Origin of the sequence: Streptomyces sp. NPDC048288, assembly GCF_043201555.1 — a bacterium.
In the GTDB taxonomy this organism is placed as follows: Bacteria; Actinomycetota; Actinomycetes; order Streptomycetales; family Streptomycetaceae; genus Streptomyces.
Map to the genome: position 1 here is coordinate 1 of NZ_JBICZD010000025.1, position 82,814 is coordinate 82,814.

Genomic DNA, 82,814 nt, shown 5'->3' on the forward strand with positions numbered 1-82,814 from the left:
GACCACTTCAGCGTCCTGCGCCTCGGCACCCTCGAACTGAGCGCCGAACGCAGCGAGATCACCCTGGAGGAACTGACCAACCACATGGCCGGCGGTGCCGAGCTCGCGGCCCTCAAGCACGAGCTGTCCCAGGTCCGCGGCGTAGACACCGAGGAACTCCCCGAAGAGGAGGACCTCACCGCACCCGTGGCGACCGGTCCGGAAGGAAAGTCCTGACATGGCCACCCCGCTCGACCGCATCCGGGTCGGCTCCGCTCCCGACTCCTGGGGCGTCTGGTTCCCGGACGACCCCCAGCAGGTCCCCTGGGAACGCTTCCTGGACGAGGTCGCCGAGGCCGGCTACTCCTGGATCGAACTCGGCCCCTACGGCTACCTCCCCACCGACCCCGCCCGCCTGACCGACGAGATCGCCAGGCGCGACCTCAAGGTCTCCGCCGGCACCGTCTTCACCGGCATGCACCGGGGGCCCGCCGTCTGGGAGTCCACCTGGGAGCACGTCAGCCAGGTCGCCGCGCTCACCCAGGCGATGGGCGCCGAGCACCTGGTGGTCATCCCCTCCTTCTGGCGGGACGACAAGACCGCCGAGATCCTGGAGCCGCAGGAGCTGACCGGCGAGCAGTGGGCCCACCTCACCAAGGGCATGGAACGGCTCGGCCACGAGGTGAAGGAGACGTACGGCCTGGACATCGTCGTCCACCCGCACGCCGACACCCACATCGACACCGAGGCACACGTCGAGCGCTTCCTCGACTCGACCGACGCCGACCTGGTCAACCTCTGCCTGGACACCGGTCACTACGCCTACTGCGGCGGCGACAGCGTCAAGCTGATCGAGACGTACGGCGAGCGGATCGGCTACCTCCACCTCAAGCAGGTGGACCCGGCGATCCTGGCCGACGTCCAGGCCAAGGGGACCCCGTTCGGGCCGGCCGTGGCCCAGGGCGTGATGTGCGAACCGCCGGCCGGCGTACCGGAGCTGGGGCCGGTGCTGACGGCGGCGCAGCAGCTGGGCGTGGACCTGTTCGCCATCGTCGAGCAGGACATGTACCCCTGCGAGCCGGACCGGCCGCTGCCCATCGCGGTGCGCACCCGGAAGTTCCTGCGGTCCTGCGGCGCCTGAAGGCCGCATCCCCGGGCCGGACGGAGCGATCCGCACGGCCCCGCGCGCCCCGGCGGGTTCGGGAACACCCGCCGGGGCGCGCGCGTTCCCAAAGCGACGGGTTACGTCCGTGACCACGGGGAGGCCAGCATGACCCACGAGGAGACCTCGACCGACGCGGTGCTCCGCAAGGCGCGCTTCGGCGCACTGCCGGAGCGGATCCGCCCCGAGGAGATGATCGAAACCCGGCCGGCCGTCCCACACGACCCGGACCGCGACACCTACGACCCGAACGAGTTCGCGGTCCGCTACGGCCTCTGAGGCGCCGGGGTCCGGACCCGGGGCCCGTGGTCGGCGGCGCTTTGCCGGGTGACGGGATCCGCACGCGTCCATGGTCGGCGGCGGACCGCGATTAGCCGGGGCTTGCAGCGGGGCGTGGTCGGCGGTTTCCGAGGCCCTTGAGTCCGGTCGGGGCGGCGTTCGCTACGGCCTCCGACAGGCCGGGGTCCGGACCCGGGGCCCGTGGTCGCAGGTGGTTTGCCGGGTGTCGGGATCCGCACGCGTCCATGGTCGGTGGCGGCCTGCGATCGCCGGGGCTCGCGGCGGGGCGTGGTCGGTGGTTTCCGAGGCGCTTGAGTCCGGTCGGGGCGGCGGTTCGCTACGGCCTCTGTAGCGCCGGGGTCCGGACGGGGCCTTGGCTGGGGTCCGCTTCCGAACCATCGAGGCCTCGGGCGGGGCGCGGTCGGCAGCGGGGTGTGGGGTGCCCGGATCCGGAGGGATCTGCGGTGCGCCGCGGCCTCTGAGGCGCGCGGGTCCGGGGGAGTCCGCGGTTTGTGGCGGCTCCGGACCGGTGCCCTGTTCGCGCGCCCGCTATGGCCTAGGCCGCCGGTAGTTCGACCGCGCCATGGGCGAGGAGGCTTTCGGCGCAGGCCAGGACTGTTTCCTGGGCGGGGCGGGGTTGCCAGTCGAGGAGGCGGGCGGCCTTCTCGGTGCTGTGGCGGTTGCGGCGGCTGAGGGCGGGGGTGATCTCGCGCAGCGCGGGGTCGCGGAAGCGGGCCGCGAGCCGTACGGCGAAGTCGGGCAGCCGGCGGGTGGACACGTGCCGGCCGCGCTCGCCGAGCCCCTCCCGCAGCACCCGCGCCATGTCGGCCATCCACACGAACTCACCAGTGGCGAGGAAGCGTTCGCCCGCGGCGGCCGGTGCGGTCATCGCCCTGAGGTGGATGTCGACCAGGTCCCGGACGTCCACCACCTCCAGCCCGATCCGCGGCACCCCCGGCATCGCCCCGGAGAGCATCCGGGCGACGATCCCCACGGAACCGGCGGTCTCCGCCGCCAGCACCGGCCCGAACACGGCCCCCGGCAGCACGGTGGTCAGCTCGGTCGGCCCGTCGTACCCGCGCATGAACTCCCAGGCCGCCAGCTCGGCCAGGGTCTTCGACCGCCGGTAGGGGATCAGCGTCGGATCCTCCGGATCGGTCCACAGCGTCTCGTCGGTGACCCCCTCCGAGGCGTACGACGACGGGCTCGCGGCGTTCGCGGCCGACGTCATCACCACCCGCCGCACCCCCTCCCCGGTCGCCGCGCGCAGCACGCGCAGGGTGCCGTCCCGGGCCGGGGTGACCAGGTCGGACGAGCCCGCGGTCACGCCCAGCGGCGAGGCCACGTGGAGCACCCGGTCGACGCCCTTCATGGCCTCCTCCCAGCCGTCGTCGGCGGTGAGGTCGGCGACGGCGAAACCCAGCCGCCCGGCCGGGTCGACGACGGTCGAGACGGCGTCGACGACCGCCCGCTCACGGCCCGGCGCCCGCACGGTCGTCCGGACGTCGTAACCGCGCTTCAGCAGTTCGGCGACGCACCAGCCGGCGATGTACCCGGTGCCACCGGTCACCAGAACGAGTTCGGGCATGACTGACCTCCACGGATGCTCAGGGATGTGCCAGAATCGGCAAAGAAACGGAGACCCCTCCGCTACGTCCTCCAACGTACCGGAGGGGTCTCCGGATAGCAATCGACTTCGGACGGACGCCTGACACCGTGAACCCGCAGCCCTCGAAGCCGGTCCGGAAGGACGCTCGCGACAACCGGGACCGGATCCTCTCCGTCGCCCGCGCGGAGCTCGCCGTCTCCGCCACGGCCTCGCTCTCCGCCATCGCCCGCAAGGCCGGCGTCGGCATCGGCACGCTCTACCGCCACTTCCCGACCCGGGAAGCGCTGATCATGGAGCTGTACCGGCACGATCTCCAGCACCTCATCGACCTGGCGCCGGAGCTGCTGGCGGCCCATCCGCCGCTGGAGGCCCTGCGCCGCTGGTTCGACGAGGTCGCCCGCTACGGCCGGCTCAAGTTCGGCGTCTCCGAGATCATCCACGCGGCGACCGGCGGCGGCGCCGACGACCCGATGTACGGGCCGTTCGTGCAGGCCATCTCCGTGCTGCTCGACGCGGGCGCGGCGGACGGCACGGTCAAGCCCGGCATCGATCCGGAGGACGTCCTCCTCCAGCTCAGCGTGTTGTGGCGGATCGACCCGGCGCGCGGCGACGCCACGGCGCGGGCGGCGCGGATCCTCGGGCTGATCGTGGACGGGCTGCGGGCCGTGTGACGAAAAAGGGCGGCGGGGCGGGACGCCGGGACCGCGTGCTCGGTCCCGGCGGCCCGCCCCGCCGCCGTGCGCGGGGTCAGGCTCCGCGCACCTCCGCGATCGTCACCGGACGGTGCTCGCGCAGGGACAGGGTGCAGGCCTCGGCGATCCAGCCCGCTTCCAGGGCGTCCTCGACCGTGCAGGGGGAGGGCCGGGTACCGGCGACGACCTCGGTGAACGCGGTCAGCTCGGCGCGGTAGGCGGCCGTGAAGCGGTCCATGAAGAAGTCGTGCGGGGTGCCCGCGGGGAAGGTCACGCCCGGCTCGACCGAGCGCAGCGGAAGCTTGTCCTCCAGGCCGACGGCGATCGAGTCCTGGAAACCGTGGATCTCCATCCGGACGTCGTAACCCCGGGCGTTGTGCCGGGAGTTGGAGACCACCGCGATGGTGCCGTCGTCCAGGGTGAGGATCGCGCCGGTGGTGTCGGCGTCGCCCGCCTCCTTGATGTAGTCGGCGCCCCGGTTGCCGCCGACCGCGTACACCTCGGTGACCTCACGGCCGGTCACCCAGCGGATGATGTCGAAGTCGTGCACGGAACAGTCCCGGAAGATGCCACCGGAGACGGCCACGTACGCGGCCGGCGGCGGGGCCGGGTCCAGGGTCGTGGAGCGCACGGTGTGCAGCTTGCCGAGCTCACCGCTCCGCACGGCGTCCCGCGCGGCGACGAAGCCCGCGTCGAAGCGCCGGTTGTAACCGATCTGGATCGGCACGCCCCTGCCCTGGACGGCCTTCAGCACCTCGACGCCGTCACTCATGTGCTTGGCGACGGGCTTCTCGCAGAACACCGGGATGCCCGCCTCGACACCGGCCAGGATCAGCGCGGGATGGGCGTCGGTCGCGGCGGCCACCACGATGCCGTCCACCCCGGCCGCCAGCAGCGCCTCCGGCGAGTCCACGACCTCGGCCCCGAACTTCTCGGCGGCGGCCTTGGCCGCGTCCGCGAACGGATCGGTGAAGACGAGCGACTCGACGGAGTCGAGTCCGGAGAGGGTCTCGGCGTGGAAGGCACCGATGCGCCCGAGACCAAGAATTCCCATACGCATAGGGGTGTAACTCCTTGAGATTGACGTGCCCCGAAGGGGCGCGGGGAACTGCGCGACCAGCCACGAAGCAGTCGCAGACGACTGACAACAAACCGCGGCAAATACTTAGTCGAGACCCCCCAACACGTTCTGATCCCAGTCGATCACCGACCCGGTCACCACCCCCGACCGCTCCGACAGCAGAAAGACCACGAAGTCGGCGATCTCGTCCGGCTGCCCCAGCTTCCCCATCGGCAACCTGGCGGCCGCCTCCTCCCGCCAGCCGTCCCCCGCCCCGTGGAACGCCCGCTGTGTCGCGTCCTCCCCCTCCGTCGCCGTCCAGCCGATGTTCAGGCCGTTGATCCGCACCCGGTCCCACCGGTGGGCGTGCGCGGCGTTGCGGGTCAGGCCGATCAGCCCGGCCTTCGCGGCGACGTACGGCGCGAGGAACGGCTGCCCGCCGTGCGCCGACGAGGTGATGATGTTGACGATCGTGCCGGGCTCCTTGCGCGCGACCATGTCGGCGACCGCCGCCTGCATCGCGAAGAACGGCCCCTTGAGGTTGATCGCGATGTGCTCGTCGAACAGCTCGGGCGTGGTGTCCAGCAGGGTGCCCCGGGAGGTGAGCCCCGCCGAGTTGACCAGGCAGTCGATCCGGCCGTACGCCTCGATCACCTCGGCCACCGAGGACCTGGCCTGCTCGGCGTCGGAGAGGTCGGCCCGGACGTACCGCGCGGTGCCGCCGGCCGCGGCCAGCTCCGCCACCAGCGCCTCGCCCGGCTCCGGGCGGCGGCCGGTCACGGCCACGGTCGCGCCCTCGCGGGCCGCGGCCCGCGCGATGGCCGCGCCGACGCCCTGGCTGCCGCCGTTGACGAGGACGACCTTGCCGTCGAGAAGTCCCATGGAAGACCCGGCCCTTCAGCTCTCACGCCGGGCGGCGGCCGCCCGCAGCTCGTCCCGCAGCGTTCGCGTCTGCCAGCCCTCGCGCAGCGCCCGCCGCACCAGGTCCGCCTGGGAGGGCGGCGCCATGCCGTCGACCGGCGGGTCGCTGTCCAGGTTGGTCGGGAACGGGTAGCCCTCGGCGCTCGCGGCGATGACGTGCTCCAGCCACGCCTCGGCCGCCCCCTCCGACCGGCGCCGGCGCAGCACCGGGTAGACCGCGTTGGCCACCGCCTCCCGGTCCACGCTCTCCATCGCCCGCCCGAAGGCCGAGGACACCTGGAGCAGGTTGGCCATCCGGCGGACGTCGACGGTCCGGTTGGTGCCGGCGCCGTGGAACACCGCCGGGTTGAAGAAGGCCGCGTCCCCCTTGGCGAGGGGCAGCTGCACGTGCCGGGCCTTGAAGTAGTCCCGGAACTCCGGCCGCCGCCAGGCGAGATAGCCCGGCTCGTAGGTCTGCGAGTACGGCAGGTACATCGTCGGGCCCGACTCCACCGGCATGTCGCTGTGCGCGACCGCGCCCTGCAGGGTCAGCACGGGGGAGAGGCGGTGCACATGCGCCGGGTAGGCCGCCGCCGTCTCGTCGGAGAGGAAGCCGAGGTGGTAGTCGCGGTGCGGGAGCTGGGCCGCGCCGCCCGGGTTGACCACGTTGACCTGCGAGGTGATCTGGTAGCCGGGGCCCAGCCAGGCGTGCGAGACCAGGGCCACGATGTCGTTGGCGTAGTAGTCGGCGAACGCCTCCGGGTCGTAGAGCGCGGCCTTCTCCAGGGCGTTCCAGACCCGTTCGTTGGCGCCCGGCTTCGCGAAGTGGTCGCCGGCCTTCGCACCGGACTCGTTCTGCTCCTTGATCAGCGCCTCGAACACCGCGGTGGCCCGGTCGACGACCTTCGGGTCCGGGAACGCGCCCTTGAAGACGACGACACCGGGGCCGTCGGTGAGGGCACGGACGAGTTCGGTGCGCACCGCGTGGGGCGCCTCGGCGGTGCGCAGCCGCTCGCTGTCGTAGACGAGGACGTTCTCCTCGACGGACGTGGCGTGCGGGTAGTCGGCCGGGTCGGTGGTCCGCTCGACCAGTGCGCGGAAGGTGTCGAGGTCGCAGTCCTGCTGCGAGAGCCAGGCACGGCCCTGTTCGGCGGCGAGGGACATCGGTGTCCTTCTTTCGGTCACGGTCACGGCCACGGTCAAGGCCGGGGGGCACGGCCACGTGAGCGGCCGGGCTCTGTCATTCTTGTCAGCACAAACCCCTCGAACAACCAGCAGCGAGCCATCAAAAACCCCTCAAGGAGCCAGGCCGTGGGCCATCCCTTCCCGATCCGTGAGATCGCACGACAGGCAGGTCTCAGCGAGGCCACCGTGGACCGTGTGCTGAACGGGCGGGGCGGGGTGCGGGAGAGCACCGTGCGCGAGGTGCGGCAGGCGATCGCCGATCTGGACCGGCAGCGCACCCAGGTCCGGCTGGTGGGCCGTACCTTCATGGTCGACATCGTGATGCAGGCGCCCGACCGGTTCACCACGGCCGTGCGCGGCGCGCTGGAGGCCGAGCTGCCCTCGCTGCACCCGGCGGTGGTGCGCTCCCGGTTCCACTTCCGGGAGACCGGTCCGGTGGAGGAACTGGTGGGGACCCTGGACCGGATCGCCCGGCGGGGCTCGCAGGGGGTGATCCTCAAGGCGCCGGACGTCCCCGAGGTCACCGCCGCCGTCGGCCGCCTGCGCTCGGCGGAGATACCGGTCGTCACCCTGGTCACCGACCTGCCCGCCAGCGGCCGGCTCGCCTACGTCGGCAGCGACAACCGGGCGGCCGGCGCCACCGCCGCCTATCTCATGGGCCAGTGGCTCGGCGACCGGCCCGGCAACGTCCTCACCAGCCTCAGCAGCGGCTTCTTCCGCAACGAGGAGGAGCGCGAGATGGGCTTCCGCAGCGTCATGCGGGCCACCCACCCCGAACGCGCGCTGGTGGAGATCGCGGAGGGGCAGGGGCTGGACGCCACCCAGTACGACCTGGTCCGCGCCGCCCTGGAACGCGACCCGGAGATCCGCGCGGTCTACTCGATCGGCGGCGGCAACATCGCCACCCTGCGCGCCTTCGCCGAACTGGGCCGGGAGTGCGCCGTGTTCGTCGCCCACGACCTCGACCACGACAACACCCGGCTGCTGCGCGAGCACCGCCTGTCCGCCGTCCTCCACCACGACCTGCGCCAGGACATGCGGGAGGCGTGCCACCTGGTGATGCGCGCCCAGGGCGCGCTGCCCCCGGCGGGCCCGAGCCTGCCGTCGGCGATCCAGGTGGTCACGCCGTACAACATGCCAACGGCACGCTGAAGACGGTCCTGGTCCGGCGGTCCCGGTCCGGCGGTTCTGGTCCCGCGGTTCTGGTCCGGCGGTCCCGGTCCGGCGGTTCTGGTCCCGCGGTTCTGGTCCGGCGGTCCCGGTCCGGCGGTTCTGGTCCCGCGGTCCCGGTCCGGCGGTCCCGATCTAGCGGTCCCGGTCCCGCGGTCCCGGTCCGGAGGTCACAGGTCGGCGCTCACGGGCCCGCGGTCACAGGTTGATCGCGTACGCCTTGCGCAGCGTCTCGTGTACCGTCCAGGTCGTACGGTCGCCCGCGCGCAGGACGGCCATGTCGCCGGGGCCCACCGTGAACGTCGGCCCGCCCTCGACCTCGATCGTCGCCGAGCCGCTGACCACCACGAACAGCTCGTCCGCCTCGGTGTCGGTGACCACCCCCGGGGTGATCTGCCAGATCCCGCGGAGCTGCTTCCCGTCGGCCGACTCCCACACCACCTTCCCGGTGACCTCGGGCGTGCCGGAGACGATCTGCGCCGGGTCGAGCGGGTCGGGTTCGAGCTCGGCGTCGGGGATGTGCAGGGCGAAGCTGTGCGTCGTCATACGGCGACCCTAGCGATCCCGGCGGGCCCTCGGCCGTGGACAGTGTGTGCGGCATCCGGCCTGGTCGGAGGACACTTCGTCGGGCCGCCCGGACTGGCGGGCGGGCCCGCCCGGGGTGATCGTGGAGGGCATGGCCGACTCCACGGCGACCGTCGCCCAGCCACGCGCGCACGACACCCGTGAGGCCGTCCTGTTCGGCGGGGTCTACGGCGCCGTGCTGGCCTGCTCGATGGTGGCCGCGCTCACCCAGTACGGCCACACCTCCGCCGCCAGCCGCCGCTACGACGCCCTCTGGCTGGTGGTCACCGCCTGCGCCTCCGCCCTGGCACACGGCTACGCCCACTACATCGCCGAGCGCGCCCCGCACCGCCGCTGGGACGTGCTGCGCACCCTGGCCGACGAATGGCCGCTGGTGGTGGCCGTCCTGCCCACCGTCTTCCTGCTCGCGGGCGCCGGCTGGGGCTGGTGGCCGCCGAAGGGCGTCGAGTACCCGGCGTTCGCCCTGAACATCGTCATCCTGTTCGGCCTCGGGCTGGTCACCGCCCGCTGGTCCAGACGGAGTTGGCCGGCCGCCGTACTCATCGGCATGGTGGACGCGTGTCTCGGGGTGATCGTGGTGATCGCCAACGCGCTCATCAAGTAGAACCGGCGGCGGTTCCGGCGATTGATCCGGTTCATTGAACGGTGAACGGGTTTACGATCACTCATGGTCACTGTTCCTCCGGGCAAGGAGCCGGTATGACAACCGAAGACGCGGTCACCGCGGAGGCCGTCGGCAGTCTGGGCGGTACCGACGACCCCCGGCTGCGCGAACTCCTCACCTCGCTCATCCGCCATCTGCACGCCTTCGCGCGGGAGACCCGGCTGACCCAGCGCGAGTGGGAGACGGCGGTCGAGTTCCTCACCGCGACCGGCCAGACCTGCACGGACACCCGGCAGGAGTTCATCCTGCTCTCCGACGTCCTCGGGCTGTCGATGCTCGTCGAGACCGTCAACGGGCACAGCGACCCCGGCAGCACCGAGTCGACCGTGCTCGGCCCCTTCCACATGACCGAGTCCCCGGTGCGCGCGCTCGGCGCCGACATCGACCTGGTGGGCGGCGGCGAACCCTGCGTGGTCAGCGGTGTCGTCCGCGCCGCCGACGGCACCCCGCTGCCCGGCGCGGCCTTGGACGTGTGGCAGGCCGACCCGCGGGGCTTCTACGACGTGCAGCAGCCCGACGTCCAGCCGCCGGGCAACGGCCGCGGCCTGTTCACGGCCGACGCCGAGGGCCGCTTCTGGTTCCGCACCTGCGTACCCAGCGCCTATCCGATCCCCACCGACGGCCCGGTGGGCGCCCTGCTGAAGGCCACCGGCCGGCATCCCTACCGGCCCGCCCACATCCACTTCATCGTCTCCGCCGAGGGACACCAGCCGGTCACCACGCACATCTTCGTGGCCGGCGGCGACTACCTGGACTCGGACGCGGTGTTCGCGGTCAAGGAGAGCCTGGTGAAGGACTTCGCACCGACCGACGACCCGTCCCTGGCCGCGGAGTTCGGCGTGCCGAACCCGTTCCGGCACGCCCGCTTCGATCTCGTACTGGAGCGCTCGTGAGCCCCTCCGACCTCTCCGACCTCTCCGCCCTCTCCGGCTTCGACTTCGTTCACGAGACGAGGCCCGCCAGGGTCGTCTTCCGCCCCGGTGCCGCGCTGACCGCGACCGCCGAGGAGGCCCGGCACCTCGGGCTGCGGCGGCTGCTGGTGCTCAGCGGCGAGCGCGGCGCGGACACCGCGCGGGCGGTCGCCGACTCGCTCGGCCCGGACTGCGCGGGCCTGCACACCGGGGCCCGGATGCACGTTCCCGTCGAGGTCGCCGAGCGGGGCGTCGAGGCGGCCCGGGCCGCGGGCGCCGACGGCTGCGTCGCCGTGGGCGGCGGCTCGGCCATCGGCCTCGGCAAGGCCATCGCCCTGCGCACCGGCCTGCCGCTGATCGCGGTGCCCTCCACCTACGCCGGTTCCGAGATGACCCCGGTCTGGGGCCTGACCGAGCACGGCGCCAAACGCACCGGCCGCGACCCCGTCGTACTGCCCCGCAGCGTCGTCTACGACCCCGAGCTCACCCTCTCCCTGCCGGTCCCGCTCTCGGTGACCAGCGGGATCAACGCCCTCGCCCACGCCGTCGAGGCGCTGTACGCCCCCGACGGCTCGCCGCTGGTCGCCCTGATGGCCGAGGAGGGCGTCCGGGCGATGGCGGGCGCGCTGCCCGAGATCGCCGCCGCGCCCGAGGCCGTACCGGCCCGCGCCCGCGCCCTGTACGGCGCCTGGCTGTGCGGGGCCTGCCTCGGCGCCACCACCATGGGCCTGCACCACAAGCTCTGCCATGTCCTCGGCGGCACGTTCGGGCTGCCGCACGCTGAGACGCACACCGTCGTGCTGCCGTACGCGCTCGCCTTCAACGCGGCGGCCGTGCCGGAGGCTGCCGCCGCGGTGGCGCGTGCGCTGGGGGCGGACTGGGCGCCGGGTGCGCTGCAGGAGTTGGCCGGTGGGCTCGGTGCACCCCGTTCGCTGGCCGAACTCGGTCTGAAGGAAGCGGACTTGGCTGTGGCCGCTGGGCAGGTTGCGGGGCAGGCGTATGCCAATCCGAGGGCCGTCACGGAGGCGGACGCGTTGGGTGTGCTGCGGGCGGCTCATGAGGGCAGGTCTGTTCAGTGCGGTGACTTCGGCTGAGTGGTGAGCCGAGGGGCGGCGGGGGCTGGTCGCGCCCACGCGGCGGAGCCGCGTATTGATACAGCCCCGCGCCCCTGAAGGGGCGCTACCGCACCGTTCGTACGCCGTCGAGGGCGATGCCCATCACGCGGTCGCGCTGGGTGGTGTCCTCGAAGGCCGTCGCCGCGATGCCCGAGACCATCCGCAGCAGGTCGCCGATCTCCATGTCGGTGCGGACCACGCCCTCCTTCTGGGCCCGCTCCAGCAGTGGGCCGCCGGCCGCGTACATCGAGTCCCGGCAGGCCGAGAAGATCTCCGACTCGTCGTTGAGGGCCTCGCGGACCGCGCGCTTGGTGACCATGTAGCCGGTGAAGCGGTTGAGCCAGGATGTCAGCGCCTCCCACGGCTCCAGCGCGGACAGCTCCACGGCCGCCGCGCACAGGGCGTTGACCTCGTCCGCGTAGACGCTCTCGAAGAGGTCGCGGCGGGTCGGGAAGTTCCGGTAGAGGGTGCCGATGCCGACCCCCGCGCGGCGGGCGACGTCCTCCAGGGAGACGTCCGCGCCGTGCTCGGCGAAGGCCTCGCGGGCGGCCGTGATCAGCGCGTCGTAGTTGCGGGCCGCGTCCTTACGGTGCGGTCTGCGGGACGCGACGATCTCACTGACGGGGAAAGGGCCGGCGGTCGTCACTGCTGCCTCCTGGGGGACCGAGGTGAACCGGAGGGGTTCCTCGACTTCGGTTGAAGCGGAGGGTTGCCTCCAGTAGAGTGGAGGGGTACCTCCACTTTAGCAGTGCGGAGCGGCACCGCCATGGCCGGACGCGGCCGGGTGTCCCCTCCCCGCACGCTCACCGACATCTCCCTCGCCCTTCCCTCCGTTCCGATCTCGGAGAGGTCCTTCATGCCCCGGAAGTCCACCCGCCTCACCTTCGCGGTCCTCGCGACCGGTGCCGGCGTGTTCTCCATGCTCCAGTCGCTGGTCGCACCGGCCCTGCCGACCGTCCAGCACGCCCTGCACACCTCGCAGTCCACCGCGACCTGGGTGATGACGGCATACCTGCTGTCCGCCTCGGTCTTCACCCCGATACTCGGCCGCGTCGGCGACCTGGTCGGCAAGAAGCGCACCCTGGTCGCCGTCCTGCTGGCCGTCCTGGCCGGCTGCCTGGTCGCCGCCCTCGCGCCGAACATCGGCGTCCTGATCGTCGCCCGGGTCGTCCAGGGCATCGGCGGTGCCCTGTTCCCGCTCTCCTTCGGCATCATCCGGGACGAGTTCGCCCCGGGCGAGGTCAGCGGCAGCATCAGCAACCTGTCCGCGGTGATCGCGGCCGGCGGCGGCGTCGGCATCGTGGCCGCCGGTCCCATCGTCTCGGCGCTCGACTACCGCTGGCTGTTCTGGATCCCGGTCGCCGTCGTCGCCCTGACCGTCCTCATCGCCGCGCGCTACGTCCCCGAGTCGCCCAAGAGGGCCGAGGGCAGCGTCAGTTGGCTCGGCGCCGGGCTGCTCTCCGCCTGGCTGGTGGCGCTGCTGCTGCCGCTGAGCCAGGCCGGGCAGTGGGGCTGGGGCTCGGCGAAGGTGCTCGGCCTGTTCGGCCTCGCCGTCGTCCTGTTCGCCGTCTGGCTGCTGACCGAGTCCCGCTCGGCCAACCCGCTGATCGACCTGCGCGTGATGCGGCTGCCCGCCGTCTGGACCACCAACGCGGCCGCCCTGCTCTTCGGCGCCGGCATGTACGCGATCTGGTCCTTCCTGCCCGGCTTCGTCCAGACCCCCGGCTCGGCCGGTTACGGCTTCGGCGCGACCGTCACCGAGTCCGGCCTGCTCATGCTGCCGATGCTCATCGCCATGTTCCTCTCCGGCATCCTCGGCGGCCGCCTCGAACCCCGCGTCGGCGCCAAGGCGCAGCTCACCGCGGGCGCCGCGCTCGGTGCACTGGCCTGCGGCTTCCTGACCCTCTGGCATGACGAGCGGTGGCAGATCGGTGTCGTCGCGGGCCTGTTCGGCCTCGGCATCGGCCTGGCCTTCGCCTCGATGGCCAACCTCATCGTCGGCAGCGTGCCGCCCGAGCAGACCGGCGCCGCGACCGGTATGAACGCCAACATCCGCACCATCGGCGGCTCCATCGGTGCCGCGCTCACCAGCGTCCTGGTCACCGGCCGGCTCCAGCCCTCCGGACTGCCCTACGCCTCCGGCTACACCCACGCCTGGGCCCTGCTCACCCTGTTCTGCCTGACCGCCGCCGGAGCCGCGCTCCTCGTCCCGGTCCGCCGCACGAACCGCGTCACCACCCCGGCCACGGAGCGGCCGGCGGCAGCACCCGTACGCGTGCGGTAGTGTTGACCTGCGTGATCACGCGGAAACCCACCGCGTGACTCCGCAGCGGGACGTGGCGCAGCTTGGTAGCGCACTTGACTGGGGGTCAAGGGGTCGCAGGTTCAAATCCTGTCGTCCCGACGCTGCGAAGGGCCTTCGCGGACGAGAGTCCGTGAAGGCCCTTTTCGTGTGCCGCACCGGACGCCGTCAGGACCGTACGAACTCCAGGATGTCGGGGTTGAGGACCTCGGGGCGGGTGGTGAGCATGCCGTGGGGAAGGCCCTCGTAGCTCTTGAGGGTGCCGTTCTTGAGGAGTTGCACGGTCAGCGGCGCCGAGTCCTCGTACGGGACGACCTGGTCGTCGGTGCCGTGGGCGACGAGGACCGGTACCTCGATCTGCCGGAGGTCCTCGGTGAAGTCGGTCTCGGAGAACGCCTTGACGCATTCGTAGTGGGCGTTGGCCGCGCCCATCATGCCCTGCCGCCACCAGTTGTCGATCATGCCCTGGGACACCTGCGCGCCGGGGCGGTTGAAGCCGTAGAACGGTCCCGAGGGCACGTCGATGAAGAACTGGGAGCGATTGCCGGCCACTCCGGCGCGGAAGCCGTCGAAGACCTCCATGGGCAGGCCGCCCGGGTTGGCGTCCGTCTTGAGCATGAGGGGCGGTACGGCGCCGACCAGCACGGCCTTGGCGACCCGGCCCGGTTCGGCGCGGGCCACGTAGCGGGTGACCTCGCCGCCGCCGGTGGAGTGGCCGATGTGCACGGCGTCCCGCAGATCGAGCGCCGCCGCGAGCGCGATCACGTCGTCGCTGTAGGTGTCCATGTCGTGGCCGCCGGCGGTCTGGGTGGAGCGGCCGTGGCCACGGCGGTCGTGGGCGATGACGCGGTAGCCGTGCGACAGGAAGAACAACATCTGGTTGTCCCAGTCGTCGGCGCTCAGCGGCCATCCGTGGTGGAAGACGATCGGCTGCCCGTCGCGCGGGCCCCAGTCCTTGTAGAAGAGAGTGGTGCCGTCGCCCGTGGTGACTGTCCCCATCGCTTGTCCTCCGCTCGCTCGGGGTGCGCCCCGGCGACACAGAGGTCCGGGCACGCGGGACCGACGAATGCACGCCCTCGGGGCGCGGTCCGGAAGTACCCGCCCAGCCTACGCCCGGACCGCGCGCGGCACATCCGGGCGCGGCACATGTGGGCGGGGCACATCCGGGCGCGGCTCAGCCGCGGCTGTCGGCGGACACCGGCCGGACGTGCGCGTCGGCCTGCCGCAGTTCGGCGAGCAGGACGTTCTGCCCGTCCAGCAGTTCGGTGAGGATGCGGCGGGCCGCGCGCAGGAGTTCCGCGACATCGCCGCCGGCCAGGGCGTAGCTGACGGTGGATCCCTCCCGGATGGAGACCACGATGCCGGACCGGCGCAGCACGGCCAGTTGCTGGGAGAGGCTGGACGGCTCGATCTCGATGTCGGCGAGCAGGTCCCGCACCGGGACCGGTCCGTGCTGGAGCAGTTCCAGGACCCTGATCCGTACAGGGTGCCCGAGCATGCGGAAGAAGTCCGCCTTGGCCTGGTACAGGGGGACTTGCATGACAGCTCGCTCTCTGCCGGGTCGGGTGGGGTGGGGCCGCCGGGGTGCGGCGGCGCCTCGCGACACCGCCGCATCGGCCCTGCACAGCCGATCCTTGCCGCCCGTGGCCCGGTGCAGGCATGAATTGGGATCATGCTGATGTGGTCACTTGAAGAAGTTTTCACATCGTGGGCGCAGGAAGTCCCGGGCGCCGCGTCGTCGCTAGACCTCGAGTTGTTCCTCGACCCGCTTGAGCTGGTGGCGGGCCATCGCCAGGTTCGAGCGGGCCTTGTCGAGCACCAGGTAGAGGAAGAGGCCGTTACCGCTGCGCCCGGTGATCAGGCGGATGAGGTGGTACTGCTTCTCCAGCGTGATCAGGATGTCCTCGATCCGGCCCTTGAGGCCCAGCTCCTCCATGGTGCGCACCTTGGCCCGGATGACGTCCGTGTTCCCGGCCGCGGCGATCGTCAGGTCGAGGTCCTTGCCCCCGCCCAGCGTTCCCAGCGCCATCCCGCTGGTGTAGTCGACGACGGCGGCGCCCATCGCCCCCTCGACCCCGGCCATCATTTCCTTCAGTGACACTTCCACGCTCGCCATGGCGGCGTCCTCCCCTTCGGTAGCCGTTGCGACGGACCGGCCCCGGCCGGTCCGTCCGATGCATGGACCGTAGGGGCGGGCGGGGTTCGCGGGGTCGGCGTGTCCGGGGCTGACCCATGATGGTCGAAGAGCCGCGCTGTCTGTCCGTTCGGGTGACGTCAACTGTTGTGTGAGTGACCGAGGTTGACGTTCTCCGAGGAAGCGGTGTCGAAGGGTGCAAAAGGGTCGCTCACCCCGATTCCGGTCAGGGGGTCGGCGGGGGAGTGTCACCAGGGAATCGTTTCGGCAAGTGAAGGTTCCGTTTCCGTGGTGATCTGATTACGTCACATAGGGGTCTGTGGCGTAGGGTTGCTGGCCTGATAACTGTCCACTTCTGGACGGGAGTTGACAGTTTGTTTGCGCTGCACGCTGTGTCTCCGAACTGGTTCATCGAGAGGGCTCCATGTCCGAAACCGCGACTCATGCAGGGCGTTCGGGACCTGGTCGGATGACCGTGCCGGGCTCGGTTCACAACAGGCACGCCAGGCCTCCCGCGCAGGACGAACCGACAGAATCGGCCACTCGGTCCCGTACGGTTCGCCTCGCGGTCCTTCCCGCGCTGTCCATGGCGGTCCTCGCCGCCGTCCTGCTCGTCTTCGTCCTCAAGGCCCAGCGGGGCACCGCCGACGCGGCCACCTGGACGGTGCTCGTCGTCGGCGCCGTGATCGGCTGCGGGGTGCTGGCCGCGGCCGTGCGGGCCGGCCGCACGGCGGACCGGACGGCGTCCCGGCAGTACGCGGCGCTGCGCCGTACCGTCACCGCGAGCCAGGCCGGCCTGCAGGACGCCCTGCAGCGGCTGGAGCGGGGCGAGCCGGTGGAGCAGGTCGCGTTCACCCTCCCCGCGCCGTCCCGGAACGACCGGCTCGGGACGCTCGGGTACGAGATGAGCGTCGCCCTCTGGCAGGCCCGCACCGCCGTGGTGCAGCGCGCGCAGTACGCCCCGACGAGTGCGCAGGAGAGCGAGGAGCGGGTCGAGGTCTTCGTCAACCTCGCCCGGCGTCTGCAGTCGCTCGTCCACCGGGCCATCAACATGCTCGACCAGCTGGAGAACGAGGTCGAGGACCCGGAGCTGCTCAAGGGCCTGTTCCACGTCGACCACCTGGCCACCCGTATCCGCCGCCACGCGGAGAACGTCGCCGTGCTCGGTGGCTCGGTCTCCCGCCGCCAGTGGACCCGTCCGGTGACCCTGACCGAGGTGCTGCGCTCCTCGATCGCCGAGGTCGAGCACTACTCCCGGGTCAAGCTGGTGCCGCCGATCGAGGGGACGCTGCGCGGCCACGCCGTCGCCGACGTCATCCACCTGCTCGCCGAACTGGTCGAGAACGCCACGACGTTCTCCGAGCCCGGCACCCAGGTCCTGCTGCGCGCCCAGCGGGTGACCGCCGGGCTCGCCATCGAGGTCGAGGACCGCGGTCTGGGCATGCCCCTGGACGAGCAGACCCGGATCAACTCGCTGCTCGCCGAGCCCGACCACATCGACCTCAGCAAGCTGCTCGCCGACGGCCGTATCGGCCTGTACGTGGTGTCCGCGCTGGCCCGCCGGCACAGCATCGCGGTCCGGCTGCAGAGCAACATCTACGGCGGTGTCCAGGCGATCCTGGTCGTGCCGCGCGCCCTGCTGGGCGACGAGGCCGACGGCCCGTCCGACCAGTACCAGGTCGCCGACCTGCCCCAGCAGGCCCGGATGCCCTCGGTCCCGCAGCCGCCCGCGCAGGCCTCCCACGGACGCCCCGTGGCCCCGCCGCAGGCCCTGCGCCAGCCGCTGCCGCCGGCGCAGACGCAGACCGCGGCCGGACCGGCGCCCGCGCCGCAGCAGTACGGCCACGGCGCCGGAGCGCCGCCGGCGTACGTACCCGCTCCCCAGCTCGGCGGCCCGCCCCGCGACGACCGGCCGCAGCTCCCGCAGCGCCACGCCCAGGAGCACCTGGCGCCCGAACTGCGCAACGGTCCCGCGGTGCGCACGGGCGACGAGAAGGAGACGGAGCACGACCCGGGACTGATGGCCATGTTCCAGCGAGGGGTCCGCCTCGCCGACAACGAACCCGACGAGCCCCCCACCAACAGCGCTCGCTGATGCAGGCCCTGGACTCGCAACACAAGGAGAAGAACGCCACCGTGAGCGACATGCATGCCGGCCAGTCGCAGAACCTCGACTGGCTCCTGTCGGGACTCATCCAGAGGGTCCCCTTCACCCGCAGTGCCCTGCTGCTGTCCTCCGACGGACTGGCGAAGGCGTACGACGGGCTCGAAACAGTGGCCGAGGCGGAGCACCTGGCCGCCCTCGCGTCGGGTCTCCACTCGCTGGCGCGCAGCGCGGGCATGCAGTTCGCCCACGGTGCCGACGTACGGCAGGTGGTGGTGGAGCTGGACACGGCTCTGCTGTTCGTCTGCGCGGCCGGCTCGGGCGCCTGTCTGGCCGTGCTGGCCGACCGCGAGGCCGACGCGGCCGTGCTGGGCTACGAGATGGCCATGCTGGTCAAGAGCGTCCGCCCGTACCTGGCGACCCCCGTCCGGCAGCAGGCGGCCGGCGCGTCGCTCGATCCGGGGCGCTGACCATGTCGGACGCGGAGGACGGGGCCTGGCTCGACGACGACGCGGGCCGGCTGATCCGGCCCTACACCGTCAGCAACGGACGTACCCGCCCCTCGTCGCAGTTCGACCTGCTCACCCTGGTCATGGCGACGGGTGAACGGCCGAAGACCTATCTCGGCCCCGACCACGACCAGGTGCTGGCCCTGTGCGGCGTGCCGCTGTCCGTCGCCGAGGTGGCCGCGCACCTGAAGCTGCCGGCCGTCATCACCAAAGTCCTGCTGTCCGACCTCGTCACACACCGCGCGGTGACCACGAGTGCCCCGCGCGCCATCCTGGCGGGTTCCCCCACCGACCGACACCTTCTGGAGACGGTGCTGCATGGCCTTCGCAAGCGGCTCTGACCCCTTTCCCACCGCGCTGAAGATCCTCATCGCCGGTGGCTTCGGGGTCGGCAAGACCACGTTCGTAGGAGCTGTCAGCGAGATCGAGCCGCTGAGCACCGAGGAGCTGCTGACCCAGGTCAGCGCCCGTACCGACAGCCTGGTGGGCATCGAGGGGAAGTCGACCACCACCGTGGCGATGGACTTCGGCCGGATGTCCCTGGACCGCGACCACGTCCTGTACCTGTTCGGCACGCCCGGGCAGGAGCGGTTCTGGTTCATGTGGGACGAGCTGTCCAACGGCGCCCTGGGCGCGGTCGTGCTCGCCGACACCCGCCGGCTGGACCACTGTTTCGCCGCGGTCGACTTCTTCGAACGGCGGGGCATCGGATTCATCGTCGCCGTCAACGAGTTCGACGGCTCCTACCGCTACACGTCCGACGAGATCCGCTCGGCTCTCGACCTCAAGCCCGACGTACCCGTGGTGGCGTGCGACGCACGCCAGTGCAACTCCGGAACGCGTGTGTTGATCGCGCTCCTCCAGCACCTTCTCGCCTCGACTCCCGGCACACCGCCCGCGGAGCTTGACCCGCTGCGCTGAGGCATCCTCAGCGCGGCCGAATGGAGCCTGCATGTCTGCCCCGGTTCCCTACCAGACGCCCCAGTACGACCCGACCCGCCATCTGCTGCTCACGCCGGACGACCGGGACGCCCCCGCCCGGGTCGCCAGGCTGCGCGAGCTCGGCATCGGCGACGTCCCGATCCCGGAGTTCGACGAGTTCGCGCGCAATCTCGCGCAGGTCACCGGCGCACCGTTCTCGATGGTCAACTTCATCGACGAGAACCGCCAGTACTTCGCCGGCCTGTACGCGGCCGGCCGGCCCGGGGTGCAGCTGGAGCCGCAGGAGAACCAGGTCGGCCGGACCATGACACGTGACCAGGGCTACTGCCCGCACGTCGTCGTGCGGAAGAAGGCCCTGGTGCTCGAGGACGTCTGCGACTACCCGCGGTTCGCGGGCAACCGGGTCGTGGACGAGATCGGTATCCGCTCGTACATGGGCGCTCCCCTGATCGACTGGAAGACCGGGATGGCCCTGGGAACGATCTGCGTGGTGGACACGGAGACCCACCCGTGGGGGCGCGAGGGGCTGGCGACCATCAAGTCACTGGCGCAGCAACTGGTCGACCGTATCCATGAGATGGAGGAGCGGGGAGGGATCTGAGCCGGTGCGCGCTGGGGGTTCAGCCCGCGTGCCCGGCCGGTTCCAGCTGCTCTTCGCGCGGCCGCGGCGCCACGCTGCGCACGAGGTCGGCCAGGCGCTCGGACCACTGGCCCTTGGCCGTGCCGAGCGCGGTCTCGCCCAGGCGCAGCAACTGGATGTCGGAGGTGCCTGCGGGCGCGTAGATGTGATGGGCGTCGCGCAGGTAGCGCTCCACCGGGCGGTCGGTGAACAGGCCGCTGGCGGCGTGGATCTCCATGCCGTCACGGGCGGACTCGATGGCTGCCTCGACGTTGAGGAGCTTGGCGTTCATCAGCTCGGTGTCGCAGGACAGTCCCTGGTCGAGCAGGTGTACGGCGTGGTAGGCGGCCAGTCTGGCGGTCATCAGCCGCGACTTCATCCGGCCGAGCCGGAGCTTGATGTTGGTGAGTTCGCCCAGGGGCGCGCCGTAGCGTTCCCGTTCGATGCACAGGGCGGTCGTCTCCTCGAACACGGCCTGGTGGATGCCGAGGGAGACCGCGGTCAGGTTGGGCCGGCCGTACAGGATGCTCGACGAGTAGGCGACGGCCAGGCCCTTGCCCTCCGCGCCGAGCAGGTTCGCGGCCGGCACCCGGCAGTTGTCGAAGATCAGCTCGCCGAAGCTGAAGCCGTGCAGCCCCATGGCCGGCTGGTGCTCGCCGAGCGAGAAGCCGGGGCGGTCGGCCTCGACCAGGAAGGCCGACAGCCCTCTCGATCCCTCGCCGGTCCTGACGACCACCCCGTGCAGGTCGCCGACATGGCTGTTGCCGACGAAGACCTTGCGGCCGTTGAGGACGTAGTCGTCGCCGTCGCGGACCGCGGTGCTGCCCATGCCCAGCACATGGCCGCCCGACTCCGGTTCCGTGACGGCGATGGTCGGCAGGCAGTCGCCCGCGGCGATACGCGGCAGCCACGTGCTCTTCTGCTGTGCGTCGCCGAAATGAATGATCTTGGCGACGCCGAGCTGGGAGGCCTGCACCATGGCTCCCATGGCGCCGCTGACGCGGGCAAGTTCCTCGATGATGATCGTCTTGGCGAGATGTCCGGCGCCCATCCCGCCGTACTCGGTGCCGATGGTGACGCCGATCCAGCCCTGCCGGGCGATGAGGGCGGAGAGCTCGTGGGCCACGGCCCGCGAACGCTCCATCTCCGCTATCCGCGGACGCACCTCCCGCTCGGCGAACTCGCGCACTCGATGTCGCAAGCCGTCGTGCCACTCACTAGTGAAATAGCGTTCCACAACCCCTCCTGCGCGCTGCCTCCGGGTCGGTACGGAACCGGAGGTGGTTCGTCGGGCAGTGGCTCTTTGTTCCCCCAGGTCGTTCGCCCAATTTATTGTCTACTTATCGACCGATCTCAGCCAAGATCGCAACGCGACTTTGACTGAAACGCGGCACCTTGCATTCCGCTTCGACTGTGCGATATGAGGCGCAAGTTGCCCTCATTACGGCATGTCACGGAGGGATTCGGCTCAAGTACGAACAGGATCCGTCCGGTCTGGACATGCGTCTGCCCATCAGGCAATTGCCCGACGGGCAGACGGCGTTCCATGATGACAACCAGTCACGTTCTGTCTGGCCGATATGAGCGCCGCGTCGGAACGGTCGTGGCGGTCGACCGATAGGGATTCGGCCACCGCCGACGACGGCGAACCCGAGGCAGTCGCCCCACGCGTCACCTGCGTCACTCCGGTCTAGTACACCGCTTCGAGGATCCCGAGGATCTGCTCCTCGGTCGGCTGCCGCGGGGCGTTGCGGGTCACCGCGTCCGCCAGCGCGCCCGCGGCGATCGGGCGCAGCAGGTCCGGGCGGACGCCGAGTTCGCGCAGGGGCTGCTTGATGCCCAGCGCGCCGGAGATCTTCCGGACGGCGTCGATCGCGGCCCGGGCCCAGTCGCCGTCGGCGGGCGGGTCCAGGCGCAGGGCGCGGGCCGTCTGCTCGTAGGCGTCCCGGGCGGCGGGCGCGCCGAACTCCAGGACCTCCTCCAGGACGGCGGCCAGCGCGACACCGTGCGGGGTGCCGGTGTGCGCGGTCAGGGCGTGCCCGATGCCGTGCACGAGACCCAGCCCGGACAGGGTGAGCGCTTGGCCCGCCAGATGGGCGCCGAGCATCAGCCCGGCGCGGGCCTCCAGGTCCGAACCGTCGGCGTGGGCGACGGGCAGCCAGCGGCCGACCATGGCCACCGCCTGCGCCGCGTACGCCGCCGAGACCGGGTTCGCGCCCCGCGAGGCCAGCGACTCGATGCCGTGCACCAGCGCGTCGATGCCGGTGGCGGCCGTGATCCGGGCGGGCAGGCCGAGCGTCAGCTCCGGGTCGAGCAGCGCGATCCGCGGCTTGACCGACGGATGCCCCAGATACACCTTGCGACGGGCTTCGGTGTCCTCGACGACACCGAAGCCGTTGGTCTCCGCGCCCGTGCCCGAGGTGGTCGGGATCGCGATCAGCGGCAGCCCGTCGAGCGCCTCCCACAGCGCGTCCGCGTCGGCCGCCGCCGCGTCCGCGTTGCCGACGAGGAGCGAGATGCCCTTGGCCGCGTCGAGCACCGAGCCCCCGCCGAGGGCGACGACCACCGCGGGCCCGAACTCCCGTGCCCGGGCGGCCCCTTCGTCGACGTTTCCGGTCGACGGGTTGGCGCCGACCCCGTCGTACACCCCGTGCTCGACGCCCGCCGCGTCCAGCACCTTGAGCACCCGGCCGACGATGCCGGCGTCCCGCAGCCCGCGGTCGGTGACCACGAACGCACGGCTCGCCCCGAGGGAGGAGACCAGGTCCGGGAGGTGCGCGAGGCGGCCGGGGCCGAACTCGATACGGCAGGTGGGGTCGACGGTCAGCTGGCTGGTGAGGGACTCGCCCATGGCGTACGGCTCCTGGGGACGCGAGGAAAGAGGGACGACGGGGACCGGCTCAGACCGGGGTGTTCAACAGGGCCTCCTCCGGGCGCGGCAGCCGGAACTCCCGCCCGGCCATGGCCTCGTAGAGCCGGACCGGGCTCATCTCCCCGGCCAGATCGCCGTGTTGCGCCTTGGAACGGCGGTAGATCTGCTCCACGAGCGCCGACAGCTCGGTGGGGACGCCCAGGTCACGCCCGAGGTCCACGGCCAGACCGAGGTCCTTGCAGGCCAGGACCATCGCGAACGAGTCGTCGTAGTCGCCGTCGACCAGCACGGAGAGCAGGTCCTGCTCCAGGAAGTGCGAGGCGGCCGGGCTGGCCAGCAGCGAGCCGCGCAGCACCCCGAGGTCCACGCCCGCCTTGGTGCCCATGGCCAGCACCTCGGAGGTGGCGACGAGATGCGTGAACCACAGCAGGTTGATCATCAGCTTGACCGTGTAGCCGGCCCCGAGCGGGCCCACGTGCAGCACCTTGTCGGGGTCGCCCATCGCCTCGAGGACCGGCAGGCACATCCGGAAGTCGTCCGCCTCGCCGCCGACGAATATCTGCAGCCGCCCGGCCTCGGCACCGCGCGCCATCCCGCTGACGGGGGCGTCCAGGCGGCGCACCCCGCGCCGGTCCAGGACGTCGGCCGCGATCCGGTCCGCCACCGCCGGGGTGGAGGTCGACATGTCGATCCACAGGGCGCCCTCGGGCAGCGCCTCGGCGGCCCCGCCGCGCAGCAGCACGCTCTCCACGACGCGCGGGTTCGGCACCATCGTGATCAGCAGTTCGGCGTCGGCCACGCACGCGGCCGGGGTGTCGGCCCAGCGCGCGCCGAGCGCCAGATGCTCCACGGCGGCCTCGGGCCGGCTGTCGTGCACGGTGACCAGGTGTCCCGCGTGGATCAGATGGCGGGCCATGTGGCGTCCCATGTTGCCCAGGCCGATGAAACCGATCCTCATCGATGTCCTCGCTATGTCCAGGTGAGGTGGGGGAAGCAGGTGAAGCGGGGGAGGGGCCGTTCAGGCCAGGTTGATCCAGGTGGTCTTGAGTGCCGTGTACGCGTCCAGCGCGTGCAGCGACTTGTCGCGTCCCGCCCCGGTGGCCTTGAAGCCGCCGAACGGGGTGATGACATCACTGGCGTCGAAGGTGTTGATCCACACCGTGCCGGCCCGCAGCCGCTTCGCGGTGCGGTGGGCGACCGTCACGTCCCGGGTCCAGACCGAGGCGACGAGCCCGAAGTCGCTCTCGTTCGCGAGCCGTACGCCTTCGTCGGTGTCCCCGTCGTACGACACGACGGCCAGCACCGGGCCGAAGATCTCCTCCTGGCCGACCGCGGACGTGTTCACCACGCCGTCCAGCACGGTCGGTTCGACGAAGGTGCCGCCGCTGTCGGTGAGTGTGCGCCCGCCGCCGAGCAGGATCCGCGCCCCGTCGGCCGTGCCGCGCTCGATGTAGCCCAGGATCTTCGCCAGTTGGGACTCGTCCACGATCGGCCCCATCACGGTGGCCGGGTCCAGTGGGTCGCCGACGCGGAAGGTGTCGGCGGTGATCCGCCGTACCGCGTCCAGGAGTTCGTCCTTGACCGAGGCGTGCACGACGACCCGGGAACCCGCGTTGCAGGTCTGCCCCGCGTTGTAGAAGATCCCCCAGGCCACGGCGGACGCGGCCGCCTCGATGTCGGCGTCGGCCAGCACGAGCTGCGGCGACTTGCCGCCCGCCTCCACGGCGACCTGCTTGCCGTTGGACTCGCCCGCGTACACCTGGAAGAGCCGGGCCACCTCCGCCGAACCGGTGAAGGCGATCTTGTCGACCCCGGGATGCCGGCCGAGCGCCTGACCGGCGACCTCGCCCCGGCCCGGGACGACATTGAGCACGCCGTCGGGCAGCCCCGCCTCGGTGGCCAGCGCCGCGAGCCGGAGCGTGGCCAGCGAGGTCTGCTCGGCGGGCTTGAGGACCACGCTGTTGCCGGTGGCGAGCGCCGGGCCCAGCTTCCAACTGGCGATCAGCAGCGCGTAGTTCCACGGCACGACCGCGCCGATCACGCCCAGCGGCTCGCGGGTGATCAGCGCCAGCGCGTCACCGGGGGTCGGGGCCACCTCGTCGTACGTCTTGTCGATGGTCTCGGCGTACCAGGCGAGGGTCTCCGCCGTCCTGGCCACGTCGATCCGCACCGACTCGGTGATGGGCTTGCCCATCTCCAGGGTGTCGAGCAGCGCGAGTTCCTCGGCGTTCGCGAGGATCAGCTCCGCCCAGCGCAGCAGGATCCGCTTGCGTTCCTTCGGCGCGAGGTCGCGCCAGCGGCCGTCCTCGAAGGCGGCCCGGGCGGACCGTACCGCCCGGTCGACGTCCTCGGCCCCCGCCGCCGCCACCCGGGCCAGTACCGCGCCGTCGCGGGGCGAGACGCTGGTGAAGGAGTCGCCGGAGGTCGCGTCGGTGAAGGCGCCGTCGATGAACAGCCGCGTCTCGAAGGCGAGTTTGCCCGCCGCGGCCTGCCAGTCCTCGTACGACCGCGTCAGCAACTCTTCGATCGGGTACGTCACTTGATCCTCCAGCGGTCGATCGCGTCCTCGTCCAGCTCGATACCGAGGCCGGGCAGGTCCGGGACCTCCAGGTCGCCCTCGGCGTTCACCCGGACGGGCTCGGCGAGCATGAAGTCGCGGCGCTCGGGGGTCCAGCCGGGCGGGTCGTAGGGGTACTCGAAGAACGGGCCGCCGCCGACGCCCGCCGCGACATGGAGGTTGGCGAGCACGCCGATGCCGTTGGTCCAGCTGTGCGGGGTGAACTGACGGTGCTTCAGCTGGGCGAGTTCGGCCAGGGTGCGGGCGCGGTGCATGCCGATCGCCAGCACCACGTCCATCTGGTAGATGTCCAGGGCGTCCTCTTCGAGGTAGCGCAGCAGCTCGGTGGGGGAGTGGTGCATCTCGCCGGCGGCGATCCGCACCCCCGGGTTCTCGGCCCGCAGCCGCTTGAAGCCGTTCAGGTCCGCGTACGGCAGCGGCTCCTCGACCCAGAACACGTCGAGTTCGGCGAGGCGGGCCACGGTCCTGCGGGTCCCGGCCAGGTCGGAGGCGTTCGCCGTGTCGCCGGCCATCCGCCAGGACTGGTTGAGGTCGACCATGATCTCGAAGCCGGGGCCGAGTTCCTCGCGCACCGCGCGCACGGCGGCGACGCCCTCGTCGATTCGGTTGCGGTCGATGCGGATCTTCAGGGCGCGGAAACCGGCCTCGCGCACCTTCAGGGCGGTCTCGACCCGCTCCTCGGGCGACTTGAGCTCGCCCGAGGAGGCGTAGGCGGGCAGCTTCTTCGCCGCGTTGCCGAAGAGTTCGGCCACCGGGCGGCCGTGCACCTTGCCGATGACGTCCCAGAGCGCGGCCTCCAGCGGCCAGTAGTGCGCGCCGTGGAAGTTGGCGGTCTCGATCGCCCGGACATGGCGGGTGATGTCGAGCGGGTCCTCGCCGACGAACAGGTGCTTGTAGGTCTCGAAGCCGTCCATCAGGTCGCCGGAGCCGATGCCGGTGATGCCCTCGTCGGTGTGGACGCGCACGATCGTCGCGTCGAAGGCACGGCGCGGCTCCGGGTCCCAGGCGGCCCGGAACGGCGGGTCCAGCTCCAGCCGCAGCCGGTCCAGGGTGATGTCGGTGATCTTCATCGGGCGAGCACCTCGGGGGTCGGCGTGTAGAACGGGTTGGCCGGGCCCTCCTGCGCGGCCGCCAGCACGTCGGAGACGGTCGGCGTACCGGTCACCGCGGCCCGCACCGCGCCGTACGCGGCGGCGCGCTGGTTCTGGAAGGAGGCGTCCAGGTCGCCGACCGCGGGGTTGACCCACACCGCGGCGACGATCAGCAGGTCGTCTGCGTCCGCCGCCGGGATCAGCCCGTCCGCCACCGCGTCCGCGATCCCCTGCGCGAGCCCGGCCTGGGCGGAACCCCAGGTCGCGCGCTCGTGCAGGTCGCCAACCGCGGCGGCCTTGGTCACGAACAGGGTCAGCGGCTTCACCGGCACGGACGGCCGCAGCACCGTCACGAACGGCACATGGCCGGCGCTCGGGGTGGCCAGCGCCGTCGCCCACGCGGTCTCTACCGGGCCGCCCTTGCGTCCGATCACGAGGTTCGTGTGCGCGGCATCGGCGCCCGCACCGACGAAGGACTCGCCGATGAGCGCGGTCGGGGCGAAGGGCGATGGCATGGGTTCTCCTGGAACTCCGGGAGCGGGTGGCGGCAGCGGGCCGGGGCGACCACGAGGTGAGCGCAAAGCTCGCATACCGCGCAGTTCATCCGGCCCGATGCGGCGAATCTAGGTCCGTCACCACCCCCTCGCAAGGCGGTGACGGGAATCGAAATGCCGGTTGCTCTGCTGACAACTTCGGCGCTGACCTGGGGGTTCCACCGCCCTTCTCCGTGCATACGATGACCCGGTGACCGACTCCTCCGCGGCCTCCCGCGGCCACGGCCTGCGCCGCGACATCGACCTCCTCGAAGCCCTCGCCTCCGACGAGGCCCAGGACGCCGGCGGCCTCGGCGTCGTACGCCTGGCCCAGCTGGTGGGCCGGGAGAAGACCCAGATCTCCCGGGCGCTGAAGGCGCTGGCCGCCGAGGGCATCGTCGAGCGCGACCCGGACACCCTGGAGTACCGCCTCGGCTGGCGGCTGTTCTCGCTGGTCGCCCGCACCTCAGAGAGCCGCCTGGTACGGGTGGCCGAGCCGGTCATGCACGCCCTGTCCGCGGACCTGGAGGAGACCAGCCACCTGTGCGTGCTCAGCGACCGTGACGTCCTCACCCTGCTCTCGGTCTCCGGGCACTCCTTCCGCGTGCACGGCTGGGAGGGGCGCGGGGTGCCCGCCTGGCGGCTCTCGGCGGGGCGGGTGCTGCTCGCCGACGCGACCCCCGACGAGCTGTACGTGCGCTTCGGGACCAGCGGCGAGATGCCGGTCCAGGACCTGTGGTCGCTCATCCAGGACGCCCGGCGGCGGGGCTACGCGCGGGTGAGCGAGGAGTTCGAGGAGGGGCTGGTCGGGGTGTCGGCGCCGGTCAGGGACTTCCGGGGGCGGGTCGTCGCCGCGATCAACATCTCCGCCCCGAAGGCCCGGCTGGGCGAGCGCCTGGACGAGGCGGGGCGGACGACGGCCCGGGCGGCGGCGCGGGTGTCGTCGCTGCTGGGCTGGGAGCCCCGGCACACCCCGCTCACCAGGGCGCGCCTCACCTGAGCGCCGGGGCGCGGGACGGACTCCCGCCCAAGATCGGGGAGTTGCCCTCACAGCAACCCCCATTGCGATCCGCCGAGGTTGCCTTGTCGGCCCCATGACGCGCTCGTAAATTCACCGCGCATCGGACGAGCACCGTCCGAAACGGAGAAAAGAGCAGCTCATGAACCTCGCCGGCATCGACCTCCTGGCCAAGGCGCCGCTCGCGGAAGGCGATGTGTTCCTCGGCGGCCGCTGGCTCCCGGCCGCCGACGGGCGGACCTACCCCGTGTCCGACCCGGCCACCGGCGAACCGGTCAGGGAGGTGTCCGCGGCGGGACCCGAGGACGCCCGGGCGGCGGTCGAGGCGGCGCAGGCGGCCGCGGCCGGCTGGCGGGCGACACCGGCCCGGCGCCGTTCGGAGATCCTGCACGACACCTTCGAGCTGATGCGCGAGCACACCGGCACCCTGGCCCGGCTCATCGTGCGGGAGAACGGCAAGGCCCACCGGGACGCGGTGGCCGAGGTCGGCTACGCCGCCGAGTTCTTCCGCTGGTTCGCCGAGGAGGCGGTCCGGATCGGCTCCTCCTTCGGGGACGCCCCGGCCGGCGGCTACCGGCACGTCGTGCGCAGACACCCCGTCGGTGTCTCGGCGTTCGTCACCCCCTGGAACTTCCCGGCCGCCATGGCCACCCGCAAGATCGCCCCGGCGCTCGCGGCCGGCTGCCCGGTGCTGCTCAAGCCCGCCCCCGAGACCCCGCTCACCGCGCTCGCCGTCGCCGCGCTGCTCACCGAAGCGGGCCTGCCCGCGGGCCTGGTGAACGTCCTGCCCACCGACCGCGCCCCCGAGGTCGTCTCCGTCTGGCTCGGCGACGAACGGGTCCGCAAGTTCTCCTTCACCGGCTCCACCGCCACCGGCAGGCTGCTCCTGGAGCAGGCCGCGGCGAACGTCGTCAACGTCACCATGGAACTGGGCGGCAACGCCCCCTTCGTGGTGTGCGCGGACGCCGACGTCGACGCCGCCGTGCGCGGGGCGATGGACGCCAAGATGCGCGGCGGCGGCGAGGTCTGCATCGCCGCCAACCGGTTCTACGTCCACGCCTCCGTGGCCGAGGAGTTCACCGAGAAGTTCGGCGCCGCCATGGCCGCCGTACGCGTCGGGCCGGGCATGGCGGAGGGCGTCACCCTCGGCCCGATGATCAACCGGGCGGCCGTGGACAAGATCCGTTCCCTGGTCGACGACGCGCTGGCGCGCGGTGCCCGCGTCGCCGCGCAGGGCCAAGTCCCGGACGGACCCGGCCACTTCCACCCCGCGACCGTCCTCACCGACGTCCCCGACGACGCCCGCATCCTGCACGAGGAGGTCTTCGGCCCCGTCGCGCCGCTGACCACCTTCACCGACGAGGACGAGATGCTGGCCCGCGCCAACGCCACCGTCCACGGCCTGGCCTCCTACGTCTACTCCCGTGACGTCGGCCGCGCGCTGCGCGTCGCCGAACGTCTGCAGGCCGGCATGGTCGGCGTCAACCGCGGCCTGCTGTCCGACCCGGCCGCGCCCTTCGGCGGCGTCAAGCAGTCCGGCCTCGGCCGGGAAGGCGGCCGCGAAGGCATCGAGGCCTTCCTGGAGACGCAGTACATCGCCCTCGACTGGCCCCTCTGAACCCCTCTGAACCCCTCCCGAACCGCTGCCCGTCCCCGCTCGCCCACACCCGCTCACCCGCTCACCCGCTCACCCCAAGGACCGCTCATGGCAATGACGCCTGCGACCCAGCAACCGCCCGGCACCCCGGAGGTGCCCGCCGACCGCGCCCGTGAACGCCGCCGCCTGCACACGAAGTTGAAGCTCGCCACCCAGATAGGCGAGGGCATCGACGGCTACATCATCGGCGGCATCGGCATGGCGATGACCGCCCTCACCGCCGATCTGCACCTCTCCACCCTCATGGAGGGCCTGGTCGGGGCGTCCCCGCTGATCGGCATCTTCGTGGGCGGCCCGCTCTTCGGCCGCCTCGCCGACCGCCTCGGCCGCCGCCCGGTGTTCCTCGCCGACATGCTGATCTTCCTGGTCGGCTCGGTGCTCCAGTTCTTCGTCACCGACGGACTGCAACTCTTCCTGATCCGGCTGCTGATGGGCGTGGCCATCGGCGGCGAGTACGCCATCGGCGCCCCGCTGCTCTCCGAGTACGCCCCGAGACAGGGCCGCGGCCGGCTGCTGGCCAGCCTGGAGATCAGCTGGTACGTCGGCTACGCGCTGGCCACGGTCGTCGGCGCGCTGTTCGCGGACGTCGACGGCGGCTGGCGCTGGTCCCTGGCCAGCAGCGCGGTCATCGCCGTGGTGTGCGTGTCGCTGCGGGGCGGCATCCCCGAGTCGGCCCGCTGGCTGCTGAGCAAGGGGCGCCGGGAGGAGGCCGAGGCGCTGATCGAGCGGTACGGCATCGAGATCGACGTCGACGCGGAACTCGACGAGCGGAGCGCGACCGGACAGGCCGGGTTCTGGGCGCTGTTCAGCAAGGAGCACCTGCGCAGCACGGTGTTCGCGAGCGTCTTCTGGGCGGCGCTGGTGCTGCCGTACTTCGCCATCGGGACCTTCTGGACGCAGGTCTTCGACGCCCTGAACATGGGGGACAACGCGGTCGCGGCGCTGCTCGTCTACTCGTTCACCGCGGTCGCCGGGGTCACGGTCGGCTGTCTGGTCGTGGACCGCATCGGCCGTCGGAGGCTGCTGATCCCGCCGTTCTGGATCACCGCGGGCTGCCTGGCGCTGGTCGCGGTGTGGCCGCACTCCACGCCCGTCATCGTGGGCGGCTTCCTCTTCTTCATCTTCCTCAACGCGGCCTCCAGCGCGCTCACCGCCGTCTACCCGCTGGAGGTGTTCCCCACCGCGCTGCGCGCCACCGGCGTCGGCTTCGCCACCGCGATGAGCAGGGTCGGCGCGGCCATCGGCACCTTCCTGCTGCCGATGGGCCTCGACCGGTTCGGCGTCGAGTTCGTCCTGCTCGTCGGCGCGGGCGTGCTCGCCCTCGGCGGCCTGGTCTCCCAGTTCCTCGCCCCCGAGACCACCGACCTCGACCTCGCCAGGGCGGCCCGCAAGGCACGCGGCCCGGCGGGCGCCTGACCGCCCCGGCCGCCGGAAAGGCCCCGCGGGCCCGAACCCGCGGGGCCGGTCGCGGTTTGCGCTGGTGAAAGGTGCGCTGTCGTGAGCGTGCACGGGCCGAGGGCATAGCTTGCGGATCCCGCCGGGGCACCCCGGCCCGCGTCCCGACGTAGCGTGGGCCCGTCGACGTACGCCCGCCGCTACCCCGGGAGTCCTGGATGGCCCGCTCCGAAGCCCGTGTCCCCACCGACCGCCCCGCCCGCTACGCCAAGCAGCTCGCCTCGCATCTGGGCCGCCGTTCCCGGACCGACTGGGACGAGGAGAGCGGCACCGGCACCCTCGCCTTCGACAACGGCGGCACCGGCACCCTCACCGCCGCCGACGGCGCGCTACTGCTCGCCGTGGAGGCGGAGCCGGCCCACCTCGACCTCCTGGAGGGTGTCGTCGGCCGGCACCTGGTCCGCTTCGGCGCCCGGGACGAACTCGTCGTCGAGTGGCACCGCGACAACGGCGAAGCGGGCACCGCGCAGCGCAACTCCGGGGAGCCCATGTCCCACTGAACACCGAACACTGAACCGACGCCGTACCGGCCAGGAATAGCCCCGGTTGCGCCGCGTGTTGCCGGGATCATGACGACGAACGCGCCGCGGCCCGAGGTCCTGCGATACACCGCCTTCTCCAGCACCCCCGACGGGGGAAACCCCGCCGGTGTCGTCCTGGACGCCTCCGCCCTGGACGACAGCGACATGCTGGCCATCGCCGCCGACCTCGGATACTCCGAGTCCGCGTTCCTGACGGCGCCCCCGGAGGGCCTCGGCGGACCGGCGGGGCGGGCGTTCACCATCCGCTACTTCAGCCCCAAGGCGGAGGTGCCGTTCTGCGGGCACGCCACCATCGCGACCGCCGTCGCGCTCGCCGAGCGGACCGGCCCCGGGGAGCTGGTGTTCGCGACGCGCGCCGGCACCGTGCCGGTGGAGGTGACCGAGGCGGACGGGACGGTCCGGGCCACGCTCACCAGCGTCGAGCCGCACACCGAGGAGATCGCCGAGGCCGACCTCGCCGAGGCGCTGGCCGCGCTCGACTGGCCGGCCGCCGACCTGGACCCGGACTTCCCGCCGCGGATCGCGTTCGCCGGCGCCCGCCATCTCGTGCTCGCGGCGGCGACCCGCGCCCGGCTCGCCGATCTCGCCTACGACTTCGCGCGCCTCGAAGCCCTGATGCACCGCCTGGACCTGACCACGCTGCAGCTGGTGTGGCGGGAGTCGGCGGCCGTCTTCCACGTCCGGGACCCGTTCCCCGTCGGCGGCGTCGTCGAGGACCCGGCGACCGGCGCCGCGGCCGCCGCGTTCGGCGTGTACGTCCGTGAGCTGGGCCTGGTTCCCGAGGACGCCGTCCTCACCCTGCACCAGGGCGAGGACCTGGGCCGTCCCGGCGAACTCACGGTGACCCTGCGCACCGGCGACCTGCGCATCCGGGTCAGCGGCACCGGGGCCCGGATCGGCTGACGCGGATCACTCCCGCCGACTCGGTCCCGCCGACTCGGTCCCGCCTGCTCAGTCCCACTGACTGGGCAGCGGGGCCGGGGTCTTGCCGGACAGCACGTCCTTCAGGCGCTGGGCGCCGGCCTGTACGGCGCGGTCGGTGCTGTCGTGGTCGACGGCGGAGAGGCCGCCGTTGGTGACCGCCGCCCCGGAGGCGCCGACGCGCAGGACCGCGACGTCCGTGCTGAAGGTGGACGGCTGACCCGCGGCGGTGCCCTGGACGGTCACCGTCAGGGCCTCCCGGGCGTCGCCCGCCTTCGGCACCTCCAACGCCACGACCTGCACGGTCCGCTTGCCGCCGTCCTGGCCGGTCGCCGTGAACTGGTTGCACTTCTCCGGCAGGGTCTTCATCCAGTCCAGGGTGGCGTCGACGTCCGCCGAGCCGTAGTCCCCGACCTGGTACAGCATCCGGGAGTCCTCCGAGGTGAAGCCGCGCAGCGCGGAGGCGCCGGTGGCGCGGCCGAGGAGGCTGTCGGAGTAGAGGCCGTCCAGCAGCCGCTGGCAGTCGGCGGCGTCGGACTTGGCGGTGAGGAAGCCGGCCACGTCGACCTTGCCGATCAGCATGGAGTTGCGCCAGGTCGCGGCGTCGGTGGCGACCTGCCAGTCGTTCTCGATGTCGGCCGGCGTGATCAGCGCGGCCTGCGCGCCGGCCCCGGTCAGGGCGGGCGTCGCCGACGGGGAGGGGGAGCGCTCGGCGGCGGCCGAGACGGACACGGCCTCGGGGGCGCCGCTCTCGTCCGCACAGGCCGCCGTGGCGAGCAGGAATCCCGCCGCCAGGGCCGAGGCGAGAACACGCGCGGGTCGGGACGGACGGGTCATCGCGACTGCCTCCTCGGGAACGCGGTAGCTCCCTCCACGCCACCATCCGCCGGGACCACGGACCACCCGCACGGGCCATTCGGGTGAGTGCCGGGCCGGGACGCGGGAGCGTCATGTTCCGGGGGCGGTGATCCGCACCCGGCGGCTGCCGCAGCGCGGGCACACCGCGTCCGCGAGCGGTGAGCGGACCGCCCGGCCGGCCTCGTCGACGTACTCCTGGGTGCTCTGCAGGTCCGGGTCGGCGATCGGGTCGATGAAGAACACCGCCTGGAAGGTGGCCTCCCAGGCCTTGCCGCACCGCCCGCAGGCGAACGCGAAGGTCTCGGGCACGGCCCCGGGGACGGGCCCGGGGCCCGGGGGCTCGGTCATCGGATCCGGCTCCTGTCACTCGGCCTGCGTCCCAAGCGGACCGCCCCCGCCGTCCGGCGGCAACCCGGGGCCGGGTGTCCCAGGCGTGGACGCCCTCTTGACGTGGGGCGGAGGCGGATCGACACTCCAGATGGGAATCCTAGTGAAAAGGTAGGGAAAGATGGGTCGCGTGCGCACGCTCACCGGCAGACCGCGCCGAGAGAGCCGTACGTCCTGGGCGGCCCCCCTGCTCACCTCCCGCCTGCACATCGATCTGCAGCGCGTGTGCAGCGCCATCAGCCTCGGCACCACCGGCCTCGGCGCCACCGGCCTCGGCACCACCGACCGCAGAGTCCTCGGCCGCAGAGCCCTCCGCCGCAGAGGCTGAGCGCCCGCTCGCCCCGTACGAGCCGGGCCCCCGCCCACCGACGAACGCTTCCGCCGCGCGTACGTCCGCGCGCCCGCATCTGGGGAGACGCATGTCCATCACTCCGCTCGCCGCCCTGCCGTCCGTCCGCACCGCCCCCGCCTTCCGGGGCCGCATCGGCCGCGACGCGCGCAGCGGCCACTACGCGGTGCCGCGCCGCTACCGGCTCCATCTGGCCACCGCCTGCGCCGACGGCCTGCGCATCGCCGTCGGCCACAGCCTGCTCGGCCTCGACGACTGTTGTCCGGTCACCTTCCTGCCCGCGGTCCCCGACTGTCCCGACGGCAGCCACACGGCGCTGCGCCCGCTGTACGAGGCGAGCGCCCACCGCTACGTGGGACCGGCCCTGGCGCCCGTGCTCAGCGACGACTGGTCCGGCCGGATCGTCAGCACCCACAGCCGGGACATCCTGCGCGACCTGGACCGGCACTTCGGCGACGGCGTCACCCGGCTCCACCCGCGCGGCGCCGAGGCCGAGATCGAGGCCGTCGAGCGGCTCTGCGCGGAGGGCGTCGAACAGGCCGCACAGCGCGCCGGGCGCGAGGGCGGCGACCCGGAGGCACTGGAGACCCTGCTCGCCACCCTGGACGAGCTGGAGCGCCGGCTGACCGGAGCGGAGTTCCTGATCGGCGGTCAGCTCACCGCCGCGGACATCGAGTTGTGGGTGGCGCTGGTGCAACTCGACACCGTGCACCGCACCCACCTGGACGCCTCCGCCGTGCACCGCATCGCCGACCACCCGGCGCTGTGGGCCTACGCCCGGCGGCTGGCCGCGCATCCGGCCTTCGGCGCCCACCTCGACCTCGACGGCATCGCCCGTCGCCACCACGGCCGTTGCCAGGGCCTGGAAGCCGCCGGCGCGGCCGTCCAGATCCTGGACTGGGCCGGCCACGCGGCGGACGTCTCCCGCAGGTGAGAGCGGCCCGAACCGTTCCGCCGGCTGGACAGGCGTTGACATTCGATCGGGCAACTGCGTTACTTACGGACCAGAACGGTCAAGAGCGTCAGCATCAAGCCCTGGCTTGCTGACCGGCAACCCTCGCACCGCGGTGGGGTGCCCCAGGTGACGACCGGACCGGATGACGACGTTCGGTAAGCGCGAGGCCCCGCCCCGGGGCCATCACACAAGACAGGTGACGGACATGTACGCAGCCTCCAGGACGGCCGAGCGCCGTGCCCAGGGCTGCGTACAGCCGTATCCGAGCCCGCTCGTCGCCGACCGTGCCGTCGACCTGCTCCGCGTCAACAGCGCCCTGTGTAGCGCGTGTACCGCACCGGGCCGCGCCCGCTGTCGGGTCTGACCAGGCACTTCCGCCTGCGCCCCGCGGTTCTCGCGACTCGGCTTCCCTGACGTGGACACCGCTTCTCTGACGTAGACACCGGCCGCCCGGTGTGACGCCGTCCGCCCACCCCCGCATCCCGCGCGCCCCGCGTGCCGTGCCGTGCCCGAACACGGCGCGGCAGCGCGTTCCCGGCCGTGGGACCAGGGGTGTCCGACTCCGCCGGAGCCCGCCATGAGTGAACCCCCAGGCGCCACCATCACCGCGCCTGCCGCACCCCCCGCTGACAAACCGTCAAAACCGTTGGCTCCACAGCGAGTTCTCCCGCTGCGCCGACCCGGACGGTGGATCGCCACCGCCGTCGTCCTGGTCCTGGTCGCCCAGTTCGCCCACGGGCTGGTGACCAACCCCTTCTACCAGTGGGACCGCTTCGGCTACTGGTTCCTGCGGCCGACCCTCCTCGACGGACTGGTCATCACCCTCGAAGTCACCGCCTACAGCGCGGTGTTGGGCCTGCTCGGCGGCATCCTGCTCGCCCTGGCCCGGCTCTCGAAGAGCCCGGTGCTGCGCGCGGTCAGCTGGACCTACGTCTGGGCACTGCGCTCCATCCCGCTCATCGTCGTCCTGCTCTTCCTCTACAACTTCAGCGCCCTGTACCAGACGTTGAGCGTCGGCGTCCCCTTCGGGCCGGCCTTCTTCTCCTTCGACGAGTCGAAGCTCGCCACCGACATGGTGATCGCCGTCATCGGCCTCAGCCTCAACGAGGCCGCCTACGCGGCCGAGGTGGTCCGCGGCGGCATCCTCTCCGTGGACCAGGGCCAGCACGAGGCCGCCGCCGCGCTCGGCCTGCCCAAGGGCTACCAGTTCCGCAGGATCGTCTTCCCGCAGGCCCTCAGGTCGATCACCCCGAACTACGTCAACCAGCTGATCGGCCTGATCAAGAGCACCTCGCTGGTCTTCTACGTCTCCCTGCTCGACCTCTTCGGCACCGCGCAGAGCATGGGCTCCACCTACCCCGGCGACATCGTGCCGCTGCTCCTGGTGGTGACCGTCTGGTACCTGATCCTGACCAGCGTCGTCTCCGTGATCCAGTTCTACGTCGAGCGGTACTACGCCCGCGGCGCCACCCGCGCGCTGCCGCCGACGCCCCTGCAGAAGCTCCGGGGCGGCCTCACCGACCTGCGGGCCCGCATCCGCCGGGAGGCCGCCGTATGAGCAGCACCGACACCCTGGAGACGGCCCCCGCCGCCCTGGAGATCCACGACGTCCACAAGTGGTACGGCGCCCACCGCGTCCTCGACGGCATCGACCTGACCATCCGCCCCGGCGAGGTCACCGTCGTCCTCGGCCCGTCCGGCTCGGGCAAGTCCACGCTCCTCAGGGTCATCAACCACCTGGAGAAGCCCGAGATCGGCCATGTCAGCATCAACGGCGAACCGATCGGGGTGAAGCGGCAGGGCGACCGGCTCAAGGAGCTGAGCGAGCGCGCCATCCTGGCCCAGCGCGGCCGGATCGGCTTCGTCTTCCAGAACTTCAACCTCTTCCCGCACCTGACCGTCCTTGACAACGTGGCCGCCGCCCCCGTCGCCACCGGGAAGCTCACCAAGCCCGAGGCACAGGCCCTGGCCAAGGAACTCCTGGAGCGGGTCGGCCTCGGCGAGCGCGTCGGCGCCTACCCCCGCCAGCTCTCCGGCGGCCAGCAGCAGCGCGTCGCCATCGCCCGCGCCCTCGCCCTGCGCCCCGGCGTGATCCTCTTCGACGAGCCCACCTCCGCCCTGGACCCGGAACTGGTCGGCGAGGTCCTCGCCGTCATCAAGGACCTGGCCACCAGCGGCACCACGCTCGTCATCGTCACCCACGAGATCGGCTTCGCCCGCGAGATCGCCGACCGGGTCGTCTTCATCGACGAGGGCCGGATCGTCGAGCAGGGCCCGCCCTCCGAGGTCCTCGACAGACCGCGGCACGAACGGACCAGGGACTTCCTCAGCAAGGTCCTGTGAGCCGCACCCCCCGGATTTCCCCCCACGCCCACCCTCAGCACCCTCTTCCTCTTCCAGCGACAAGGAACGGCCATGCCCACCCACCTCACCCGACGCAGCCTGCTCAGAGGCATCACCGCGGCCACCGCCGTCGCCACCCTCGCCACCGGGCTCGCCGCCTGCGGGGGCGACAGCGACGCGGCCACCACCACCGCCGGCGCCAAGTCCGGCGAGGTCGTCGTCGGACGGGTCTCCAACGGCGCCGGCACCCAGACCACCATCAAGGTCTCCGAGGTCAAGTCCATCAGCGCCGAACTGCCGGCGGCCGTCCGCAAGAGCGGCAGGCTCGTCATCGGCGAGGGCGCCCTGCCCGCCGGATTCCCGCCGCTGGCCTACGTCGGCAGCGACCAGAAGACCCTCACCGGCTCCGAGCCCGACCTCGCCCGCCTGATCGCCGCCGTCTTCGGACTCACGCCGGAGGTCAAGAACGCCACCTGGGAGAACATGTTCGTCGGCATCGACAGCGGCAAGGTCGATGTGGCCCTCTCCAACATCACGATCACCGAAGAGCGCAAGAAGAAGTACGAGTTCGCCTCCTACCGGCAGGACAACCTCGCCTTCATCGTGCCGAAGAAGAGCACCTGGAACTTCGACGGCGACTACGAGAACCTCGCCGGCAGGACGATCGCCGTCGGCTCCGGCACCAACCAGGAGAAGATCCTCCTGGAGTGGCAGGCGAAGCTGGCCAAGGAGGGCAAGAAGCTCACCGTCAAGTACTTCCAGGACAGCACCAGCACCTTCCTGGCCCTCAACAGCGGGAAGATCGACGCCTCCTTCGGTCCCAACCCCGGCTTCGCCTACCACAACAAGCAGACCGCGAACACGCCCAACGCCACCCGCACCGCGGGCACCTACTCCGGCGCCGGCGCCAGTCTGCAGGGCCTGATCGCGGCCACCGCCAAGAAGGACAGCGGACTCGCCAAGCCCCTTGCGGACGCCATCAACTACCTGATCAAGAACGGCCAGTACGCCGAGTGGCTCAAGGCCTACAACCTCTCCGACGAGGCCGTCGCCAAGTCCGAGGTCAACCCGCCCGGACTGCCCCTCGACAACTCGTGACCGCCCGCACCAGCACGCCCGTCGGCTCCTGAGGAAGGACTCCGCCTCCGTGACCGTCCAGACCGACCTCCGCGGCGGCGGAGCCCCCCTCACACCCGACACCACACCGCTCGACAACCCCGTCTGGCCCGCCCTCACCGGCCCACACGCCCACCTCGCCGAGCGAAGCGAGATGGGGGTCCCCCCGGCCGAAGGCTGGGGGAGGTTGCGGCCGCTGGGCTGGACGGAGATCAGCGCCGTCTGCACCGACCCGGACCACCGGGGCCTGGGGCTGGCCACCCGCCTGGTGGGCGCGGTCGCCGTCGGCATCCGGGACCGTGGCGACACCCCGTTCCTGCACGCGGTACCGGGCAACGCCACGGCGATCCGGCTCTACGAGTCGATCGGCTTCACCGAGCGACTGCGCGGCCGCATTCTGCTGCTGCGCACCCCGGGAACATCCACGAACGCCGGTCAGTTGTGAGTCACGACGGGATCCACGCCGAGCAGGCCGGGAGGTGCGGGACGTGACACGTGTCCTCAGCCCCAGCCGCCGGACCGTCCTGCACTCCCGGCCGCACATCGACCTCCAGCGCGTGGCCGCCGCGCTCTGTTGCTCCTGACCCGTTCCCACCCCGCCACGCCCCCGCACCGGCGTGCCCTCGTACGGATCTTCAGGAAGGCACCTCCGTGTCCTCAGCACCCGTTTCTCCCCTGCACCTCGCCGTCGCCCTCGACGGCACCGGCTGGCACCCCGCCTCCTGGCGCGAGCCGGCCGCCCGCCCCCGCGACCTGTTCACCGCCGGATACTGGGCCGACCTGGTCGCCGAGGCCGAGCGCGGACTGCTCGACTTCGTCACCTTCGAGGACGGCCTCGGCCTGCAGTCCTCGCACTTCGGCGAGCCGGACGGCCGCACCGACCAGGTCCGGGGCCGCCTGGACGCCGTCCTGACCGCCTCCCGGGTCGCGCCCCTGTCCCGCCACATCGGCCTGGTGCCGACGGTGATCACCACCCACACCGAGCCGTTCCACATCTCCAAGGCGATCGCCACCCTGGACTACGTGAGCACCGGCCGCGCCGGGCTGCGGGTGCAGATCTCCGCCCGCCCGCACGAGGCGGACCACTTCGGCCGGCGTACCTTCCCGCCGATCGACCTGGCCGAACTGCGGTCCCCGGCCGGGCAGGAGCGGCTCAACGACCACTTCGACGAGGCCGCCGACTACGTCGAGGTCGTGCGCCGGCTCTGGGACAGCTGGGAGGACGACGCCGAGATCCGGGACGCCGCCACGGGCCGCTTCGTCGACCGCGACAAGCTGCACTACATCGACTTCGAGGGCCGCCACTTCAGCGTCAAGGGCCCCTCCATCACCCCGCGCCCGCCGCAGGGCCAGCCGCTCGTCACCGCCCTCGGCCACCAGAGCGTCCCCTACCGACTGATCGCCCGCCAGACCGACGTCGGCTACATCACCCCGCACGACACCGCCGAGGCCCGTGCGATCGTCGCCGAGATCCGCGCCGAGCAGGAGGCCGCCGGACGCGCCGGCGACACCGTGCACGTCTTCGGCGACCTCGTGGTCTTCCTGGACGACGACCCGGCCACCGCCGCCGCCCGCAAGGAACGCCTGGACGCCCTGGACGGCGGAGCGCTCACCAGCGACACCCGGATCTTCACCGGCACGGCCGCCCAACTCGCCGATCTCCTGGAGGAGTTCGCGGCCGAGGGGCTGACCGGCTTCCGGCTCCGGCCCGCCGTCCTCGGCCACGACCTGCCGCGTATCACGGCGGACCTGGTCCCCGAACTCCAGCGCCGCGGCCGCTTCCGGACCGCCTACGAGGCCGACACCCTGCGCGGCCTGCTCGGGCTCGCCCGCCCCGCCAACCGCTACGCCGCCGCCTGAGCCGGAAGGACCGCACCCCGTCATGAGCAAGCCGCTGAAGCAGATCCACCTGGCCGCCCACTTCCCGGGCGTCAACAACACCACCGTGTGGAGCGACCCGGCCGCCGGCAGCCACATCGAGTTCAGCTCCTTCGCGCACTTCGCGAGGACCGCCGAACGCGCAAAGTTCGACTTCCTGTTCCTCGCCGAGGGCCTGAGGCTGCGCGAACAGGGCGGCAAAATATACGACTTGGACGTGGTCGGCCGGCCCGACACCTTCACGATCCTCGCCGCGCTCGCCGCCGTGACCGAGCACCTCGGCCTGACCGGCACCATCAACTCCACCTTCAACGAGCCCTACGAGGTGGCCCGCCAGTTCGCCAGCCTCGACCACCTCTCCGGCGGCCGGGCCGCCTGGAACGTGGTCACCTCCTGGGACGCCTTCACCGGCGAGAACTTCCGCCGCGGCGGCTTCCTCCCGCAGGACGAGCGCTACTCCCGCGCCAAGGAGTTCCTCGCCACCGCGAACGAGCTCTTCGACTCCTGGCACGGCGACGAGATCCTCGCCGACCAGGCCACCGGCACCTTCCTGCGGGACGCGGGCGCGGGCTCCTTCGTGCACAAGGGCGCCCAGTTCGACATCCACGGCCAGTTCGACGTGCCGCGCTCCCCGCAGGGCCGCCCGGTGATCTTCCAGGCCGGCGAGTCCGACGAGGGCCGCGAGTTCGCCGCCTCCGGTGCCGACGCGATCTTCAGCCGGTACGCCACCCTCGACGCCGGCCAGGCCTTCTACACGGACGTGAAGTCCCGCCTCGCCAAGTACGGCCGGGCCCCCGGCGACCTGCTCATCCTGCCCGCCGCCAGCTTCGTCCTCGGCGACACCGACGAGGAGGCCGAGGAGATCGCCCACCAGGTGCGCCGGCAGCAGGTCAGCGGGGCGACGGCCCTCAAGCACCTGGAGTTCGTCTGGAACCGGGACCTGTCGTCGTACGACCCGGAGGGCCCGCTGCCGGACGTCGACCCGCTGGTCGGCGAGGAGCACATCTCCCGGGGCCGGGCCCAGGTCAGGATGTACCGCGACCCGCTCGCCATCGCCCGTGAGTGGCGGGAGCTGGCCGAGGCCAACAAGTGGTCCATCCGCGACCTCGTGATCAACACCGGCAACCGGCAGACCTTCGTAGGCTCCCCGGACACCGTCGCGAAGACGATCAACGACTTCGTGCAGGCCGACGTCTCCGACGGCTTCATCCTGGTCCCGCACATCACCCCCGGCGGCCTCGACGTCTTCGCCGACACGGTCGTACCGCTGCTCCAGGAACAGGGCGTGTACCGCACCGAGTACGAGGGCACCACGCTCCGCGACCACCTGGGCCTCACCCACCCCGACCGGGCGCGCACCGAACGGGCCGCGTCGTGAAGTTCCTGGCGATCACCCTGATCGTGCACCGCCCGGACCCGCTCACCGGCATCCGGAAGCCGACCCACGACCGGTTCCGGGAGGTCCTCGACAACGCGGTGCTCGCCGAGGAACTGGGCTTCGACGGCTTCGGCGTGGGGGAGCGGCACGAGCGGCCGTTCCTCTCCTCCTCCCCGACCGTCGTCCTCGGCCATGTCGCCGCCCGCACCCGGCGCATCCGGCTCTTCACCGCCGTCACCACGCTCAGCCTGCTGGACCCGGTCCGGGCGTACGAGGACTACGCGACCCTCGACCACCTCTCCGAGGGCCGCCTGGACCTGATCATCGGCAAGGGCAACGGCGCCGCCCAGCGCGAGCTGTTCCATGTCACCCCCGAGGACCAGTGGGACCGCAACGCCGAGAGCTACGAGGTGTTCCGGCGGATCTGGCGGCAGGACAAGGTCACCGCGGACACGCGTTTCCGCCCGCCGCTGACCGACGCGGAGGTCTGGCCGCGCCCCTACCAGCAGCCGGTCCGGGTCTGGCACGGCAGCGCCACCAGCAAGGAGTCCGTGGACCTCGCCGCCCGCTACGGCGACCCGCTGTTCTCCGCGAACGTCACCAACCCCATAGAGCCGTACGCCGAGTTGATCCGGTACTACCGGGAGCGCTGGGAGCACCACGGCCACGACCCGGCGGCCATCGCCGTCGGCGCGGGCAGCGCGGGCCTGTACGCGGCGCCCACCTCGCAGGAGGCGGTGGAGGTGTACCGGCCGATCTTCGAGAGCAACCTCGCGTTCCAGAGGAAGGCCGGTCTGCCGGTGGTCTTCGAGACGGTCGAGGACTTCGTCGAGCGCAGCTCGGCGCTGATCGGCAGCCCCCAGCAGATCATCGACAAGGTCCACCGCTACCACGAGCGGTTCGGGCACACCGTCCTGCATCTGCACGCGGACGCGGGCGGTCTGACGGACACTCAGCACCGCGCCTCCCTCGAACTGTTCCAGTCCGCGGTCGCGCCCGTGCTCCGTGAGGAGATCCCGGACCCGCCGTTCGCCTGGGCCCCCGTGCTGCCGGCCGTCGAGGAGCCCGCGCGTGTCTGACATCCCCCTCGGCGTCCTCGACCTGGTGCCGATCCCGAGCGGCGCCACCGCCGCCGACGCCCTGCGCAACTCCATCGAACTCGCCCGGCGGGCCGAGGAGTTCGGCTACGCCCGCTACTGGTTCGCCGAGCACCACCTCAACCCGGGCGTCGCCGGCACCTCCCCGGCGGTCGTGCTCGCGCTGACCGCCGCCGCGACCTCCAGGATCCGGCTCGGCTCCGGCGCCGTACAGCTGGGCCACCGCACCGCGCTGTCCACGGTGGAGGAGTTCGGCCTGATCGACGCCCTGCACCCGGGCCGCCTCGACCTGGGCCTGGGCCGCTCCGCCGGCCGGCCACCGGGGGAGCGGACCACCCCGCCGGCCACCGCGACCCCCGTGGTCGACGGCCGGGCACCGGGCGGCCTCCTCATCCCGCCCCGCTTCTCCTTCGCCCACCTCCTCGGCTCCCCGCGCATCGCCCTCCAGCGCCGGCTGCTCCTGCTCCCGAACGCCGAGTCCCCGGAGTACGCCCAGCAGCTCGACGACATCCTCGCGCTGCTCGCCGGCACCTACCGCACCGAGGACGGCACTGAGGCCCATGTCGTCCCCGGGGAGGGCGCCGACATCGAGGTGTGGATCCTGGGCAGCAGCGGCGGCGAGAGCGCCGAGGCCGCGGGCGCCCGGGGCCTGCCCTTCGCCGCCAACTACCACGTCAGTCCGGCCACCGTCCTGGAGGCGGTCGACGGCTACCGCTCCTTCTTCCAGCCCTCCGACCGCCTCGGCAAGCCCTACGTCAGCGTCTCCGCCGACGTGGTGGTCGCCGAGGACGACACCACCGCCCGCGAACTCGCCACCGGCTACGGCCCCTGGGTCCGCAGCATCCGTACGGCCGAGGGCGCCATTCCCTTCCCCACGCCCGAGGAGGCCCGCGCCCATGTCTGGACGGCCGAGGACCGCGCCCTGGTCCAGGACCGCCTCGACACCCAGTTCGCCGGCAGCCCCCAGCACGTCGCCGACCGCCTGGAACAGCTCCAGGAGGCCACCGGCGCCGACGAGTTGCTCATCACGACGATCACCCACGACCCACGCGACCGCGTCCGCTCCTACGAACTCCTCGCCCAGGAATGGGCGAGACGGTGAGCCGCACCCGGCCCACTCCGCCCGTACTCGTCCCCGGCCGGGTATGGCTGCGGGACGTCTCCCTCCCCCGAAGGTGACGTCCCGCAGCCGCTTCCCCCGGCGCCGGACAGTGGTCCGACCTCCGCGTCGCGGGTCTGTGCCGGTCTCACCAGCACATGACCGCTGTCTCCCCCGACCCCCATGTGGAATGGAGACGGACGCGGACGAAGTAACGGCGGCCCTTGACGAGCCGGACCCTGATCCTCGTGTTGTGCGGGGTGCCTCCGTCGTCGTGGCCGACGAGGTAGCGCGGTTCCCCGTCGCGCTCCTCGAAGACCACGACGACGCAGTCGCTCTCGCCGAAGGTCCCCACGTTGTAGACGCGGGTCTCCGACGGCTCCACGGCGAAGTCCGCCTGCTCGCCCGGGCCCAGCCGGAACGGCGCCGAGCGGAACGGCACCAGCGCGGCCGGGGCGTCGGCGGGCGGGTACCAGCGGAGCACGAACTCCTTGTCCGCCGGGGACAGCGACCCCGGCGGGTACAGACCGTTGTGGTACTGCTCCGGTTCCAGGATCAGCCCCGGACCGAACGGATACTGCATCACCGACTGCGGATCCCACACCGAGCCGTTGGCCTCCGAAGGCTCCAGCGTGCGCAGGATGTTGAAGTGCGTCTTGTCCCGGCTCCAGTGGTTCGGCGGGCCGAAGAGATCGGTGTACACCGCCTCGTCGTCCCAGTGCAGACCGGCGAACGGGCTCTGGTGCTCGTGCCGCATGCCCAGCGCGTGCCCGATCTCGTGCAGCGCCGTCCACCGCCCGCCGGGCTCCGTCAGATCCCAGCCCAGGTTCATGGTGCGCTCGCCCCGGCCGACCGAGAGCGCGTCCCGGCCCACCGCCGACCAGGAGCCGTCACCCAGCTGGAAACCGATCCGCAGCTCGGCCTCGCGCCGGTCCGCGACCTCGGCGAACCGCACCCCGATGCCCAGGTCCTGCCACTCCCGGAAGCACTCGCGCACCAGGTCCCGCTGCTCCTTCGCACCGGCCCACGGCACCGGCCGGGTCTCCGCGGTCCCCGGGACCGGGATCACCGACGTGTCGGTGTCGGCGTCGAAGAAGTAGTAGTGCAGCACCGTGCCGTTGACCCACATCCGCCGCCCGCCCACGAGCGCGCCGAGCCGCTCGGCGGCCAGGCCCGGCGCGAACACCGGGTCCGACTGCTGCGGAAGCGAGCAGTAGCGTCGGGTCATGCGCCCCAGACTGCCGTTTCACCCGGCCGGGCGCCTGAGTCGGAAGCTACTCAAGTCCCCCTGTATCAGAGCTGAGTAACCCGACTCATACTCGTGTGACGACTTACGAACAGGACGCACGGACCCTCGAACTGCCCTGGCCGTTCACCGGCCGGGAGGACGAACTGGAGCTGGTCAGGCGGTCGTCGGTGGCCGGCCGGCAGGGCGTCGTGGTGACCGGCCCGGCGGGCAGCGGCAAGACCCGGCTGATCACCGAGGCCGTCCGCGGCACCGACTGCGCCCGGGTGACCGGCACCCCCGCGACCAGCACCCTCCCGTTCGCCGCGTTCGCGCACCTGCTCCCCGACGGGGTCTCGCTGCCCGGCGCGCTCCGTCACCTGTCCGGGGTACGGCTCCTGGCCGTCGACGACGCCCACCTCCTCGACGAGGCCTCGGCCGCCCTCGTCCACCAGCTCGCCGTACACGGCCGCACCCGCCTCCTGGTGACCGCCGCCGACCCGGCCCCCCTGCCCGACGCGGTCTCCCGGCTCTGGACCGGCGAACTCCTCACCCGTCTCGCCCTGGAGCCACTGCCGTACGACGAGACGGCCCGGCTGCTGGCCGGCGCCGACCTGGACCCGCTCACCGTGCGCCGGCTGCACCGGGTGTGCCGGGGCGATCTGCGGCTGCTGCGCGACCTGCTCGGCGCCCTGCGCGAGTCCGGCCCGCTGACCCGGGTGCCGGACACCGGCGAATGGGCCTGGCGCGGCCCGCTGCCGCTCACCGCGACCGTACGGGACCGCATCGCACCGCTGCTGGACCGGCCGGACCCCGCCGAGCGCGACACCCTCGAACGGCTCGCCTTCGCCGAACCCCTGCCACCCCACCTCGACGACGACCTGGACCTCGGCACCCTCGAACGGCTGGAGACGGACGGCCTGATCCACGTCGACGAACACGGCCTGGTCCGCCTCGCCCACCCCCTGCACGGCCCCGCGCTGCGCGCCCGCGCCGGCCGGCTCCGGGCCCGGCGGCTGGCCCGCACCCCCGACCAGTGCGAGCCCGCTCTCAAGGACGAGGAACAGCGACTGGCGGAACACATCGAGCAGTTGGACGTACGGGAGGTGCCGGCCCCGGTGGGGGAGTGGCTGGCGTCGGGAGACCTGCCCGTACCGGCCGGGTACGCGGCCGTGCGTGCCCGGTACTCGCGGCTTCGGGGGGAGCTGCGAGAGGCGGCGGCGTGGGCGAGGGAGGGACTGCGGACGGCGCCGGGCGACGCCTCCTGCCGTGCCGAACTCGCCCGGGCCGCCGCCGAGACGGGGGAAGGCTCCGTAGTGCGCGAGGACGGGGGTCTCGCGCACTACGGAGCCGTACGGCTCGGGGCGCCCGAGGAGGCCGCGGGGCGACTGGACGGGGTGCTCGCACGGCACGCCGAGGCCCTCGCCCGCGGCGACGGACCCGCCCTCGACCGGGCCGCCGAGACCCTGGCGGAACGCGGTCTGCTGCTGTTCGCGGCGGAGGCCCACGCCCAGGCCGGCCGCGCCCACCGAGACCCGCGCGCCGCCCGGATGGCCCGCACCCGCGCGGTCGCCCTCGCCCGCCGCTGCCAGGGCGCCCGCACCCCGGCCCTGTCCGGCCTGGTCCTCGGCGAACTCACCGCCCGCCAGCGCCAGATCGTCACCCTCGCCGCCGCCGGCCTCAGCAACCGCCAGATCGCCGACCGCCTCACCCTCTCCGTCCGCACCGTGGGCAACCACCTCTACAGCGCCTACACCCGCCTCGGCACCACCGACCGCACCGCCCTGCCCTGGCTGCTGGACCAGCCGGACCGGAAGTCGGCGTAACCGGAGCCGGCCGTTCGGGGCGGGGGCGGCCGGAGGCGCTCAGGCCGCCCCGAACGCCGCGAACGCCCAGCCCGTGGCCTGGTGGAGGGCGTCGCCCGGGAGGGCCGACCGGGCGTCGCGGAGGGCCTCCGCCAGGGAGAGGCCCGCGCCCAGGCCCTTGTGGAGGGCGAGCATCAGGGGGACGACGGCGGCGTCGTTGACGGGGGCGCTGCTCGCGACCACCCCGGCCGTGCCCAGCGGCAGCAACGCCGTGACGAGGCCGAGGAGTTCGTCGGCGCCGACCGTGGCCAGACGGGCGGTGTCGCAGCTGGACAGGATGATCCGGTACGGGCTGCGGGCGAGGCGCTCGAAGTCGTGCACGATCAGCGGGCCGTCGGCCATCCGCAGGGAGGAGAAGAGCGGACTGTCCGCACGGAAGGTGCCGTGCGCGGCGATGTGCGCGAGCGCGGCCCCGTCCAGCTCCTCCAGGACCCGGGGCACCTGGACGTCGTCGTGCTCCAGGATCGTGGCCGTCGCGTAGTGGCCCGCCACCTCGGGCACCTCCGCACCCTCGGTCGCCAGCCCCGGCCCGCGGACCAGCACATGCCGGCCGCCCGGCGGCGGCTCGGTCTCCCGGGCCCGCAGCCAGCTGCCCGCCGACGGCGACACGCTCAGCACCCGCTCCCGCAGCGAGGGAAGCAGCGCCCAGGGCACCCGGTGCAGCGTGCTCGGCGGCACGATCACCACCGGCCCCGAGCCCAGCTGGTCCGCCGCCGCGCCCAGCAGCAACTCCTCCAGCCGCCGCCCCGCCGCCTCGACCACCGCCAGCCGCCCCTCCGCCCCGGGATGCGCGAGCCGCCGCAGCCCCGCCTGGACGTGCTCGGCCTCGGCGGCCGCCTCCGCCAGCAGACCGCCCTCGAACCGCCGTACCCGCCCCTGCCCGCACAGCAGGATGTGCACCCGGCCGTCCAGGACCGCGAGTTCGATCAGCCGGGCCTCACCGAGCCGGTCCAGGAGACGCACCGGATCGAAGCGGTCGCCCCCGCCGGGCGCGCCGCCGCCGATGTGGTGGGTGCGGGAGCGGATCTCCCGTTCCAGGCGCCGCTGTTCACGCTCCAGGGCGGGCACCGGACGGCCCTGCCGGCGGGCGTCCTCCGCGCGGGAGGCGATCTCGCGGAACGCGGTGAGCGAGGCGAGCAGCCCCGGATCCGCGGGCGGCCGGGTCGGCGGCGCGGAGAGGACCGTGGCCCGCCAGCGCTCACTCCACTCCAGGAGGCGGCGCGGCCCGCCGTGCGCCAGACTCGCCTGCTGGGCCAGCGCCGCCAGTTCCGCGCCCTGCGCGGTGGCCCGGGCCCGCAACTCCGAGGCGCCCAGCGTCATCCGGTGGTCGTCCAGGACGTCCAGACCGCGCCGGCAGGCCTCCAGCACACCCCGCCGCGAACCGGCCGCCCGGGCCCGCAGCGCCTGCGCGGCCCACCCGGTCATCCGGGCCAGCGGCGGCCCGACGTGCCGGCTGCGCGCGGCCACCGCCAGATGCCGTTCCGCGTCCGCCGTCCAGCCCAGCGCCAGCGCGATCCGCCCCGCGAGCAGCGAGGCCTCCGGCGCGGCCGGCGCACCGAACGACGCCAGCTTGTCGGCGACCGCCGACGCGTCCTGCACCAGCCGCCCCGACGCGGCCCCGCCCGCCACCCGCGCCTCGATCAGCACCAGCCGGGCATGCGTCTCCCACCAGGACCGCCGCTGCCCCGAGAACAGCCGCACCGCGACGGCGGCACGCGCGATCGCGGTCTGCGCGTCCCCGGTCGAGAGCGCGGACCGGGCGGCGGTCAGCAGCAGTTCGGCCTTGCGGGTGGACTGCCCGCCGATCCGGTCCAGGGTGACGATCGCCTCGTCCGCCTCGGCCAGCGCCTCCGGGGCCAGCCCGGCCGCCATCAGCACGTCGCAGCGCGCGATGTACAGCATGAACGAGGGCGTGCCCAGCTCGTCGTACCGCTCCTTGGCCTCGGCCAGCAGCCGCAGCGCCGCCGGGATGTCGCCGGACCGGTACGCGGCCAGGCCCCGGTTCTCCACGGCGACCGCCTTGTCGTGCTCCTGGCCCGTCGTCTCCCACAGCAGCTCCGCCGCCGTGAAGTCCGCGTCGGCCCGCTCCACCGCGCCCATCGCCAGATGCACCGTGGCCCGCACGCTCAGCGCCCGCGCGGTCCAGATGACGTCGTCGGCCTGCCGCAGCACCGGTATCGCCCGCCGCAGATCCTCCAGGGACTCCCGGTGCCGGCCCAGCACCCACCCGGCGAACGCCCGCCGGTACAGCACCCGCGCCCGGGTGTGCCCGGTGCCCCGGGCCACCCCGCGGTCCAGCGCGGCCAGCCCCTGCCGGGTACGCCCCGCATGCACCAGGGCGACCCCGAGAGCGGCGAGGACGTCCGCCTCCCGGTCCGCCGAGTCCGCCCGGGCCGCGAAGTCCCGGGCGCGCCGCAGATGGTCGAGGGCCACGGCCAGGTCTCCGAAGTCCCGCTGCCAGATACCGATGACCTGGTGCGCGACGGACGCGTCGAGCGGCGACGGATCGGACCGCAGGACGTTCTCCGCCCGCGCCAGGGCCTCGCCGGGGGCGGCGAACACCATCGGCAGGAGTTCCGTAACCGAATCGCTTCGCGCACTCACCCCTCGGATGGTAGTGGCCTGGGCAGACATGCCCCACAGGTTTGACGCTGTATCAAGCAGCGGCCTGGCGAGTCTGACTGAAGTACGCCGTTTCTGGGGGAGGAGACAGGCCATGGCACCTCAGCGATTCCATGAGCAGTTCGATCAGATCCAGCGCTCCATGCCGGACGTTCCACTGGCGATGGGGCCCGACGACGCGGGCGAGTTCCTGTACGAGAAGGGGGTCGTCCTCGCCCGCGACGGCGCCGAGGCACGGGTCGTCGAGGACACCGTGCGCGCCCACTTCACCGCCACCGCCGACCTGGTCGAGGACCACGTGCGCAGGGCGGGACCGGAGACCAACCGCACCGGCGTCACCCGCATCCAGGTCGGCGACCCGAACCAGGGCGACCGCAGCGGCGACCGCGCCGTCCGCCACGCGCTGCGCGCCCTGCGGGAGGCGGAGGGCCGCACCGGGCGCCGCATGGTCAGCCGCAACCACATCGTGTCCACCACCGGCAACGCCAACTCCTGCAACCCGTGCGAACCGCTCCCCGCCCTGCTCACCCAGACCCCCAACCCCGAGGCCGTGGCGGGGAGCTACGACCCGGACACCGCCGTCAGCGTCCTGGTGATGGACACCGGCCTGGTGCACGACTACCGCTCCTACCCGCTCCTCGCCCGCGTCCAGGGCGACCTGCAGATCGCCGAGACCGACGCCGAGGGCATCCTCCAGCAGTACGTCGGCCACGGCACGTTCATCGCCGGACTCATCGCCGCCCTCGCCCCGAACACCGACATCACCGTCACCAACACCCTCAACGACGCGGGCGCCATCCTGGAGTCCGAGTTCGGCGCCAAGCTCTTCGAGGCGGTCGACCAGCACGGCTGGCCCGACATCATCAGCCTCTCCGCCGGCACCTCGAACGGCAGCGCCGACGGACTGCTCGCCGTCGAGGCCTTCATGGACGCGATGCGCGACCAGTCCACGCTGCTCGTCGCCGCCGCCGGCAACAACGGCAGCGCCACCAACTTCTGGCCCGCCGCCTGCGCCGACCTGACCGGCTACGAGGACACGGTGCTCTCGGTCGGCGCGCTGCGCAGCGACGGCGACTACGGCGCCTGCTTCACCAACCACGGCAGCTGGGTCAAGGTCTACGCCCCCGGCGAGCAGCTGATCGGGGCCATGGCCGGCTTCGACGCCCCCGTGCCCTACGTCTACCAGCACACCACCTACGAAGCCTGCCGGTTCGGCTTCACCTACGCCTGCACCTGCCAGTACCCGCGCCACACCGGCGTGTTGACCGACACCGGGACGACCGGCCCCGGCAAACCGGACCAAGTGATGTTCGAAGGGTTCGCACAGTGGAGCGGAACGTCGTTCGCCACCCCCATCACCGCCGGCCTCGTCGCCGATCGGATGACCACGACCCAGGAGGCCGACCCGCGCACGGCAGGCGCCCAACTCCTGCAGAGCATCACGGAGTACGCCGAAGTGCGGGGGGCGACCGTCCCGGCGCTCCGCCCGGCGAGCTGGCAGCCGGTCCCGGTCGTACAACTGGCACCGACGCCCTGAGGTCCGGAACACTCCCTTCCACGGCGTACGATGACTTGCCGTACACGAGGGGTGGGGCCGTGGACCGAGCAGAGGTCGGCGCGTTGGTCCAGTCCGCCGTCGACGGCGACGCGGCGGCCTGGAAGGCGCTCGTGGAAGGGCTGAGCCCACTGGTGTGGTCGGTGGTGCGCGCACACCGGCTCTCCGACGCCGACGGGCACGAGGTGTACCAGACCGTGTGGTTCCGGTTCGCCCAGCACCTGGGCCGTATCCGGGAGCCCGACAAGGCGGGCTCCTGGCTGGCCAGCACGGCACGCAACGAGTCCCTGAAGGTGATCCGCGGACTGACCAGGCTGCTGCCGACCGACGACCCCCAGGTCCTCGACCGGGTCAGCGACGACCGCACGCCCGAACAGTCCCTGATCGACGCCGAGGACGAGGCGGACCACACCGAGCGGGTCCGCCTGCTGTGGCAGGAGTTCGAGGAACTCGGCGACCGCTGCCGGCAGTTGCTGCGCGTCCTGATGACCTCGCCGCCGCCCAGCTACGTCGAGGTGTCCGTCGCGCTGGGCATCGCCGTGGGCAGCATCGGCCCGCTGCGCCAGCGCTGTCTGCGCCGGCTGCGGGCCCGGCTCGACGCGAGGGGAGCGGTGTGAGATGACCGACGACGACGGTTTCCCGGACGACGAAGGTCTCGACGACGCCGATTTCGGCGCCGATCTCCTGGAGGAGGAACTGCGCCAGGCGGCCGCCGTCCTCGACCCGCTCCCCGCCGGGCTGCTCCAACTGGCCATGGACGCCTACGCGCTGCACGACCTGGACGCCCGGATCGCCGAGCTGACCTTCGACTCCCTCGTCGACGCCATCCCGGTCAGAGGCGTCGAGGACCCGCCCCGGATGCTGACCTTCCGGGCGGGCGAACTCACCGTGGACGTCGAGGTCACCGACGACGGGCTGCTCGGGCAGGTGCTGCCCCCGCAGTCGGCGCACATCGAGGTGCTCGGCGGCCCCGCCGCCACCCACCCGCTCACGGTCGACGGCATGGGCCGCTTCACCGCCACCACCCCACCGTCCGGCCCGTTCGCACTGCGGTTGCGGGCCGGGGGCGAGGTGATCGTGACGGAGTGGCTGCGGGCCTGAACCGGGCCCGGTGGTATGTCACATAGCGGTGGGGGTGGTATGTGACATACCACCCTCCCGTCACCACACGACAGGCAACGTCACCGGCCCCCGGATCATCGTCTTGCGCCGCCACTCCACCTCCCCGGCCGGCGCCGCGAGCCGCAGCCCCGGCAGCCGGTCGAGGAGGGTGTCGACCAGCAGTTCGGTCTGCAGCCGGGCCAGGACCGCGCCGGTGCAGTAGTGCGAGCCGTTGCCGAAGGCCAGGTGCGGGTTGGGCTCGCGGTCCGGGAGGATGCGGTCCGGGTCGGGGAAGACGGCCGGATCGCGGTTGGCGGCGAGATAGGAGACGTACACCGGGTCGCCGGCCGCGATCCGGGTGCCGTCGCTCAACTCGACGTCCTCCAGGGCGATCCTGGCCAGCCCGACCGTGCTGCGGTGCGGGATCCAGCGCAGCAGCTCGTCCAGGACCGGACCGCGCTCCACCGGCCGGTCCCGCATCCGCGCCATCAGCTCCGGCCGGGTCAGTATCAGGAACAGCATCTGGCCGCAGTTGTGGGTGACCGCCTCGCCGCCGATCTGCAGCGGGCCCGCCAGCCCCACGGCCTCCTCCAGGCCGATCTCGCCACCGGCCACGGCACGCCCGAGCAGCGTGTACACGTCGTCGCCGGACCCGTCGCCCCGCGCGCGGACCGCCTCGGTGATCCACCCGTACAGGCCCTGCTTGGCCCGGTCCGCGCCCTCCACCCCGCCGGACGTGGAGATGATCTGCCGGGTCCAGGCGTGCACCCGCTCCCGGTCGGCCGCCGGCACCCCCATCACCTCGCTGACCACGGTGATCGGGAACGGTTCGAGGACCCGCTCGATCAGGTCGGCGGGCGGCCCGTCCCGCAGGACCCCGTCGACCAGTTCGTCGAGGATCTGCTGCGCCCGGGGCCGCAGCCGCTTGATCGCGCCCACCGTGAAGGCACCGGCGAGCGGTTTGCGCAGCCGGTTGTGGTCGGGCTGGTCGGCCCAGGCCAGCGAGCCCGGCCGGGGCTTGAAGTGCGGGGCGAGCCGGGTCACCTGGCGCCGGGTGACCTCGGCGCGGCTGAACCTCGGGTCGTTGGTGACGGTCCGGACGTCCTCGTACCGGGTGGCGAGCCACGCCCAGCCCTCGCCGAACGGCAGCCGGATCCGGGTCACCGGCGCTTCCGTCATCAGGGAGGCGAGGACCGGGTCGAAGTCCGTCCCCTCCAGGTCGAGCGCGGGCCAGTCCCGCACCGGCGGCTCGACCGGCGGCGCGGTCTCGCGGACGGGCGCGAGCGGCTCCGTGGTGGCCGGCTCGGCCGTCTCCGTGGTGGTGGGCGCGGTTATCTCCGTGGTCATGCCTCCACGGTCGTACGGCCCGCACCCGGTGTCCTGCCGGAATGCTCCAGCCGGAGGGTCAGCGGCCGGCGGCGTCCACGAGCGCGGCGAGGGCGGCGGCCGCCCGCTGCAGCCCCGCGCCCGCCGGACCGCCCGGCTCGGTCATGTAGAGGTCCCGGCGGATCTCCACCATCAGCGCGCCGACCCGCGCGTCCGTCCCGTAGAACTCCAGCGGTACGTAGGTCCCGCCGAACGGGCTGTCCAGTCCCGTCTCCCCGCACTCCGCGAAGGCCTCGCGGGCCGCCGCCGTCAGCTCGGCCGGCGTGTGGAAGGCGTCCGTGCCCAGGCACACCGGCGGCCGGGGCCCGGCCGCGTGCAGCTCGTAGGGCAGCGCCCGGCTCGGGTAGGAGTGCACGTCGATGACCACGGCCCGCCCGGTCGCGGCCAGCCGCCCGGCGACAGTCCCGGTCATCGCCCGCGCGTACGGCCGGAAGTACCGCTCGACCAGCGGCTCGGGGGCGCAGGACGCGTCCCGCAGCACCTCCCGGTGCGTGGTCCGCGTGTACACGGCCCCCATCCCGACGGCGAGCATCTCCTCCCGCTCGTCCGGGAACCGCTCGGGATCGACCACCAGCCGCGACAGCCGGTTGACGAACCGCCAGGGGGTCACCCCGGCCAGCCCGGCCGCGGCCTCCGCGAGCCCGGCGGTGTGCGCGTCCGTGATGTGGTCCAGCTCCCGCTCCAGCGCCTCGTCGCCGAGCACGATGTCCGCCCGGACGGCGGCCGGGATCGTCCGTGCGGAGTGCGGGACGTGCAGGATCACGGGCGATTCGTCGGCGCCGGGCAGGAGCGCGTACGACGGCTGGGACACGGGCGGCTCCGGGGCGTTGTCAGTGGCGGGGTGCAGGATCAAGGTGTCACATCGACCACGGACGAGGGCGGGGCGGCACCATGCCGATCAGCAATCCCCGGATCACCGGGCACGCTTTTCTCGCAGGGCTGTACGAGGACGGGTACTTCCCCGACCGGGTGGTGGACCGGGGCCGGGACATCCTCCTGAGGCTGTGCGAGCGCATCGAGGCGGACCGTCCCGCCGACCTGCCCGCGCTCTACGTCCTCACTCACGCGGCCACCGAGGAGTTCAACGCCCTGGAGGCCGAGTTCGAGGCGGCCGGCAGCGAGATCGAGACGGTGGCCCGCGAGAAGATAGGCGGGGACTTCTGGGTCGTCGCCCAGGCCTACGGCTTCGCGGACGCCGACGTCGAGGAGCTGATCGCGCCCCGGGAGTGGTGAGCGGTCGGCCGGGACACCGCCGGCCGCGGTGGCGGCGGGACGGGGCCTGGGGGCCGGGGGCCGGACATGGCTCCGCCCCGGCGGGCGGGTGGCCTGCCGGGGCGGAGACTTCAGGACTTCAGGAGGCGGCTGTGGCTCGGAGGGCCGCGAGCGCCGCGTTCCAGGTGGCCGACGGGCGCATGACCGCGTCCGCCTTGGCCTTCTCGGGCTGGTAGTAGCCGCCGATGTCGGCGGGGGAGCCCTGGACGGCGAGCAGCTCGTCGACGATCTTCTGCTCGTCGGCGGCGAGCGACTCGGCGAACGGCGCGAACGCCTTGGCCAGGTCGGCGTCGTCGGTCTGCGCGGCCAGCTCCTGCGCCCAGTACAGGGACAGGTAGAAGTGGCTGCCGCGGTTGTCGATGCCGCCGACGCGACGGGTCGGGGACTTGTCCTCGTTGAGGAAGGTCGCCGTGGCGCGGTCGAGGGTGTCGGCCAGCACCTTGGCGCGGGCGTTGCCGGTGAAGTCGGCGTACTGCTCGAAGGAGGGGACGAGCGCGAAGAACTCGCCGAGCGAGTCCCAGCGCAGGTAGTTCTCCTTGACCAGCTGCTGGACGTGCTTCGGGGCGGAGCCGCCGGCGCCCGTCTCGAAGAGGCCGCCGCCCGCCATCAGCGGGACGACCGACAGCATCTTGGCGCTGGTGCCCAGCTCCAGGATCGGGAAGAGGTCGGTCAGGTAGTCACGGAGCACGTTGCCGGTGACGGAGATGGTGTTCTCGCCGCGGCGGATGCGCTCGACCGACAGCTTGGTGGCCTCGACGGGGGACAGGATCCGGATGTCCAGGCCCTCGGTGTCGTGCTCCGCCAGGTACTGCTCGACCTTGGCGATCAGCTGCGCGTCGTGGGCGCGGCCCTCGTCCAGCCAGAAGACGGCCGGGTCGCCGGTGGCGCGGGCGCGGGTGACGGCCAGCTTCACCCAGTCCTTGATCGGCGCGTCCTTGGTCTGGCAGGCGCGGAAGATGTCACCGGCGGCGACGGGCTGCTCGATCACGACGTTGCCGGCCGCGTCGACCAGGCGGACCGTGCCGGCGGTGGCGATCTCGAAGGTCTTGTCGTGGGAGCCGTACTCCTCGGCCTTCTGCGCCATCAGGCCCACGTTCGGGACCGAGCCCATGGTGGACGGGTCGAAGGCGCCGTGGGCGCGGCAGTCCTCGATCACGGCCTGGTAGACACCGGCGTAGGAGGAGTCCGGGATGACGGCGAGGGTGTCGGCCTCCTGGCCGTCCGGGCCCCACATGTGGCCGGAGGTGCGGATCATGGCCGGCATCGAGGCGTCGATGATGACGTCGGAGGGCACGTGCAGGTTGGTGATGCCCTTGTCCGAGTCGACCATGGCGAGGGCCGGGCCCTCGGCGATCTCGGCGTCGAAGGAGGCCTTGATCTCGGCGCCCTCGGGCAGGTTCTCCAGGCCCTTGAGGATGCCGCCCAGACCGTCGTTCGGGGACAGACCGGCCGTCTTGAGCGTCTCGCCGTACTTCGCGAACGTCTTCGGGAAGAAGATGCGCACCACGTGACCGAAGATGATCGGGTCGGAGACCTTCATCATCGTGGCCTTCAGGTGCACGGAGAACAGGACGCCCTCCTGCTTGGCGCGCGCGACCTGCGCGGCCAGGAAGTCGTTGAGCTGCGCGACGTGCAGCACGGAGGCGTCGACGACCTCGCCCGCGAGTACCGGTACGGACTCCTTGAGGACCGTGGTGGTGCCGTCCTCGGCGACCAGCTCGATCTTCAGCTTGCCGGCCTCGGAGATCACGGCGGACTTCTCGGTGGAGCGGAAGTCGTTCTCACCCATGGTGACCACGTTGGTCTGGGACTCGGAGGTCCAGGCGCCCATGCGGTGCGGGTGGGTCTTGGCGTAGTTCTTGACGGAGGCGGGGGCGCGGCGGTCCGAGTTGCCCTCACGCAGGACCGGGTTCACGGCGGAACCCTTGACCTTGTCGTAGCGGGCGCGGATCTCGCGCTCCTCGTCGGACTTCGGGTCGTCCGGGTAGTCCGGGAGGGCGTAGCCCTTGCCCTGGAGTTCGGCGACGGCGGCCTTGAGCTGCGGGATCGACGCCGAGATGTTCGGCAGCTTGACGATGTTGGCCTCGGGGGTCTTGGCCAGGTCGCCCAGCTCGGCCAGCGCGTCGGGGATGCGCTGGTCCTCGTTCAGGTACTCCGGGAAGTGGGCGATGATGCGTCCGGCCAGCGAGATGTCGCGGGTGTCCACGGCGACACCGGCCTGCGAGGCGTACGCCTGGACCACCGGCAGGAACGAATGCGTCGCCAGGGCCGGGGCCTCGTCTGTGTAGGTGTAGATGATGGTCGAGTCAGTCACCGGGTGCTCCGCTCCACGTCTGCAACATTGCTCGACATCAAGATATCTCGTGAGCGACCCGCGCTCGACAGGGGTCCGCGACTCGGAAGATCCGGTTGTCCGGTTGTCATACGCCGGGCAACCGGATCGGTCAAAGGGGTGGTCAAGAAGAACGAGCCACCATCGACCGGCGGCCGGACCGACCACCCGGCCGCCCGAGCGAAAGCGGACCATGAGATATCGCACCAGAGTGACGGCCCCGGCGGCCGCCCTGCTCGGCACCGCGACCGTACTGGCCACGGGGGCCCCGGCCCTCGCGCGTCCCTTCTCCACGGGGGAGAAAAGCGGCGCCGCGAGGACCGGGGGCAACACGCCCGCCCCGGGCCCGGAGACCCTCGGCGACCCGGTCTACCCGGCCCTCGGCAACGACGGCTACCGGGTCCTCGCCTACGACCTCGATCTCGCCTACGACGCCACCACCCGCCTGGTCGACGCCACCGCGACCCTGCGCGTCCGCACCACCCAGGACCTGTCCCGGTTCTCCCTGGACGCCCTGGGCCTGGACATATCCGACGTGCGGGTCGACGGCCGCGACGCGGCCCACGAGCAGGCCGACGAGAAGCTGCGGATCACACCCGCCCGGCCGCTGTGCGAGGGGGACGCGGTCACCGTGTGCGTGACGTACACGGCCGACCCGCGCCGCACCCTCCCGTACACCGCCTGGGTGCCCACCGCCGACGGCTTCGCGATCTGCCCGCAGCCGAACGCCGCGCACACCGTCTTCCCGTGCAACGACCACCCCTCGGACAAGGCGGACCTCACCTTCCGCATCACCGTCCCGAACGGCGTGCGCGGTGTCGCGAACGGCCTGCTCACCCGCACCGAGAACCTCCCGGGCGACCGTACGGCGTACTCGTACCGCTCCCGGTCCCCGATCGCCACGGAACTCGTCCAGATCACCGTCGGCGACTATGTGATCAGGGACCGGCAGGGCCCGCACGGACTGCCGCTGCGGGACGTCGTCCCGGCGGCCCGGGCCGCCGCCCTGGAACCGGCGCTCGCCCTCACCCCGGGCCAGGTGGCCTGGCTGGAGGACCGGCTCGGCACGGCCTTCCCGTTCGAGACGTACGGCCTGCTGCCGTGCAACTCCGACGACCCGGAGGCCTTCGACTTCACCGGCCTGGAGACCCAGACCCTCACCCTCTACAAGCCGAACTTCCTGCTCCAGGCGGAGCCGAAGATCGGCTCGCACATGATGCACGAGCTGGTCCACTCCTACTTCGGCAACCTGGTCTCCCCGGCCACCTGGGCCGACCTGTGGCTGAACGAGGGCCACGCCGACTTCTACGGGCTGCTCTACCGCTACGAACGCGGCTGGCCGGACTCCCTGGGCCTGACCACCCTGGAAGCCCGGATGAAGGACACCTACGCCCGCGGCGACCAGTGGCGCCACGACTCCGGCCCGGTGGCCGCCCCGAACGCGGTCGACCTGTTCGACAGCCAGCGCTACCTCGGCGGCGTCCTGGTCCTGTACGCCCTCCGCGAGCTGGTCGGCGAGGACGCCTTCCACGCGGTCGAGCGCACCTTCCTGAACCGCTTCCGGCGCCGCTCGGCCTCGACGGCGGACTACATCGCGGTGGCCTCGGAGGTCACCGGCCAGGACCTGACCGGCTTCCTCCGCGACTGGCTCTACGGCACGACGACCCCGCGCATGCCCGGCCACCCCGACTGGACGGTCACCCCGGTCACCCCGTCCCCGGCCACCCCGCACAGCCTGCGCGGCGGCCACCACCACGACAACTCCGCGACCCTCTGACGGGCCGGCAGGGGGCTAGTCGGTGTGCGGCAGACCGGACGGCAGGTCGTCCGTGACGCGCTGCTGCGGGATCACCACGGCCCCCTGCTGGAGCGCCACCGTACGGGCCGGGGACGGGATGCGGATGCCCTCCTCGCGGTAGCGGCGGTGCAGGCGCTTGATGAACTCGTGCTTGATGCGGAACTGGTCGCTGAACTCGCCGACGCCCAGGATCACCGTGAAGCCGATCCGGGAGTCCCCGAAGGTGTGGAAGCGGATGGCGGGCTCGTGGTCCGGGACCGCGCCGGTGATCTCGGTCATGGTCTCGGCGATGACCTCGTGCGTGACCCGCTCGACATGGTCCAGATCGCTGTCGTAGCCCACGCCCACCTGCACCAGGATCGTCAACTGCTGCTCGGGACGCGTGTAGTTGGTCATGTTGGTCTTCGCCAGCTGTCCGTTGGGGATGACCACCAGGTTGTTGGAGAGCTGGCGGACCGTCGTCTGCCGCCAGTTGATGTCCACGACATAGCCCTCCTCGCCGCTGCTCAGCTGGATGTAGTCACCCGGCTGGACGGTCTTGGAGGCGAGGATGTGGATGCCCGCGAACAGGTTCGCCAGGGTGTCCTGGAGGGCCAGCGCGACCGCCAGACCGCCCACGCCCAGGGCGGTGAGCAGGGGCGCTATGGAGATGCCCAGCGTCTGCAGCACCACCAGGAAACCGATCGCCAGGACCAGCACCCGGGTGATGTTCACGAAGATCGTGGCGGAACCGGCGACCCCCGAGCGGGACTGGGTGACCGACTGCACCAGTCCGGCGATCACCCGCGCGGCCGACACCGTCACCGCGAAGATGAGCACCACTTGAAGGCACTGGTTGGTGTGGTGCTGGACCGACCTGGTCAGCGGCAGCACCGCCGCCGCGGCGGCCGCGCCGGCCGTGATCGCCGCCCACGGGATCGCCGTGCGCAGCGCGTCCACGATGACGTCGTCACCGCTCCAACGGGTCCGCTTGGCGTGCTTGGCCAGCCAGCGCAGCATCCCGCGCGACAGAAAGGCCAGCAACAGGCCCGCCGCGAGGGCGATTCCGGCCAGTACCAGGTCATCGACGGTGAGCGCTCGGTTCACCGGTTACCTCCCATTCGATTGTGCAACCGCTCATCCTGCCGTATCCGCACGCGGGTTCGTACCGGGTGGACCCGTGCGCGCTTGTGCTGCCCGCGCCCCTGCGGCAGGCTGTCGAGCAGTGATCGTCAGGGAGGCTCGATGACAGGTCCGGTGCTCGCCGTCGACCAGGGCACGTCCGGCACCAAGGCCCTGGTGATCTGCCCCGAACGGGGCGTCATCGGCACCGGCTTCGCCGCCGTACGGACCCGGCACCTGCCCGGCGGCCTGGTGGAGGCGGACCCCGAGGAGCTCTACCACTCGGTGCTCGTCGCCGGTCGCCGGGCGCTCGCCGAGGCCGGTGAACCGGTGACCACGCTGGGCCTGGCCAACCAGGGCGAGACGGTCCTCGCCTGGGACCCCGGCACCGGGCGCCCGCTCACCGACGCAATCGTCTGGCAGGACCGCCGGGCGGAGACCGTCTGCGCCGGACTCGAAGAGCACGCCGAGGAGTTACGCGCCCTCACCGGCCTGCCCCTCGACCCCTACTTCGCCGCACCCAAGATGGCCTGGATCCGCCGCCACCTCACCACCGAGGGGGTCGTCACCACCACCGACGCCTGGCTGGTCCACCGGCTCACCGGCGCCTATGTCACCGACGCCGCAACCGCGAGCCGCACCCAGCTCCTCGACCTGGACCGGGTGGAGTGGTCCTCCCGCGCCCTCGACCTCTACGGGCTGTCCGCCGAACGCCTCCCCGAGATCGTCGACAACGCCCAACTGGTCGGCACGACCAAGGAGTTCGGCGACAAGATCCCGCTCACCGGACTCGCCGTCGACCAGCAGGCCGCCCTCCTCGCCCACCGCATCACCGAACCCGGCGGCGCCAAGTGCACCTACGGCACCGGCGCGTTCCTGCTCGCGCACACCGGTGACACCCCCCGGCGCTCCACCTCCGGCCTGGTCGGCTGTGTCGCCTGGCGGCTCGGCGGACAGCCCGGCTACTGCCTGGACGGCCAGGTGTACACGGCCGCCTCCGCCGTGCGCTGGCTCACCGACCTGGGCGTCATCTCCGGCGCCGCCGACCTGGACCGGGTGGGCGGCGGCGTCCCCGACACCGGCGGGGTCACCTTCGTGCCCGCACTGGCCGGGCTCGCCGCTCCCTGGTGGCGCGGCGACCTGCGCGGCTCGCTCACCGGACTGGGCCTCGGCACCGGCCCCGGGCATCTGGTGCGCGCCCTGTGCGAGGGCCTCGCCGCCCAGGTGGTGGAGCTCGCCGAAGCCGCCCGCACCGACCTCGGCACCCCGCTCACCGCGCTCCGCGTCGACGGCGGCCTGACCCGCTCGGCGCTGCTCATGCAGACCCAGGCCGACCTGCTGCAACGCCCGGTCGAGGTGTCCACCCTGCCCGACGCCACCGCCCTGGGCGTGGGCGCCCTGGCCCATCTCGGCACCGACCCCGTCGACTTCCTCCCCGACGACATGCCCTCCGCCGTCTACGAACCGCGCATCTCCGCCGCCGAGGCCGCCGACCGCCTGGGCGTCTTCCGGGCCGCCGTCGCCGCGCTGATCGAAGGAGCGGGAGCGGGAGCCGGATCGGGAGCCCCGGTATGACGGTCACCGCCGAAGGGCCGCTGCCCGCCGCCCCGTACGACGTGACGGTCGTCGGCGCCGGAGTCGTCGGCAGCGCGATCGCCCGCGAACTCGCCGCCCGACCACACCTGCGGGCCGCCCTGGTGGAGGCCCAGGACGATGTCGGCCAGGGCACCTCGAAGGCCAACACCGCCATCCTGCACACCGGTTTCGACGCCCACCCCGGCACCCTGGAGGCCCGCCTGGTCCGCGAGGGCTCCCGGCTCCTCGCCGGCTACGCCGCCGCCTCCGGCATCCCGGTCGAGCCGGTCGGCGCCCTCCTGGTCGCCTGGGACCAGGAGCAACTCGCCGCGCTCCCGGACCTCGCGCGCAAGGCCGTACGCAACGACTACCAGGACGCCCGCCCGCTGGACGCGCGCGAGCTGTACGCCCGCGAACCGCACCTCGGCCCCGGCGCGCTCGGCGCCCTCCACATCCCCGGCGAGAGCATCGTCTGCCCCTGGAGCACCACCCTGGCCTACGCCACCCAGGCCGTCCGGGGCGGTGTCGACCTGCACCTCAACTCCCGGGTGGAGCGCGCGGTACGCCACGACGGCCTGCACACCCTGACCACCTCGCGCGGCCCGCTGCGCACCCGTCACCTGGTCAACGCGGCCGGCCTGCACGCCGACACCCTCGACCGGCTGCTCGGCCACCGCGCCTTCACCGTCACCCCGCGCCGGGGCCAGCTGATCGTCTACGACAAGCCCGCCCGCGACCTGGTCCGGCACATCCTGCTGCCCGTCCCCACCGCCCTCGGCAAGGGCGTCCTGGTCGCCCCCACGGTCTACGGCAACGTCCTGCTCGGCCCCACCGCCGAGGACCTGGACGACAGGTCCGCCACCGAGTCGACCGCCGACGGGCTGGCCGCGCTGCGCGAGAAGGGCCGCCGGATCCTGCCCGCACTCCTCGACGAGGAGGTCACCGCCGTCTACGCCGGACTGCGCGCGGCCACCGAGCACGACGACTACCGCATCTGCGCCCACCCCGGCCAGGCGTACGTCACCGTCGGCGGCATCCGCTCCACCGGCCTCACCGCCTCCCTCGCCGTCGCCGCCCATGTCATGGGCCTCCTGCGGGACTCGGGGCTGGACCTGAGGGACCCGGTCGAGCTGCCACCGGTCCGGATGCCGAACCTCGGCGAGGCCTTCCCCCGCCCCTACCAGCGGGGCGGTGACGTCATCGTCTGCCACTGCGAGCGGGTCACCCTCGGCGAGATCCGCGACGCCCTCACCGGCCCGGTCCCGCCGCGCGCCCTGGCCGGCCTGCGCCGCCGTACCCGGGCCGGGGCGGGACGGTGCCAGGGCTTCCACTGCGGGGCGACCGTACGCGACCTGTTCGAGCAGAAGGCCGGGCACACCCGATGACGACCGCCGAACGCCACGTCGACGTCCTCGTGGTCGGCGCGGGGCCCGCCGGTCTCGCGGCCGCCGCCCGGCTCGCCGCAGGCGGAGCGGGCCGGGTGGAGGTGCTGGAGCGGGAACCGCGGGCCGGGGGAGTGGCCCGGCACTGCGCCCACGGCGGATTCGGCACCTGGACCCGGCCGCTGACCGGACCGGCCTACGCCCGCCTGCTCGTCGAGGCCGCCGCGGCGGCGGGCGTGGTGGTCCGTACCGGGGTCACCGCCCTGGACTGGGCCGGACCGCTCGCCCTCGCCACCGTCGGCGAGCGGGGTCCGGAGACGGTCACCGCACGGGCCGTGGTCCTCGCCACCGGCGCCTACGAACGCCCCCGCGCGGCACGGCTCATCCCGGGCACCCGGCCCGCCGGGGTCCGCACCGGCGGCGAACTCCAGCAGGCGGTCCACCGCTACCGGCAGCCGATCGGCGAGCGGGTGGTGGTGGTCGGCGCGGAGGACGTGTCCTACGCGGCCGCCGGGACGGTACGGGCGGCGGGCGCCGAACTCGTCGCGATGGTCACCGACCGGCCGCGCGCCGGCTCGCTGCGCGCGCTGGACGCCCGGCTGCGCGCCCGCGTCCCCCTCCTCACCGGCACGACCGTCACCGAGATCCTCGGCCGCGAACAGCTGTCCGGCGTCCGCATCCGCCACCTCGACGGCCGCACCGGCGTCCTGCCCTGCGACACGGTCGTCTTCACCGGCGACTTCGCCCCCGAGAACCAACTCGCCCGCCGCGCCCGCCTCACCCTCACCGACGGCCCCTTCACCGACCGCCCCGGCGTCTTCACAGCAGGCGGCCTACGACAGCCGGGCCAGGACGCCCGGACAGCGTCCCGAGAAGGGTCCAGAACCGGCCGAGCGGCACTGGAGTGGCTGGCCGACCGCCCGTGACGGACCTGCGCGGGTGGTTGGGCGGTTGTCCGTGGCGGACCCGTGCGGGTGGTTGGGCGGTTGTCCGTGGCGGACCCGTGCGGGTGGTTGGGCGGTTGTCCGTGACGGACCCCTGCGGGTGGTCGTTCCGTTGGCGGTGACGGGACCCGTGCGGGTGGTTGCTCCGTTGCCGGTGACGGGACCCGGGCGGTTGGCCGGTCGGCCGGTCGGCCGCCGGTGGCGGACCCCGGGCGCGTGCCCGCTCAGTCGCCCGGAAAGGATCCGTGGCGCCCGGCCCCCGACGCGAACCGCGTTGCCCCCTCCAGGCCTTCCGCGAGGACGCCCATGCCGTGGCGGATCTCGGTGCGCATCGCCGTCTCTACGTCCAGCCCCTCCTGGTCCAGTACCGAGGCGCGGTCGCTGCGCAGGCAGGCCTGGGGGAAGTCCGCGATGGAGGCGGCCAGTTCCTCGGCGGCCTCGCGGGAGCGGCCGGGCGGGACGAGCCGGTCGGCAAGGCCCATGGCGTGGGCCTCGGCGGCCGGGACCGGGCGGCCGGTGAGGATGAGGTCCATCGCCCGGCCGGTGCCGATCAGCCGGGGCAGCCGTACCGTGCCGCCGTCGATGAGCGGCACGCCCCAGCGGCGGCAGAAGACGCCGAACACCGCGTCCTCCTCGGCGACCCGCAGATCGCACCAGAGGGCCAGTTCGAGGCCGCCGGCCACAGCGTGCCCGGCGATCGCGGCGATCACCGGCTTGGACAGCCGCAGCCGGGTCGGGCCCATCGGGCCGTCACCGTCCTCCGCCACCCGGTTGCGGTTCCCGCCGCCCATCGCCTTCAGATCCGCGCCCGCGCAGAAGGTGCCGCCCTCGCCCCACAGCACGGCCACCCGGGCGGTGTCGTCCGCCTCGAACTCCCGGAAGGCGGCGGCCAGTTCCGCCGCCGTAGGCCCGTCCACCGCGTTGCGCGCCTCGGGCCGGGAGAGCACGACCGTACTGACGTGACCCTTGCGTTCCAGGCGGACCGGCATGTGGTGTCTCCTCCGCGGCGAGTTCAGATGACCTTCAGTCGTACCAGCGCTCCCAGTGTCAGGGCTCCCGGCAGCAACGGCACCCACACGGTGATGATCCGGTAGGCGAGGACCACGGCCGTCACGACGGCCACCGGGCCGCCCGCCGCCACCAGCGCCACGATCAGCGCCGCCTCCACCGAACCCAGGCCGCCCGGCGTGGGGATCAGCGCGACGGCGACCGTCGCGGCCAGGTACGCCAGCGCCATGTGCGCGGGCGGCACCGACAGACCCAGCGCCCGGCCCACCGCCACCAGCCCGGCGGCCTGCAGCGCGGGGAAGGCCAGCGAGCCGCCCCACAGCGCCAGCGCGCGCGTCGGACGCGTGTGCACCGAGCGGGCCTCGCTCAGCGCGGTCCGCACGAACCGGAACACCGGCTCGCGCACCCGTCGTACGAGGAACAGCACGCCCACCGCGGCGGCCAGCAGCGCGCCCGCCACGGCCAGGACCGGCCCGACGTCCCCGTCGGGGAGCAGGCCGTCGAGCCGCAGCGCGTCCGGGAAGGCCACGAACAGGACGGCCATCAGGCCCACCCGGGCGATCGACTCGGCGAGCAGGTAGAGGGCGAGGGCGGCCGAGGAGGTGGCGAGCGGCACCCCGCACACCGTCATGAACCGCAGGTTGACCGCGCCCGAGCCGAGGCCCGTCGGCAGCAGGTGGTTGGCCGAGCCCGCCGCGAGTTGCGTGGCCAGCAGCCGCCACCGGGGCAGCGGCTGGATCACCGCGCCCTGCCGGGTGAAGGCCGCGGCCACCCAGGTCAGACAGGTGGCGGCGCCCGCCGCCAGCAGCCAGGGCCAGGAGGCGTCGCGGAGATGGCCGAAGCCCTCGACGAGGACCGGCCAGTGCTGCACCGCGATCACCGCGACCAGCGCGAGCGGAATCAGGGTCAGGATGTGCCGCCAGGGGATGCGGCGGATGAGCCGGAGGAGACGGCCCGCACGGAAGCCGGGGATTCTTACCGCTGTCACACCGGGAGAGGTTTTCCGCGCCGACCCAACTGCGGGTGGCGGAAGAGGAGACACCGGATGACGGCCGGGAAGCGGGTGAGCGAGGAGGCTCACCTGGGGCTTCGCGGGGCCGGGCGGGACCTTCGGAGGGCTCATCGGGTCCTTCGTACGGGGGGTCGGCGAGCGGACATTGACCTCAACGATGGTTGAGGTCCTACGTTCTCTCCCATGAGTATGGAGACCACCGCCTGGATGCAGCTGCACAGCGTGATGACCGCCCAGCAGGAGCGGCGCCCGTTCGACCGGGCCACACTGCGCCGTATCGCCGTCTTCGCCCGCCCGCACCGGGCGGGCATAGTCCGTTTCGTCCTGCTCGGGGTGGTCACCGCCCTGCTCGCCGTCGCCACCCCCGTGCTCGCCGGCCATGTCGTCGACGCGATCGTGGCGGGGCACGACACCGGCACGGTCGTACGCCTGTCGCTGCTGATCGCGCTCGTCGCGTTCGCGGAGGCGGCGCTCGGGGTGCTCGGGCGGCGGCTCTCGGCGACGCTCGGGGAGGGGCTCATCCTCGACCTGCGTACGGCTGTGTTCGATCATGTGCAGCGCATGCCCGTCGCGTTCTTCACACGCACTCGTACGGGAGCGCTGGTCAGTCGTCTCAACAACGACGTCATCGGCGCCCAGCGCGCCTTCGCCGGCACCCTGTCCGGCGTGGTCAGCAACCTGGTCACGCTGGTGCTCACCCTCGCCGTGATGCTCACCCTGTCCTGGCAGATCACCCTGCTCGCGCTGGTGCTGCTGCCGGTGTTCGTGGTGCCCGCCCGCCGGATGGGCGGCCGGATGGCCCGGATGCAGCGCGAGGCCGCCGCCCTCAACGCCGACATGGGCACCCGGATGACCGAGCGGTTCTCCGCCCCCGGCGCCACCCTGATCAAGCTCTTCGGACGCCCCGAGGAGGAGTCGGCCGAGTTCGCCGCCCGCGCCTCCCGGGTCCGGGACATCGGCGTGCGCACCGCCACCTCCCAGTCGGTGTTCATGACCTCGCTGACCCTGGTCTCCTCGCTGGCCCTCGCCCTGGTCTACGGCCTCGGCGGCTGGTTCACCCTGCGCGGCACCCTGGAGGCGGGCTCCGTCGTCTCCCTCGCCCTGCTGCTCACCCGGCTGTACGCCCCGCTCACCGCTCTCGCCGGGGCCCGCGTCGAGGTGATGAGCGCGCTGGTCAGCTTCGAGCGGGTCTTCGAAGTGCTCGACCTGAAGCCGCTGATCGAGGAGAAACCGGACGCCCGCGAGGTCCCCGAGGGGCCGGCCGCCGTCGAGTTCGAGGACGTACGCTTCGCCTACCCGGCCGCCGACCAGGTCTCCCTCGCCTCCCTCGAAGAGGTCGCGGTCCTCGACTCGCGCGGCGGCGCCGAGGTCCTGCACGGCATCTCCTTCCGCGCCGAACCCGGCCAGACCGTCGCCCTCGTGGGTTCCTCCGGCGCCGGCAAGTCCACCATCGCGCAACTGCTGCCGCGGCTGTACGACATCGACGAGGGCGCCGTCCGCATCGGCGGCGTCGACGTCCGCGACCTGACCGCCGGCTCGCTGCGCGCCACCCTGGGCATGGTCACCCAGGACGGCCACCTCTTCCACGACACCGTCCGCGCCAACCTCCTCCTGGCCCGGCCGGCCGCCACCGACGAGGAGCTGTGGGCCGCCCTCGGCCGGGCCCGGCTCGACGAGGTCGTACGGTCGCTGCCCGACGGCCTGGACACGGTGGTCGGCGAGCGCGGCTACCGGCTCTCCGGCGGCGAGCGCCAGCGCATGACCATCGCCCGGCTGCTGCTGGCCCGCCAGCGCGTGGTCATCCTCGACGAGGCCACCGCCCATCTCGACAACACCTCGGAGGCGGCCGTCCAGGAGGCCCTCGCCGAGGCGCTGGAGGGGCGTACGGCCGTGGTGATCGCCCACCGGCTGTCCACCGTCCGGGCCGCCGACCAGATCCTGGTGGTGGAGGCCGGGCGGATCGTGGAGCGCGGTACGCATGAGTCGCTGCTGGCGGTGGAGGGGCGGTATGCGGAGCTGTACCGGACGCAGTTTGCGGAGGTGGGGTCGGTTTGAGGGGGCGTCGTAGGGGTGCGGGCCGTTTTCGGGTGCGCGTTCGCCGTGGCTGGTCGCGCAGTTCCCCGCGCCCCTTCGGGGCGCACCCCTTGACGCCGGTGGTCCGGACCTTTAGTTTCACGCCTTAAACAAAGCCTCGCGGATGTGCTCAAGGCCCAGGCTCGACAGGGGCGTTGAGCACAGACCGTGCTGCATCCCCCCGCGTGAAAGGCCACCCCCCGCAATGGCCAGACCTCTCCCCACGGCTGTCTCCATAGCCGCGCTGACGCTCTCCGCAGGCCTGCTCACCGTCGCTCCGGCGCAGGCCGCCACCGGCACCGTCACCGGCCTCGCCGGCAAGTGTCTCGACGTCGCCGGCGCCAACTCCGCCGATGGCACCGCCGTTCAGCTCTACGACTGCAACGGGACCTCCGCCCAGCAGTGGACCCGCGGCAGCGACGGCACCCTCCGCGCGCTCGGCAAGTGTCTCGACGTGACCGGCAATTCGACCGCCGACGGCGCCAAGCTGCAGCTGTGGACGTGTTCCGGCGGCGCGAACCAGCAGTGGACCGTGTCGTCGGCGAACGACATCGTCAACCCGCAGGCGAACAAGTGCATGGATGTCACCGGCAACAGCTCCGCCAACGGCACCCGGATACAGATCTGGACCTGCGCGGGCACCGCCAACCAGAAGTGGGCGGCCCCCGCGGCCGACGGCGGCGGCACCACCCCGTCCGCGCCGATGGCCGTGGCGCCGTACCTCTACAACGGCTGGGGCGACCCGCCGAGCCCGACCACCATCACCAACGCGACCGGCGTGAAGTACTACACGCTCGCGTTCGTCCTCAGCAACGGCTACTGCAACCCGCAGTGGGACGGCAGCCGGGCGCTGACCGGCGGCGTCGACCAGAGCACCGTCAACACGGTGCGCGCCAACGGCGGTGACGTCATCCCGTCGTTCGGCGGCTACAGCGGCAACAAGCTGGAGGGCTCCTGCTCCAGCGCGAGCGAGCTGGCGGCGGCGTACCAGAAGGTCATCAACGCCTACGGCGGGCTCAAGGCGATCGACATCGACCTGGAGGCCGACGCCTACAGCAGCGGGACCGTGCAGCAGCGGACCGTGGACGCGCTGAAGACGGTGAAGGCCAACAATCCCGGTCTCAAGGTGTACATCACCATCGGCACCGGCCAGAGCGGCCCGGACACCAGCCTGATCAACCGGGCCGCGTCCTCCGGGCTGACCGTCGACGCCTGGGCCATCATGCCCTTCGACTTCGGCGGCGCCGGGCAGAACATGGGCAACCTCACCACCCAGGCGGCCGAGGGCCTGAAGAACGCGCTGAAGTCCGCGTACGGCTACAGCGACGACACCGCCTACCGGGACATGGGCATCTCGTCCATGAACGGCGTCACCGACAACAGCGAGACCGTCACGGTGGCCGACTTCCGGACCGTCCTCGCCTACGCCCAGCAGCACCACCTGGCCCGGCTCACCTTCTGGTCCGCCAACCGCGACCGGCCCTGCACCGGCGGCTCCGCCGACAGCTGCTCGGGCGTGAGCCAGTCGAACTGGGACTACACGCGGGTCTTCGCCGGGTACACGGGCTGACCTCCCACCCTTCCCGCACCTCTCGTGCATTCTCGTCCCTAGGAGAACCCGTGCTTCGCCTTCTCCGGCGGCGCAGAGCAACGGCCGCCGCCGCGGTGGCCGTTGTCGCCGCCTCCCTGCTGACCGCGGCGGGCGCCTCCTCGCCCGCGTCGGCCGCCACGCTGCCCACCGGCAACGTCACGCTGCTCAACGCGGCGAGCGGCAAGTGCGTGGACGCCAAGGCCGCCGCCACCGCCGACGGCACCGTCGTCCAGCAGTACACCTGCAACAACACCACCGCCCAGCAGTGGAGCCTCACCTCCACCAGCGGCGGCTACGTCCGGATCAACAACGCCAACAACACCAACGAGGTGCTGGACGTCACCGGCGTCTCCACCGCCGACAGCGCGGCCGTCCAGCTGTGGACCTACGGCGGCGGCAGCAACCAGCAGTGGCTGCCCGTCGACGACGGCGGCGGCGCCTACCACTTCGTCAACCGCAACAGCGGCAAGTGCCTGGACGATCCCGGCGCCTCGACCGCCGACAGCGTGCAGTTCGTGCAGTACACCTGCAACGGCACCGCAGCCCAGCGTTTCCAGGTCGTGCCCGTGGCTCAGACGAGCAACCCTGACCTCGGCTCCAACGTGGTCGTCTTCGACCCGTCGATGTCCGCCGCGACGATCCAGAGCAAGCTGGACTCGATCTTCCAGCAGCAGCAGACCAACCAGTTCGGCTCCCAGCGCTACGCGGTGATGTTCAAGCCGGGCGCCTACAGCGCGGACGTCAACGTCGGCTTCTACACCCAGGTGCTCGGCCTCGGCCTGTCGCCCGACGCGGTCTCCATCAACGGCGCGGTGCACGCGGAGGCCGACTGGTTCCAGGGCAACGCCACCCAGAACTTCTGGCGCGGCGCCGAGAACCTCTCCGTCAACCCGGCCTCGGGCAGCGACCGTTGGGCTGTTTCGCAGGCGGCCGCCTACCGCCGGATGCATCTGCGCGGCAACCTCGCCCTGGACGACGGCGGCTGGTCCAGCGGCGGCCTGATCGCCGACAGCCAGATCAACGGGCAGGTCGACTCCGGCAGCCAGCAGCAGTGGCTGACCCGCAACTCCCAGCTCGGCAGCTGGACCGGCGCCAACTGGAACATGGTGTTCACCGGCAGCACCGGGGTCCCCGCCACCAGCTTCCCCAGCCCGCCGTACACCACGGTGGCGCAGAGCCCGGTGACCCGCGAGAAGCCGTTCCTGTACGTCGACGGCGCCGGCGCCTACCAGGTGTTCGTGCCGGGCACCCGCACCAACTCCACCGGCACCAGCTGGAGTTCCGGGACCACGGCGGGCACCTCGCTCTCCCTGGACACCTTCTACGTCGTGAAGCCGGGCGCGACCGCCGCGCAGATCAACGCGGCCCTGACGGCGGGCAAGAACCTCCTGGTCACCCCGGGCGTCTACCACCTCGACCAGACCCTGCAGATCAACCGCGCCGACACCGTCGTGCTGGGCCTGGGGCTCGCGACCCTCGTCCCGGACAACGGCGTCACCGCCATGAAGGTCGCCGACGTCGACGGCGTCCAGGTCGCCGGGCTGCTCTTCGACGCCGGCACCACCAACTCCAGCACCCTGATGGAGGTCGGCCCCAGTGGTTCCTCGGCCTCGCACGCGGCCGACCCGACCTCGCTGCACGACGTGTACTTCCGCGTCGGCGGGGCGGGCGTCGGCAAGGCCACCACGAGCCTGGTCGTCAACAGCGGCAACGTCATCGGTGACCACATGTGGATCTGGCGCGCCGACCACGGCACCGGAGTCGGCTGGACCACGAACACGGCCGACACCGGACTGGTCGTCAACGGCAACAACGTGACCATGTACGGCCTGTTCGTCGAGCACTTCCAGAAGTACCAGACCATCTGGAACGGCAACGGCGGCCGCACGTACTTCTACCAGAACGAGATGCCCTACGACCCGCCCAACCAGTCGTCCTGGATGAACGGCTCGACGCAGGGCTACGCGGCCTACAAGGTCGCCGACTCGGTCACCAGCCACCAGGCGTACGGCCTCGGCAGCTACTGCTATTTCAACGTCAACCCGAGCGTGGTCGCGGCGCACGCCATCGAGGCACCGAACAACGCCAACGTGCGCTTCACCGACATGGTGACGGTCTCCCTCGGCGGCACCGGCACCATCAGCCACGTCGTCAACAACACCGGAGGACCGTCGAACTCGTCCACCAACGTGGCGAACCTGACCTCCTACCCGTGACCGGAGCCCGTGTGGCGGGGCTGCGGTGACCGTGTAGAGGGCCGGTCCTCGGGTTTCTCGGGGGCCGGCCCGGCCCGGTGGCCGCCGCGCAGCGCGGAGGCCACGGCGGAGACCAGCGCCATGCCCGCGGCCACGCCGAAGACGATGCCCAGGCCGTGGTGGAAGGGGCCGGAGACCAGTCGCGGGAAGAAGCTGTGCCCGGTCAGCACGGCACGCTGGGCCGCCGACACATGGTCGAGGACGCCCTCGGAGGCGAGCAGGTGCTCGATCGGGTTGTTGCCGAGGAACGTCGCGAACAGCGTGCTCACCGGCGGCAGCGACGCGGCGTGCGCGGCGGAGCCGGCCGGCACGCCGTGCGCCATGAGCCCGCTCTTCAGGGTCTCCGGCAGCGAGGACGCGAGCCCCGAGACCATCAGCGAGAAGAACACGCCGATCGACAGCGCCGTACCCGAGTTCTGGAACGTCGAGCGCATGCCCGAGGCGACGCCCCGGTACTCGGCCGGCACGCTCCCCATGATCGAGGAGGTGTTGGGCGCCGAGAACATGCCCTGGCCGAGCCCGTTGAGCAGCAGCAGCGCCGCGAACAGCCCGTAGTCGAAGTCCACGGGCAGTGCCAGCAGCCCCAGGAAGGAGAGCATCACGACGACCAGCCCGGCCGTGGAGAAGAACCGGGCGCCGAACCGGTCCGAGAGATAGCCGGAGACCGGCCCCGCGATCAGGAAGCCCAGGGTCAGCGGAAGCATGAAGATGCCGGCCCACAGCGGGGTGTCCTCGAAGTCGTAGCCGTGCAGCGGCAGCCAGATGCCCTGCAGCCAGATGATCAGCATGAACTGCAGCCCGCCGCGCGCGATCGCGGTGAGCAGGGCGGCCAGGTTGCCCGCGGCGAACGCCCGGACCTTGAACAGGGCCAGGTCGAACATGGGCTCGGCGACGCGCCTCTCGATGACGCAGAAGGCCAGCAGCAGGGCGACGCCCCCGATCAGGCCGCCGAGCACCCACGGGTTGCCCCAGCCGGTGGCGCTGTCGCCGTAGGGCTGGATGCCGTAGGTGATACCGGCCAGCAGGATGCCGGCGCCGGCCGCGAACGTGATGTTCCCCAGCCAGTCGATCCGGCCGGGGCGGCCCGTCGAGGTCTCCCGCAGGCTCAGGTACGACCAGACGGTCCCCGTGATGCTGACCGGAACGCTCACCCAGAACACCGCCCGCCAGTCGACGGCGGCGAGCAGGCCGCCCGCGAGCAGGCCGAGGAACTGGCCGGCCAGAGCCGTGATCTGGTTGATGCCCAGGGCCATGCCGCGCTGCCGGGCCGGGAACGCGTCGGTGAGGATCGCGGCCGAGTTGGCGGTCAGCATGGACCCGCCGAAGGCCTGCACGATCCGCCAGAGGATCAGCCACAGGGCACCCGCCCCGGCCCGGAACGGATCGAGCGACAGCGCGACCGAGGCGCACGCGAAGATCAGGAAGCCCAGGTTGTAGATCTTCACCCGCCCGAACATGTCGCCGAGCCGTCCGAGCACGACCACCAGCACCGCGGAGACCAGCAGGTATCCGAGGATCATCCAGAGCAGATAGCCGATGTTGCCCGGCGCGAGCGGGTCGAGGCCGATCCCGCGGAAGATCGCCGGCAGCGAGATGATCACGATCGACGCGTCCATCGTGGCGATCAGCACCCCGAGGGTGGTGTTCGACAGCGCGACCCACTTGTAGCCGGGCCCGGCCGGAAGGTCGGTGCGGCGGGCCGAGCGCAGTGAGCCGAGCCGCTCGCGGGCGCTCACAGCCGGGCCGCCAGCCGGTCGAGCAGCGGCAGGGCCGAGGCGAGCGCGGCCCGCTCCGCGGCGGAGAACTCGTCCAGGACGGCCGCGAGCCGCCGTACCGATTCCGAGCGCCGCTCGGCGAGCACGGCCCGCCCCTCCTCGGTGACGGCCACGATGCTCCGGCGGCCGTCCGCGGCATCGGGGCTGCGGCGGACCAGACCGCGCTGTTCGAGCTGGGCGAGGGTGCTGGCCATGGCCTGCGGCCGTACCCGTTCCATCTCGGCGAGGGCGGTCGGGGAGTCCGGCCCGTCGGCGGCGAGCCGCGCGAGCACGGACACCCCCGACAGTGACATGTCGCCCACCGCGTGCGCCTGCCGCAGCCGCCGCGTGACACGGCCCACCGCCAGCCGCAGGTCGGACGCGAGCCGGTTGGCCTCGCTCAGGTCGCGTATGCCGCCGTCATCGGCGGCCATGCCTGTCTTCACATCTACTAACAGTAGGTTTATCAGTCTGGACTGCTCAACCCGTCTTTAGTAAATACGGCAGGGGCGGCGCGGATTCAGTACCGCATCAGCTCGTGCTGCCAGGCGCTCGCGGGCTGCCGGTGCAGGTCGAGGTAGGCCTGGGCGAGCACCTCGGGGTCGAAGCGCGCTTCGCCGCCGCCGATGTCCCGCGTGATCGTGACGCTCGTCGCGTGCACTCCCGTGCCCGACAGCTGGTCGTGGAGTACGCGCACGTACGCCCGCAGCGCGGCCTTGCCCACGGAGAGGGAGGCGTGTTCCTTGGAGGGCGACAGCGCGTAGCCGCCGCCCGTGAACAGCAGGCTCCCGCGGCCGTCACGGAGTTCGGGGAGCACGGCGTCGGCCGCGACCCTGGCGCCCAGGACATTGACGGCCGTGACATCGGCCCAGTCCTGGTCGTCACCGCCCAGCGGCGAGTCCCGGCGCCGCACCCCGGCGTTGTACACGAGCACGTCGGGAGCGCCCAGCTCCGTGATCGCACGGTGGATCGCGCCCCGCAGGTCATCGGGGTCGCCGGCGTCCGCGACGTAGCCGCGGGCCTCGTGTCCGGCGGAGGCGAGTCCGGCGGCGTAGGCACCCAGCCTCGCCTCGTCACGGGCGAGCAGGGCGACCGGGTGCCCGGCACGGGCGAACGTGCGGGCGATCGCGAGGCCGATGCCGGGTCCGACACCGACGATCACAGCGGTTCCGAGAGTCATGACGGTCCTTTCAGACGTGGTCCTGCTGGTCATGACCTCAAGGCAACCAACAGCGCGGTCGATGCGGCAGGACGTGTCGAAGGGGGCACTGGCAGGCCCTCTTTAACCGCCGCACCCGTGCCTACTGTGGAGGTATGGACCAGCGCAGCCAGATTCGGGAGTTCCTGGCCTCCCGCCGGGCGCGGATCACCCCCCAGTCGGTGGGGCTGCCCGTGGCCGGACGCAAGCGCCGGGTGCCCGGGCTGCGCCGTGAGGAGGTCGCCGCCCTGGCCGGGCTCAGCGTCGACTACTACGTCCGGCTGGAACGCGGTGCGCTCACCAACGCCTCCGACAGCGTCCTGCGGGCCATCGCCCGGGCGCTGCGCCTCGACGCCGCGGAGCAGGCCCACCTGACCGACCTCGCCCGCGCGGGCCGCCCGTCCGCCGCGGCCCGCTCTCACCGCAGCTCGCCCGCGGCGATCGCCCCGCAGCTGCAGACGGTCCTGGACGCCCTCGTCGGCGTCCCCGCGCTGGTCCGCAGCCCCACCCTCGACATGATCGCCGCCAACTCCCTCGGCCGCGCCCTGTACAGCGTGCTCCCCATCGGTGCGCGCACCGCTCCGAACCTCGCCCGCTTCACGTTCGTCGACCCCCGCGCCCGCCAGTTCTGGCGTGACTGGGACGAGGTCGCCGACGACCTCACCGCCCAACTGCGGGCCGCCGCCGGCGCGAGCCCGTCGGACCGCGCCCTCACCGATCTCGCCGGCGAACTGTCCACCCGCAGCGACACCTTCCGCGAGCTGTGGGCCCGCCACGACGTACGCGCCCACGGGCGGGGCACCAAACGATTCCGGCACCCGGTCGTGGGCGCGCTCGAACTGCGCTACGACCTCCTCCACCTGGCCGCCGAACCCGGCCTGACGATGATCGCCTACACCGCCGAACCGGGCACGGCCTCGCACGACAGCCTGTCGCTCCTCGCCTCCTGGGCGGCGGCCCAGGACCAGGAGACCGACCAGAACCAGACCACGCGCTGACACTCGGAGACGCGCCGGCGCCCCTCACCCTCGGATGCTGTCCCGGAACCCACCGCTAGGACGCGGTGCTTGCCCTGCCGTAGAACTCGGCCGCGGTGACGGTGGCGGGAACACCGAGTTCGGCGGCGACCGCGGTGATCGCGGCGTCACCGGTGGGCAGGTCGACTCGGCCGTCGATGGTGAAATGCGGTGCGATGAACGTCTCGTAGTGAGCGCGGACCTCGTCCGCCGTGTGCCCGCCGAGGAACGTCCGCATGTGCCGCACCGTGGTGTCGGGGTCGTCGTGGATCACTTCCAGGGCGCGCCGGTGCGCCCGGAGGACGGCCTGGACCGCCGGGCCGTCCGGGTCGGTGTAGGTGGGGTCGACGGCCAGGCCCACGGTGGGGATCCGGAAGTGGTCTCCGACCCAGGCCGGCACGTTCCAGCCGTGTTCGGCGGCCACTGCCTCCGGCGCCATGGTGCTGCCGACCAGGGCGGTGTCGATCTCGCCCGCGCGTAGTCGGCGCAGGTCCATGCCGTAGTCGCCGGGCGGGCGGACGACGGTCTTGACGTCACGGTCCGGGTCCAGGCCTGCCCGGCGCAGCACGATCCTGGTGAAGCAGCCCGGCGCGGTGTGCGGGGCGTGCACCGCCAGCCGTCGGCCGGCCAGGTCGGACAGCGAGGTCAGGCCGGAGCGGGCGAGGAACCAGAACAGCGGCCGGTGGGTGTTGACGTTGAGCCCGACCCAGGGAGTGCCGTCCGTCAGCCGGGACAGCAGCGCCCGGCCCAGCCCGATGGTGGCGCACCGGCGCAGCCGCTCCTCGTCCCAGGCGCAGCCGTCGCGCAGCGAGACGTGGACGCCCTCGTCGGCGTAGAAGCCCTCCTGGTCGGCGATGTAGGCGGCCAGTTCCTCGTGCAGGCCCCGCCCGACGTAGGCGAGATCGATCGTGTGCATGAGCGCTTGTCCTTGATCGTGCCGCCGCCGTGCGCCGGGGCGTCGGCGAGGCGTCGGCGAGGCGTCAGTACATGGCCATGCCGCCGTTGACCGCGGCTGTGGTGCCCGTCATGAAGGCGTTGTCCTCGGCGGCGTAGAAGGCGACCGCCTGGGCCACATCCGCCGGGTGCGCCAGGCGGCCCAGGGGAGTGGCCGCCACCTGCTGCCGCCGTGTCGCGTCGTCGAGCACGTCGTCGGCGGTGCGGGTCTCCACCGGGCCGGGTGCGACGACATTGACCGTGATGCCCTGTGGTCCCAGTTCCTGGGCGAGGTACCGGGCGAACTGCTCCAGTGCGGCCTTGGCCGTCCCCAGCGCGATCATGCCCTTCCGGGGCCGACGGCTGAGGCCGGTACCGAGGTAGACGATGCGTCCCCAGCCCTGTTCGGTCATGGCGGGCAGGACGGCTCTGGTGACCGCGAAAGCGGCGTGCATCTCGGCGTCGAGCTTGCCGCCCAGTTCTTCCCATGTCATGTCCTGGAACGACTTGACCGCGTACGGGATCAGCGCGTTGTGCACCAGCACGTCGATGCCGCCCCATGCGGCCCCGACCCGCTCCACCAGGCTCTCGACCGCTGCCACCTCGCGTACGTCGGCCTGCACGGCCATGGCCCGGCCACCGGCGGCCTCGATGCCGGCCACCACCTCATCGGCCGCCTTGGCGTTGCTGAGGTAGTTGACGACGACGCGCATCCCGCGCGCCGCCAGAAGGCGTGCGGTGGCCGCGCCGATTCCGCTGCTGGCTCCTGTCACCAGTGCCACCCTGCCGGGTGTCCCGGTCATGGGCTCACCTCCTCCTCGTCGTCGCGGGCCGTCGGAATCACCGTCCCGAGCCGTTCGCCGTCGATCGCTGGACCGGCGGAGCGGATCGCCCCGTGCAGCACCGTGTCGACGGTCGCCCGCAGCAGATCCGCCGCGGTCCATTCCAGTTCGTACGGCAGCCGGGAGGTGAACAGCCGCTCCAGGGCGCCGCGCGTGATCTCCCCGAGCAGCTCGGGCGGCACCGACAGCAGTCCCCGCCGGTGACCGTCCCGGAACAACTCGTCGATGCGCCGGTAGATCACCGCGTCCACCCGCTGTTCCACATACCGGCGCAGCATCGCGTCGCCGCCGCGCCCCGTGGCGAGCTGTGCCGCGCCGATCCGCCCGAGCTCGGTGCCCGCCGCGACCAGGAACCGCTGGACCCGCGCGTCGAACGGCTGCCCCTCGGCGTCCTCGGCAGCCGTCACCAGAGTGCGCTCCACCGCCGCGAACCGCCGGTCCAGCACCGCGGCCAGCAGGCTGTTCCGGTCCGGGAAGCAACGGTAGATCGTCTTCTTGCTCATCCCCAGCTCACGGGCGAGATCATCCATGCTCACCCGCGCGGAGCCCGGTGCGAGGAACAACCGGCCGGCCGTCTCGACGATCACCTCGGCACGTTGTTCGTCGGCTGCGGAAACGATCGAAACGGAAACAGTTTCCATGGTTTTCATCGTGAGCACCTCTCCGCGCGCTGTCAATGTCCTGTTCTCACGCGGTTGAGCGTGCCGGGGGTGCTGGATGGCCGTACCGCCTGGGGTGGTGTATGTGCGCTTCGTCGATGTTCGTGCGGACGGGCTGATCCGCAGGACGCCGAGACGTTCGAAGTGACGCTTCTGCTCTGCGCCCAGGCCGGAGAGTCACACGGCGAGGGCGCCGCCGACGAACGTACGTTCTGGCGGTGACGCCACGAGTTCGACCATGGTGCCGGCGCGCAGGCCATCACCGATGACGCGCGTGATCGCGTCGGTGAGCGCGGTGCCGAGGCGCGCGGTGATCTGGGCGGCGTCGGGGCGATCGAAGACGCCGGCGCCGACACCCAGGATCACCGAGGCACGCGTGTCCACGGCCTTGCCGCCTTGCGCGAAACGGCCTGCGCGGAACGCGCCACAGTCATCACCGCCCTGCACGCCTACGAGGCCGCCTTGGAGCAGGCGGGCGACCGGCATCGGAACGCGCAGCCGCGTTAGCGGACTTGCCGGAGTCGGCATGGCGCGGCCTGCTGACCCAGCCTGACGGCCCGACCAGCACAGCGGAAGCCCGACCTGAGACCGGAAATCTCAGTCGATCTGGCGATGGGAGACCGGATCCGGAGACGGTCTCAGTCGATCTGGTCCGGCTCCGCCATTCCGAACTGATGCCGAGCCAGATGGTCACGCACGACTGGTAGCGTCATCCCGGGCCAGGTCGCCGGGGGGCGGGGGAGCGATGAAGGACTGGATACCCTTTCTGCAGGCTTTGATCTGGCCAGGCGTCGTGCTGACGCTCGCCCTCACGTTCCGCGCCAGGCTGGGGCGACTCATCGAAGCGATCAACAGCCGAGTCGAGCGCGGCGACTCCTTCGAAGCGGGGGCGTCAGGTATAAGACTCGGTCCCTCGGCTCCGCAGACTCCAACCGGGGTCGAGCCACAGCCAGGCGCGCAGCCCGTCCTTGAAGTACCGCCGCCGCTGGCCGAACTGACCGAGGGCTCGAACGATGCCGCTCCCAGGGTTCATCTGGTTCACACGGCGCACCGCGACAGCGGGCTCGACAAAGACGGCTACCGGTACTTCCGGCTTCGCATTGGCCTTGAGGGCGACAGGGACTCCGATCTCGACCGTGTCGCCAAGGTCGTCTACCACCTGCACCCGACGTTTCGGGATCCCGACCGCACCGTCACGAATCGCTCGACAGGCTTCGAGTTGACCACGGCGGCGTGGGGGAATTTCAGCCTGACCGCCGATGTCTACGTGAAGGGCGACGCCGAGCCCATCCGGCTGGAGCGGTACCTGGATTTCTGACCGGCGTGCATCGGTGTGCTTCTGCCCGATCTCCGGCCGGCGCGTCTCCCCTCCAACGTGCCGCGGGCCACAACGCTACGGTTCTCCGACAACGCCTCGACCGGTCCCCACGTCTCACCCCATGTAGTCCACGCAGATCAACGGGGTGCGGGCGACCAACTTTGCTGAGACAGGCCAGTCAAGGCGTGCGGTGCGGGCAGACCGAGCCGCAAGACGCCGCCCCCGGCAGCCGAGTCGGTGGACGACGGTCGGACTCGGACCGACACGCGGCCGCACAGTTCCAGCGCGGGCAGAGCCTCGGCCGTGTGACCCGGCCACGGGCGCAGGCGCCGCCCTTGCTCAGGATCCGTGTCCCGCGTGATCGAGATCGGGATCGAGAACGAGGCGTTGCGGGGCTGCGGGAGCTGACGTCCCGTTGCGCCGGGCGCGCAGGGCGAAGTCGGCCCGGACGGCCACTCCGGACTGCAGGAACCTCTGGTGGACCAGTGGATCTCGGCCGGGGTGGGAGACCACCACGCTGATGCAGCCCTCGGGCAGGCCGGTCACGGCGTACTCGCCGCGCGAGTTCGTCGTGGTCCGCACCAGCTGTCGGCCGCCGGTGTCCATGACGGTCACCGCGGCATGGTGAACGGGCTGCCTTTCGAGGTCGCGGACGGTGCCCTCCAGCATCGGCAACGGCTCGCCGAAGTGGTGCGGATGGACCGGAAGCGCGGTCGGCGCGGGCGCCTCCACGGACGGGTCCTCCACCGGCGGCTCCGGAACCTCCTCCTGTTCGGCCGCCGCTCCCCGCCGCCCGGCCGTGCGGTGGTGCCGCCAGGCGTCGAGGCCCAGCAGCGCCGAACCCGCGATGATCCACGCGCACAGGACGACGACCGGCCTCAGCACCCCCGCATCGTCGAAGTACATGACTCCTCGCAGGCCGTCGACCGCGTTGCCCAGCGGCATGACGGCGTACAGGCCCTGGAAGAACCTCGGCAGCAGTGGGACGGGGACGAGACCGCTGGAGGGCACGCTCAGTACGACGTACAGCCCCAGACCCACCAGCGGGAAGAAGTGCTTGACGAAAGGTGCCATGCCGAGAGAGAACGTGGCCACCGCCGTGGTGAGCAGGAACGAGATCGCCAGGGCCGCGGGGGCGTCGGGGAGGAAGCCCAGCCCCACTCCGACGTAGAAACCCGTGACGCTGAAGAGGGCGGCGACGCCCACGATCGTCATCAGTTTCCTGCGCCGGTCGAAGGTCACCGCCCGCAGCAGGGTGGTGGCGAGTATGTAGCCGGGGACGTTCCAGGCGATTCCGAAGTACACCAGGGTCGTGCCGGACCCGTCCTTGCGCATCGTGGGTGCCACGTCCGTGACCGTGAGCCGCTGGTGGTTGTGCGCCGCGAGCTGGGTGAAGCCCTTGGTCAGCGCCTGCTCAAGGGCCACCCCGTTGGCCTTGGCCACATACAGGACGGCGTGTCTGCCCTGTGCGGCGAAGCCGGCGACCGCGTCCCGGTCCAGCACGGCCCGGCGGGCCGCTCGGGCGTCCGTCACGGTGGTGACGTCGAACCGGCCGGGATGCTGACCCTGCAGAGCGGTGTCGACCCTGCGCTCCACCGTGCGGCCGGCGATCGCGAGTTTCGCGTGGTCGGGCTGCGGCTGGTGAAAGGCCGTGGGGAAGCAGAACAGCAGGCCGAGGAAGAGTATCGCCGGGATGGTGACGGTCTCGGCCAGGACTCTGGCCGCGGAGATGCCCCGCGGATGCTCGATCCGGTGCTTCACAGGACCACTCCGACCAGTTGCACGATGCTCCTCTCGGCTGCCCGTGCCCGGCCGGCGGGATGGCATCGTTCGATGAATGTACCGATCGGTACGTCTACGTCGGTTGGACCATACTCGTACCGATCGGTACAGTCAAAGCCGTGCCTCGTCCCGTCAATGCCGAGAAGCGTTCCGAGCTGCTGAAGCAGGTGGTGCACCATCTCCAGCGCGACGGTGTCGCGCAGATGTCGTTGAGTCCGCTCGCCGAGTCGATCGGAACCACCAAGCGCATGCTTCTCTACTACTTCGGCAGCCGCGAGAACCTGCTGGCCCAGGCGCTCGCCACCAGCCGACCCGATGTTCACGCGATGTTCGACGACGTCAGCGACAGCGCCGGACTGCACGCGGCGGCCCATGCCCTGTGGGAAGCGATGACGGTCGGGGAGCAGTCGGGGCCGATCCGTATGCTGCTGCAGCTGCTCAGCCTGGCCGCCACCGATCCGGCCCAGTACGGCGAGATCGCGGCCGAGACCGTGGACGTCATGGTCGGCCCCATCGTCGCGGCCTACGTCAGGCTCGGGCACTCGCCCCAGCAGGCGCGGGCCGGGGCCACGCTCCTCGTCTCCGGCCTGCGCGGCCTGTGCCAGGACCGCCTGGTGACGCACGACATCGCCCGCACCGACGAGGCCGCCCGCCGCCTCATCAGCAGCGCGGTCGCGGAACCCGGCACCCGTCCGGCGTGACAGTCCGGCCGCCGCCCGGCGGCCGGGAAACGTCGGTGTGCGTCTCTCCCCTCGCGATCTGCCGGACCGTCCGGAAAGCCTTCGGCTCAAAGGCGTGCCGATGTACAGTGACGAACGCCCCTGACCTGCAGAAAGCTGGCGGGGAGCCGTCTTCCAGGAGCTGCGAATGCTGCGCACCATGTTCAAGTCCAAGATCTAGCGTTTGGGTATTTGTGCAGGTCAGTGGCGCGATAGCCCCGCTCGGGTCAGTAAACTGTCAGCATCGGGCGCTGGAGCGTCCCAGCTTGCTGACCAGCTGGCCGCCGTGGCGGGGACCGGCCACAGGTGCCTGGCCCGACAGCTCGTTCGCTACATGGGTACTGAGTGAGTGGCTTAGACGCCATTTCAGTTGGCGTGATCTTGCGGCAGTCTGGGGTGATGACTGCTGCGCTTGTCGAGCGGATGGCGCCGGAAGAGCTGTGGACGT

The 82,814-nt window shown here is 72.1% G+C and carries 76 protein-coding genes, 1 tRNA gene, 2 pseudogenes and 1 riboswitch; of the genes and pseudogenes, 46 read left to right on the forward strand and 33 right to left on the reverse strand.

The genetic code is table 11. The features are described from left to right. From ACGFZS_RS47780 to ACGFZS_RS47790, 3 genes and pseudogenes are all read left to right on the forward strand, one after another. Positions 1–216, forward strand: a pseudogene (locus tag ACGFZS_RS47780) (sugar ABC transporter ATP-binding protein); the annotation flags it as partial. Between the two features lies 1 nt (position 217). Continuing rightward, positions 218–1,120 (forward strand): sugar phosphate isomerase/epimerase family protein, encoded by a 903-nt coding sequence (locus ACGFZS_RS47785; protein WP_393800501.1) that lies wholly within the window; start codon positions 218–220, stop codon positions 1,118–1,120. 129 nt (positions 1,121–1,249) lie between these two features. Beyond that, positions 1,250–1,420 carry a hypothetical protein gene (locus ACGFZS_RS47790; RefSeq protein WP_393800502.1) on the forward strand — a complete coding sequence of 57 codons (171 nt, stop codon included), beginning with the start codon at positions 1,250–1,252 and terminating at the stop codon, positions 1,418–1,420. A gap of 556 nt (positions 1,421–1,976) precedes the next feature. On the opposite strand, the gene ACGFZS_RS47795 is transcribed toward ACGFZS_RS47790, so the two are convergent. Further along, the gene (locus tag ACGFZS_RS47795) at positions 1,977–3,008 is read right to left on the reverse strand and encodes an NAD-dependent epimerase/dehydratase family protein (RefSeq protein ID WP_393800503.1); all 1,032 of its coding nucleotides are present in this window, start codon (positions 3,006–3,008) and stop codon (positions 1,977–1,979) included. 128 nt (positions 3,009–3,136) lie between these two features. Here ACGFZS_RS47795 and ACGFZS_RS47800 point away from each other — a divergent pair, with 128 nt between their 5' ends. Continuing rightward, on the forward strand, positions 3,137–3,700 hold the full coding sequence (locus tag ACGFZS_RS47800) for a TetR/AcrR family transcriptional regulator (protein ID WP_393800504.1): 564 nt from the start codon (positions 3,137–3,139) through the stop codon (positions 3,698–3,700). 76 nt (positions 3,701–3,776) lie between these two features. Here the strand turns inward: ACGFZS_RS47800 and ACGFZS_RS47805 are convergent, their stop codons facing one another. From ACGFZS_RS47805 to ACGFZS_RS47815, 3 genes are all read right to left on the reverse strand, one after another. Continuing rightward, positions 3,777–4,781, reverse strand: coding sequence for a Gfo/Idh/MocA family oxidoreductase (locus ACGFZS_RS47805; protein WP_393800505.1), 1,005 nt, complete (start codon positions 4,779–4,781; stop codon positions 3,777–3,779). Positions 4,782–4,886: 105 nt separating this feature from the next. Next, positions 4,887–5,663: an SDR family oxidoreductase gene (locus ACGFZS_RS47810; protein WP_393800506.1), complete on the reverse strand. Its 777-nt coding sequence runs from the start codon at positions 5,661–5,663 to the stop codon at positions 4,887–4,889. Positions 5,664–5,678: 15 nt separating this feature from the next. Continuing rightward, entirely contained in the window at positions 5,679–6,845 is a 1,167-nt protein-coding gene (locus ACGFZS_RS47815) for a phytanoyl-CoA dioxygenase family protein (protein WP_393800507.1), read from the reverse strand. A 147-nt stretch (positions 6,846–6,992) separates the two neighbouring features. Here ACGFZS_RS47815 and ACGFZS_RS47820 point away from each other — a divergent pair, with 147 nt between their 5' ends. After that, positions 6,993–8,018 carry a LacI family DNA-binding transcriptional regulator gene (locus ACGFZS_RS47820; protein WP_393800508.1) on the forward strand — a complete coding sequence of 342 codons (1,026 nt, stop codon included), beginning with the start codon at positions 6,993–6,995 and terminating at the stop codon, positions 8,016–8,018. A gap of 216 nt (positions 8,019–8,234) precedes the next feature. On the opposite strand, the gene ACGFZS_RS47825 is transcribed toward ACGFZS_RS47820, so the two are convergent. Then, on the reverse strand, positions 8,235–8,582 hold the full coding sequence (locus ACGFZS_RS47825) for a cupin domain-containing protein (protein WP_393800509.1): 348 nt from the start codon (positions 8,580–8,582) through the stop codon (positions 8,235–8,237). 130 nt (positions 8,583–8,712) lie between these two features. On the opposite strand from ACGFZS_RS47825, the gene ACGFZS_RS47830 reads away from it, so the two are divergent. The 3 genes from ACGFZS_RS47830 (at position 8,713) to ACGFZS_RS47840 (ending at position 11,290) form a co-directional block, all read left to right on the forward strand. Then, complete coding sequence (locus ACGFZS_RS47830) at positions 8,713–9,225, forward strand: hypothetical protein (protein ID WP_359218925.1); 513 nt, start codon at positions 8,713–8,715, stop codon at positions 9,223–9,225. Between the two features lie 95 nt (positions 9,226–9,320). After that, positions 9,321–10,178: an intradiol ring-cleavage dioxygenase gene (locus tag ACGFZS_RS47835; protein ID WP_393800510.1), complete on the forward strand. Its 858-nt coding sequence runs from the start codon at positions 9,321–9,323 to the stop codon at positions 10,176–10,178. Next, entirely contained in the window at positions 10,175–11,290 is a 1,116-nt protein-coding gene (locus ACGFZS_RS47840) for a maleylacetate reductase (RefSeq protein WP_393800511.1), read from the forward strand. Before ACGFZS_RS47835 ends, ACGFZS_RS47840 begins: the two co-directional genes overlap by 4 nt. Before the next feature lie 85 nt (positions 11,291–11,375). Here ACGFZS_RS47840 and ACGFZS_RS47845 read toward each other — a convergent pair whose 3' ends face one another. Next, positions 11,376–11,957, reverse strand: coding sequence for a TetR/AcrR family transcriptional regulator (locus ACGFZS_RS47845; RefSeq protein ID WP_393800512.1), 582 nt, complete (start codon positions 11,955–11,957; stop codon positions 11,376–11,378). 210 nt (positions 11,958–12,167) lie between these two features. On the opposite strand from ACGFZS_RS47845, the gene ACGFZS_RS47850 reads away from it, so the two are divergent. Both ACGFZS_RS47850 and ACGFZS_RS47855 read left to right on the forward strand, forming a co-directional pair. Continuing rightward, positions 12,168–13,595 (forward strand): MFS transporter, encoded by a 1,428-nt coding sequence (locus ACGFZS_RS47850; protein WP_393800561.1) that lies wholly within the window; start codon positions 12,168–12,170, stop codon positions 13,593–13,595. Between the two features lie 46 nt (positions 13,596–13,641). Further along, a tRNA-Pro gene (locus ACGFZS_RS47855) sits at positions 13,642–13,715 on the forward strand. 66 nt (positions 13,716–13,781) lie between these two features. Here the strand turns inward: ACGFZS_RS47855 and ACGFZS_RS47860 are convergent. The 3 genes from ACGFZS_RS47860 to ACGFZS_RS47870 all read right to left on the reverse strand — a co-directional run bounded on the left by ACGFZS_RS47860 (position 13,782) and on the right by ACGFZS_RS47870 (position 15,729). After that, positions 13,782–14,612, reverse strand: a complete 831-nt coding sequence (locus ACGFZS_RS47860; RefSeq protein WP_393800513.1) for an alpha/beta fold hydrolase — start codon at positions 14,610–14,612, stop codon at positions 13,782–13,784. 175 nt (positions 14,613–14,787) lie between these two features. Beyond that, positions 14,788–15,153, reverse strand: coding sequence for an ArsR/SmtB family transcription factor (locus ACGFZS_RS47865; RefSeq protein WP_393800514.1), 366 nt, complete (start codon positions 15,151–15,153; stop codon positions 14,788–14,790). A 201-nt stretch (positions 15,154–15,354) separates the two neighbouring features. Next, the gene (locus ACGFZS_RS47870; RefSeq protein WP_355717992.1) at positions 15,355–15,729 is read right to left on the reverse strand and encodes a hypothetical protein; all 375 of its coding nucleotides are present in this window, start codon (positions 15,727–15,729) and stop codon (positions 15,355–15,357) included. 604 nt (positions 15,730–16,333) lie between these two features. Between ACGFZS_RS47870 and ACGFZS_RS47875 the strand changes: the two genes are divergently transcribed. From ACGFZS_RS47875 to ACGFZS_RS47895, 5 genes are read left to right on the forward strand one after another with little or no spacing between them, the layout of a single operon-like run. Beyond that, entirely contained in the window at positions 16,334–17,842 is a 1,509-nt protein-coding gene (locus tag ACGFZS_RS47875) for an ATP-binding protein (protein WP_393800515.1), read from the forward strand. Positions 17,843–17,892: 50 nt separating this feature from the next. Further along, positions 17,893–18,321 (forward strand): roadblock/LC7 domain-containing protein, encoded by a 429-nt coding sequence (locus tag ACGFZS_RS47880; RefSeq protein WP_365683989.1) that lies wholly within the window; start codon positions 17,893–17,895, stop codon positions 18,319–18,321. Positions 18,322–18,323: 2 nt separating this feature from the next. Next, on the forward strand, positions 18,324–18,701 hold the full coding sequence (locus tag ACGFZS_RS47885; RefSeq protein WP_359222915.1) for a DUF742 domain-containing protein: 378 nt from the start codon (positions 18,324–18,326) through the stop codon (positions 18,699–18,701). Then, positions 18,679–19,281, forward strand: coding sequence for an ATP/GTP-binding protein (locus ACGFZS_RS47890; protein ID WP_359222917.1), 603 nt, complete (start codon positions 18,679–18,681; stop codon positions 19,279–19,281). The genes ACGFZS_RS47885 and ACGFZS_RS47890 overlap by 23 nt, the downstream gene beginning before the upstream one ends. A gap of 31 nt (positions 19,282–19,312) precedes the next feature. Beyond that, positions 19,313–19,903: a GAF domain-containing protein gene (locus ACGFZS_RS47895; RefSeq protein ID WP_355717982.1), complete on the forward strand. Its 591-nt coding sequence runs from the start codon at positions 19,313–19,315 to the stop codon at positions 19,901–19,903. Between the two features lie 19 nt (positions 19,904–19,922). Here ACGFZS_RS47895 and ACGFZS_RS47900 read toward each other — a convergent pair whose 3' ends face one another. The 6 genes from ACGFZS_RS47900 to fae all read right to left on the reverse strand — a co-directional run bounded on the left by ACGFZS_RS47900 (position 19,923) and on the right by fae (position 26,977). Continuing rightward, positions 19,923–21,158: an acyl-CoA dehydrogenase family protein gene (locus ACGFZS_RS47900; protein WP_393800516.1), complete on the reverse strand. Its 1,236-nt coding sequence runs from the start codon at positions 21,156–21,158 to the stop codon at positions 19,923–19,925. 453 nt (positions 21,159–21,611) lie between these two features. After that, positions 21,612–22,772: an iron-containing alcohol dehydrogenase family protein gene (locus ACGFZS_RS47905; protein WP_393800517.1), complete on the reverse strand. Its 1,161-nt coding sequence runs from the start codon at positions 22,770–22,772 to the stop codon at positions 21,612–21,614. A gap of 49 nt (positions 22,773–22,821) precedes the next feature. Further along, positions 22,822–23,751, reverse strand: a complete 930-nt coding sequence (locus ACGFZS_RS47910; protein ID WP_393800518.1) for an NAD(P)-dependent oxidoreductase — start codon at positions 23,749–23,751, stop codon at positions 22,822–22,824. Between the two features lie 60 nt (positions 23,752–23,811). Next, on the reverse strand, positions 23,812–25,332 hold the full coding sequence (locus ACGFZS_RS47915) for an aldehyde dehydrogenase (RefSeq protein WP_393800519.1): 1,521 nt from the start codon (positions 25,330–25,332) through the stop codon (positions 23,812–23,814). Continuing rightward, positions 25,329–26,441: a mandelate racemase/muconate lactonizing enzyme family protein gene (locus tag ACGFZS_RS47920; protein ID WP_365683088.1), complete on the reverse strand. Its 1,113-nt coding sequence runs from the start codon at positions 26,439–26,441 to the stop codon at positions 25,329–25,331. Before ACGFZS_RS47920 ends, ACGFZS_RS47915 begins: the two co-directional genes overlap by 4 nt. After that, positions 26,438–26,977, reverse strand: a complete 540-nt coding sequence (gene fae, locus ACGFZS_RS47925; RefSeq protein ID WP_393800520.1) for a formaldehyde-activating enzyme — start codon at positions 26,975–26,977, stop codon at positions 26,438–26,440. Before fae ends, ACGFZS_RS47920 begins: the two co-directional genes overlap by 4 nt. Positions 26,978–27,206: 229 nt before the next feature. Here fae and ACGFZS_RS47930 point away from each other — a divergent pair, with 229 nt between their 5' ends. The 5 genes from ACGFZS_RS47930 to ACGFZS_RS47950 all read left to right on the forward strand — a co-directional run bounded on the left by ACGFZS_RS47930 (position 27,207) and on the right by ACGFZS_RS47950 (position 32,570). Beyond that, positions 27,207–27,995, forward strand: coding sequence for an IclR family transcriptional regulator (locus tag ACGFZS_RS47930; protein ID WP_365683092.1), 789 nt, complete (start codon positions 27,207–27,209; stop codon positions 27,993–27,995). A 160-nt stretch (positions 27,996–28,155) separates the two neighbouring features. Then, positions 28,156–29,631: an NAD-dependent succinate-semialdehyde dehydrogenase gene (locus ACGFZS_RS47935; RefSeq protein ID WP_393800521.1), complete on the forward strand. Its 1,476-nt coding sequence runs from the start codon at positions 28,156–28,158 to the stop codon at positions 29,629–29,631. A gap of 87 nt (positions 29,632–29,718) precedes the next feature. Continuing rightward, positions 29,719–31,086 (forward strand): MFS transporter, encoded by a 1,368-nt coding sequence (locus tag ACGFZS_RS47940; protein WP_393800522.1) that lies wholly within the window; start codon positions 29,719–29,721, stop codon positions 31,084–31,086. Positions 31,087–31,283: 197 nt separating this feature from the next. Next, positions 31,284–31,625 (forward strand): DUF2218 domain-containing protein, encoded by a 342-nt coding sequence (locus tag ACGFZS_RS47945; RefSeq protein ID WP_393800523.1) that lies wholly within the window; start codon positions 31,284–31,286, stop codon positions 31,623–31,625. A gap of 69 nt (positions 31,626–31,694) precedes the next feature. Next, entirely contained in the window at positions 31,695–32,570 is an 876-nt protein-coding gene (locus tag ACGFZS_RS47950; RefSeq protein WP_393800524.1) for a PhzF family phenazine biosynthesis protein, read from the forward strand. A gap of 48 nt (positions 32,571–32,618) precedes the next feature. On the opposite strand, the gene ACGFZS_RS47955 is transcribed toward ACGFZS_RS47950, so the two are convergent. After that, positions 32,619–33,425 (reverse strand): hypothetical protein, encoded by an 807-nt coding sequence (locus ACGFZS_RS47955; protein ID WP_393800525.1) that lies wholly within the window; start codon positions 33,423–33,425, stop codon positions 32,619–32,621. A gap of 111 nt (positions 33,426–33,536) precedes the next feature. Beyond that, positions 33,537–33,794 carry a hypothetical protein gene (locus tag ACGFZS_RS47960; RefSeq protein ID WP_393800526.1) on the reverse strand — a complete coding sequence of 86 codons (258 nt, stop codon included), beginning with the start codon at positions 33,792–33,794 and terminating at the stop codon, positions 33,537–33,539. A gap of 169 nt (positions 33,795–33,963) precedes the next feature. Between ACGFZS_RS47960 and ACGFZS_RS47965 the strand changes: the two genes are divergently transcribed. The 11 genes from ACGFZS_RS47965 (at position 33,964) to ACGFZS_RS48015 (ending at position 44,051) form a co-directional block, all read left to right on the forward strand. Further along, positions 33,964–34,161 carry a hypothetical protein gene (locus tag ACGFZS_RS47965; protein WP_393800527.1) on the forward strand — a complete coding sequence of 66 codons (198 nt, stop codon included), beginning with the start codon at positions 33,964–33,966 and terminating at the stop codon, positions 34,159–34,161. 91 nt (positions 34,162–34,252) lie between these two features. Beyond that, positions 34,253–35,116, forward strand: a complete 864-nt coding sequence (locus ACGFZS_RS47970) for a glutathione S-transferase C-terminal domain-containing protein (RefSeq protein WP_393800528.1) — start codon at positions 34,253–34,255, stop codon at positions 35,114–35,116. 77 nt (positions 35,117–35,193) lie between these two features. Beyond that, positions 35,194–35,305: riboswitch (SAM riboswitch) on the forward strand. Positions 35,306–35,714: 409 nt separating this feature from the next. Beyond that, complete coding sequence (locus ACGFZS_RS47975) at positions 35,715–36,695, forward strand: amino acid ABC transporter permease (RefSeq protein ID WP_393800529.1); 981 nt, start codon at positions 35,715–35,717, stop codon at positions 36,693–36,695. Further along, a complete protein-coding gene (locus ACGFZS_RS47980) occupies positions 36,692–37,480 on the forward strand; it encodes an amino acid ABC transporter ATP-binding protein (protein WP_393800530.1) in 789 nt (262 codons plus the stop codon). The genes ACGFZS_RS47975 and ACGFZS_RS47980 overlap by 4 nt, the downstream gene beginning before the upstream one ends. 72 nt (positions 37,481–37,552) lie before the next feature. After that, positions 37,553–38,578: an ABC transporter substrate-binding protein gene (locus ACGFZS_RS47985; protein ID WP_393800531.1), complete on the forward strand. Its 1,026-nt coding sequence runs from the start codon at positions 37,553–37,555 to the stop codon at positions 38,576–38,578. A gap of 49 nt (positions 38,579–38,627) precedes the next feature. Then, entirely contained in the window at positions 38,628–39,041 is a 414-nt protein-coding gene (locus tag ACGFZS_RS47990) for a GNAT family N-acetyltransferase (protein WP_393800532.1), read from the forward strand. Between the two features lie 43 nt (positions 39,042–39,084). After that, a complete protein-coding gene (locus ACGFZS_RS47995) occupies positions 39,085–39,180 on the forward strand; it encodes a putative leader peptide (RefSeq protein WP_355717949.1) in 96 nt (31 codons plus the stop codon). 67 nt (positions 39,181–39,247) lie between these two features. Further along, positions 39,248–40,456, forward strand: coding sequence for an LLM class flavin-dependent oxidoreductase (locus ACGFZS_RS48000; protein WP_393800533.1), 1,209 nt, complete (start codon positions 39,248–39,250; stop codon positions 40,454–40,456). Between the two features lie 22 nt (positions 40,457–40,478). Continuing rightward, a complete protein-coding gene (locus ACGFZS_RS48005; RefSeq protein WP_393800534.1) occupies positions 40,479–41,852 on the forward strand; it encodes an NtaA/DmoA family FMN-dependent monooxygenase in 1,374 nt (457 codons plus the stop codon). Beyond that, positions 41,849–42,931, forward strand: a complete 1,083-nt coding sequence (locus ACGFZS_RS48010; protein WP_393800535.1) for an LLM class flavin-dependent oxidoreductase — start codon at positions 41,849–41,851, stop codon at positions 42,929–42,931. Before ACGFZS_RS48005 ends, ACGFZS_RS48010 begins: the two co-directional genes overlap by 4 nt. Beyond that, positions 42,924–44,051: an LLM class flavin-dependent oxidoreductase gene (locus ACGFZS_RS48015; protein WP_393800536.1), complete on the forward strand. Its 1,128-nt coding sequence runs from the start codon at positions 42,924–42,926 to the stop codon at positions 44,049–44,051. The genes ACGFZS_RS48010 and ACGFZS_RS48015 overlap by 8 nt, the downstream gene beginning before the upstream one ends. A 145-nt stretch (positions 44,052–44,196) precedes the next feature. Here ACGFZS_RS48015 and ACGFZS_RS48020 read toward each other — a convergent pair whose 3' ends face one another. Beyond that, complete coding sequence (locus tag ACGFZS_RS48020; protein WP_393800537.1) at positions 44,197–45,276, reverse strand: M12 family metallopeptidase; 1,080 nt, start codon at positions 45,274–45,276, stop codon at positions 44,197–44,199. Positions 45,277–45,371: 95 nt separating this feature from the next. Between ACGFZS_RS48020 and ACGFZS_RS48025 the strand changes: the two genes are divergently transcribed. Continuing rightward, complete coding sequence (locus tag ACGFZS_RS48025) at positions 45,372–47,099, forward strand: LuxR C-terminal-related transcriptional regulator (RefSeq protein WP_393800538.1); 1,728 nt, start codon at positions 45,372–45,374, stop codon at positions 47,097–47,099. A gap of 39 nt (positions 47,100–47,138) precedes the next feature. Here ACGFZS_RS48025 and ACGFZS_RS48030 read toward each other — a convergent pair whose 3' ends face one another. Next, complete coding sequence (locus ACGFZS_RS48030) at positions 47,139–49,703, reverse strand: CHAT domain-containing protein (protein WP_393800562.1); 2,565 nt, start codon at positions 49,701–49,703, stop codon at positions 47,139–47,141. Between the two features lie 151 nt (positions 49,704–49,854). Between ACGFZS_RS48030 and ACGFZS_RS48035 the strand changes: the two genes are divergently transcribed. From ACGFZS_RS48035 to ACGFZS_RS48045, 3 genes are read left to right on the forward strand one after another with little or no spacing between them, the layout of a single operon-like run. Next, positions 49,855–51,297: a S8/S53 family peptidase gene (locus tag ACGFZS_RS48035; protein ID WP_393800539.1), complete on the forward strand. Its 1,443-nt coding sequence runs from the start codon at positions 49,855–49,857 to the stop codon at positions 51,295–51,297. A gap of 35 nt (positions 51,298–51,332) precedes the next feature. Continuing rightward, positions 51,333–51,932 carry an RNA polymerase sigma factor gene (locus ACGFZS_RS48040; protein ID WP_393534234.1) on the forward strand — a complete coding sequence of 200 codons (600 nt, stop codon included), beginning with the start codon at positions 51,333–51,335 and terminating at the stop codon, positions 51,930–51,932. 1 nt (position 51,933) lies between these two features. After that, entirely contained in the window at positions 51,934–52,416 is a 483-nt protein-coding gene (locus tag ACGFZS_RS48045) for a hypothetical protein (RefSeq protein ID WP_393800540.1), read from the forward strand. 60 nt (positions 52,417–52,476) lie between these two features. On the opposite strand, the gene ACGFZS_RS48050 is transcribed toward ACGFZS_RS48045, so the two are convergent. Continuing rightward, on the reverse strand, positions 52,477–53,763 hold the full coding sequence (locus ACGFZS_RS48050) for a cytochrome P450 (protein WP_393800541.1): 1,287 nt from the start codon (positions 53,761–53,763) through the stop codon (positions 52,477–52,479). A 58-nt stretch (positions 53,764–53,821) separates the two neighbouring features. Further along, positions 53,822–54,613 carry an N-formylglutamate amidohydrolase gene (locus ACGFZS_RS48055; protein WP_393800542.1) on the reverse strand — a complete coding sequence of 264 codons (792 nt, stop codon included), beginning with the start codon at positions 54,611–54,613 and terminating at the stop codon, positions 53,822–53,824. Positions 54,614–54,693: 80 nt separating this feature from the next. On the opposite strand from ACGFZS_RS48055, the gene ACGFZS_RS48060 reads away from it, so the two are divergent. Next, positions 54,694–55,035: a DUF5713 family protein gene (locus ACGFZS_RS48060; RefSeq protein WP_393661941.1), complete on the forward strand. Its 342-nt coding sequence runs from the start codon at positions 54,694–54,696 to the stop codon at positions 55,033–55,035. A 118-nt stretch (positions 55,036–55,153) separates the two neighbouring features. Here ACGFZS_RS48060 and ACGFZS_RS48065 read toward each other — a convergent pair whose 3' ends face one another. Further along, on the reverse strand, positions 55,154–57,388 hold the full coding sequence (locus ACGFZS_RS48065) for an NADP-dependent isocitrate dehydrogenase (RefSeq protein WP_393800543.1): 2,235 nt from the start codon (positions 57,386–57,388) through the stop codon (positions 55,154–55,156). Between the two features lie 211 nt (positions 57,389–57,599). Here ACGFZS_RS48065 and ACGFZS_RS48070 point away from each other — a divergent pair, with 211 nt between their 5' ends. After that, on the forward strand, positions 57,600–59,183 hold the full coding sequence (locus ACGFZS_RS48070) for a M1 family metallopeptidase (protein ID WP_393800544.1): 1,584 nt from the start codon (positions 57,600–57,602) through the stop codon (positions 59,181–59,183). A gap of 15 nt (positions 59,184–59,198) precedes the next feature. On the opposite strand, the gene ACGFZS_RS48075 is transcribed toward ACGFZS_RS48070, so the two are convergent. Beyond that, positions 59,199–60,290 carry a mechanosensitive ion channel family protein gene (locus tag ACGFZS_RS48075; RefSeq protein WP_365683161.1) on the reverse strand — a complete coding sequence of 364 codons (1,092 nt, stop codon included), beginning with the start codon at positions 60,288–60,290 and terminating at the stop codon, positions 59,199–59,201. A gap of 138 nt (positions 60,291–60,428) precedes the next feature. Between ACGFZS_RS48075 and ACGFZS_RS48080 the strand changes: the two genes are divergently transcribed. The 3 genes and pseudogenes from ACGFZS_RS48080 to ACGFZS_RS48090 all read left to right on the forward strand — a co-directional run. Next, positions 60,429–61,880, forward strand: coding sequence for an FGGY family carbohydrate kinase (locus ACGFZS_RS48080; protein WP_393800545.1), 1,452 nt, complete (start codon positions 60,429–60,431; stop codon positions 61,878–61,880). Next, entirely contained in the window at positions 61,877–63,265 is a 1,389-nt protein-coding gene (locus ACGFZS_RS48085) for an FAD-dependent oxidoreductase (RefSeq protein ID WP_393800546.1), read from the forward strand. The genes ACGFZS_RS48080 and ACGFZS_RS48085 overlap by 4 nt, the downstream gene beginning before the upstream one ends. Further along, positions 63,262–64,179 (forward strand): annotated as a pseudogene (locus ACGFZS_RS48090) (FAD-dependent oxidoreductase); the annotation flags it as partial. The gene ACGFZS_RS48085 and the pseudogene ACGFZS_RS48090, both read left to right, overlap by 4 nt. Before the next feature lie 251 nt (positions 64,180–64,430). Here ACGFZS_RS48090 and ACGFZS_RS48095 read toward each other — a convergent pair. Both ACGFZS_RS48095 and ACGFZS_RS48100 read right to left on the reverse strand, forming a co-directional pair. Continuing rightward, positions 64,431–65,195: a crotonase/enoyl-CoA hydratase family protein gene (locus ACGFZS_RS48095; protein ID WP_393800547.1), complete on the reverse strand. Its 765-nt coding sequence runs from the start codon at positions 65,193–65,195 to the stop codon at positions 64,431–64,433. A gap of 23 nt (positions 65,196–65,218) precedes the next feature. Beyond that, positions 65,219–66,202, reverse strand: coding sequence for a YbhN family protein (locus tag ACGFZS_RS48100; RefSeq protein ID WP_393800548.1), 984 nt, complete (start codon positions 66,200–66,202; stop codon positions 65,219–65,221). A gap of 213 nt (positions 66,203–66,415) precedes the next feature. Between ACGFZS_RS48100 and ACGFZS_RS48105 the strand changes: the two genes are divergently transcribed. The 3 genes from ACGFZS_RS48105 to ACGFZS_RS48115 all read left to right on the forward strand — a co-directional run bounded on the left by ACGFZS_RS48105 (position 66,416) and on the right by ACGFZS_RS48115 (position 72,106). Then, positions 66,416–68,281 (forward strand): ABC transporter ATP-binding protein, encoded by a 1,866-nt coding sequence (locus ACGFZS_RS48105; protein ID WP_393800563.1) that lies wholly within the window; start codon positions 66,416–66,418, stop codon positions 68,279–68,281. Between the two features lie 223 nt (positions 68,282–68,504). Continuing rightward, positions 68,505–69,869 (forward strand): ricin-type beta-trefoil lectin domain protein, encoded by a 1,365-nt coding sequence (locus ACGFZS_RS48110; protein ID WP_393800549.1) that lies wholly within the window; start codon positions 68,505–68,507, stop codon positions 69,867–69,869. A gap of 50 nt (positions 69,870–69,919) precedes the next feature. Further along, complete coding sequence (locus ACGFZS_RS48115) at positions 69,920–72,106, forward strand: RICIN domain-containing protein (RefSeq protein WP_393800550.1); 2,187 nt, start codon at positions 69,920–69,922, stop codon at positions 72,104–72,106. Here the strand turns inward: ACGFZS_RS48115 and ACGFZS_RS48120 are convergent. From ACGFZS_RS48120 to ACGFZS_RS48130, 3 genes are all read right to left on the reverse strand, one after another. Continuing rightward, entirely contained in the window at positions 72,097–73,881 is a 1,785-nt protein-coding gene (locus ACGFZS_RS48120) for an MFS transporter (RefSeq protein ID WP_393800551.1), read from the reverse strand. The genes ACGFZS_RS48115 and ACGFZS_RS48120 overlap by 10 nt on opposite strands. Next, positions 73,878–74,333, reverse strand: coding sequence for a MarR family transcriptional regulator (locus ACGFZS_RS48125; RefSeq protein ID WP_365684000.1), 456 nt, complete (start codon positions 74,331–74,333; stop codon positions 73,878–73,880). The genes ACGFZS_RS48120 and ACGFZS_RS48125 overlap by 4 nt, the downstream gene beginning before the upstream one ends. 86 nt (positions 74,334–74,419) lie before the next feature. Continuing rightward, positions 74,420–75,079: an SDR family NAD(P)-dependent oxidoreductase gene (locus ACGFZS_RS48130; RefSeq protein WP_393800552.1), complete on the reverse strand. Its 660-nt coding sequence runs from the start codon at positions 75,077–75,079 to the stop codon at positions 74,420–74,422. A gap of 134 nt (positions 75,080–75,213) precedes the next feature. Here ACGFZS_RS48130 and ACGFZS_RS48135 point away from each other — a divergent pair, with 134 nt between their 5' ends. Further along, entirely contained in the window at positions 75,214–76,095 is an 882-nt protein-coding gene (locus ACGFZS_RS48135; RefSeq protein WP_393800553.1) for a helix-turn-helix domain-containing protein, read from the forward strand. A 55-nt stretch (positions 76,096–76,150) separates the two neighbouring features. Here ACGFZS_RS48135 and ACGFZS_RS48140 read toward each other — a convergent pair whose 3' ends face one another. From ACGFZS_RS48140 to ACGFZS_RS48155, 4 genes are all read right to left on the reverse strand, one after another. Beyond that, positions 76,151–77,029: an ABC transporter substrate-binding protein gene (locus ACGFZS_RS48140; protein ID WP_393800554.1), complete on the reverse strand. Its 879-nt coding sequence runs from the start codon at positions 77,027–77,029 to the stop codon at positions 76,151–76,153. A 64-nt stretch (positions 77,030–77,093) separates the two neighbouring features. After that, the gene (locus tag ACGFZS_RS48145; protein ID WP_393800555.1) at positions 77,094–77,849 is read right to left on the reverse strand and encodes an SDR family NAD(P)-dependent oxidoreductase; all 756 of its coding nucleotides are present in this window, start codon (positions 77,847–77,849) and stop codon (positions 77,094–77,096) included. Then, complete coding sequence (locus ACGFZS_RS48150; protein ID WP_393800556.1) at positions 77,846–78,529, reverse strand: TetR/AcrR family transcriptional regulator; 684 nt, start codon at positions 78,527–78,529, stop codon at positions 77,846–77,848. The genes ACGFZS_RS48145 and ACGFZS_RS48150 overlap by 4 nt, the downstream gene beginning before the upstream one ends. Before the next feature lie 195 nt (positions 78,530–78,724). Next, a complete protein-coding gene (locus ACGFZS_RS48155; RefSeq protein WP_393800557.1) occupies positions 78,725–79,033 on the reverse strand; it encodes a hypothetical protein in 309 nt (102 codons plus the stop codon). 259 nt (positions 79,034–79,292) lie between these two features. Between ACGFZS_RS48155 and ACGFZS_RS48160 the strand changes: the two genes are divergently transcribed. Beyond that, positions 79,293–79,865: a pYEATS domain-containing protein gene (locus tag ACGFZS_RS48160; protein ID WP_393800558.1), complete on the forward strand. Its 573-nt coding sequence runs from the start codon at positions 79,293–79,295 to the stop codon at positions 79,863–79,865. Positions 79,866–80,204: 339 nt separating this feature from the next. Here ACGFZS_RS48160 and ACGFZS_RS48165 read toward each other — a convergent pair whose 3' ends face one another. Then, the gene (locus ACGFZS_RS48165; RefSeq protein WP_393800559.1) at positions 80,205–81,626 is read right to left on the reverse strand and encodes a carboxypeptidase regulatory-like domain-containing protein; all 1,422 of its coding nucleotides are present in this window, start codon (positions 81,624–81,626) and stop codon (positions 80,205–80,207) included. A 140-nt stretch (positions 81,627–81,766) separates the two neighbouring features. On the opposite strand from ACGFZS_RS48165, the gene ACGFZS_RS48170 reads away from it, so the two are divergent. Beyond that, complete coding sequence (locus tag ACGFZS_RS48170) at positions 81,767–82,348, forward strand: TetR/AcrR family transcriptional regulator (RefSeq protein WP_393800560.1); 582 nt, start codon at positions 81,767–81,769, stop codon at positions 82,346–82,348. Positions 82,349–82,814: the final 466 nt, after the last annotated feature.

Bases quoted from the DNA above. Each gene is read 5' to 3' on its own strand.
- ACGFZS_RS47785 (WP_393800501.1), top strand. From the start codon at position 218: ATGGCCACCCCGCTCGACCGCATCCGGGTCGGCTCCGCTCCCGACTCC.
- ACGFZS_RS47790 (WP_393800502.1), top strand. From the start codon at position 1,250: ATGACCCACGAGGAGACCTCGACCGACGCGGTGCTCCGCAAGGCGCGC.
- ACGFZS_RS47795 (WP_393800503.1), bottom strand. From the start codon at position 3,008: ATGCCCGAACTCGTTCTGGTGACCGGTGGCACCGGGTACATCGCCGGC.
- ACGFZS_RS47805 (WP_393800505.1), bottom strand. From the start codon at position 4,781: ATGCGTATGGGAATTCTTGGTCTCGGGCGCATCGGTGCCTTCCACGCC.
- ACGFZS_RS47810 (WP_393800506.1), bottom strand. From the start codon at position 5,663: ATGGGACTTCTCGACGGCAAGGTCGTCCTCGTCAACGGCGGCAGCCAG.
- ACGFZS_RS47815 (WP_393800507.1), bottom strand. From the start codon at position 6,845: ATGTCCCTCGCCGCCGAACAGGGCCGTGCCTGGCTCTCGCAGCAGGAC.
- ACGFZS_RS47825 (WP_393800509.1), bottom strand. From the start codon at position 8,582: ATGACGACGCACAGCTTCGCCCTGCACATCCCCGACGCCGAGCTCGAA.
- ACGFZS_RS47830 (WP_359218925.1), top strand. From the start codon at position 8,713: ATGGCCGACTCCACGGCGACCGTCGCCCAGCCACGCGCGCACGACACC.
- ACGFZS_RS47835 (WP_393800510.1), top strand. From the start codon at position 9,321: ATGACAACCGAAGACGCGGTCACCGCGGAGGCCGTCGGCAGTCTGGGC.
- ACGFZS_RS47850 (WP_393800561.1), top strand. From the start codon at position 12,168: ATGCCCCGGAAGTCCACCCGCCTCACCTTCGCGGTCCTCGCGACCGGT.
- ACGFZS_RS47860 (WP_393800513.1), bottom strand. From the start codon at position 14,612: ATGGGGACAGTCACCACGGGCGACGGCACCACTCTCTTCTACAAGGAC.
- ACGFZS_RS47865 (WP_393800514.1), bottom strand. From the start codon at position 15,153: ATGCAAGTCCCCCTGTACCAGGCCAAGGCGGACTTCTTCCGCATGCTC.
- ACGFZS_RS47870 (WP_355717992.1), bottom strand. From the start codon at position 15,729: ATGGCGAGCGTGGAAGTGTCACTGAAGGAAATGATGGCCGGGGTCGAG.
- ACGFZS_RS47875 (WP_393800515.1), top strand. From the start codon at position 16,334: ATGGCGGTCCTCGCCGCCGTCCTGCTCGTCTTCGTCCTCAAGGCCCAG.
- ACGFZS_RS47880 (WP_365683989.1), top strand. From the start codon at position 17,893: ATGCATGCCGGCCAGTCGCAGAACCTCGACTGGCTCCTGTCGGGACTC.
- ACGFZS_RS47885 (WP_359222915.1), top strand. From the start codon at position 18,324: ATGTCGGACGCGGAGGACGGGGCCTGGCTCGACGACGACGCGGGCCGG.
- ACGFZS_RS47890 (WP_359222917.1), top strand. From the start codon at position 18,679: ATGGCCTTCGCAAGCGGCTCTGACCCCTTTCCCACCGCGCTGAAGATC.
- ACGFZS_RS47895 (WP_355717982.1), top strand. From the start codon at position 19,313: ATGTCTGCCCCGGTTCCCTACCAGACGCCCCAGTACGACCCGACCCGC.
- ACGFZS_RS47905 (WP_393800517.1), bottom strand. From the start codon at position 22,772: ATGGGCGAGTCCCTCACCAGCCAGCTGACCGTCGACCCCACCTGCCGT.
- ACGFZS_RS47910 (WP_393800518.1), bottom strand. From the start codon at position 23,751: ATGAGGATCGGTTTCATCGGCCTGGGCAACATGGGACGCCACATGGCC.
- ACGFZS_RS47920 (WP_365683088.1), bottom strand. From the start codon at position 26,441: ATGAAGATCACCGACATCACCCTGGACCGGCTGCGGCTGGAGCTGGAC.
- fae (WP_393800520.1), bottom strand. From the start codon at position 26,977: ATGCCATCGCCCTTCGCCCCGACCGCGCTCATCGGCGAGTCCTTCGTC.
- ACGFZS_RS47935 (WP_393800521.1), top strand. From the start codon at position 28,156: ATGAACCTCGCCGGCATCGACCTCCTGGCCAAGGCGCCGCTCGCGGAA.
- ACGFZS_RS47940 (WP_393800522.1), top strand. From the start codon at position 29,719: ATGGCAATGACGCCTGCGACCCAGCAACCGCCCGGCACCCCGGAGGTG.
- ACGFZS_RS47945 (WP_393800523.1), top strand. From the start codon at position 31,284: ATGGCCCGCTCCGAAGCCCGTGTCCCCACCGACCGCCCCGCCCGCTAC.
- ACGFZS_RS47950 (WP_393800524.1), top strand. From the start codon at position 31,695: ATGACGACGAACGCGCCGCGGCCCGAGGTCCTGCGATACACCGCCTTC.
- ACGFZS_RS47955 (WP_393800525.1), bottom strand. From the start codon at position 33,425: ATGACCCGTCCGTCCCGACCCGCGCGTGTTCTCGCCTCGGCCCTGGCG.
- ACGFZS_RS47960 (WP_393800526.1), bottom strand. From the start codon at position 33,794: ATGACCGAGCCCCCGGGCCCCGGGCCCGTCCCCGGGGCCGTGCCCGAG.
- ACGFZS_RS47970 (WP_393800528.1), top strand. From the start codon at position 34,253: ATGTCCATCACTCCGCTCGCCGCCCTGCCGTCCGTCCGCACCGCCCCC.
- ACGFZS_RS47975 (WP_393800529.1), top strand. From the start codon at position 35,715: ATGAGTGAACCCCCAGGCGCCACCATCACCGCGCCTGCCGCACCCCCC.
- ACGFZS_RS47980 (WP_393800530.1), top strand. From the start codon at position 36,692: ATGAGCAGCACCGACACCCTGGAGACGGCCCCCGCCGCCCTGGAGATC.
- ACGFZS_RS47985 (WP_393800531.1), top strand. From the start codon at position 37,553: ATGCCCACCCACCTCACCCGACGCAGCCTGCTCAGAGGCATCACCGCG.
- ACGFZS_RS48005 (WP_393800534.1), top strand. From the start codon at position 40,479: ATGAGCAAGCCGCTGAAGCAGATCCACCTGGCCGCCCACTTCCCGGGC.
- ACGFZS_RS48020 (WP_393800537.1), bottom strand. From the start codon at position 45,276: ATGACCCGACGCTACTGCTCGCTTCCGCAGCAGTCGGACCCGGTGTTC.
- ACGFZS_RS48030 (WP_393800562.1), bottom strand. From the start codon at position 49,703: ATGGTGTTCGCCGCCCCCGGCGAGGCCCTGGCGCGGGCGGAGAACGTC.
- ACGFZS_RS48035 (WP_393800539.1), top strand. From the start codon at position 49,855: ATGGCACCTCAGCGATTCCATGAGCAGTTCGATCAGATCCAGCGCTCC.
- ACGFZS_RS48045 (WP_393800540.1), top strand. From the start codon at position 51,934: ATGACCGACGACGACGGTTTCCCGGACGACGAAGGTCTCGACGACGCC.
- ACGFZS_RS48050 (WP_393800541.1), bottom strand. From the start codon at position 53,763: ATGACCACGGAGATAACCGCGCCCACCACCACGGAGACGGCCGAGCCG.
- ACGFZS_RS48060 (WP_393661941.1), top strand. From the start codon at position 54,694: ATGCCGATCAGCAATCCCCGGATCACCGGGCACGCTTTTCTCGCAGGG.
- ACGFZS_RS48070 (WP_393800544.1), top strand. From the start codon at position 57,600: ATGAGATATCGCACCAGAGTGACGGCCCCGGCGGCCGCCCTGCTCGGC.
- ACGFZS_RS48080 (WP_393800545.1), top strand. From the start codon at position 60,429: ATGACAGGTCCGGTGCTCGCCGTCGACCAGGGCACGTCCGGCACCAAG.
- ACGFZS_RS48085 (WP_393800546.1), top strand. From the start codon at position 61,877: ATGACGGTCACCGCCGAAGGGCCGCTGCCCGCCGCCCCGTACGACGTG.
- ACGFZS_RS48095 (WP_393800547.1), bottom strand. From the start codon at position 65,195: ATGCCGGTCCGCCTGGAACGCAAGGGTCACGTCAGTACGGTCGTGCTC.
- ACGFZS_RS48105 (WP_393800563.1), top strand. From the start codon at position 66,416: ATGGAGACCACCGCCTGGATGCAGCTGCACAGCGTGATGACCGCCCAG.
- ACGFZS_RS48110 (WP_393800549.1), top strand. From the start codon at position 68,505: ATGGCCAGACCTCTCCCCACGGCTGTCTCCATAGCCGCGCTGACGCTC.
- ACGFZS_RS48125 (WP_365684000.1), bottom strand. From the start codon at position 74,333: ATGGCCGCCGATGACGGCGGCATACGCGACCTGAGCGAGGCCAACCGG.
- ACGFZS_RS48130 (WP_393800552.1), bottom strand. From the start codon at position 75,079: ATGACTCTCGGAACCGCTGTGATCGTCGGTGTCGGACCCGGCATCGGC.
- ACGFZS_RS48135 (WP_393800553.1), top strand. From the start codon at position 75,214: ATGGACCAGCGCAGCCAGATTCGGGAGTTCCTGGCCTCCCGCCGGGCG.
- ACGFZS_RS48140 (WP_393800554.1), bottom strand. From the start codon at position 77,029: ATGCACACGATCGATCTCGCCTACGTCGGGCGGGGCCTGCACGAGGAA.
- ACGFZS_RS48145 (WP_393800555.1), bottom strand. From the start codon at position 77,849: ATGACCGGGACACCCGGCAGGGTGGCACTGGTGACAGGAGCCAGCAGC.
- ACGFZS_RS48150 (WP_393800556.1), bottom strand. From the start codon at position 78,529: ATGGAAACTGTTTCCGTTTCGATCGTTTCCGCAGCCGACGAACAACGT.
- ACGFZS_RS48155 (WP_393800557.1), bottom strand. From the start codon at position 79,033: ATGCCGGTCGCCCGCCTGCTCCAAGGCGGCCTCGTAGGCGTGCAGGGC.
- ACGFZS_RS48160 (WP_393800558.1), top strand. From the start codon at position 79,293: ATGAAGGACTGGATACCCTTTCTGCAGGCTTTGATCTGGCCAGGCGTC.